This is a genomic window from Herbaspirillum sp. (assembly GCF_035644555.1).
GTDB lineage: Bacteria > Pseudomonadota > Gammaproteobacteria > Burkholderiales > Burkholderiaceae_D > Herbaspirillum.
Genome location: NZ_DASQOH010000007.1, coordinates 56,297 through 168,809, shown reverse-complemented (window position 1 = coordinate 168,809; position 112,513 = coordinate 56,297). Strand labels below are relative to the sequence as shown.

Genomic DNA, 112,513 nt, shown 5'->3' with positions numbered 1-112,513 from the left:
AGCGAATCTCCGCGCTATACCTGAACTTGCTCGCCGCACCCCTGGACTGCCGCCACTCCAGCGGTGTTCCGTCCGAACCGAAGGCGATGCGTTCGATCACCACCACCGGCGTCTTTTCCTTCAAGCCCAGCAGGCGCGCCTGTGCCGCCGTCACCGTTTCCACCGTCAAGGTCTCGCGGGCCGAGGCCACGATCAGGCCGCATTCACGTTCATACAGCGGATAGAGCAGGTCGCCGAAATCTTCCGGCGCCTTGTCGGCCAGGGCCTTGAACCGCTGGGCGCAGAGATAGATGTTCTCCGCCAGCACCGGTTGATCGTCCACCATGCGCAGGCGCAGCAGTTCGATCACCCGGGCATGGGGCTTGAGGTGCAGGGCCTCGGCGACCTGGCGCGGTGCCTCGATGGTCTTGCGTCCGACGATAACGCTGCGCGGCGCCAGCGGCTTGCCCTCGGCCGATTCGAAACGGAAGAAGCGGAACAGCGAATTGTCGAAACGGGCCTTGCGCACGAAGGTGCCGCGCCCGTGGGTGCGTTCCACCAGCCCTTCGCCGATCAGCGTTTCGATGGCACGACGCACCGTGCCCACGGCCACCTGGTAGGTCTGGCTCAGTTCCGCCTCGGAGGGAATGGGTTGGCCCGGCTGCCACTTCTGGGCGCGGATCTGGGCGGCCAGCAGGTCGCGCAACTGGAGATAGAGCGGCAGGCGCGCATCGACGGACTGGTCAAGCATGGGGAAACTGGCCTTGCATGGATGAAAAGGGTTCAGTCTACCCGCGGCACGGTCCGCCCACAACGGCAGGGTGAACAGTACAGCCGAGCGCCGGCAGGTACAGTGCCGCCCCGATTGCCATTGCGCGACATCGCCCCGATCATGTGCCCACGCCATGACAGCGGCCCTGTATCGACCCTGTCACGGAGGGATGCGCATCGAACACGAGGATTGTTGAGTCTCTTGGCCTGTGTTATCTTAGATCAACTCATATATATGTCTATATGAGCATTCAACGAGATAATTCAATCAGCTCCGCGCTTCCGTCCCTCCTGCCGCGCCGGCCTGTCCGGTGCAGCGGGACTGTGCCGGTTGCGCGCCTTCAGCTTAGAGGACGAGACAATGTTTTCATGGTATCGGCAGGTGACTGCCAAGGAACGCAAGACTTTCTGGGCCTGCTTCAGCGGATGGGCGCTGGATGCGCTGGACGTGCAGATGTTCAGCCTGGCCATTCCGGCGCTGATCGCCGCCTTTTCCCTCAGCAAGGCCGACGCCGGCCTGATCAGCGGTGCCACCCTGGTGGCCTCGGCCATCGGCGGCTGGTTCGCCGGCGCTCTGTCGGATCGCTATGGTCGCGTCAAGACACTGCAGATCACCATCATCTGGTTTTCGCTCTTCACCTTCCTGAGTGCCTTCGCCCAGAGCTATCCGCAGCTGCTGGTATTGAAGGCCTTGCAGGGCTTCGGCTTCGGCGGTGAATGGGCCGCCGGCGCCGTGCTGATGGCCGAGACCATCCGCGCCGAACATCGCGGCAAGGCCATGGGCACGGTGCAGAGCGCCTGGGCCGTGGGCTGGGGCGGTGCGGTGTTGCTGTTCTCCGTATTGTTCTCGCTGCTGCCGCAGGAAATGGCCTGGCGCGCGATGTTCGTCATCGGCCTGTTGCCAGCGCTGCTCGTGGTGTACGTGCGCCGTTCAGTGCCGGAGACCGATGCCTTCCTGGCCGGCCGCAAGGCGGCCGCCGGCAAGCCTGCGGCCAGCACCCTGCTGGGCATCTTCCGTCCCGATGTGCTGCGCCTGACCGTCATCGGCAGCCTGCTGGGCGTCGGTGCCCACGGGGGGTACTACGCGCTGATGACCTGGCTGCCGACCTACCTCAAGACCGAGAAGCACCTGTCGGTGCTCTCCACCGGGGGCTATCTGGCGGTCATCATCGTCGCCTTCTGGTGTGGTTGCATCGCCAGTTCGCAATTGCTCGACCGCATCGGTCGTCGTCGTACCGTGGCTTCGTTTGCCATCTGCTGCGTGCTGACCGTGCTGTGCTACATCTTCCTGCCGCTGACCGACACGCAAATGCTGGTCTGTGGCTTCCCGCTGGGCTTCTTTGCCGCCGGCATTCCGGCCAGCCTGGGGGCGCTGTTCAACGAGCTGTACCCGAGCGGCATCCGCGGCACCGGGGTGGGCTTCTGCTACAACTTCGGTCGCGTGGCCTCGGCCGGCTTCCCGGTGCTGGTGGGCCACATGAGTGATTCGATGCCGCTGGGCCAGGCCATCGGCATCGATGCTGCCATCGCCTATTCGCTGGTAGTGGTGGCCGTGCTGATGCTGCCCGAAACCAAGGGCCGCAGCATGGAAACGGCAGCATGAGCAAAGCGGCCAGTACCACCGGTCTGCGTATCGACACCCACGCGCATGTGTTTGCGCGTGGCCTGCCGATGGCCGATGGCCGTCGCTATACCCCGGCCTACGACATCACCGTCGATGAATACCTGGCCCGGCTGGATGCGCAGGGCATAAGTCACGGCGTGCTGGTGCAGCCAAGTTTCCTGGGTAGCGACAACAGCTACATGCTGCAGGCCATCGCCCGGGCGCCGCAGCGCCTGCGTGGCATCGCCATGGTGGAGCCGGATATCGACGAGTCGGCCCTGCTGGCCTTGCAACAGGGTGGCGTGGTCGGTGTGCGCTTCAACCTGGTGGGCGGGGCGCCGCTGCCGGACTTCAGGGGCGTCTGGCGCGACACCCTGGCACGCATCGCGCAACTGGGCTGGCAGGTCGAGATCCATCGCGAGGCGGTGGACCTGCCGCAGGTGCTGGAGCCCTTGCTGGAACTGGGCATGAAGGTCGTGGTGGATCATTTCGGCCGGGTCGATCCGGCCCTGGGCGTGGATGATCCCGGTTTCCGGTACCTGCTCTCCACCGGCGCTTCGCGCCTGGTGTGGGTGAAGCTGTCGGCGCAATACCGCAATGGCGGCAGTGAGGGCGGCGCGCATTTTGCGCGCCAGGCGTGGCCGCTGCTACGGCAGCATCTGGGGACGGAGCGTCTGCTCTGGGGCAGCGACTGGCCGCATACGCAGCATGAGAGCATGACCGATTACGCCGACAGCTGGCGGCGATTCGAGGATCTGGTGAGCGATGAGCAGGACCGTCGCCTCATCACCGGCCAGATAGCGGCGCAGTTGTTCGACTTCGCCTGAGTCTGCCGACATGGAGGGCCGACCCGTCGGGCGGCGTCTCCAGGACCCAGTCCGTTACACGGGCTGGGTCCTTTTGTTTTGCGCAAGAGGAAATATCGAAAAGCCAATCTTCTCAGGCCTTCGGATTTTCTCCGTGACCGATTGGCGGGGTAGGACAGGAAAGGGATATCACAATGAAATGGTTCATGGACAGGAAGATCGCAACCAAGCTGTTGCTCTCCTTCGTTACGGTGCTGGGTCTGATGACGGCACTGGGCATCTTCTCGGTGTACCAGATGGACAAGGTCAATGACGCGGCCACCGAGATCGCCCACAAGTGGGAACCCAGCATACGCATCAGCCTGATGCTGGAACGCACGCTGGTGCGGGTGCGCTCCACCGAGTTCCAGCACATCCTGGGTAACCAGGAAACCATGGCCACGCTGGAAAAGGCGTTGGCCGAGCGCTACAAGGAATTCAGCAGCCTCGAAGAGCAATACCGCAAGCTCGATCTGAGCCCGGAGCAGGCCAGCACATTCGACCAGCTCAGCAAGACCCTGGCCACCTATCTGGTCGAGCACAAGAAGATCATTGCGCTGTCCCATGACAACCACAAGGACGAGGCGCTGGCCCTGACCAAGGGCGATTCGCTGAAGGCCTATCGCGCCATCGAGAAACAGTTCTCGACGCTGCGCCAGGCCAATATCGCGCAAAAGGAAGAGGCCAATACCGAAGCCGACCGCGTCTACAACACGTCCCAGAACTGGATCATCGGGGTACTCGGCGCCGGCATTCTGATCGGCCTGGCCCTGGCCGTGACCATCGCCCGGGTGGTGGCGCGGCCCCTGGGCGAGGCGCTGCAACTGGCACGTCGCGTCGCCGACAATGACCTGACCGGCCAGGTCAAGGTACACGGCCGTGACGAGACCGGCCAGCTGATGCTGGCGCTGAACCACATGACCGAGAGCCTGGGCACGATGGTGGGCGAGGTGCATCGCAGTATCGCCATCATCAATACCGCCTCCGGCGAAATCGCCAGCGGCAATGCCGACCTGTCCTCGCGCACCGAGTCGCAGGCATCGAGCCTGGAAGAGACCGCCTCGGCCATGGAAGAACTCACCTCCACCGTGCGCCAGAACGCCGATCACGCGCATCAGGCCAACGAGCTGGTGGCCACCTCGTCGCGGCTGGCCAGCGAGGGTGGCGCGGTGGTCGACCGGGTGGTGCAGACCATGGGCGAGATCCGCCTGGGTTCCGCGCGCATCGCCGACATCATCGGCGTGATCGATGGCATCGCCTTCCAGACCAATATCCTGGCGCTCAATGCGGCCGTGGAAGCGGCCCGTGCCGGCGAGCAGGGCCGCGGTTTCGCGGTGGTGGCCACCGAGGTGCGCAGCCTGGCGCAGCGCTCGGCCGCCGCAGCGCGCGAGATCAAGGAACTGATCGAAGGCTCGGTGCAGCAGGTAGCCACCGGCGCCGACCTGGTCGACCAGGCCGGCAAGACCATGCACGAGATCGTCGATTCGGTGGCCCGCGTGGCGACCCTGATGAACGAGATCGCGGTGGCCAGCCGGGAACAGAGTCGCGGCATCGACGAGATCAACCATGCCGTCACGCAGATGGATGAAGGCACCCAGCAGAATGCCGCGCTGGTGGAAGAGGCCGCCGCCGCCGCCCATTCGCTGCGTGACCAGACCCACCAGCTGGCCGGTCTGGTGGGGCGCTTCCGTCTGCGCGGCAACGAGCGCGTGCTGCTGTCGGCCTGAGTTGGACGCGTTCCCGGCCGTCATCCCGTCACGGCGCTGCCGGACGGGATTTTTTACGTCGGTCTCAGTCGATCCAGCTCAGTTGCGTGAGCTTCACCCGCTCGCCCAGGCGTGGCGCATTGACCAGGTGCCAGGCCGCGTATTGCTCGGCATAGGGCGTATCGGCCGCCATCAGGTCTACTGGCACCACCACGTCAAAGCCGCGCAGCGCCGCGCCGGAGGCGGTATGCAGCACCGCCCCGTGGGCCGCAGCGCCGATGCAGATGACGGTCTTGATGCCTTTTTCACGCAAGGTCTTTTCCAGGTCCGTATTGAGGAACTTGTCGGGTCCGGACTTGAACAGCGGCTCGCCCGCCTGCATGGCCGCCGCGGGCCAGACATCGGCCGGCGTGCTGGCACCGCCCAGGGTATGGATCACGGTCAGCTTCTTCTCGCGTGCCAGGGCCAGCAGCTTGGCCACCTTTGGCAGCATGGCCACGCAGCGCGGACGGGTATCGGGGTGGCAGGTCTGGCGCGCCAGGTCCAGCACCAGCAGGGCGGTGGTAGCCGGGTCCACGGTGACGTGCGAGAGTGCCGGTGCGGCCGGGGCCTTGACCGTCGACCATTCGTCATAGACGCCCTGGGCGGTGGCCGGCGAGAGCGCCGCGATACCGGCGGACAGCCCGATGAGCGCGGCGCAGAGACGGAGGGAGAGGGTGCGCATGATGTTCCTTTCGAAGGCGGGTGAATCCGGTGAAGTGGCAGTTCGCACCGGCCGCGAATCCCGTGCGGTGCAATGGTATCCTCGCGGCCTGGAAACAAATTATCGCTGAGCTTGTCCTATCGCGCAGCCCGGATCTGCGATGCACCGCTGCCGGCGCCCTTCATTGATTGCCTGATGACATCCATGTTGCCGACGGGACGGCGGAAAGACTGTATTGAACATACTGCTCAAACGACTCCTGCTGGGTCTGGCCGGCCTGGCGGTCTTCTGGGCGCTGGGCCGCATCAGCGCCAACGAGCTGGCCAAGAGCAGCGTACTCATGGCCACCGCCTTGCCGGGCATCGCCGGGCTGTTCCTGCTCATCCCTGCGTTGCGGCGCCGGCCGGCCTGGTTCTCGGCCGCCAGCCTGGGGATCATCGGCTTGTTCTTCCTGGACGCCACCATCAAGGGTTTCCTGCGCGACTACTTCGGGCTGCGACCCAATCCGGTGCTGGTGCTGCAGGCCATCTTCAATACCAATCCGGCCGAGAGCCATGAATTCTTCCGTCACAACGGGCGCGACGTGGCCGAGGCGGCGGTCCTGTTGCTGTCGATGTGGGGCGCATTGTGGCTGGCCGAGCGCCGCCTGTGCCGTACCGAAGCGGGCCGGCCCGCCCCGGCCTGGCGCTGGCGCGGCGTGGCCGGGGTCGGCAGCCTGCTGGCGATCTTCATCGCGTTGCACTTCAATCCCACCATGGCCAAGGAAAATCCGCTGCTGTTCTGGCCCATCCGCTACCTGGACTACCGCCAACAGATGGCCCAGGCCGCCAGCATGGAGCAGGACGTGGCGCGCAACATGGCGCAGAAGTCGGAGTGGCAGGTGCGCTATCGTGGGCCCGAACGCAATACCGTGGTGTGGGTCATCGGTGAGAGTCTGAACCGCGCCAACATGTCGCTGTATGGGTATGAACGCCAGACCTCGCCCCTGCTGGAGGCGATGCGCAAGGATCTGATCGTGTTTCGCGACGTGGTCTCCTCGGAGCCGGCCACCATGGCCTCGCTGATGAAGATGCTGACCCCAGCCGACCTGAACGACCCGCAGGCCTGGAACCGCAAGCCGGACGTGCTGATGCTGGCCCGCGAGGCGGGCTTCCGCATCCACTGGCTGTCCAACCAGCCGCCCAACGATGGATGGCTGGGGCTGGTCTCGCGCCGCGCCGATCATCAGGTCTTCATCAACAAGGGGGCCGGGCGCGGCGAAAACAATTTCGACGGCAACCTTTTGCCGGCGCTGGAAGCGGCCCTGCAGGATCCGGCGCCCAGGAAGCTGATCGTGGTCCACCTGCTGGGCGCCCATCCCACCTACGACATGCGCTATCCCAGCCAGTACGCCCGCTTCGACAGCGTGCGCGACGGCGTGGCCGAACGGCTGGAACACGCCGAGCGCTCGGCCTGGATACGGCAGCTGCGCAATGAATACGATAACGCCATCGTCTACAACGACTACGTGGTCGCCAACATGCTCAGGCTGACCATGAACGATGCGCGCGAAGACAACGCCAGCCTGCTCTTCAGTTCCGACCATGCGCAGGAAGTCGGGCACACCCGCAATCACGCCGGCCAGTCGGTGGCCGATGCCACCGGCTATGAAATCCCGATGCTGGCGTGGACCCGCTCCTTCACCGGCAAGAGCCCGGAGGAAAAGGCGCAGCTCGAATACCGTCCCTACCAGACCGATCAGCTGGAGCACACTGTACTGGGCCTGCTGGGCGTGGAATCGGTCTACTACGATGCGCGCCACGACATCCTCAGCGAGCGCTTCGTCAGCGCCCACTTCCACCAGCTGCGGCGCATCAACGGCCAGCCCTACCAGCCGCGCACACTGCGCTACAACGAAGCCGCAGCGCTAGGGCAATGACGCAGCGACGTCAGGCGCCATTCGGGATTTCCGGGTCGACCAGTTGCGCCAGCAACTGCAACGATTCCTGCCAGCCGGCATAACAGAATTCCAGCGGGATCGAAGGCGGTATGCCCTGCTGCACCACCGTCAGTTCGCTGCCCACCAGGTTGGCGGCGATGCTGATGGTGACCTTCATCTCGCCTGGCAGATTGGGATCATCGAACTTGTCGGTATAGACGATGCGCTCATGCGGTACCAGCTCCACATAGGTACCGCCGAAGGAGTGCGACTGCCCGGTGCTGAAATTGGTGAACGACATCTTGTGCGAGCCACCGACCCGCGCATCCAGGTGATGCACCTTGCCGGTGAAGCCATGCGGCGGCAGCCATTTCACCATTGCATCGGGATCGAGGAACGCGCGATAGACGCGCTCCGGCTTGGCCCGCAGGACGCGGAAGATCTTGACGGTATGTGGCTGGCTCATGCTGGGTCTCCTTGGACGGGCGGCTTGCCGGTGATGGTGCGCCACTGCGGTGGCATGTCAGCCTCCGCCGCGCCGGCCCGGCTGTCAAGCACGGCGGTAGCGTGTGCGCATCAGGCCGGGCAATGGCAGACCACTTCGATGTTGTGTCCGTCCGGATCGAGGACGAAGGCGCCGTAGTAATGTGGATGGTAATGGACGCGGAGGCCCGGACCGCCATTGTCGCGCCCGCCATGTGCCAGGGCCGTGGCGTGGAAGGCATCCACCGGGGCGCGCGTCTCGGCGCGGAAGGCGATATGCAGCGGCGGCTGGTTGGGTGTGCCGCGACTGATCCAGAAGTCGGGTTTGCCATTCTCGCCAAAGCCCGCCATGTCCGTATGGCCGGTCACCGCTGCCGATAATTCCATCACGATGGAGTAACCGATGGGGGCCAGGGCAGCCTGGTAGAAAGCCTTGCTCTTCTCGAAATCGCTGACCACGATACCGGTGTGATCGATCATGTGCGTTCTCCTGTGGAGGGTAGCGAGGGGGATGGAGGGGAATGCCGGATGCCGATCTTAAAGGGGCGCGGTGCGGCCGGTCAATCCGGCACCCCCTCGATGCGGGCAGGTCCGCCGGACCTGAACACTGCTGACCGCGACGCATGCCCGGCACCCGCCGGCAAGTTCTCGTATCATGCTGCTTTGTTCCCCACATCCGCCCATGCCCACCACCCCGGAAATCGTATTTCCCCGCCATGTCGTCATCATCGGCACGGGCGCCGTCGGCCTCATGAGCGCCATCCATGCACTGGACCAGGGTCTGCAGGTCAGCCTGCTGGACTTCAACGAGGCCGGTAGCGAAGAAGCCTCCAGCTATGGCAATGCCGGCTGGCTGTCCTCACATTCGGTGATTCCCCCGGTAGAGCCGGGCATGTGGAAAAAGGTACCGGGCTATCTGATCGACCCGCTGGGCCCGTTGTCGATCCGCTGGCGCTACCTGCCACGCCTGACCCCCTGGCTGTTGCGCAATCTGGCCAGTGCCCGGCGCGAGCGCATCCGCAGCACTGCCCGCGCCCTGCGTACGCTCGTGGCCGATGCCCGCAACCTGCACCTGCAAGTGGCGCAGCGCGCCGGTGTGGCCCATCTGATCGATACCTCGGGCGTGCTGCACGTCTATCGTTCGCGCCGGCACTTCGACAACGACGCCTTCGGCTGGGGCGTGCGGCGCGAACTGGGCATCGCCTGGCAGGAACTGGAAGGCGAGAGCCTGCGCCGTCGCGAGCCTGATCTCGATCCGGCCTTCGCTTTCGCGGTGCATGTGGACGAGGCCGGTCACTGCAAGAATCCTGGCGCCTACATGCAGGCGCTGCAGGCCTACGTGCTGGCCCGTGGCGCCACCCGCATCACGGGCCGCGCCAGCGGTTTCCGGGTGGAGCAGGGGCGCCTGAAGGCGGTGCTGACCGAACAGGGCGAGATCGCCTGCGATGCCGCCGTGATCGCAGCCGGTGCGCGTTCCAAGGCTCTGGCCGCCGCGGCCGGCGATCGCGTGCAACTGGAGAGCGAGCGTGGTTATCACGCCGTCATCCGTGGCCAGCAACTGCAGGCCACCGCGCGCACACCGATGATGGTGTCCGAATTCAAGGTCATCGCCACCCAGATGGAAACCGGCCTGCGCATCGCCGGCCAGGTGGAATTCGCCTCCTTCGAGGCGGCGCCGGACTGGCGCCGTGGCGAGATCATGCGCGACATCGCCCTCAAGCTCTTCCCGGGCTTGCCGCGTACGCTGGCTCCGGAGGACGTGCGGTTCTGGCTGGGCCGACGCCCCAGCACACCTGATGGCATGCCCTGCATCGGCCCTGCCAGCACCAGCCGCGACATCATCCACGCCTATGGGCACGGCCATATCGGACTGGGCTGCTCGGCCCGCACCGGTCGCATCGTGGCGCAGTTGCTGACCGGGCAGACGCCGGAGATCGACCTGGCTCCCTTCAGTGCACAGCGTTTCTGAGACCTCGCCGCGATCAGAAGACGATGTCGGCCACCGGCGTGATGGTGGCGCGCACGCCATAGGCGCCCAGGTTGGACAGCGTGGCGTGGTGATGCGCCACCACATCGGCCACCGACAGTACGCCGTTGGGCGCGGTGGTGTGGCCATCGGCCGCCAGCGTCACCGGGAAGCCCAGCGCCAGCGCGCGCCGCACCGTGGATTCGACGCAGAATTCGGTCTGCATGCCGCACACCACCAGCCGTGTCACGCCGTGCTCGCGCAGCAGGGCTTCCAGGGGCGTCTGGTGGAAGGCATCCGAACCACGCTTGCGCACATTCAGGTCCGAAGCCTGCTGCCGTAATCCCCGCGCCAGTTGCCAGCCCGGGCTGCCCTGTGCCAGCGCCCCCTGGTCCTCGTGCTGCACGAAGATGACCGGCGCCCCGGCAGCATGCGCCTTTTGCGACAGCCGGTTGATGTTGGCGATGATCGCTTCGCCATTGCTGACGGCCTCCGGGCCGGTGCACAGGGCGTGCTGGACATCGATGATGAGCAGGGCGGTAGTCATGACGTGAGGGCATGAGGATGGACAATGAAGTGCTCTAGGGTAACAGAGCCGGGCGGGCCGATGTGTCCCGTTATTGCCAGGTTGACACTGCGTCAATTTGTCCCATTACATCGGCCGCCGGCCTTGGCTAGAATGCTTGCTGGTTCTTCTCTTCCCTATTCATCAGCTTATCCATGACCGCCCTCTTTGACCGCGTCGAAGACGTCTTGCGCAAAGCCTCCGGACTGCACATCGTGCTGGCCCTGCTGCTGGTGTGCGGCCTGCTGTGCTGGGCGGTATGGGTGTGGGCCACCGGCGAAGGCCGTATCCCCTTCGGCATGCTGGACTTCTGCATCACCCCTCCGGCCCGCTGACGGCTTCCCGACCCGGGCGTTTCGCATCGGTTTTCCTTCTGCGAACCCGCCTGCCCTGGCTGCACCTTGTCCGCGAAGCGCCCTACAATGGCCGCTTTGTCGGCATTCTCCGGTCGCATGTCCAGTTCGCATTCCTCCAGCGCATTCCAGCCGCGCCTGACCCTGCAGTCCCTCACCCGCGGTGACGGCTTGCTGGGCATGCGCGCCCATGGCCTGTTCGGGCCACGCGGCGCCCTGGTCACGGTGGCGCAGATCGACTGGGTCTACGGCCAAGGCGCACAGCGCTGGAGTACCCCCGCGCCCACCGGCCATGCCGAGGACGAAGCCGGCTACACGCCGGCCCACATCGTGCGTGATCCCGAGGCTGAAGCACTGGCGCTGGAGACCATCCGCGACATGGGGCTCTTGCCCTTGCGCGAAGATGCCCTGCAATGGCGCGCCAGCAATCCGCTGCATGACGCCGGCCCGCTCTGGACGCTGGTGCAAGAGGAATTCTTTGGCGACTTCTGGGCCGACCAGGCGCCGCGTCTGCAGCAGATGGGCTGGAGCCTGCGCCTGCGCCCCGGCTTCGTCCACGAGAGCGTGCCGGTAACTGCCTGGCGCATCATCGTCAGCCCCGACACCGGTGAAGTCGTCAGCCGCGAAGTGGCCGCCCCCCTGTTGCCGCGCGCCTTTTCCAGCGAAGTCTTCGATGGCCTGGATCCAACCGGTCGCTGGCTGCTGTCCATCGGCATCGACGTCGATGGGCAATCCATGGATGTGGCGCCGATGGTGGCCGACCTCCTGCGGCGCGACCCGCGCTGGGCCGATGCGCAACAGGTCGAGCGCATGGACCCGCATGCGGTGATTTCCCTGCGCGCCCCCGGTGGGCGTCGCATCGATGCCATGGCCGGTCCGCTCAAGGCGGTGGTGCTGGCCTTGCTCGATCTGCTGGTGGACCTCAAGCGCCAGGAGGGACCTCTGCGGCTGACACCCTGGGACGCGCATCGTCTCGACAGCCTGCACAGCGCGTTGCGGGCGCTGGAGGGCGGCCCCGCCTGGCACATGAGCGGCGCGACCGGCGTGCTGCAACTGGCGCAGCGCCTGCGCGCCGCCGGCAGCGTCGTACCGGTGGCCGCACCCGAGGGGCTGGGTCTGCGCCTGCGCGGCTACCAGCTGCAGGGCGTGGCCTGGATGCAATACCTGCGCCAGCACGGCCTGGCCGGCATCCTGGCCGACGACATGGGCCTGGGCAAGACCGCCCAGGTGCTGGCCCACCTGCTGATCGAGCAGCAGGCCGCTCGCCTGGATCTGCCGGCGCTGGTGGTGGTGCCGACTTCGCTGTTGTTCAACTGGCAGCAGGAGGCGCAGCGCATCGCGCCGGCCCTGCGCGTGGTGGTGCTGCACGGGGACGAGCGCGCCCGCCACGTCGCCACGATTGCCGCCGGCCAGGCCGACCTGGTGCTGACCACCTATCCCCTGCTGTGGCGCGACCTGGATGCGCTGCTGTCCTTGCGGTTTCACCTGCTGGTCCTGGACGAGGCCCAGACCGTCAAGAATGCCGGTGCCCGCAGCGCCGCCGCCGCGCGCCGCCTGCATGCCCGGCATCGTCTCTGTATGACCGGCACGCCGCTGGAAAACCATCTGGGCGAGTTGTGGAGCCAGTTCCATTTCCTGATGCCGGGCTTTCTCGGTGATGCGCGCAGCTTTGCGCGGCTGTGGCGCAAGCCCATCGAACAGCAGGGCCAGACCGTGCGCGCGCGCCTGCTGGCGCAGCGGGTGCGCCCCTTCATCCTGCGTCGGCGCAAAGAAGACGTGCTGCAGGAATTGCCGGCCCGCATCGAGATCGTCGAGCGCCTGCAACTGCAGGGGCGCCAGCGTGAACTCTACGAAAGCGTGCGCGTGGCCGCCGACAAGCAGGTGCGGCGCGCCCTGGAACGGCGCGGCCTGGGCAGTGTACAGGTCAGCGTGATGGATGCATTGTTGAAGCTGCGCCAGGTCTGCTGCGACCCCTATCTGCTCAAGCAGGGCCGCATGCCCCAGGGCCTGGAGCGTGCCAAGATCGAGTGGTTGCGCGATACCCTGCCGGCGCTGGTGGCCGAGGGGCGCCGCATCCTGGTGTTTTCGCAGTTCACCAGCATGCTGCGGCTCATCGACAGCGAGCTGCAGGCCTTGCAGCTGCCCTGCCTGATGCTGACCGGCGACACCGAACCGGCCGCCCGTGGGGCCGTGATTGAACGCTTCCAGGCACAACAGGTGCCGCTCATGCTGGTGAGCCTGAAGGTCGGCGGCGTGGGCCTGAACCTGACCGCTGCCGATACCGTGGTACTGGTCGATCCCTGGTGGAATCCGGCCGTGGAAGAGCAGGCCATCGCCCGCGCCCATCGACTGGGTCAGACGCGCCAGGTGTTCGTCTACAAGCTGGTCATCGAGGGCAGTATCGAAGAGCGCCTGCTGGAGCTGCAGGCGCGCAAGTCGGCCCTGGCCGAAGGCATGCTGGGGCGGGATGACACCACCACCATCAAGTTCGGAGAAGAAGAATTGCAGGCCCTGCTGGCGCCCCTGGGAGCGGGCATCGCCGAAAAGGTCCTGGCTTAGCCCGGGCCGGGCGATCAGTCCTTCCACTCCGCCACGTCTTCCAGCGTGCGCCGTTCCGCATCCACCGCCCAGCGCAGCGCGCAGGCACCCGCCAGCAGGGCCAGGCATGCGCCCAGCGCATAACCCGCCGCCACCGCATGACGGTCGCCGCTGGCGATGAGCCAGCCCAGCAGCAGCGGCGCGATGAATCCCCCCACCCCGGTACCGATGGCATAGAAGATCGAAATGGCCATGGCCCGCATGCGCAGCGGGAATACCTCGCTGGCCGTGAGATAGGCCGAACTGGCCGCCGCCGAGGCCACGAAGAACACCGCGCTCCAGCACAGGGCCAGCGTGGTGGCATCCAGCAGGCCGGCATTGAAGGCCCAGGCGGTGGCCGCCAGTCCGGCCCCGGAAAGCAGGTAGGTGGCGGCGATCATGCGACGCCGGCCGATGCTGTCGAACAGATGGCCCAGCACCAGCGGCCCCAGCACATTGCCCAGCGCGAAGGGGAAGATGTAGAGCGCCACCCGGTGGTCCGGCACCTGGAAGAAGCGGGTCAACACCAGCGCATAGGTAAAGAAGATGGCGTTGTAGACGAAGGCCTGGGCCACCATCATCAGCGCCACCATGAGGCTGCGCTGGCGATAGCGATGCAGCAGCACCTGCGCCATCTCGCGCCAGGGCAGCATGCCGGTGGCCCCGGGGTGCCCGGCACTGTTGTCGGCGGCGGGCGGCAGAGGACCATGCTGGCGCGTGACCTCGTCCTCGATCTGGCGCACCACCTGCTCGGCCTGGGCCTGCTGCCCATGCATGAGCAGCCAGCGTGGACTTTCCGGCACGTGCCGGCGTACCAGCAGGATCGCCACCGCCAGCACCGCCCCCAGCAGGAAGCAGGCGCGCCAGCCCAGTGCCGCCCCCAGCACACGCGGGTCCAGGATCACCAGCGACAGCCCGGCACCCAGGGCCGCGCCGATCCAGAAGCTGGCATTGATGATCAGGTTCACGCGCCCCCGCACCCGCGCCGGCACCAGCTCATCAATGGCCGAATTGATGGCCGCATATTCGCCACCGATGCCCAGGCCGGTGACGAAGCGGCACAGTGCCAGGAACAGGAAATCGCCGGCGAAGGCGGTGGCCACCGTCGCCCCCGTGTACAGCGCCAGCGTCAGCATGAACAGCCGCTTGCGGCCCAGGCGGTCGGTCAGGCGCCCGAATACCAGCGCACCCAGCACGGTGCCGGCGATGTACAGCGAACCCGTCCAGCCCACCTGGGCGGCGTCCAGGCCCAGCGTATCGGGCCGTTCCAGCACACCGCCCAGCGAACCCACCAGCGTCACTTCCAGCCCGTCCAGCACCCAGGCCACGCCGAGCGCGATCACCACGCGCCAGTGCCAGCGCGACCAGGGCAGGCGGTCCAGGCGAGCGGGAATGGAGGAAGGCGGCGAGGCGGACATGGGCAACTCCGGAGCGGGCAGGGCGCCAGGGCAGGCGGATGATGGAAACCTGAGGGGCAGACCGCCGCGCCGGCGTCGCGGTTCCCACGGATGAGCCGGGCTGTGGTGCCAGGGCGACTCAGTCATTTCCTGATGGGCGTGCCGGCGGGGCGGCGCTACGATCCCCTGCTTCAATGACCACACCAGGACGGGCCGCCCATGGGCTGTATCGACGCCATCATGCAGTATTCCATCTATGCCGTGCTGGTGCTGTGCATGGGTGGGCTGGTGGCGTCCATCGTGCTGTTCATCGCCCTGGAACGACGCTGGCAAGAGGGCGGCAACGGCGCTGTCGACGACCTCCCCGGCCGCTTTCACGCGCCGCCGCGGCAAGCCCACCTGCCACCCCATCCCTGGGAGGAATTGCGCAATCGTATCGGCGAGATGCAGATCGTAGCCGACGAATCCGAGCGCCCCGGCCCGTACAAGAATGTGACCTGAAGCCCCCCAGCCGCTCCTCGGATCCTGCCTGCATTCCTACAGCAGTCCGGGCGCTTGTCTGCTTTGCGCCGACCTCGGCGGCACCGATACTGCTCTGCATTCCCGGTCCGGTACGCGCGTCGTGCCGGCACCGCACAAGCACCCGCAGGAGACATTCGCCGCCATGAATACCACCAAGGCCACCAAGTCCTCCGGACCGGCCGCCGATGCCGGTCTGGCCGATACCTTCCATCGTTTCAGCGAGGCCTGCGCGCGCGCCGTCGGCAGTTCCTGGACCTTCGTCCTGGCCCTGGCAGTGGTGCTGGTATGGGCCGTCACCGGGCCGATATTCGATTACTCCGACACCTGGCAGCTGCTCATCAATACCGGCACCACCATCGTCACCTTCCTGATGGTCTTCCTGATCCAGAATGCGCAGAACCGTGATGCCCAGGCCACCCAGCTGAAACTGGACGAACTGATCCGCGCCGTCAAGGGCACCCGCAAGCAGATCATGGATGCCGAAGACCTGTCGGACGACGAACTGACGCGCCTCAAGGAAGAATTCGCTCGCATGGGCGAACACCCGGACGATCCGGTACGGCAGCGCCTGCGCCGCTCCCTTGGACGGGGGCGGCAGCAGCATGCATCGGCGCAGCCGCCTGTGGTACCGAAGCACAAGGAGTCCGCCGCCCGACGTAGCGATGCGCGTGCCGAAGACACCCGGCGCAAGCTGCCGACCCAGCTCCAGCATGAGGAATACACCCGCCCGCTGCGTGCCAGCCAGCGCCAGTGGACCTGACCCGCAAGGACCATGAGGAGACCATCATGAGCATGCCCCCCGTCGACCCGCTCAAGGCCGACAACGCCCTGGACGATCATCCCGATCCGCAGCACACGCCCGAACAGGACCGCGTGCCGCCGCCGCTGGACGGCGCGCCCCCGAAGGGCCGCACCGCACTCAAGCCGGGCGGCCTGTCGGAAGCCGAGCAATTGCTGGAGCAGCAGAAGCTGGATCGCGACCAGCGCTAGTCCCGGCTTCCCGCCTCATCCAATCCCTTTCCCCGGATCGACCGGCCCTGTCGCCGGGCGATCCGTCCTGCGCACAGCCGCTCTTTTCCTTCCTTGTTCTCGCCTGTCCCTATCGCTGCGATAGGCGCAGACGATTGTTCCAGATCGCGGAACACTCAATTCTCTCCAGCCTGGTTTTTCTCCGCGCCGCTCTTCCGTAGACTTCAGTCCATCGATGAACGACATCGCAACGCCCCAAACGAGGCGGTGGCGACGGAGTTCTAGAGAGTGGCACATGTGTCCCATTCGCTCCACCGAAACATGTACCCAACATTGCCTGTGCATCACCAAACTGTATTTAACCCGATTGAACTTAACTGTACCCAAGGAGAACATCATGTCCGCAAAGACCATCATCGCAGCAGTCCTGGCCCTGTCCGCTTCGTCCGTCGCTTTCGCCGAAGCCCAGTATCCGGTCGAACAGACCTTCGTGTCCCACACCACCCGCGCCGCCGTCAAGGCCGACCTGGCACGTGCCCAGCAACAAGGCCTGGCCAACCAGCCTGACTCGGTCTTCCCGGTGATCAGCAACGGTCCCGCCAAGAGCGAAGTGCAGACCGCCGAACGCGCCGCCGCATCGACCTACGCCGGTGCCTGATGCAGGGTAGCCGGATGCGTGCGACATCCCGGTGACCCACGCATCCCGCCTGCAGCATCGCCCATCGCCGCCTCGCGGCAGGAATTGATAGCAGGTACAACAACAAAGAGGAAATCATCATGTTGCAGCAAGTGTTCTCGCGTGGCCTGTCCTTCTATCCACGGATCTATCTGCAGTTTGCCGCTCTGGTCGGTTTGCTGATTGCAGCAGAGTTCAGCCTGAGCACGCTCTCCATGATGTTGACCCAGCGCGCCGTGTACCGCGTCTCGCAACGCGTGCGCCACCGTCGTGAAGCCCGGCGCCAGGAGCGCTGTGAACATATCGACGGTAACTGTTGTGCCTGAGGGGCCCACACAACCCCGCAACTGACGAAAACGGCGCGCCTTCAACGGCGCGCCGTTTTCGTTGCTGCTGCCGCCTGGCGCGCAGTGTTCTACACTCTGGGGACAGTGACTGCCTGCCGCCCTCCGGAGCCCCCCATGAAACGCAACTTCCACCTGCTTGTCATCGATCCGCAAAACGATTTCTGCGATCTCCCCGCCAGCTACCTGCCGGTTGACCCGGTCAACGGCGACGTGCTTCGTCCGGCGCTGCCCGTGGCCGGCAGCCATGCCGACCTGCAGCGCGTGGCCGGGCTGATCGACCAGGGCGGGGCCGGGCTCTCTGCCATCAGCATCACCCTCGATGCCCATCACCGCCTCGACATCGCCCATCCCACTTTCTGGCAGAGCGGCGACGGCGCGCCGGTCGCACCCTTCACCCAGATCGAAGCGGCCCAGGTGCGCGCCGGCCTCTACCAGCCGCGCGACCCGCAGGCACTGGCACGCAGCCTGGCCTACCTGGATGCGCTGGAAGCAGCCGGCCGCTACCGCCTCATGATATGGCCGGTCCACTGCGAGATCGGCAGTTGGGGGGCAGCCGTGCATGCCGATGTGCGTGCCGCCTACAACCGCTGGGAGGATGCACACCTGGGCCAGGTCACCAAGCTCGGCAAGGGTAGCAATCCCTGGACCGAGCATTATTCGGCGGTGATGGCCGAAGTCCCCGATGCCGACGATCCCGCCACCCAGCTTAACCACGGTTTCATCGCCCGCCTGGCCGAGGCGGACCGTGTCTATATCACCGGCGAGGCCGGCAGCCATTGCGTGCGCGCCACTACCGAACACATTGTGGCCCAGCTGGATGAGGCCGCTCGCATGCGCCTGGTGCTGGTCACCGACTGCATGAGTCCCGTGACCGGCTTCGAGGCGCACTACCAGCAATTCCTGCAAGCCATGTCGGCCGCCGGTGTACGTCTGGCCCGCGCAGAGGAAGTCTTGTCCGAACTGCAAGCCAACGCCTGAGCGCCAGCGCCCATGCCGGCTGCCGGCTCGTCTTTCGCCATCGGCTGTCACTGATCCAAATCGGCCGCAACCGAGCGCCCGGCGCGACTTATGCCAAAATGGCATGGGACGTCGGCGGTGCCGTTTCGGTATAGTTGCCGCCAAGGGAGAGGGCGACTGCGATGCCGATGGCATGCGGCGCACACCGCGCCACGCGCGCGCAAACACCATGCCGCCCATCCGGCGCGGCATGCCAACGGGGTGGCAAGCATGGAAATCAAATGGGTGGAAGACTTTCTGTCTGTGGTCGACACGCTCAACTTCAGCCGTTCGGCCAAGTTGCGCAATGTCACGCAACCGGCCTTCGGACGCCGCATCCGCTCGCTGGAAACCTGGCTGGGCGCCGAACTGTTCGATCGTTCTTCCTACCCCTGTACCCTGACCCCGGCCGGCGAGTCCTTCGTGCCCATCGCCAAGGAAATGCTGAACCAGTCCATGCAGGCCAGGCTGGTGCTGCGCGGCCAGCTGGCCGGTGCGCAATCGGCGGTGCGCTTCGCCATGCCGCATACGCTGCTGCTGACGGTCTTCCCCAAGCTGCTCTCCGAGATCGAAAAGAAGATCGGCGCCATCTCCACCACCGTAATGGCCGGCAACGTCCACGACGCCGTGATGGCCCTGGTGGAGCGCAACTGCGATCTGCTGATCTGCTACGACCACCGGCAGCAGGGCATCGCCCTCGATACCGAGCGCTACGCAGTGCTCTCGCTGGGCAAGGAGCCGCTGCGCCCCTATGTGAAAACCCTGCCCAGCGGCCTGCCCAAATATGTCTTGCCTGGCACGCCCAATGATCCACAACCCTTCCTCAGCTATTCCCCGTATTCGTCGCTGTCGCGCATCGTTGAGAAGGCCCTGCATTCCAGCCCGCGCCGCGTGCATCTGTTCCGCCGTTTCGAGACCGATCTGGCCGAGGGTTTGAAGAGCATGGCCGTGGAAGGTCACGGCATCGCCTGGCTGCCCGCCAGCGCGGTGGCCCGCGAAATCGCCGAGGGCAAGCTGACCCTGGCCATCGCACCCAACGACAGCGAGGCGCTGGAACAGGGGCTGTGGTGCGAAGAGATGGATATCCGCGCCTACCGCCGCCTGGATGGTGCCAACCCCGACATCGACCGTATCTGGAATTACCTCAAGTCCGAGCACGGCGGGCAGTGAGCCTGCCCTGCCCGGACCTCCCACGCCTGAACATCACAAGGATCTACCGATGAAATTTCTCACCAACCAGCAGATCAGCGAACTGCTGACCACCGAAGACGCCATCGCCTCCATGCGCGAAGCCTTCGCCCATGCCGCCGAGGGCGCCCACCAGGGGCGCGTGCGCACCAGCGCTTCCAATGGTGTGATGCTGTCGATGATGGGTGCGGTCATTCCGGCCGCCGGCATCGCCGGTGCCAAGGTGTACACCACCATCAAGGGCCAGTTCAAGTTCGTTATCCAGCTGTTCTCCACCGAGACCGGGGCGCCGTTGTGCACCATCGAGGGCGACACCATGACCGGCCTGCGTACCGCTGCGGCCACCGCCGTGGCCTGTGATGCGCTGGCGCGACCGGATGCGCAGGTGCTGGCCGTGATCGGCACCGGCGTGCAGGCGCGCTCGCACATCCCGGCGCTGCTGCAGGTCCGTCCATTCAAGGAAGTCCTGATCGCCGGCCAGTCGGGCCAGCAGGAACTGGCCGAGGAAGTTACCCGTACCCTGGGCGTGCCCGCGCGCGCAGTCGGCATCGACGAGGCCGCTGCCCAGGCCGACGTGCTGGTGACAGTGACCCGCGCCACCACCCCCCTGTTCGATGGCCAGCTGTTGCGCCCCGGTACCTTCGTGGCCGCCGTCGGCGCTTCCAAGGCCAATGTGCGTGAGCTGGATGACGTGGCCATCGGCCGCGCCGCTGCCCTCTTCGTCGAATGGAAACCACAGGCCCAGCAGGAAGCCGGCGACCTGGTGCAATGCGCGCCGGGTGTGTTCGATTGGGCCGAGGTGATGGAACTGGCGCAGGCAGTCGACGGCAGCATGGCCTATCAGCGCAAGCCCGAGGACATCGTCATCTACAAGGCCATCGGCATCGGTCTGGAAGACGTGGCCCTGGCCGGCCTGGCCTATCGCAAGGCCTGCGCCCGCTACGGCTGGTAAGCCGGGGCCGGCAGGCGACTGCCGGTCAATACCTCGCAGGAAATACGCACCAGCAAAAAGGCGCTGCAGATTCTGCAGCGCCTTTGTCTTGTCCACAGCCGTCGGCCTGTCCTCAGACGGTGGCCTTGGCCTGCGGCGGCTTGACGCTGGCCGCCGGCTTGGCGCGCAGCGCCGTGGCGGTTGCCACCAGCACGATGGCGATCCCGGCCACGGTGCCTAGGGTCACCGGTTCATCCAGCAGCAGCCAGGCCCACAGCGACGCCGTCATCGGCACCAGGAAGGTGACGGTGATGGCCTTGGTCGCGCCCTCGGCGGCGATCAGCTGGAAGAACAGCGCATAGGCAATCCCGGTACAGACCACGCCCAGCACCAGTACAGCCAGCAGCGCCGACACGGTGCCGGCCTCCAGCGCATGCGGCACCGACGGTGCGGCCAGCGGCAGCAGGCACAGGGCGGCGGCGAACTGGCTGCCGGTCGCCATGGCGATGGGGGAGATGCCACCGGCGCGCATACGCGTGAATGTGGCGGCAAAGCCATAGCTGACCGCCGCCCCCATGGCCGCCAGCACCCCGGCGATGACCAGGAAGTCGGCCGGCGCCGGGCCGATGCCCACCAGCACCGCCACGCCCACCAGGCCCAGCACGAAGGCCGCGCTGCGCACCAGGCTGAGCCGCTCACCCATCAGCAGGAAACCGAACATGGCCGTAAATACCGGCGCCAGCGAATTCATCGTCGCCATGTAGGAAGAGGGAATGTGCAGCGCCGACCACGCAAACAGCGCGAAGGGCAGGGCGGTATTGAACACGCCGATCACCAGGTAGGGCAGCCAGTTCTTGCGCCACTGCAGCGGAACGCCGCGCACGCGGGCAAAGGCCAGCAGCGACAGCGTGGCCAGCGAGGCGCGGCCGAAGGTGGTCAGCATGGGGCCGAAGACGGGGGCGGCAATGCGCATGAGCATGAAGCTGGTGCCCCAGATGGCGGCCAGCAACAACAGTTTGGCGATATTGGAGGAGGACATGGAGATAAGGCGTTGCGTCGCGGGGCAGCGCCATGGAGGGCCGGTCGGATGATGATTGTACGGCCAGCGGCGCCTGGCCGTCCCGGTACAGTTGCGTGCTTTGCACCGTGCCACTTGGCCGCCCGCAACAGTGGCTGCCGATACGGCCGGGCAACTGTACATGTCGCCCCGTGCGCCGTGCTGATAATCTTGGGCAGATTGACAACAGGGAGGGCAGCGATGCTGAAAATCTACGGGCGCGACAATTCCATCAACGTACGCAAGGTGCTATGGGCCTGTGCCGAACTGGGCATTGCCTTCGAGCGGGAAGACTGGGGCGCCGGCTTTCGTCCGACCAGCGAAGCAGGCTTCCTGGCCATGAATCCCAATGCGATGGTGCCGGTGATCGACGATGACGGCTTCGTGCTGTGGGAATCCAATAGCATCCTGCGTTACCTGGCCGCACAACATGGCGGCAGTGCGCTCTATCCGGCCGCGCCGCGCGAGCGTGCCCGCATCGACCAATGGCTGGACTGGCAGGCCAGCGACCTCAACCGCAGCTGGAGCTACGCCTTCATGGCCCTGGCCCGCAAGTCGCCCGAGCATGGCGATGCACAACAGGTAGCGGCCTCCATTACCGGCTGGACCCGTTTCATGCAGGTGCTGGAACAGCAGTTGCAGCACAGCGGCGGCTACGTTGCCGGAGCGGACTTCACGCTGGCCGACATTGCGGTCGGCCTGTCGGTGAACCGCTGGTTCGGTACGCCCTTCGAGCATGCGCCCTTGCCGGCGGTGGCGGCCTATTTCGAACGGCTGACCGAGCGCCCAGGCTTTCGCACCTACGGCCGCAACGGCATGGCCTGAAGGCGGCAGGCGCGGTACACTGCGGCCTTGCGCTTTTTACCGCGCCCCCCATTGCCCTTTGCAGGACCACCATGGCCACCCGAAAGAAAAAACTGCTCTTCCTCGCCGCCTTCCTGGGTTGCCTGCTGCTGGCCAGCGTGCCGCTGCTGAGTCTGTTGTTCTACTGAAAGCATTCCTACTGTGGTGGCCACTTTAGGAAAATCTCATAGGGACTCCACATTCTTTCCATTGTGACCCAATGCTATTTATTGTTCGCGATGTCCTTTCCACAGATCTCTGCAGAGGAAGTTCCCGCAGCTCTAACGGCGTGTTCCAAATCAGTCGGCATTTGTAAGTAGGCCGTATATGCCAGCACAAGGCCCGTGGCGAAAACTACAAATCCATTAGTTTTTGAAGCCATCATTTGCATTTGTGGTTCCGTCTTACCAGATTTCGAAAACAGCCAATGTATAAATTCGGAGCAGGCCCGGTCGCATATTGTTTTCGCAAATACTTCGAAAAAAATTCGCATACTGATCTGTACTCCAAGAACAAATGTCATTAGCGCAATCGTAAATAAGACGCTGGCCAAATCACCACTCGGCTTGGAACCTGAAATAATTAGGAAAAAGTAGCTTATGCATATGCCTAAACTGACGGCGCATGAAAGCTGAAAAAATGTGAGACCCGGTAACACCAGCCATTCCTGCAAAAAATGAGAAAAACGAGCTCCTTCGAATACCAGGGTGATGCCCCATAGAAAGATCGTCGCCGTCAGAAGACTGACGTTAATGCTTACCCCACTACCAACAAATAGATCGAGTGCTTTAATTGCGTTAGCTCCCATAGCTCCTTTGAGCAACGCTGCAATGCTAAAGAAGATTACCGCAGATAGTCCAAGTACTATGTGGATCAGGACATCCTTCCCATATGCGCTTGCGCGTTTCTTGATCTCTTGATCCAATTCGTGATTCTCTTTTTCGGATAATTTACGTGTCGTCGTTGCCATTCCTGTAATTTTCCCTATTCAGGTTTTTAATTAATTAGGGCTTAACGATTTCCCGTTACTAGAGTGCCAGCTCCAAGTCGTCTTTTTCGATCCCACGAGATATGGCAGTCGTCAGAGAGGCGCGGTAGTTAGAAAAAATGGTCAAGGACAAATATCGCTTCTTATAGGCCCACCTGCTCAGACCCAACTCAGGATGTTCCAGTATCGATTGGCAGATCCCTACCGATCGGCGTAGAAGTTGTCCCGCAGCGTCTAGGGTATGCCATGTTATCTTGTCTTTATGCCGATTGCTGGTTATATGATTAGCTTAATAAAAGGAAAGCAAATGCCATATTTGGAGCCTCTTTATCTGAACGAGAGAATGGTCTTGAACGCTGCTGCGTATCTGTTCAAAGGGGTCAGCGCGCAGTCCGAAGAAAAACGTCAAACTTCTGTAAATGGAAAAGCCAACGCAAAAATTGGTATATCGTTTTTGCACGGTTTGCTAGGAAAGGCTGATGCTGGTGTAGAAGGGCAAAGTGCAGACGCAAACGAAGTGAAAACGGTAAGGCGTTATACCCTAGGCGGATTGCATATGACAGTAGTGGATGAGTTAGATGAAAGAGCGGAGATCAAAGACGCGTCTAGTGGCGAATTGGCGAGTGGGCAGTTCATTAGGGCGCGTGCAGTTTTGCAACCCATTGATATCTTTCAGCTGATCGAGACATTGCAAACCTCCGCTCCCCTGGTTGTCCAGATTCTGAAACATTTCGGTTCTAAGTTTGGAATCGAGAAAAAAACCTTAGAAGAATTTCTCAAATACGAGAAGCCAATTATTCAGATTATTGAAGCTATTGCGCAGGACTATCTGAAGTCAAAGCAACTCGAAATGCTTTTGTGTGAATCAAGCACGGGCAAACCTATCGGTGTCGTAGATCTGGATGTTACTGATTATGACCCTAAGGAAATTCAGGCGAAGTTAACGGACGGGGAATTCACAGTTATCGGTAAGGTAACGAAGCGCGTGACGGAAGGTGATACGTTGAGTTTGGTTCAACGTACCTTCTTGTCATACATAATGGGCGCATTCGACAAGCTAATGGGGGTCACTAATGATATTGAGCGATTTGAAAAATATCGATATGGGATTGAGTCGGTGAGGCCTAAGGTTGAAGAGTTCTGTCGGCTTTCGATTACTGGCCCAGCATATCGGATGACGGCTATGTCTGTCTCCGCCTAATCGCGTTTCGTGGATGACTATGTCATACGTTCGATCGGACTGAGGGAGCAATAAGGTCGATCAACATAAAAAACGCCCCTTGGTCAAAGACCAAGGGGCAACACCAGATCCACTTCCACCTGCCTGCAAACCGAGTTCAGACCGGCAGACGCTGTCCCGGCAGGCGGATATTGCGCGCCAGCGGGTGATGCTGCCATTTCGCCTCGGCAAACAGATAGATGCCCAGGGACGAAAAGGCGACGGTCGCCAATGCGGAAAGAACGACGGTCAGCAGGTAGGTGGTGAACATGGTGATCTCCCTCAAGACGATGTCATCTTAGGAAATCCTCCGTCCGTTGGCTTTAGTGATTTTCCCTAGAAAACCACCAGACCGCTCAGGGAAATCCCGAGCGGCAGGCATCTCAATAACGTTCCAGCCAGTGCGCATAGGGCGCCGGCAGTGTCCACGAGGGACGATCCACGCCCAGTTCCCGCGCCGCCTGGTAGGGCCAGTGCGGATTGACCAGGTGCGAACGGCCGACCATCACCAGGTCCAGCTGCTCTTCCTTGACCGCACGTTCGGCCAGCTCTGGCGTGCCGAAGCCCCAGGCCGACGAGACCGGCACGCCGGCTTCTTCACGCACGCGCCTGGCGATCGGGCCGAGGAAGGCCGGACCCCAGGGGATCTGGACCTCGGGGATGGTAAAGCCCATGGTCACACTGATCATGTCCATGCCGCTGGCCTTGAATTGACGTACCAGGGCGATCGATTCCAGCAGCGTCTGTTCATCCCGGCCGTCGTATTCCAGCACGCCGAAACGCACGGTCAGGGGCAGCCTTTCCGGCCATACCTCGCGCACCGCACGCAGGGTTTCCAGCAGGAAACGGGCACGATTCTCGACGCTGCCGCCATAGATGTCATCACGCTGGTTGGAATGTGCCGAGAAGAAACTCTGCGCCAGGTAACCGTGGGCGAAGTGCAGCTCCAGCCATTCGAAGCCGGCATCGCGGGCGCGGATGGCTGCGTCCACGAAGTTCTGGCGCACCCGTGCGATGTCGTCCAGGCTCATGGCCTTGGGGACCTTGGGCAAGCCCTTGCCATAGGCGATGGCCGAGGGGGCGATGGTGTCCCAGCCACGGGCGTCGCCGGCGGCGATGTGGTCGTCACCTTCCCAGGGACGGTTGGCGCTGGCCTTGCGACCGGCATGGCCGATCTGGATGCCGGGGACCGCACCGCCGGCCTTGATGGCTTGCACCACCGGCACGAAGGCCTGCGCCAGTTCGTCCGACCAGATGCCGGTGCAGCCCGGTGTGATGCGGCCCTCGGGGGCCACGGCGGTGGCTTCCACGATCACCAGACCGGCACCACCGCGGGCGATGCCTGCATAGTGCGACAGATGCCATTCGTTGGCCTTGCCGTCCATCGCCATGTACTGGCACATGGGGGGCACGGCGATGCGGTTGCGCAGGTTCAGCTCCTTGAGCTTGAAGGGGGTAAAGAGGGCGGACATGGGGCGTTTTCTTGTCAGGGTTCAATGAGGGAGCGCCAGGCGTCGGGACTGCGGACGCCTGTTTCGTTGGTTCGAATATATTCGAACTATGGAAGGAGTATAACCCAGGGTGTATCATCCTGCAGATGCGTCCCTACAAACATCCCGAGATTGCCGAGTTCGTGCTGGAGCGCGTGCTCTACGCGCTGAGCGATTCGATCCGCCTGGAGATCGTGCGCCATCTCGACCGCGTGGAATGTGCGACCTGCGGCGAACTCGATGGCGGGCGCCCCAAGTCCACCGTCTCGCACCACTTCAAGGTCTTGCGCGAGGCCGGACTGGTGCGCACCGAGAGCAACGGCACCACCCACATCAACACCCTGCGCAGCGCCGATATCGAACAGCGTTTCCCCGGCCTGCTCAGTGCCATCCTGGCGCAATCGGACAAGCTGCCGGCGCGCCGCCGCAAGGCCGCCTAGACCGCTACAGCCGACCCGCCGCGATATCGGCATCCACCGCCCGAAAGGCGCTGGCCATGGCGTGCTGCTCCGCCTCCACCATGGTATTGCCGCGAAAGTCGTCGCACGTCACGCGACGGAAAGCCACCGGATTGTCATTGCGATGCAGCTGGTAGTTGCCGACCCAGCTACCGTCGATCTGCTCGGTGCTGCTCACGCGGATGAAGTAGCCATGATGTTCGGCCACATCGTTGTCGAGCTGGGTATCGATCAGCGCCCGGGCATAGGCGACCCCGGCCACCTGCGCCGCCGCCAGCGAAGCGAAGGGATTGCCGCGCAGGCCGGGTGCCGGTTCGCCGTCGATGCGGACCGAACAGATCACGTCACCATTTCTTTGCTGCGTGCTCTCCACGCTGATGTGCTTGCCGCGATAGGTGGCGCCGTAGGGTGGATTCATGTTGAAGATGTCGAGAAGGCGCTGAGGGTGACCAAGACAGGACTATAAGCCCTTTGCCCACTCGCTGTCGCCCCACCCGCCAGGCGGCCGCCGAAGCACTGCCCGTCTTGGGCTACACTGTGGGCTCATCCATTCACTCATCAATCGCAAGACAGCCCCACATCATGCAGATCCGTGACGCCACCCCCGCCGATATCCCCGCCATCACCCTGATCTTCAATGACGCCGTGGTCAATACCACCGCCATCTGGAGCGATACCCAGGTCGATGAAAAGAACCGCCAAGACTGGCTGGCTGCACGCCGTCAGCTCGGCTATCCGGTGCTGGTGGCGGTGAACGGCGACCAGGTGCTGGGCTATGCCAGCTTCGGTGACTGGCGCCCGTTCGACGGCTTCCGCCATTCGGTGGAACACTCGGTCTACGTCCACAAGGAGCATCGTGGTGAAGGCCTGGGCGTGGCGCTGATGCAAGCGCTCATCCCGCGTGCACGCGCCGTGGGCAAGCATGTGATGGTGGCGGCCATCGACGCCAGCAATGTCGGTTCCATCGCCCTGCACAAGAAGCTGGGCTTCGACCAGGTCGGCCATATGCCCCAGGTCGGTACCAAGTTCGGCAAGTGGCTGGACCTGGTTTTCCTGCAACTGACGCTGGACCAGCGCAGCGATCCCGACCGTCTTCCGGGCTGATCGCCGTCATTGATCGATCCAACGGCAGGGCCGCCCGCGGGCGGCCCTGTTGCCTGTTGCCTGCTACATCGCTGGAAGGGTCAGCGTTCAGCCGTTGTGCTTCTCGGCTTCGTGCCGCTCGTTGCCATGCTTGTCTTCCTCGTGCCGGGCCGGCTCATGCTTCGGGGCGGCATGCTGCTCTGAGGCATGTTCATGCGCGGCGGCCTCGTGTCTTTCCGCCGGGGGCTGCTGGGCATGACCCGGCCGGTTTTCCGGCCTGGCCGCTGCGCCCTGATGGGCCGGCGCGACTTCCCTGCGCTCCTCCGGGCGGGCCGGCTGCGCATGGGTGGCTTCCTGCCGGGCGGCCATCGCCTGCCGCTGTTCGGCCTGCTGCCTTGCCTGCTGGCGCTCCTGTTGCGCCGCGTTCTGCTGTGCCTGTTGATGTTCGCGGGCGGTCTGCTGTTCCATTTCCTGGTGCTGGCGCGCCGCCTCGGCCCGGGCCGCCTCCTTCGCAGCAGCGTCCTGGCGTTGCGGATCGGCGGCCTGCATCGGCGGCTGACGGTGTTGCTGTTGCTCTGCGGCCGATGCGTGGGCCGCTGGCATGGCACCGGCACGGGCATCGCCGGCGGTGAAATGCGGCATGCTCATGCTACCCGGACGGGGGCCGGCTTCCTGGCGATTGTCGATGCGGGTCTGCTCGCGGTTGATGTTGCGTTCGTCGACATTGCTTACATTGCGGACGTTGTTCACGTTGTTCACGTTGTTGACGTTGTTGTTCACCACCCGGTTGTTGTTGATGGTCACATTGTTGGTGGTCACGCGATTGATCACTGTGGTCGAGTGCGACACATAGGTGGTGTTGCGGTACACCACCGCCGGATGCTGCCATCCCGGGCCGGACTGTCCGCCCCCGGATGGACCGCCCCAGTGCATGCCCCAGTCATGCCAGCCCCAGTCCGCGTGATGGCTCACGGCCTCGCCCACGAAGACGCCCACGCCGAAGGACAGCGCCCCCACCACCACTTCATCGGCCACATGGCTGGGCGGGCGATAGGCATAGCCCGGATAGACCGGCACCGGCGGGCCATACACCACCGCCGGATCGTAGGCGGGGACATAGACGGTATCGGGCCGGCTGGATTCGATGACGATGGTCTGCGGCGGCGGCGGGATCACCGGCGCGCCGGCGTAGACCGGCATCGGTTCCGGGTTTGATGCTGGCGGCTGGCTGCTGCGCACCGTGGTGGAGACCCGCAGTTGCGCCGAGTTCTTCAGGTTGCCGGCCTGCTGCGCGCGCAGTCGCAGTGCCTGGATGGCATTCATGACGTCGTTCGGATCATTGACGAAGGCATCGCCCAGCGCCCGCGTCCAGTCCGGGTTGGCGGCCATCTGCGACAGCACCGCCGGGAACTGGGTCAGCGACTTCACGCTGACATCCCAGGGCTGACGCTCTTCGGCCGCCTGCAGGATATCGCCCTTGAGTGCGCCGTTCTGTCCCAGCCACTGGTTGGCCGCGACGATCTGGTCAGGATAGGTGGACCCGGCCAGTACCTGCGCCACCAGCTTGTCCGGGAACAGTGCAATGGGCGCCACCATCTGCGACAGTTGCGCTGCGGTTGGCGGCACGTAGGCCGGCGCGCTGGCGGCCGGTGTGACGGAGGCGGCGGCGTTGGGGGGCGGGGCGTCACTGTCCTTTTTCTCGCATGCCGAGAGGGCCAGCACGGCACCCAGCAGCGAGGCGGAAACGATGATGGCGCGATGTCTGTTTCTTGTTGTCATGATCTGGTCCTCGATCCGTTAGGGAGGATGGAAACGGCAGGTGGATGGCCGGGATAACGGCGCGCGGCGCAGCGCAGTTGACCAGGGAATTGTGATGGAATGTAACCGTACCGGCGGCCGCAAATTGTTAGGTTTGAGAACATCGACCAGGAAAGGTTCGACGCGGATGCAGACCGTGTCGTACGATTGCGCAGCATCCATCCTGACAAAGTGCTGACTCGCAAGGCGCGCCGGGACTGGAGTTCATTGGACCGGTATTGTCAGTGCTTTGTCAGGTGGATAAAAAAAGGCAGACCGGATCGGTCTGCCTGAAAGGCCCACATGGAGAACAGAAACTTAGTTTTTGGTACCGTCAGCGGCGCCGGAATAGGTCACCGGCATTCTGTCATGTAGCGCGATTCCAGCCGGGCGCGTTCGCCATATTCGATGGAGCCCGGACCGGTCATGGTAAAGCGGCCATCGCGCATGGTCCCGGGGGTGGGGTCGCGTTGCACACTGCTCGGTTCGTTGGTGCGGGCACGCTCGGCCTGCATGCGCAGGCTGCGGCAGGACGAGGATTCGCTGCTGGCGGCGACTTGCATCATGGCGCCACCACCGTTGCCATTGGCCGCGCTCATCCCGTTGCCGCTGGTTGATTGCAGTGCCGTACGCACCATCGCGCGGTGCGGCGACAGGGCCTGCTCCAGCGCGCTGTCGGAGGCCGCGTAGGCGGTGTTGCTGAAGGCCGAGGCGAACACGGCCAGGGTGCCGATGGTGGCGATGCTGCACAGGGCGGACAGGGTGCGGAAGGATGGGCGCATGATGATTTCCTCGGTCAGGGTTGGGGACTTGGTCTGCTTGCCCCTTGCCTGTCTGGCGTCGGGCTGGCATGGACGTAGTCTGCGTGTGCCCGGTTGACCCAAGATGTCAGTAGCGGCCGCCAATATTTCAATTGACATGTCAGTGCCTGGAGTCGTGTTGCCCAGCTGTCGGTCCGTGCAATGATGGTGTGCCGGATGCATGAAGTAAAATCCGTCTATTCCAACGATCCATGAGTTCCATTCATCATCATGCTGGACCGCATCCACCTCTCCATCGTCCAGGAAGTCGAGCGCCAGGGCTCGCTCACCGCTGCTGCCGGTGTCCTGCACGTGACCCAGTCGGCCCTGAGCCACAGCATGAAGAAGCTGGAGCAGCAGCTCGGTACCGACATCTGGCTAAGGGAAGGGCGTCATCTGCGTCTGACCCAGGCTGGCCAATACCTGCTGGCGGTCGCCAACCGCGTGCTGCCGCAACTGAGCCTGGCCGAGGAGAGACTGCGCCAGTTCGCCCAGGGCGAGCGCGGCGCCTTGCGCATCGGCATGGAATGCCATCCCTGTTACCAATGGCTGTTGAAGGTGGTGTCGCCCTATCTGGCGGCCTGGCCGGACGTGGATGTGGACGTCAAGCAGAAATTCCAGTTCGGCGGCATCGGCGCCCTGTTCGGCTACGAGATCGACCTGCTGGTCACGCCCGATCCGCTGGACAAGCCGGGTCTGGTGTTCGAGCCGGTGTTCGACTACGAGCAGGTGCTGGTGGTGGCAGCCGACCATCCGCTGGCCGCGGCCGACTATGTCAAGCCGCGTCAGTTGAACAATGAAGTGCTGGTGACCTACCCGGTGCCGGTGGACCGGCTCGATATCTATACCCACTTCCTGGCCCCGGCCGGAGTCGTGCCGCGCCGGCACAAGACCATCGAGACCACCGACATCATGCTGCAGATGGTCGCCAGCGGGCGCGGTGTGGCGGCCCTGCCGCGCTGGCTGGTGCTGGAGTATGCGGAGCAGATGGCGGTGGTGCCGGTGCGCCTGGGCAAGCAGGGCATCGCCAAGCACATCTACCTGGGTGCGCGCGAAAGCGATGTCGACATCGACTACCTGCGCGCCTTCATCGAGGAAGCGCGCCAGGCGCAGGCCTGAGAGGATCGTCAGCTGGTCCGGGTCACCTTGTTGAGGTGGCGCGGCCGGTCCGCATCCATGCCCCGTGCCGCCGACAATTGCGCCGCCATCACGTAGAAGGCCTGGATGGCGACGATCGGGTCCAGGTCCGGCGTGGCCGCCACCGGCAGGGTGAGGTCACGCTCCACCACATCCTGCGGCGCGGCCAGCAGCACCCTGGCACCGCGCACACGCATCTCGGCGGCCAGCGCCAGCATGCCGGCCTGGGCCGGACCGCGAGGGGCGAACATCAGCAGCGGATACCCCTCCTCGATGAGCGCCATCGGCCCGTGCTTGATCTCGGCGCCGCTGAAGGCTTCGGCCTGGATGGCGCAGGTCTCCTTACACTTGAGCGCGGCCTCCAGCGCCAGCGGGAAGCCGGTGCCACGGCCCACCACCATGATGCGACTGGCTGGCGCCAGCACCTCGATCGCCTCTGACCAGTCGCATCGGGTGGCCGTCTCCAGGGCTTGCGGCAACTGCCCCAGGGCGTCCAGCAGCGCGGTGTCGTCCTGCCAGTGCGCCGTCAACAGGGCGCCGGCCACCAGGCTGCCGATGAAGCTCTTGGTGGCGGCCACGCTCGACTCCACCCCCGCATGCAGCGGCAAGCTCCACTCGGCCGCCGTCGCCAGCGGTGAATCGGCATGGTTGACCAGCGCCACTGTGGTGGCGCCATGGGCGCGGAAATAGCGCAGCGGTTCCACCACATCCGGGCTCTGTCCCGACTGCGAGATGGCGATGGCCAGTGCGTTGCGCACCAGTAGCGGCGCCTGGTTCAGGGTCACCAGCGACATCGGCAGCGAGGCCACGATGTGGCCCAGGCGCGCCATGACGAGGTAGGCGCAATAGGCGGCCGCATGATCCGAGCTGCCACGCGCCACCGTGACCACGTTGGTGGGCGGTGTGGCCCGCAGGCGGGCGCCCAGTTCGGCATAGCGCTGCTGGTCGCGGGTCAGCTGCACCGCGACGTAGCGGGCAGCCGAACGGGCTTCTTCAAGCATCAGCGAGGTCAATCTCTTCTCCTTCCACATAGACAGCCTTGATGGCGAAATGCCGGTCCAGCACCACCACGTCGGCATGGCAACCGGTGGCCAGGCGGCCACGGTCGGACAGGCCCAGATAATCGGCGGCATAGGTCGAGGTGCGTAGCGAGGCTTCGGCCACGTCCATGCCCAGTGCGATCAGGTTGCGCAGCGCCTGGTCCATGGTCAGCACGCTGCCGGCCAGGGTGCCGTCATCCAGTCGCACGCCGCCCGCGCACTTGTGCACCACCTGCCGGCCCAGCGCATAGTCGCCATCGGGCATGCCAGCGGCGGCCGTGGAATCGGTCACGCAGAACAGGCGCGGGATGGCACGCAGGGCGGCACGGATGGCACCCGGGTGGACGTGCAGCAGATCGGGGATCAGCTCGGCATAGGTGGCATGTGCCAGCGCCGCGCCCACCATGCCGGGGGCGCGGTGATGGAAGCCGCTCATGGCATTGAACAGGTGGGTGAAGCCCGAGGCACCGTGTGCCAGCGCGGCCACGCCATCGTCATAGCTGCCGGCGGTATGGCCGATCTGTACCTTCATGCCGCGATGGGCCAGCTTGCAGACCAGCTTCAGGTGACCATCCACCTCGGGGGCGATGGTGATGAGCTTGAGCGGCGCCAGGCTGTTGAGGTAATCGACCTGTTCCAGCGAGGCTTCGATGGCAAAGTCGGGTTGCGCACCCAGTTTGCCGGGATTGATGTAAGGCCCCTCCAGATGCACCCCCAGCACCCGCGCCTGCCCCGGCTGGCGGCTGCCGCAGGCGTCGGCGATGGCGCGCAGGGCCACTTCCAGCTCCTCCAGCGGCGCCGTCATGGTGGTGGCCAGCAGGCTGGTGGTGCCATGCCGCGCATGCAGGCGCGACAGCACCTGCACGGCATCGCCGCCTTCCATGACGTCACGCCCGCCCCCACCGTGCACGTGCAGGTCGATGAAGCCGGGCAGGATGTAGTCGCCCTCGTCGATGACGCGTGGTTCGCGGCGCAGCGGCCGGCCATCGATGGCGCGGATGCGCTGGTCGAAGACCATGTTGCCCTGGATCCAGCCTTGCGAGGTCAGCACGTTGCCGTGCAGTTGGGTCGGTGCGTTCATGCCGGGGTTTCCTTTGGGTTTTCCGCTGGATTCTGCTGCTGCCGGGCGCGTTGCGCCAGCAATAGCGCGCCGCCGGCGGCATCGGCCTGCGCCGGGACGATGCGCGCCTGCAGGCGCTGATCGAGGTAGGGTTGCAAGGCCGCCGCCAGTCCGCCGCACAGGGCCAGCGGCAGGCGCTGCGCCGGATCGAGGGTGGCGATCATCAGGCTGATCTCGGCTGCTGCCGCCTGCAGGATGTCGCGGGCTGCCGCATCCTGCGCCGCATGCATGACCACCGGCCGGGCAGCGCGGGCAAAGGCCGCCTGGTCGGCCTGGGCCAGCCAGTCCAGCAAGGTGGCGCGTTCTTCGTTGGCCGTGGCGGCGGGGAGCTCGGCGCGACACAGTGCCAGCACCGCCTCGGCCAGGGGGCCACGGGCAGCGCGGCCATCCAGTGCGAGCTGGGCGTGATGCAGGGCGCGCAAGCCCATCCAGGCGCCACTGCCGTCGTCACCGCTGGGAAATCCCCAGCCATCGACGATGCGGCGACTGCCGTCGGTGTCCAGGGCCAGCCCGATGGTACCGGTGCCGACCGCGACGATGACGCCAGGCGCTCCGCCATGCGCGCCCAGCAGTGTGGCCACGCCATCGTTGACGATCTCCAGCGCGCCGAAGGCCGGCGCCATGGCGCGGAAGTCGGCCGACCACTGTGCCACGTTCTCGCCAGCGATGCCGATGCCGACCGCCAGCGCGGCATTGTCCGGCCGCGCCAGGGCGGCTAGCACAAAGACGCGCTCGATGGTCTGGCCGATCACCTGCCAGGCCTTGGCCGCGCCGTTGCGCAGTGCCGAGCCGGCGCCGCTGGCTTCCTGCAGCACGCGGCCCTCGGGCGTGGCCAGCCGCACTAGGGTCTTGCTGCCGCCGCCGTCCACCCCGATCAGGTAGGCAATGCCGTCCATGGTTCAGGCCTCGTCCAGGCGACGCGCCGATTGCAGGTTGCCCGGTTGACGCCGGCGCAGGGCCTGGCCCTGGGCATCGAAGAGATGGAAGGCCTGGCTCTGGACCGACAGCGCCACCTGCTCGCCGATGCGCACACTGCGGTTGCCGTCGCCGCGCACCACGATGTCATGGCCGCCCTCCAGGCTGACGTAGAGGAAGTTGGCTTCGCCCAGGTGTTCCACCAGGTTGACCACGCCGTGCAAGGGCTGCCCGTCGCCCAGGCCCTCGCGGATCTGTTCGGCGCGCAGGCCCAGCGTGACGGCCTCGCCGACCTGCACGCCGGTGGGGTCGACATCGGCCAGCAGTCGCAGCCCGCCAGCGATTTCCACCTGTACGCCGCTCTCGTCACAGCGGGTGACCATGCCCTGGAAGAAGTTCATCTTCGGTGAACCGATGAAGCCGGCCACGAACAGGTTCTGCGGTTGCTGGTACAGCTCCAGCGGCGTGCCGGCCTGCTGGATGCGGCCTTCGTGCATGACCACGATCTTGTCGCCCAGGGTCATGGCTTCCACCTGGTCGTGGGTCACGTAGACGATGGTGGCCGCCAGTTGGCGATGCAGCTTGGCGATTTCCAGCCGGGTCTGTACCCGCAGGGCCGCGTCCAGGTTCGACAGCGGCTCGTCGAACAGGAACAGGCGCGGCTGGCGCACGATGGCGCGGCCGATGGCCACGCGCTGGCGTTGCCCGCCCGAGAGCTCGCGCGGCAGGCGCTGCAGCAGGTGATCGATCTTCAGTATGGAAGCCGCATGGCGGATGCGGCGGTCGATCTCGCTCTTGCTGCTGCCGGCCACCTTCAGACCGAAGGCCATGTTCTTGTACACGTTCATGTGCGGATACAGCGCATAGCTCTGGAAGACCATGGCGATGCCGCGCTCGGCCGGCGGCAGGTGATTGACCACCTGGCCGCCGATGGCCAGTTCGCCGCCGCTGATCTCTTCCAGCCCGCACAGCATGCGCAGCAGGGTCGATTTGCCGCAGCCGGACGGGCCGACCAGCACGCAGAATTCGCCATCGCGGATATCGAGGTTCAGCCCGGCCAGCACATCGGCGCGGCCGTCGTAGGTCTTGCGCAGTTGCTTGATGTTGACGTGTGCCATGAGGTCTCCTTTGGATTATTTGACGGCGCCCGAGGTCAGGCCGCGGATCAGCTGGCGCGAGAAGGCCATGTACAGCAACAGCACCGGGATGACCGCCATCGACAGCGCGGCCAGCACCGAATTCCAGTCGGTGGCGTATTGCCCGATGAACTGCTGCACCCCCAGCGTGACGGTGCGGGTGTCTTCCCCGGGGGCGAGGATGAGCGGGAACCAGAGGTCGTTCCAGGCCGGGATCATGGTGAACACCGCCACGGTGGCAATGGCCGGGCGCAGCAGCGGCAGGATCACGCCGAAGAAGATACCCAGCTCGCCCACCCCATCGCAGCGCGCCGCATCCTTGAGCTCGCCCGGAATCTGGCGCATGAACTCGGACAGGATCATCACCGCCAGCGGCAATCCCTGCGCGGTATAGACCAGCACCAGGGCGGTCCGGGTGTTGATCAGGTCCAGTGCCACCACCAGTTGCAGGATGGAGACCGTGCCCAGCCGGATCGGGATCATGATGCCGATGGCGATGAAGAAGTTCAGCGCGCGGTTGCCGAAGAAACGGTATTCGGTCAACGCCCAGGCCGCCATCGCGCCGAACAGCACGATCAGCACCAGCGCCGCGACGGTGACCACCAGGCTGTTGCCGAAGTAGAGCAGGAAGTGGGTACCGGCCAGCACCTTCTGGAAGCCGGCGAAGGTCAGCGTCTCGGCCGTGGGCAGGGCCATCGGGCCTTCGAAGATGGCGTTGCGGGTCTTGACCGAGTTGATCAGGATCAGCGCAATCGGAAACAGCGCAATCACCGCATACAGGCACAGCACCACATGTACCCAGAGATGACCGGCGGTGCCGAAGCTGCGTTGGATCAGCGTGGGTTTGCGCATGGTGTGGGGAGAGGTGGAAAGTGGGGAAGAAGCCAGCATGTCGTCATCCTCCCGTCACATCGCATAGCGCGTCAGGCGCCGCTGCACCATCACGAAATACGCCCCCACGCCGGCCAGGATCACCAGGAACATCAGCGTGGCCACCGCCGCACCCATGGTGGGACTGCCGATCTGCGCCTGGTAGCCGAAGAAGGTGCGATAGAAGTAGGTCCCCAGCAGGTCGGAGGCGTAGTTGGGGCCGGCCAGCGCACCCTTGACCGAGTAGATCAGGTCGAAGGCGTTGAAGTTGGCCACGAAGGTGAGGATGGTCACCAGCCCCAGGGTCGGATAGATCAGCGGCAGCTTGATCTGCCAGAAGATGCGCATGGCGCTGGCGCCCTCGGCGTGGGCGGCTTCCAGCACTTCTTCCGGCACCGCCAGCAGGGCAGCGTAGATCAGCATCATGGGTATGCCCACGTACTGCCATACCGAGATCAGCGAGAGGGTCACCAGGGCGGTGGATTCCTGCCCCAGCCAGGGCGCAAACCAGTCGGCCAGGCCGACGAAGCCCAGCAGCTTTTCCCCCACGCCCCACAGCGGCGAGAGGATCAGCTGCCAGATGAAGCCGATGATGACCACCGACAGCAGCGTGGGCAGGAAGATCAGCGTGCGGTAGGTGCGCGCCCCGCGCAGGCCCTTGAGGCTGAACAGTGTCGCCAGCAGCAGGCCGATGGGGTTCTGCAGCAGCATGTGCAGGCAGAAGAACTTGACGTTGTTCCACATGGCGTTCCAGAAGGCGGCCGACCAGTCGGGGTCGAACAGGATGGTGCGGTAGTTGTCCAGCCCCACGAAGCTGCGCACCCCGGCATCATTGGCGGTATAGAAGCCCAGGCGCAGGGTGTCCAGCAGGGGCAGGGCGCTGAAGAGCGCATAGATCAGCACGGCCGGCGCGAGCAGCACCGCCAGTTGCCAGGCGCGGATGGTTTTCATGGGTCTCCTGTTCCTGAAGGGGGAGCGCGGACATCTACTCCCGTTCGGACTGAGTAGGCCCGCGAGGGCCGTATCGAAGGTGCGCGGACGGTGCGCCCTTCGACGGGCTCAGATCAGGCCTCTATACGCTGCGTTGCCGCTACTCAGCCCGAACGGGCGGGTACTGCTTACCTCATTGAAGCAGCCTTACTGCTGCGGCTTGTACCACTTGGCAAAGCCGGCCTGGATCTTGGCGGCTGCATCCTGCGGCGTGAGCTTGCCGTTGAGCACCTGGGCGTTGACGTTCCACATCTCGTTTTCCATGCTCGGCGTGCCACGGTTGAGGATCTGCGAATTGACGCGGATGGTGGAAGCGCAGTTCTTGCGCCAGCCCATCATCTGCTTGGCAATCGGGTCCTTCACCGAGATCAGGTGGTTCGACAGCGAAAAGAAGCCGGTGACCTTGTTGGTATAGAGATCGGCGAATTCCTGCGAGCCCAGCCAGGCCAGGAACTTGTAGGCGTCTTCCTTGTTCCTGGACTTCCTGTTGATGCCCATGCCGATGTCGTTGTGATCGGAGATGTAGCAGGCGTCGCCGTTCTTGGGCACCGGTGGCGGGAAGGCGGCGAAGTCCATCTTGCCGTTGAAGTAGGCGATATCCCAGGAGCCGGCCGGATACACCGCGCCCTTGCCGAGCGCGAACATGTTCTGGCTGTCGCTGTAGGTCTGGGCCGAGGCGCCCTTGGGCAGGTATTTGCCGAGCTTGGCTTCATACTCCCAGGCGGCCACGAATTGCGGATCGGTGAACTTGGCGCGGCCGGCGATGAGCGCCTTGCGCCCTTCCTCGCCCTTCCAGTAGTTGGGACCGATGCTGGTGAACAGCACCTGGTGCGATTCCCACTGTTCGGCCGTGCCCATCACCAGCGGCGCGTACTTGCCGTTGGCCTTGACGGTATCGAGCAGCTTGAAGAACTCGGCCTCGGTCTTGGGCGGTTCCAGGTTCAGTTCCTTGAAGATTCTGGTGTTGTAGAAGAAGCCGTGGATCACCGAGGCCATCGGCATGCAGAAGGTGTCCTTCCCATCATCGGTCTGCCAGGCGGCCTTGGCGGCCGGTGCGAAGTATTCCATGCCGGGTTTGCCGTCCAGCTTTTCCAGGTGGCCCTTGTTGTAGAGCGAGAGCGAGACATCGAAGGGGCGGCAGGCCACCAGGTCACCGGCGGTGCCGCCGGCCATGCGCGCGGCCAGGCTGGAGTCGTATTCGGTCGGCGCGGTGGGCGAGAACTTCACGGTGATGCCGGGATTGCTGCGCTGGAAGGCGGGGATCAGCACTTCCTGCCACAGCGGCAGGTCGTCCACGCGCCAGCTTTCGATGGTCAGCGTACCGGCCTGGGTATGCGCGGCACCGAGGCCGCCGATCAGGCCCAGGGCGAGGGCGCAGGCGGCCAGCAGTGGACGGCGCGGGATGAGGGAAAAACGACCAGGCTTTTTTTCGGTCTGCATCTTGGGTCTCCTTGGTGTTGTGGGGATCGCCGCACACCAGCCGCGACGAAACGCCGTGACAGTAGCAGCGCCGATCATGTGATGCCAGCAACGGTGCCAGGGCCCTTGGAGTATTTTTAAGTTGTTGATTTAAAAGAATAATTTCAGTAATGATGGGCTTTTTCCCATTACATATCCTTACACGGCCTGCAGCATCTGCGGGCGGTCTGGACGTCGGTGCGAGGGACAGTGATGTGCAGCATTGGCGCCGCCCTGTGGATAAGATAAGCAGAGCAAGGCTTACGTTTCTTAACAAGAGATAAACCGGCTTCATGCTTCGCAAGGCAGGATCGCGCTCCCGCCGGGGCGCATGCAAATTGCGCATTGGCATGCACCCGGCTATAGTCTCTCCCGGTTTGGAGACACTCACCCCCATGATAAAAACGAAACGGCCCGCGAATGCACGCACCGGCCCGGCCACCTGCTGGCCGGCCCTGTTGTGTCTGCTCGCGCTATGGCTGGGCTGGGGGTGGAATGGGGCGCAGGCGCAGTCGCTGCCACTGTCGAGCTCGGGCCCGGCTTCCGGCGCATCGCCATCCTCCTCGTCATCCTCATCTTCACCGGTCCCGCCGTCCTCCGGCGCAGGTTCCCTGCAGGTGCTGCACTGGTGGACCTCGGCCAGCGAGCGCCAGGCCATCAACGTGGTGGTCAACCAGCTGGCGAAACAGGATATCCAGTGGCGCGACGTCGCCATTCCCGGTGGCGCCGGCATGGGGGCGGCCAAGGTCCTGAAGAGCATGGTGCTGGCCAACCGTGCGCCCGAAGTGACGCAGTTGAATGGTGTGGTCTTCGGCGAATGGGCTGACCTGGGCCTGCTGCTGGAGCTGGACAATGTGGCCGTGCAGGGCGGTTGGGAAAAGCAGATGTTCCCTACCGTCTGGTCGCTGCTCAACAACCACGGGCATGTCGTGGCCGCCCCGCTGGGCATCCACCGCATCAACTCCCTGTTCTACAACACCGCCATCTTCAAGCGCTACAACCTGAGCCCGCCCAAGACCTGGGACGACTTCGACCAGATCGTCAAGAAGCTGCAGGGCAGCGGCATCACGCCGCTGGCGCAGAGCGCCGAAGCCTGGCAGCTGGCCACCCTGTTCGAGAACCTGGCGCTGGCCGAGAGCGGCCCGGCCTATTACCGCCGGCTGTTCGTGGAGATGAACCCGGCGGCGTACATGGATGCGCGCATGCTGCATATCCTCAAGCGCCTGCGCGGCCTGTCGGCGGCGATGGCGCAGCCGGTGCGCGAGCGCCCCTGGACCGAGGTGGCGCGCAGCATGGTCAGCGGCGAGGCGGCCATGCTCATCATGGGTGACTGGGCCAAGGGCGAGCTCAATGCCTGGGGCATGGAAGTGGACCAGCAATTCGGTTGCGCACCGGTGCCGGGTACCGGCGAGTACCATCTCTACAGTACCGATACCCTGGCCATGTTCGCCGGCAACTACGTGCATCAGTCCATGCAGGAAACCCTGGCGCGGCTGACCATGTCACCGGCCGTGCAGTCCGAATACAATAGGATCAAGGGATCGATTCCCGTGCTGCGCGCGGCCGATCCGCACATGGACCGCTGCGCCCGCGATTCCTGGCGCACCTTCAGCAAGGGTCCGGCCTGGCAGGCACCCAGCCTGGTCCACCGCATGGCCACCGACGACACCACCAAGGATGCCATCGTGGCAGAAGTGCAGCGCTTCTTCCTCGACCGCAGCATCAGCGAAGAGCAGACACAGAAACGACTTGCAGCGATTGCGCGCACCCTGGCGCGCAATCGCAATGATTAAGAAATACCGGAGATGGAGCAGCAACATGACGCGCAAGATATTGATCGTCGACGATGACCAGAAGACCCGCACGCTCTTGAAGGCCTATCTGGAAAAGAACCAGTACGAGGTGCGCCTGGCCCATGATGGCGCGGCCTTCCTGACCGAATTCCAGCGCTTCGCTGATGAGCTTTCGCTGGTGATCCTGGATGTGATGCTGCCCGACACCGACGGCTTCGCCCTGTGCAAGGCGGTGCGCCGCAAGTCCAATGTGCCGGTCATCATGCTCACCGCCAGTTCGGACGAGACCGACCGCGTGGTCGGGCTGGAACTGGGCGCCGACGACTACATCGCCAAGCCCTACAGCCCGCGCGAACTACTGGCGCGCATCAAGGCCATTCACCGCCGCATCGGCATCGACAGCAGCGCTGCGCCGCGCTACTACCGCTTCGCCGGGTTTACCCTGGATACCGTGGAGCGCACCCTCACCGACAGCACCGGCGCGATCGTGGCGCTGACCGGTATGGACTACCAGTTGCTGAAGTATTTCGTCGAGCATCCCGGCGATGTGCTGGACCGCAACGTGCTGTGCGAAGAGACCCGGGGGCGCGATGCCGGGCCGCTGGACCGCTCGCTGGACGTGCAGATCAGCAAGCTGCGCCTGCGCCTCAACGACGGCGGCCGCCAGCCGCACCTGATCAAGACCGTGCGCGGTGCCGGCTATGTCTTCTCGGCCGACGTCAGTGCTGCCGCCGCCTGAGGCCGCTGCCCCGCCCGCAGCGCCCAGCCTGCGCCGCCGCCTGGCGGCGTTGCTCGACTGGCTGCTGCCGGATTCCCTGCTGGGGCGGCTGTCGGTGGTGATGATCTTCGGTGTGCTGGTCACCCAGCTGGCTGGTGGCCTGATCTGGGCCGTGCAGCTGCGCAGCAAGTCCGAGGCCGAGACCCGCGTGGCCGCGCAGCACCTGGCCCACAGCGCGGCCTCGGCGATCCGCTACTTCATGACGCTGCCACCCAACTACCGGCCGCTGATGATCCAGCAGCTGCGCGAGATGGGCGGCACGCGCTTCTTCATCAATGCCAACAGCAGCGCGGTGCCGGTCAAGTCCATCGGCCACAGTCGCCTGGCCAGCCTGGCCATCGACGTCACCGCGCAGACCCTGCGCGAAGACCTGCCGTTCCTGCCGGAAGCGCAGCTGGCCTTTGCCTGGCCGGACGGTCTGCCGGTGGCCAGCGACGGTCTCACCGTCAACGACCTGCCCGACAACTGGGTGCAGCACATCCTGCTGACCAAGCCCAACTCGGCGCCGGTGCTGGTGATCCAGATGCAGGTCGAGAGCGGCCGCTGGATCTACCTGGCCGCGCTCATGCCCAATCCCTATTTCCTCGACAGCGACAATCCGCTGTGGCTGGACCGGCTGGTGCTGCAGGGTCTGTCGCTGGCGGCCATCCTCTTGCTGACCATCCTGGTGGTGCGCTGGACCACCCGCCCGCTGGCCGCGCTGGCCGATGCCGCTGAAGCCTTTGGCAAGGGCGAGACCGTTCCCAGCCTGCCCGAGAGCGGCAGCCGCGAATACGTCAAGACCGCGCGCGCCTTCTCCGGCATGCGCGAGCGCATCAAGCGCTATCTGGAAGACCGCGAGCGCCTGTTCGTCTCCATCTCGCACGACCTGCGCACGCCCATCACGCGCTTGAAGCTGCGTACCGAACTCATGGATGACGACGCCATGCGCACCGACTTCCATGACGACCTCGACGAACTGGACATGATGGTCAAGGGCGCCCTGCAGTCGGTGAAAGACAGCGACATCCACGAGAACCGCACCGAGGTCCGCCTCGATGCGCTGGTGCTGCGCATGATCCGCGATGCCCGCCTGGCCGGTCACGAGATCGCCTTCACGCCCTCCGGCATCAACGTCATGGCCAAGCCGCTGGCCCTGAAACGCGCCATCGGCAACCTGTTCGACAATGCCTTGTACTACGGCCAGAAGGTCGAGATCAGCATCCGACCCTCGCCCGGCGCCGAGGGTGACCTGGTGGAAATCGAAATCCGCGACCATGGTCCGGGCGTACCGGAAGATGCCATGCGCACCCTGTTCCAGCCCTATGTGCGACTGGAGCATGGCCGTGCCCAGAACAGCGGTGGCATGGGGCTGGGCCTGGGCATCTCGCGCAACATCGTGCAGGCCCATGGTGGTGAACTGCTGCTGCGCAACCATCCCGAGGGCGGGCTGATCGCCACCATCATCCTGCCGGCCCGCTGATCGGTCGGCGCGAAGGCGGGAACGGGCCGGTAGATTGATCAGTCAGACAGATCAATCGCATCGAAATATTGCATTTAATGAATAAGCGACGGAAGCGTAGACTTCTGCGCACCACCACCCAGGAAGTGGTCAGCCCCTCAATCCCTACAGTGGAACTTCCCCAAGGAGACTCATGAGCTATATCGCCGAACCCTCCCGCTACGATGGCCGCATGCCCTATCGCCGCACCGGCCGCAGCGGCCTGCTGCTGCCCGCCGTGTCGCTGGGCCTGTGGCAGAACTTCGGTGGCGTCGACAACTTCGAGACCGGCCGCGCCGTATTGCGCCGCGCCTTCGACCGTGGCGTCACCCACTTCGACCTGGCCAACAACTACGGCCCGCCGGCCGGATCCGCCGAAGAGAATTTCGGCCGCTACATGGCCAAGGACTTCGCCCCCTATCGCGACGAACTGGTCATCTCCAGCAAGGCAGGCTGGCAGATGTGGCCCGGCCCGTACGGTGGTCCCAGCGGTGCGCGCAAGCACCTGATCGCCAGTTGCGAACAGAGCCTCAAGCGCATGGGCCTGGAGTACGTGGACATCTTCTATTCGCACCGGGTCGATGCCGATACCCCGCTGGAAGAGACCATGGGCGCGCTGGCCCACCTGCATCGCCAGGGCAAGGCACTGTATGTGGGCATCTCGTCCTATTCGCCCGAACTGACCCGCAAGGCCGCCGCCATCCTCAAGAGCGAGGGCGTGCCCTTGCTGATTCACCAGCCCAACTATTCCATGCTCAACCGCAGCATCGAAGGCGGACTGCTGCCTGCGCTGGAAGAACTGGGCGTGGGCTGCATCGGTTTCTCACCGCTGGCGCAGGGTCTGTTGACCTCCAAGTATCTCAATGGCGTGCCGGACGGCGCGCGGGTCACGCGTGCGCCGTCGCTGCCGCAGCGCATGCTGTCGGAAGACAATCTGGCGCGCATCCGTGCCTTGAACGAGATCGCCAGCCAGCGCGGCCAGACGCTGGCGCAGATGGCCATCGCCTGGGTGCTGCGCGATGCCCGCGTCACCTCGGCACTGATCGGTGCACGCACCGTGGAGCAACTGGATGATTCGCTGGATGCCGTGAAGAAGCTGGACTTCAGCGCCGATGAACTGGCCCGTATCGACAGTCATGCCACCGATGGCGATGTCGATCTGTGGAAGGTCTCCTCATCCATTACCTGAGCCCGGCCTGCAAGGGTGTGGTCCGGGAAGCCTGTGCCGTCATCGCGGCACAGGCTTTTTTCATGAGCGCTCGCCGGGTTCGGCGTCTTCCGTGCGTTCCGGGCGCGACCACATCCAGGCCGCGCCCAGCGCCATGCCCAGCGTGGCCAGCACGATCACCCAGTGCCGCTTGACGGTAAAGAGCATGATCACCAGGCACAGGCTCATCATCAGCGAGGCACTGATCTTGGCGCGCCGCGCCACCACCCGGCCATGGCGCCAGTTGTGGATCATCGGGCCGAACAGACGGTGCCGTTCCAGCCAGCGCTGCAGGCGCGGCGATCCCTTGCCGGCGGCCCAGGCCGAGAGCAGCACGAATTCGGTGGTGGGAATGCCGGGAATGAAGATGGCCACGATGCCCAGGCCCAGGCTGGCATAGGCCAGCAGCAGCCAGAGCCAGCGTGTGCGCCGGGGTGCCAGGCTGGCGGGAACGGGCGCGGCGCCGGGGTCGGGATGCTCCATGAGGACTCAGGCCAGCGCGAAGTGGCGGCGCAGCAGCGCTCCGAAGCGCGCGAAGGCCGCGGTCGCGCCGGCCAGCACGGCCTGCTGGGCCTGCGGCGAGAGGCCGGGACGGTCCAGGAAATCGACGAAGCGACGCCACACCACGGCGCGGCCTTCGGGGTAGGCGGCCAGGTTGCGCGCGCCGAACTGCTCGTCCAGGCCCAAGTGCCTGACTTCCTTGAGCAGGAAGGCGGCGCCCAGCGTCGAGCCTTCCGACACATACAGCCAGCCCAGTGCCTCGGGCATGCGCACGTCCGCCGTGGCAATGGCCACTACGCCGGCCGACGTACCCAGGTCGGCCAGGTCGGCCAGCGCCGCCGCCTCGCGGCCGCGCACCTGCAGGTCGGGCACGGCGGCCTGTAGTCCGGGATCATCGAACAGATGCTCGACATCGCGCTGGAAGTGATATTGGGCCGCCACGAAGCGGCTATAACGCTGACGATCGGCAAAGGGCTGCGCGCTTTCCATCAGCACATGCATCTGCTGGTGCAGGTCGGCGGTCTCGTGCTTGAGGCGGGCCGACAGGGGCAGCGGGGAGGGCGTGACTGGATTCATTGGTGCTCGGAACTGGGTCGTCAGGTTTTCCGTCCCGGACATCGGCTGCCGAGGGCAGGCACGGGGACGGAGCGGCTGGCAGGACCGGCCTGCGGGGAGGACGGAAGGGGCTGACGGCAGAGGGCATTCTAACCCAAAGTACCGGCCGGGCCCGGCCCGGCCAGGCCCAGCCGCTCAAGTTGTGGTGCAAAGTGCCGATGACAAGCAACGTGCCGCACGATTCTGATTGCACCGCACATGATCGGTCCCCGTTCTCGTCAATGGCGGGCGACTGGTTGTCCTCAGGAAACAAGATTCCCTTGCAACCCCATCCGGTTGCGCAAAGGCGACACCGACAGGACCGCGATGCAGGCCAGCGGCGCCGGTCCGGCAGCGAATGCTGCGGGCCTTTCTTCAACGCGACGAATGGGGGTCGACCAATGAAGTTCAAGGATATCAAGATCAGCGTGCGCCTGGCCGCATGCTTTGCCATACTGATCGGCGTCATGTGCCTGATCACCGGAGTGGGCATGCAGAGCCTCAGCAGCATCAGCAAGGCTTCCAAGCTGGTGGTCGAAGACCGCTACGTCAAGATCGCGCTGGTCATGGAGATCCGCGAAAACGTCAACTCGGCCGCCCGCAACCTGCGTAATGCCTTGCTGGCGCGCAACCTGGAGGAGGCCACGCGCTACCTCGACCGCGGCGCGGCCAACAGCGCCAAGACCACCGAGGCGCTGGGTCAGGTCGAAAAGATGATCAGCACCGCGCGCGGCAAGGAATTGATGAAGGCCATCCAGGATGCGCGTGCGGCCTACAACGGTCCGCGCGACAAGCTGCGTGAACTGATCCGCCAGCAGAAGAAGGAAGAGGCCACCGAGCTTCTGTTCAAGGAAGTGATCCCGGCGCAGGACCATTACTTCGAGGTACTCAACCAGTTCGTCGGCTTCCAGAAGACACTCATGGATGAAAGTGTCGTCGAGGGCCAGAACACCACCGGCGCGGCCATCGCGCTCATGCTCGAACTGTCCGGGGCGGCCATCATCCTGTGCGTGATCGCTGCCTGGCTGGTGACGCGCTCGATCACCCGGCCCCTCAACGAGGCGGTCAGCGTCGCCAGCGCCGTGGCCCAGGGCGACCTGACGGTGCAGATCGCCACCACCAGCAAGGATGAAACCGGCATGCTGCTGGCTTCGCTCAAGGAGATGAACCAGAACCTGCACCGCATCGTCAGCGAAGTCCGCACCGGCAGCGACACCATCAATACCGCTTCTTCCGAGATCGCCACCGGCAACCTGGACCTGTCCTCGCGCACCGAGGAACAGGCCGGCGCGCTGGAAGAGACCGCCTCCGCCATGGAAGAGCTGACCTCCACCGTCAAGCAGAACGCCGACAACGCACGTCAGGCCAACCAGCTGGCAGCCACCGCCTCCGATGTCGCGGTACAGGGCGGCAGCGTGGTCGGTCAGGTGGTGCAGACCATGGGCGAGATCAACGAGGCTTCGCGCAAGATCGTCGATATCATCAGCGTGATCGATGGCATCGCCTTCCAGACCAATATCCTGGCGCTCAATGCCGCCGTGGAAGCCGCCCGTGCCGGCGAGCAGGGCCGCGGCTTTGCGGTGGTGGCCTCGGAGGTGCGCACGCTGGCCCAGCGCAGCGCCTCTGCCGCCAAGGAGATCAAGGCCCTGATCGACGATTCGGTGTCCCGCGTGGACAATGGCAGCCGCCTGGTGGAACAGGCTGGCAGCACCATGAGCGAAGTAGTGGCCAGCGTCAGGCGGGTGACCGATGTGGTGGCCGAGATTTCGGCGGCCAGCCATGAGCAGAGCGATGGCATCGAGCAGATCAATCAGGCCATCGTGCAGATGGATGAAGTGACCCAGCAGAACGCGGCACTGGTGGAGCAGGCAGCGGCCGCCGCGCAGTCCCTGCAGGAGCAGTCGGCACGGCTGTGCGACACGGTCAGCATCTTCAAGCTCGGCGGCAACGAGACCTCCCGTGCGCCGGCTGCACGCAAGCCTGTCGCGCCCAAGCCAGCCACGGCAAAGCCGGCTGCATCCAGGCCGCTTGCGCCTCAACAGACCGGTGCTACGTCGGGCGTCGCTACGTCGGGCGTCGCCGCGTCGGCCACCAGGGTACCTGCGGCGGCTACGCGCGCGCTGCCGGCCGCGCCGGCATCGGCCGGCGCCAAGGCCGGCAGCAAGGCCATGAGTGCCGATGACGGCGACTGGGAACAGTTCTGAGTCCGGGTTCCGGCCCTAGGTCCGCAGTTCCACCACGCCAGGAAAGGCGATCCGCACCACCAGTCCGCTGCCCTGGCGCGGACTGTCCAGCGTCACGCTGGCGCGGTGCATGGCCGCGATCTCGCGCACGATGGACAGGCCCAGGCCGGTGCCGCCCGGGTTGACGTGCTGGGTAGCGCCGGCGCGATAGAAAGGCTCGAACACCCGTTCCCGCTCGGCCTCGGCAATGCCGGGGCCGTCATCCTCCACTTCCAGCAATGCGCCGGTGGGCTGGCCGGGCGCGCTGGCGGCGCGCACCCGCAGGATCACATGGCCGCCCGACGGGGTATAGCGGATCGCATTGTCCAGCAGGTTCACCATCAGTTCATGCAGCAGCAGGGCATTGGCCGGGATGCCGATGTCTCCTTCTTCCTCGAAGGCCAGGACGATGCCGCGCAGCACCGCCTGCTGCGACAGTTCCAGCGCCACCTGGCGCGCCGCATCGGTGAGCGAGACGCGCATGGTGCCGCCTTCGGCCGCACCGTGTTCGGCGCGTGCCAGGGTCAGCAGGCGATTGGCCAGGTGCACGGCCGAGTCGGTGGTGCGCGCCATGCCCTCGACCAGGTCGCGCAGTTCGCCGGCATCGAGGCGCTCACGGCGCAGTTCGCGCAAGGTCAGTTCGGATTGCGTCTTCAAGACCGTCAGGGGCGTGCGCAACTGGTGCGAGGCATCGGCGATGAAGCGCCGTTGTGCGCTGATGAGCGCCTGCAGCCGGCCCATGTAGCCATTCATGGCCAGCACCAGCGGGCGCATTTCCTTGTGCACCAGCGCCGGGTCGAAGCCGGACAGGTCGGTCGGCGCGCGCGACTCCACCTCCCCCTTCAACTGCATCACCGGGCGCAGCACGAAACGCACCGCGAACCACACCAGCAACGCCGCCACCGATACCAGCGTGCCTTGCCGCCAGAGCGTGTCGAACAGGATCTTGCGCGTCATGCCGTTGCGTCCCTCCATGGTCTCGCCGACCTGGATCAGGGCGATGCCGCGCATGCTGTCGTCGTACACCGGCTGCAGCAGGGCGGCGATGCGGATCGGCTGCTGGTGGTAGTCGGCCTGATAGAAGCGTACCAGCGCCGGATAGATCTCCGAGCGCTTGACGTTGGCCGGCACCGGCGGCAGGTCGTCGTAGCCCGACACCAGCTCACCCTTCAAGCCGGTGACCTTGTAGTAGATGCGGCCCAGGTTGTCGGTCTCGAAACTGTCCAGCGCCACGTAGGGCACGTCGGCCGTAACGTGACCGTCCACTACCGAGACCCGCTCGGCCAGCGCCCGGGTCGAGGCCAGCAGCGAGCGGTCGTAGGCCAGATCGGCCACTTCCAGCGCGTTGTAGTAGACCGAGACCGCATCCACCGCCACCAGCAGCGTCAACGGGATCAGCAGCCAGCGCACCAGCTGGCTGCGCAGGTTGCCCAGGCGCCGGATCGCGGTTGCCATCACACTGCCTGCAACAGATAGCCCAGGCCACGCAGGGTGGTGATGCCGACCTTGCCGGCGCCATCGCGTTCGAGCTTCTTGCGCAGGCGGTGGATATAGATCTCGATGGCATCCACGCTGGCATTGTCGTCCAGCGAAAACACCTGCTGGAACAGTTTTTCCTTGGGGACGGTATGCCCATGGCGCACGATCAGCGCTTCCAGCACGGCATGCTCGCGCGGCGTGAGCGCCAGCAGTTCACCGCCATAGGTAAAGGTGCGCGAGACCGTGTCGAAGCTGAGCGCACCACAGGTGACGGTAACCGCTTCGTGGCTCTGCGAGCGGCGCAGCAGGGCCTTCACGCGGGCTTCCAGTTCTTCCAGTTCGAAGGGTTTGGCCAGGTAGTCGTCGGCGCCCAGGTTGAGGCCGCTGACGCGATCGGCCAGGCCACCGCGCGCGGTCAGGATCAGCACCGGCGTGCGGCTGCCACGGGCGCGCATGCGCTTCAGGACTTCCAGTCCATCCATGCGCGGCAGGGTCAGGTCCAGGATCACCAGCGCGTAGTCCTGCGTCAACAGCAGGCTGTCGGCATCGGCGCCGTTATGGGCGCATTCCACGGTCAGGTGGGCGTCGCGCATGGCCTTGGCCAGCCAGCGGGAAAGTTCGATATGGTCTTCGACCAGCAGGATGCGCATGATGCTGCCTTTTTATTGATGTCGGTCCGGTGCGGCTTGTCTCCAGCGCGGATGCTAACAGAAGGGCGCCGCCCTTTGAAACGGCCGGCGCAGCAATTGCGGAAAACGCGTAGCCGCCATTGTGGAGAGAAAGCCGCATTGCAAGCTTTACTGAAAGCCGGCTGAAAGGCTTTTCTTGTACGATGCGCCCATATCAAAAAAGATCATGCAGGAGACACATCATGACCGCCCTGTCCGTCGGCCTTGCCGGCATCGTCCGTCCCGTACCGCATCCCGCGTGCTGCTGAACGCCATGAAGGCGATCCGCTGGCGCTGCTTCCTGGCCGCATGTCTGCTGGCATGCGTGGCGCCGTGCGCGCTGGCGGTGGAATGCATCGTGCCGGCCAAGCCTGGCGGTGGCATGGATGCCTCGTGCAAGCTGTTGCGGCGGGTGATGCAGGAGCAGCAGCGCGGCGAGGACGTCAAGCTCAGCTACCTGCCGGGCGGCATCGGCGCCGTGGCCTGGGGCTCGGTGGTATCGCAGCGGCGCGGCGGCGCGGATTCGCTGGTGGCCTTTTCGGGTGGTTCGCTGCTGGGACTGGCGCAAGGCAAATATGGTCGCGCCGATGTCGGTGATGTGCGCTGGGTGGCCGGGGTTGGTATCGACCACGGCATGATTGCGGTACGCAGCGATGCGCCCTGGCGCAGCCTGAAGCAGCTGCTGGAAGCCATCCGCAAGGATCCGGCGGCGGTCACCATCGGCCTGTCGGGCACGGTAGGCAGCCAGGACTGGCTGAAGATGGCGATGCTGGCCCAGCACGCCGGCATCGCGCCGCGCCAGTTCCGTTTCGTGGCGCTGGAAGGTGGCGGCGATTCGTTTGCGGCCCTGCAGGCCGGGCACGTGCAGGTGATCTCCGGCGATGCCTCGGAAGCCGCCCACTTCATCGCCGAAGGCAAGGTGCGCATCCTGGCGGTACTGTCCGAACAGCGCCTGCCGGGACCGCTGCAGACGGTGCCCACCGCGCGCGAGCAGGGTTACGCCGTGGTGTGGCCCATCATCCGCGGCTTCTATATGAGTCCGCACACGAGCGAGGAAGATTACCGGCGCTGGGTGCGCTATTTCGATCAGGCGATGGCCGATCCGGCCTTCGATCGCCAGCGCAGCACCGGCGGCTTGCAGCCCTTTGCCATGACCGGCAAGCCGCTTTCGGATTACATCGCGCAGACCGTGGCGCGATATCGCAAGCAGTCGCAGGAGTTGGGCCTGGTGCGTTGACAGTGCGGGTGTGCAGGCGTCGTCAGGCGCTCTCTGCGGACTTGCCGGTGCCGGCCATTTTCATCATCAAGGAGAATCCATGTTGCACAAACGTCGCCTGAGCATTGCGCTCGGCCTGGCCCTCGCTTTGCCCGTCGCGTTGACCAATCTCGCCCACGCCGATACACCGGCCGGTTATCCGGCCGATTACGCCAAGATCATCGAAGGCGCCAAGAAGGAAGGCAAGGTCGTGATCTACAGCACCACCGACTCCAAGGCGGCCGAGTCGCTGATCAAGGATTTCAGCGCGCTCTATCCGGCCGTCAAGGTCGAGTACAACGACATGAATTCCACCGAAGCCTACAATCGCTTCATCTCCGAAGCGGCCGCCGGTGGCGCCACCGCCGACGTGATGTGGTCGGCCTCGATGGACCTGCAGGTCAAGCTGGCCGCCGAAGGCTATGCGCTGCCCTACAAGTCGCCGGAAGCGGCTGCCGTCCCGGCCTGGGCCAACTGGAAGGACACCGCCTACGGCACCACCTTCGAGCCGGCGGCGATCGTCTACAACAAGCGCCTGGTCACCGAGGCCGAAGTGCCGACGTCGCATGCCGACTTCACCAAGCTGCTGACCAGCAAGCAGGACAAGTTCAAGAACAAGGTCACCACCTACGACATCGAGAAATCCGGCGTCGGCTTCAGCCTGATGACCTACGACCTCAAGTACAACCCGCAGTTCTGGGACTTCGCCCGTGCCATGGGCGGTGTGGCGGCGCGCGTGCAATCCTCCACCGGCACCATGCTGGAGCGCATCTCTTCCGGTGAAAACCTGATCGGCTACAACATCCTCGGCCCCTATGCCCTGGTGCGCGCCAAGAAGGACCCGTCCATCGGCGTGGCCTTCACCAAGGATTACAACCTGGTGCTCTCGCGCGTGATCTTCATCAACAAGGCTGGCAAGAACACCAACGCCGCCAAGCTGTGGGTGGACTACATCCTCTCCAAGCGCGGCCAGACCATCATCGCCAACGAGGCGCAGCTGTTCGCCATCCGTGGCGACGTGACCGGTACCACTACCTCGGCCGAACTGACCAAGCAGCTCGGTGCGGCCCTCAAGCCCATGCCGGTCTCCACCGAACTGCTGGAATACCTGGACCAGAAGAAGCGCCTGGACTTCCTGAAGCAGTGGAAGGAAGCCACCAAGAAGTAAGCCCCTGCCCCGTCCGGTCCGGGGAGGTCCGGGCGGGGTCATCGACGTAGCCAGGTTCCATCCGTCTGAATCATTGCTCTCCCGGAGCGCCTCTGAGCCGCTCCGTGGGGCCGGTATTGCCGTCGCTTTGCCAGTTCTGACCCTTTTGTCCCGATTTGCCTATTCATGAGGCGCACCATGCAAACCTCCACAACGCTAGCGCGCAGCGAGCAAGCCCTGCCAGTCCGCCGTTTCCGGCTGAACTGGCCACGCGGCCTGGTCGTGCTGCTGGCAGCCCTGGCCATCTTCGTGCCGCTGCTGCTGATCTTCTACCAGAGCTTCCTGTCGGCGCCGTTCTTCGCGCCGGTGAAGACGCTGACCCTGGATTCCTACCGCTTCATCTTCGATGATCCGGACTTCCGCCAGGCCTTCATCAATGGCTTCACCCTGGCCGCCGGCCTGACGCTGATCGCCGTGCCGCTGGGCGGCATGCTGGCCTTCCTGATGGTGCGGACCGACCTGCCCGGTCGCAGCCTGATCGCCCCGGCGCTGATGGTGCCGATCTTCGTTTCGCCCATGGTGATCGGCTTCGGCTACGTGGTCTCGATGGGACCGGTGGGCTTCTATACCGTGTGGATGAAAAACCTGCTGTCGGTATTCGGCTTCGAGGGCGACCCCTGGAACATCTATTCCTTCACCAGCATCGTCATCATCGCCGGCCTGACCCACGTACCGCACGTCTACCTGTACGCCTCGTCGGCGCTCAAGAGCCTGGGCTCGGACGTGGAAGAGGCGGCCCGCGTGGCCGGCGCCTCGCCGCTGCAGGTGGCCTTGAACGTGTCGCTGCCGATGATCACGCCGGCCCTGGCCTATTCGGGCGTGCTGGTGTTCTTCCTCGGTTTCGAAGTGTTCGGCCTGGTGTTGGTGCTGGGCGATCCGGAAGGTCACCTGGTCCTGCCGACCTATCTCTACAAGCTCACCAACAAGCTGGGCACGCCTTCCTATCACCTGATGGCCGCAGTGGCCGTGTGCCTGGTGGCGGTGACCATGCCGCTGGTGATGATGCAGCGCTGGCTGCTGCGTTCGGCTAACAAGTACGTCGCCATCAAGGGCAAGGGCGCGCGCCAGAAGGCGCTGCCGCTGGGCAAGTGGCGCTGGGTGGCGTTCGCGCTGATCGCCGGCTGGCTGCTCTTCACCGTGGTCATCCCGCTGTCGGGTATCGCCCTGCGTACCTTCGTCTCGCACTGGGGCGACGGCGTGAACCTGCTGGAAGTGCTGACCCTGGACAACCTCCTCAACGTCTGGGACCAGCCCTCGCTGGTGCGCGGCATCATCAATACGGTGCTCATCGGTGTCATCGGTGGCGCCCTGGCGGTGGCCTGCTATACCGCCATCGCCCTGGCCATGCACCGCAAGCAGGATGGCATCACCCGCTTCCTCGACTACAGCGTGCTGGTGCCGCGTGCGGTGCCGGGCCTGCTGGCCGGCCTGTCCTTCCTGTGGGTGTTCCTGTTCGTGCCGTCGCTGCTGGATTCGGCCTTGAAGGGCATCGACAACCCCATCGCCCTGTGGCTGGTGGACAGCTTCATCCCGGCGCTGCGTGGTCTGCGTTCGACCATCTTCTCGGTCTGGCTGGCGTACTCGGTGGTGTGGATGGCCTATGGCCTGCGCCTGATCAATACCGCCCTGCTGCAGGTCGGGCCGGAACTGGAAGAGGCGGCCCGCGCGGTCGGTGCCTCGCGCTCCCGGGTCACGCGTGACGTCACCATCCCGCTGGTGCGCTATGGCCTGATCGGTGCCTGGCTGATGGTGTTCCTGATCTTCGAGCGCGAATACTCGACCGGCGTCTACCTGCTCTCGCCGGGCACCGAGGTGATCGGCTCCATGATCGTCTCCATGTGGGCGGCCGGCGCGGTGGAACTGGTGGCGGCACTGTCCTTCATCAACATCACGCTGGTGGCCGTGGGCCTGGGCATTGCGCTGCGCTTCGGCGTCAAGCTGCACGACTGATCCCGGCCACCGAATCCATCCATTGCATGCGTCGGGCGCCTGGCTGCCCGACGCCCCTTAAGCAAGCGTCTCCAAAGGAATCATCATGAGCGAACTTTCCGTCAACGAGCTGCACCTGGACTACGGTAGCGGCGCCCACGCCAACCCCATTCTCAAGGGCGTCTCCATGGAACTGCAGCGCGGTGAAGTGGTGGCCCTGCTGGGCCCTTCCGGCAGCGGCAAGACCACCCTGCTGCGCGCCGTGGCAGGGCTGGAATCGCCCAAGGCCGGCAGCATCGACATCGGCACCCGCCGCGTCTTCGATGGCAGCCGCAACTTCGAGATGCCGGCCGAAGAGCGCAATCTGGGACTGGTGTTCCAGTCCTATGCGCTGTGGCCGCACAAGACCGTGGCCGACAACGTGGCCTATGGCCTGAAGCTGCGCAAGACGCCTTCGTCCGAGATCGCCACCCGCGTCAAGGCGGTGCTCTCGCAACTGGGCCTGGGCCATCTGGGCGAACGCTATCCGCACCAGCTCTCCGGTGGCCAGCAGCAGCGCGTGGCCATTGCCCGTGCCCTGGTCTACAACCCGCAGGTGATCCTGCTGGACGAACCGCTCTCCAACCTCGACGCCAAGCTGCGCGAGGAGGCCCGCGCCTTCCTGCGCGAACTGATCGTGCGCCTGGGCCTGTCGGCCCTGATGGTGACCCACGACCAGGGCGAGGCGATGGCGATCTCCGACCGCATCCTGCTGCTCAACAATGGCCGCATCGAACAGCAGGGTACGCCGCAGAGCATGTACCAGACCCCCGACACCCTGTTCACCGCCGAGTTCATGGGCAGCAACAACAAGCTGGCCGCCGAGGTAGTCAGCCGGGATGGCGAGCGCGTGACCCTCAAGCTCGATGGCGGTACCGCCGTCGCGACCCTGCGCGGTCGCAACGATGCCCAGCCGGGACAGCAGCTGACCAGCATCATCCGCGTCGAACAGGTGCGCATCGCCGGCGAGCAGACCGGCAATGCCATCCGCCTGCCACTGTCGACCTGCATGTACCTGGGCGACCGCTGGGAATGCCTGTTCAAGGTCGAGGGCGGCCCGGCCGGCGCGGTCGGCCTGCGCGCCTACGCGCCGCAGCGTCTGGAGCAGGGCGAGTACTGGCTGTCGCTGCCGGAACAGGCGCTGTGGGCGTTCTGACGTGCTGATGTCGCTGCAGCTCACCCAGACTGTCAACGGTTCATCCCATCGATGAAGCAAGGGAGCGGACGGCTACCCGCCGTTGCTCCCGCTCGTCCGGCCGGCTCGTCGGCGCGGCCGGGCGCAATACCAGAAGACGTCGCACGGCCCGCCCGTGCCGACGCAAACCATCCAAGCTTTCAACCAAGGAGACCTCAGTGCAAAGGAATCACCTCGCCGCCAGCATGCTGGCAGCATTCGCTACCCTCGCCACCGCCACCACTGGCGCCCAGGCACAATCGTCGGTCACCGTCTACGGGCTGATCGATTCGGGCGTGGAATTCGTCAACCACGCCAACGCCGCCGGCAACAACGTCGTGCGCCTGAGCTCGGGCATGATGAACACCTCCCGCATCGGCTTCCGTGGCACGGAAGACCTGGGCGGCGGCCTCAAGGCCGTGTTCCAGCTGGAAAACGGCTTCAAGCTCGACACCGGCAGCTTCGATGGCGACACCAACCAGCTCTTCAACCGCCAGTCCACCGTCGGTCTGGAAGGCGGCTTCGGTCGTGTGGTCATGGGTCGCTCCTTCTCGACCACCTATGACTTCATCCTGCCCTTCGATCCCATGGGCTATTCGGCCAACTATTCGTGGGTGACCTCGGCCGGCGCCACCGGCGGCCGCAAGGATGGCATGCCCACCGGCGTGTCCAACCTGGTCAAGTACCAGGGTGAATTCTCCGGCGTGAAGGTCGGTGCCATGTATGGCTTCGGCGAAGTGGCCGGCGATACCAGCAATGGCGCCAAGTACGGCGTCGGTCTGGGCTGGGGTTCGGGGCCCTTCAGCGTGGCCGCGACCTATGACCGCGTCAACAGCACCACCGCCAGCAGCGTGGCCTATGACCGTGCCACCAGCGCTCACCTGGCAGCGGGCTACCAGCTGTCCGACGCCTGGAAGTTCAGCCTCGGTTATCGCTACTACAAGAAGAGCCTGGCTTCAGGTGCCACCGATTTGCGCAGCGACTTCATCTGGGGTGGTGTGACCTACAAGTTCACGCCGGCCATGAGCGTGATCGGTGCCATCTACTACCAGAACATCAAGAACGTGGCCAACGATGCCGATCCGATCATGTACTCGCTGCGCCTGAAGTATGCGATGTCCAAGCGCACCGACCTGTATCTGAGCACGGCCTATGCCAAGGCCAAGAACAACCAGCTGGTCGGTCTCTCGCGTGACGACGCCGGGTTCGCCAACAGCCAGTTTGGCATGTCGCTGGGCATGCAGCATCGCTTCTGATGCGCTGAATCCTGCAGCAGGGGTCGGGCCATCCATGGTCCGGCCCGATAGTCTTGAGTCGTTTTTTACCGGCGCCCCCGATGATCGGCGGCGCCGCTTTTTTATGGTGACGTCATGGCGGCGCCGAGCCGCCGTTGCAACTGGTCGAACAGGTCGTCATCGCAGGCGTGGCGATGGCAGTCGCTCAGGCTGGACGCCAGGTGCGCCGTCACCAGCACGGCGAAGCCCGCGCAGGTCACGATGCGGCCCCAAGGCACGCGCCGCAGGTAGTCGGGCTTTTCCGCGGCCTGTAACAGCAGCAGGGTGGCCGGGTATTCGGCGCTCTTGAAGGCCAGCGCGGCCGCAATGATCACCAGTGCAGTCACCGAAAACAGGGCCGACCAGGTGTAGAAATGCAGGCCCAGCAGCGTCGCGCCCTGCACTTCCTGGCCCGGCAGGCCTTCCACCACCAGTTGCCGCAACGCGCTCACGCCGGTCAACAGGGCGCCCACCATTGCCATCCCGTAGTGCAGACTCTTGACCCCGAAGCGCAGATTGCACATGAAGCCGATGCCGGTCAGGATGATGCCCGTGCGCTGCAGCAGGCACAAGTCGCAGGGCGGCTCCCCCAGAGCCCACCTGAAGTACAGCAGCAGGCCCAGACAGCCGCTCACGGCCAGCAGACACAGACAGTTGAGGAAGACCCCGCCCGGCAGTACCGGATCACGGGGGGTGAAGACGATGGAGCGGTCCATCTCGACGCTGACCCTCATAGCACCAGCCCCAGATTGCCCTGCGTGTAATGGTTGAGCCACCACAGGGCCACGCCTACGCTTGCCAACCATAGCTTATTGCTTAGAGATCGCCAGCCCAGTCCGATCACCAGGACGGTCAGGAATACCAGCAGGAATGGGAGGTACAAGAACATGGGAAGCGCCTGGAGTTGGTACGGATTCTTGTCCGATGTGTTGTTCTGTATGATTTATACAGAATCGTAGCCGAACGCTTAAGGGAATCTCGCTAAAATTCCTCGAATAAAATCGAGAATTTCCGACTTTATTCGGTTAAATCCATTGCCCATCAGGACGAGAAGAGGAGAGACAGATGCAAGAAGCAACATCCGGGGCCATTCGCGGCAAGCACGGTGTGCACCGCGTGGCGGTGGTCGGGACCGGTGTCATCGGCGCCAGCTGGGTCGCCTATTTCCTGGCACAGGGCCTGGAGGTGTCGGCCACCGATCCCATGCCCGGCGCCGAAGAGAAACTGCGCGCTGCGGTGGCGCGGCACTGGCCCAGCCTTGAAGTGCTGGGGCTGGCGCCTGGCGCATCAATGCAGCGCCTGCGTTTTTCGGCGCAGCTGGAGGAGGCGCTGGCCGATGCCGACTTCGTCCAGGAAAACGGCCCCGAGCGCGAAGACCTCAAGATCGAATTGTTCCGCCGCATGGACGCGGTACTGCCGGCCGACGTGGTACTGGCTTCCAGTTCCTCCGGTCTGTTGATGAGCAAGGTGCAGGCCGCCTGCCGCCATCCCGGCCGGGTGGTGCTGGGCCATCCTTTCAATCCGCCGCACCTGATCCCGCTGGTGGAAGTCATTGGTGGTGAACAGAGTTCGCCCGAGGCGGTGCAGGCGGCGCTGGACTTCTATACCGCCATCGGCAAGAAGGCCATCCACGTGCGCAAGGAGGTCAAGGGTCATATCGCCAACCGCCTGCAGGCGGCGCTGTGGCGCGAGGCCTTCCATCTGGTCGAGCAGGGCGTGGCCAGTACCGAGGATGTCGACACCGCCATCGCCTACGGTCCGGGCCTGCGCTGGGCCCTGATGGGGCCGTTCCTGAACCTGCACATGTCGGGCGGTGAAGGCGGCATCCAGCACATGCTGGATCACCTGGGGCCACCCATCGAGAGCTGGTGGGCCGACCTCGGTACGCCGGCCATCACCGATTCCCTCAAGGCCACCCTGCGCAGCGGCGTGGACCAGCAGATGGCCGGCAAGACCTCGGCGGCCATTGCCGCCGAACGCGATCAGTTGCTGGTGCAACTGCTGGCGGCCAAGGGGCAAGCCAAGCTCATCGGCTGATCCGCACCGGCCCGGCCGGCCCGCGAGCCGGCCGCCCTACTTGCGCTTGCGACGGCTGGGGGCCATCTCGCGCATCAGCGCCACGAAGCGCTGTGCGCCCAGTCCGAGCGGGCGATCCTTGCTCCACACCACATCCACCCACATGCGCTGCTGATTGCTGATGTTGTCGAAGTCGATCACCACCAGCGTACCGGCCTCGATCTGCGCCTGCACCAGGCTGTGCGGCAGGTAGGCCCAGCCCAGGCCTTCGCGGACCAGCGACAGCGTGGCCAGGTGGTTGTCGGTACGCCAGATGTGGCGCGCCAGGAAGAAGCGCGGGTCGGAGATGCGGGCATCGCGACTGGCCACGGCGATCTGACGGATGTCGTACAGGTCCTCGTAGCGCAGCTTGCGTTTCTTGCGCAGCCGGGCCGGGTGCTCCGGCGCGATCACCGCCACCATCATTTCGCTGCTGAATTCCTGGAAGGCTTCGCGATCGTTGCCCGCATGGCGCTCGAACACCAGCGCCAGCTGCGCGGTATCGTCGTAGAGCATGCGCATGGCATCGGCCTGCGGCGAGGACAGCACTTCCACCTCCAGCGAAGGAAATTCCTCGGCCAGCACCGCCAGCGGCCGCGCCCAGGGCACCGAGAGCAGTTCCGGTGCCACCGCCAGGGTCAGCTTGCGCTCCAGCCCGCGATGCATGGCCAGGGCGTGCGCATCGAGCTGGCGCAGGGTGCTGGCCAGCAGCCGCGCATCCGGCTCCAGCGCACGCGCCTGCTCGGTGGGGCGGGCGTCGCGCGCGGTGCGGTCGAACAGCAGCAGGTCCAGTTCCGCTTCCAGCTGGCTGATGGTCATGCTTACCGAGGAAGGTACCCGCCCGAGCATGCGCGCGGCGGCCGAGAATGAGCCGCTGTCGAGCACGGCCAGGAAGACCTTGACGTTGTCACTGGAGAAAGCCATGGTGGGGTCCGGTTGCGGGAAGCCGGTCTACCTATCAAAAAAACTGAAAGAAGCCGATTTCTTCTATCAAAAACATCATCATAGAATGCTTTCCATTCCGAGGCCAGCCGGGTCTCGCAACAGGAGCATCCATGCAAGGTTTCAAACGCAAGCTGGTCTATGCCAGCCTCTTCGAAGGCATGGCCATCGTCTTCACCACGGTAGGCCTGACGGTCTTTGCCGGCCACGACAGCGCCCATTCCTCGGCGGTGGCGGTGGCGTCCTCGACTATCGCCTTCTTGTGGAATTTCATCTTCAATGGTCTGTTCGAGCGCTGGGAGGCGCGTCAGCCCCGGCGTGGCCGCAACTTCGCCCGCCGTGCCGCGCACGCCATCGGTTTCGAGGGCGGGCTGGTGGTGATGCTGGTGCCGCTGTTCGCCTGGTGGCTGGAGATCGGCCTGTGGGATGCGCTGGTGCTGGACTTCGGGCTGATCGTGTTCTTCATGACCTACACCTATCTGTTCAATCTGCTGTTTGATCGTATCTTCGGCCTGCCCAGTTCGGCCCTGCCGCTGGACGTGCCGCCCGGCCCGGCCGCCCGGGTCCGCTGAGGGCGTGGGGAGTTGTCATACAATAGTGTGCTATCGATCGCCAGGAACGCCATGTACATCCCCGCCCACTTCGCCCAGACCGACCCCGCCGAACTGCATCGGCTGATCATCGCCCATCCCTTCGGTGTGCTGGTCTCGCATACCGCCGGCGGGCTCGATGCCAATCACCTGCCGTGTCACCTGGATACGGCCCAGGGTGCGCTGGGTCACTTGCACCTGCACGTGGCACGCGCCAACCCGCTGTGGCGTGAACTGGCCGATGGCGACACCGTGCTGGTGGTGTTCTCGGCCGGTGACGCCTATGTCTCGCCCAGCTGGTACCCCAGCAAGCATGAAGCGCATCGCCAGGTGCCGACCTGGAACTATATGGTGGCGCACGCCCATGGCCGGGTCACCATCCGCGACGACGAGCGCTACCTGCGTGGCGTGGTGGCGCGCCTGACGCGCACGCATGAAGCTGCGGAAGAAAAACCCTGGAAGATGTCGGATGCGCCCGTCGAATTCACCGACACCCTGCTGCAGGCCATCGTCGGCATCGAGATCGAGATCACGCGCCTGGAAGGCAAGCGCAAGCTGAGCCAGAACAAGGAGGTGCGCGACATCAGTGGTGCCGCTCAGGCGCTGCTGACGCGGGGACACGTGGCGGTGGGCCAGGCCATGCTGGACGAGGCGGCGCGCAAGTCATAGTCACGTGCGGCCGGCAACGCACAGATGTACACACCTGGCGGCCGGCCCTGTGTAGAATCCGCAAAGGCGGCGCCAGTGCGTCGTTCCGATTTTCCCGACTGCAACGAGGTCGTCCATGACTTCAGTGAGCGCTATGACTTCCATCGCCGTGCGCAGTGATTCCCTCGGCTGCTCCGCCGGGAGTCTGCGGCATAGCCAGGAGCTGCAGGGCAGCGACTTCAGTTTCTATCGCAAGCGGGTGGAGGGCAGGGAATGGTCCCAGGTGCATACGCCACCCTCGGACCGGGGCTTCCTGGTCGGCATCTCGATGGCGCCGCAGCACCGGCGCAGCATCTTCCGCGGGCGTCAGGCGGCGCAATTCGACTTCGGCGCCGGCGCGGTCTATACCCGCGATTTTTCCGAGGACTACCGGGCCGACCTGCAGGGCCCCTTCGATTTCCTGCTGGTGGAGCTGCCGCTGTCGTGGTTCCATGCCGCCAGCGACGACCTGCGCGGCGGGCGCGTCAACGGCCTGTGCACCGTGACCGGTCGCTCCGATCCGGTGCTGGCGCACCTGGCTTGCGCGTTGGCGCCGGCGCTGGCCCATCCCGGGCCGGACAGCCTGCTGTTCATCGACCAGCTCGGCGTGGCCATGGGTACCCATCTGCTGCATCACTACGGCGGAGGCTGTGCGCCCTGCACGCGTACCGTGCGGCTGTCGCGGGTGCATGAAGAGCGGGCCAAGCAGATGCTGTTGCAAAAGGACAAGGACAAGGTCTCCATTCCCGAGATCGCGCGCGAGTGCAACATGTCGGCCAGCTATTTCCTGCGCGCCTTCAAGGCCAGCACCGGGCATACGCCGCACCAGTGGCTGCTGGTGCAGCGTGTGGAGATGGCGCGCCAGTACCTGCGCCATACCGAGCTGTCACTGGCGGAGATTGCCCTGGCCTGCGATTTCTGCGACCAGAGCCATTTCAGCCGCGTCTTCACGCAGGTGGCTGGGACCACGCCGGGTGCCTGGCGGCGCAGCCAGCGCTGACCGCACGCCTGTTCAGGGGACGCGCGGCAGGTCGAAGCTGAAACTGCTGCCCCTGGCGGGGGCGGCGCTCACGAGCAGGCGGCCGCGATGGCTTTCGATGATGGAGCGGCAGATCGCCAGGCCCATGCCCATGCCGTTTTCCTTGGTGGTGTAGAAGGCATCGAAGATGCGTGACATCGCCTCGGCCGCGATTCCCACTCCGCTGTCCTGGACCCTGACCTCGACCCGCTGCTCGTTGCAGCAGCTGGCACTGATGCTCAGGGTACGTCCCCTTTCCGGTACGCCGTCCATGGCATCGAGGGCATTGACCACCAGGTTCAGCATCACCTGCTGCAACTGCACCAGGTCGCCCAGCACATACACATCCACCGGATTCAGCGCCAGGTTCAGCGCCACCTCGCGCCGCTCCAGCTCGCTGCGCGAGAGCATCAGGACATGGCGGATCAGCGCATGCAGGTTGACCCGCGTGAACGCCGGCTCGCCATTGCGCGTGAGATCCTGCAAGCCACGGATGATGCCGGCGGCTCGCTGGCCCTCGGAGATGATATCGCGCAGCCCGGCGCGCGCATGCTCCAGTTCGGGCGCGGGACGGTCCAGCCAGCGCAGGCTGGCGCCGGCGTTGGAGACGATGGACATCAGTGGCTGGTTGATTTCGTGGGCGATGGAGGCGGTCAGCTGCCCCACGGTAGTGGCACGCGAGACCCGCTCCATGTCGATCTGGGCGGCACGGATCGCATACTCGGCCTGGCGCCGTACCGTGATGTCGGTGGCGGTGCCCATGTATTCGAAGAAGGTGCCGTCCACCCAGACCGGTTTGCCGATGCCCGACAGATAGCGCACCTCGCCGGTATCCTGGCGGCAGATGCGGTGTTCCACGCGGATGGTGCCGCCCATGGCGACGGCGGCGTTGACGGTGTCGATCACTTCATGGCGGTCGTCCGGATGCATGAGCGCGGCGAATTCGTCGTAGGTGATGCAGTTGCGGCCCGGTGCCAGGCCATAGATACGACACAATTCATCGGAGCAGAACATCAGGTCTTCGCGCACCAGGTAGCGCATGCTGCCGGTGTGGTTGAAGCGCTCCCCCTGCTTGAGCAGTTCCTGGCTGGTACGCAGTTCGCGTTCGATGCACAGCAGTTGCAGGTTGTCCCGCTGCAACTGCGCATGGGCGTCCGCATTGGACAGCGCCACTGCCGCGTGGGCGGCAATCTGGCCGGCCAGATGCGCCAGGGGCGGTGCCGGGGGGGTGTCGTAGTAGAGGTAGAGCCAGCCCTGCTGCGCACCCTGGTGCAGCAGCGACAGCGACAGGGCGGCGTCGGCCAGTTCGGTGGTGCTGGCGACACGGTCGCTGATGCCGTCATGGCCACCGGCGTCGGCGCTGCGCGCTTCGGCCTCGATCAGCGGTACCCCGGCCCGGTGACGCACCAGCAGGCAGCGTCGCGCACCGGCCAGCCGGCACAGCGTATGGGTGATGGCCGCCTTGAGGCGATCCGGATCGAGGATCGCACCGAGGTGACGCAAGGCTTGCAGCAAGGCATCCTGATCGTCGGGAGAGGAGGGGAGGGACGGCAAGGGGACTCCGGGCGAAGGGTGGCGAGGGCAGGCTGGACTGGACCGCTTGGGAGGCGCCAGTCCCGTATTGTGCCGTATCCCCGCCGCAGCTGCTCAACTGCGCCCGTACAGCAGGGTGGCGTTGAGCAGCACCAGCAAGGTCTCGGCGTCGACCGGCTTGGCCAACAGCGGAAAGCCCAGGGAGTTGGCGCGCATGCGCTGGGGCGGCGTGACCTGGGCCGAGATGAACAGCACCGGCAGATCCGGCCGCTGGCGCAGCAGCTGCTCGACCAGTTCGAAGCCCCCCATCTGCCTGAGGTCGAGATCGACGATGGCACAGCATGCCTCGGCCAGGCAGGCGCTGGCCAGGAAATCCTCGCCGGCATCGAAACTGCAGCTGCGGTGCCCGGCCGAATCCAGCAGGTTGCACAAGGCAGCGCGTACTCCCGGGTCGTCATCGATCACCGCGACGGGGCGGTGCGGTGACGGCGTGTTCTCCCCTTCGCTCATCATCGTCAGCCAAGATCGGCTCCGCGCACGGTCGGCGGCGCGATGCCGGGGTTGCCCGCGTCGGCCATTGGCGCGGGCCGGCGCAGCTGCGCGCTGCTCATCCGGCGGCGCGCGGGAAAAGTCGCTGCTCAGACAGCGTCGCAGGAGATGCGTCAGTGTTATGCGTCCTGGCGGACGTTGGCTCTGTGGCCGGATGAAACCGGGGGCGCTGCCCGGCGGTCGAGCCGGCCGGGCGTGCCGGTGTTCATTTCTGTTCTGGCGGCGGCGTACCCGTGATCTTGGGAATGCACTCGCGGTGGAACCACGAGGCCGTCAGCGGTTCGCCGGCGAGCTTGCGGCGGACGATCGGTACCAGCTGTTCGCCGATCAGCATGCCCAGCAGACCCAGCAGGGCGATGATGGGCGGGGCCGGCGACTGCACGTGCAGGGCGGCATAGATCAGGCCGGCCAGGATGCCCATCAACAGGGAAATCAGATAGGGTTTCATGGAGACTCCCGGATCAGCCGCCGAACAGGTGGCCGATCCCAGTGATCAGTTGTTCACCCAGCACCATGCCGAGCAGGCCGATCAGGGCGATGCCCGGTGGCGCCGGTGAGCGCACCTTGAACAGTGCATAGAAGACGCCGATCAGGATGCCGGCGCCCAGTGAAATCAGATAAGCGGACATGGCCCGGCTCCTCGTGAAGATGTCGCGCCGCCGCGCCCCGGCCCGTGGAGGGGCCGGCACGACGGCGGCGAGGACGGATCGTCTTACTTGGCCGGAACCGGTGCCAGGATCTTCTGGTTGCCGTGCGGGCGCTGCTCGGCCTTGTGCACCATGGTGTAGGCATAGTCCACGCCCATGCCGTAGGCACCGGAGTGCTCGCGCACGATGTCCATGACGGCGGTGTAGGTTTCCTTGCGGGCCCAGTCACGCTGCCATTCCAGCATCACCTGCTGCCAGGTGACGGGGATCACGCCAGCCTGGATCATGCGCTGCATGGCGTAGTCGTGGGCTTCCTTGGAGGTGCCGCCGGAGGCGTCGGCCACCATGTAGATTTCATAGTCGCCTTCGGCCATGGCGCACAGGGCGAAGCTGTTGTTGCAGACTTCGGTCCACAGGCCGGCCACGACCACCTTCTTCTTGCCGTTGGCCTTGAGGGCGTCGCGCACCTTCTGGTCATCCCAGGAGTTCATCGAGGTGCGTTCCAGCACGTTGTGCTCGGGGAACACCGACAGCAGTTCCGGATAGGTGTAGCCGGAGAAACCTTCGGTTTCGACGGTGGTGATGATGGTGGGGATGTTGAACACCTTGGCCGACTTGGCCAGGGCGACGACATTGTTCTTGAGGACCTGACGGTCCATCGATTGCACGCCGAAAGCCATTTGCGGCTGTTGGTCGATGATGATGAGCTGGCTGTTTTGCGGGGTCAGCACTTCGAGTTTGGAATTGATGGTCATGATGATTCCGTAGGTGGGTAATGTGTGGAGGAGTGTGGTGGCCCGGCGGCGGGGAGACGCGGCGCGGGCCACGCGGGCAGCCGGGAGTGAGGCTGCCGGAGGCGATCATAGGCAAGAGGGCGTGGCGCTGCCATTATCTTTTCGTATAGCTAGACGCTGGCACGGCGTTTTTGCACACTGCCAGCACCAATAAAAGCGCATGGGACGACCGGCACGCGAGCCTCTTCACCACATCCGCGTCGGCGTCGATATGCGCGATTCGCCACCTTCACTCTCCATCGTCCCTGTCTATGTCCGGAGCCTCCATGACGACCGCAGCCAGCGTTACCCCCGATCTGATCCTGTTGAACGGCAAGATCCATACCGTCGACAAGCAAAACCCCATCGCCGAGGCCGTCGCCATCGGTGGTGGCAAATTCCTCGAAGTCGGCAGCGCCGCCGACGTGATGCGTCTAAAGCAGGCCCAGACCAAGGTCATCGACCTGGGCGGACGTACCGTCATCCCCGGCCTGAACGACTCCCACCTGCATTTGATCCGCGGTGGCCTGAACTACAACCTGGAACTGCGCTGGGAAGGCGTGCCCTCGCTGGCCGATGCGCTGCGCATGCTGAAGGACCAGGCGGCGCGCACCCCGCATCCGCAATGGGTACGCGTGGTGGGTGGCTGGACCGAGTTCCAGTTCGCCGAGAAGCGCATGCCTACCCTGGAGGAATTGAACGCCGCTGCACCCGATACCCCGGTCTTCGTGCTGCACCTGTACGACCGTGCGCTGCTCAACCGCGCTGCGCTGCAGGCAGTCGGCTATACCAAGGACACCCCCAATCCGCCGGGTGGCGAGATCGTGCGCGATGCCTCGGGCAATCCGACCGGCATGCTGATCGCTCGTCCCAATGCCATGATCCTGTACGCCACCCTGGCCAAGGGCCCGACCCTGCCGCAGGAATACCAGGTCAACTCCACCCGTCAGTTCATGCGCGAACTGAACCGTCTGGGCGTGACCAGCGCCATCGACGCCGGCGGCGGCTTCCAGAACTACCCCGATGATTACCAGATCATCAACAAGCTGGCCGCCGATGGTCAGTTGACCATCCGCATCGCCTACAACCTCTTTACCCAGAGCAAGGGCGCCGAGCTGGCGGACTTCCAGAAATGGACCGGCATGGTCAAGCCGGGTGACGGCGACGATTTCCTGCGCCATAACGGCGCCGGCGAAATGCTGGTGTTCTCGGCGGCCGACTTCGAGGACTTCCTGGAGCCGCGCCCTGACCTGGCCGATGGCATGGAAGAAGAACTGGAGCGGGTGGTGCGCCATCTGGTCTCCAACCGCTGGCCGTTCCGCCTGCACGCCACCTACGACGAGTCGATCTCGCGAATGCTGGACGTGTTCGAGAAGGTCAACCGCGACATCCCCTTCGATGGCCTGCACTGGATGTTCGACCATGCCGAGACCATCACCGAGCGCAACATCGAGCGCGTCAAGGCGCTGGGCGGCGGCATTGCCATCCAGCACCGCATGGCCTTCCAGGGCGAATACTTCATCGACCGCTATGGCGTGGAGGCGGCCGAGCATACTCCGCCGATCGCCAAGATGCTGGAAATGGGCGTGCCGGTCGGCGCCGGCACCGATGCCACCCGCGTGGCCAGCTACAACCCCTGGACCGCGCTGTACTGGCTGGTGTCCGGCCGTACCGTCGGTGGCGCCAAGCTGTACGGCGCAGCGGGCCGCCTGCCGCGCGAGACCGCGCTGGAACTGTGGACCGCCGGCAGCGCCTGGTTCTCCAGCGAACAGGCCAAGAAGGGTCGCATCCAGGCCGGCCAGCTGGCTGACCTGGCGGTGCTGTCGGCCGACTTCTTCAGCGTGCATGAAGACGAGATCAAGAGCATCGAATCGGTGATGACCGTGGTCGATGGCAAGGTGGTCTATGGGACCGGGGCATTTTCCTCGCATGGCCCGGGCGAGATCCCGGTGTTGCCGGAATGGTCGCCGGTGGCCAAGGTGCCGGGTCACTACCGCGCCGTCGCCAAGACCGATGCCGCCCGCCAGAAGAAGGCGACCCTGCCGCACGCCTGCGTCGGCTCCTGCGGTGTGCATGGTCACTCCCACGATGTGGCGCGCAAGTCCAGCGTCCCGGTCTCCAACTTCGCCGGCTTCTGGGGCGCGTTGGGTTGCAGCTGCTTCGCGTTCTGATCATGCAGGCGCGCCAAACTCCCCACCGGCAGGGTTTGCCGGTTCCGCCCCTGGACCTGGGCCTGCTGTTCCTGCGTCTGGCGGGCAGTTTCATGCTGTTCTACGTGCATGGCCTGCCCAAGCTGCTGCATTACGCCCATGAGCTGAGCGTGATCGAAGATCCCTTCGGCATGGGACCGACCGTCTCGCTGTGGGCGGCCATCTTCGCCGAAGCGCTCTGTCCCATCCTGATCGTACTGGGCATCTTCACCCGCCTGGCCTGCCTGCCCATCATCGGCGTGCTGCTTGTGGCGATGCTGGCAGTCCACCCCGGCTGGAGCATCGCCGAAGGCCAGTTCGGCTGGCTGCTGCTGGTGATCTTCACTTCCATCGCGCTGTGCGGCCCCGGCCAGTGGCGCCTGGGACGCGGCATCGCCCAATCGTAGGCAGCCTTTTTTCTCCACCTCACACCTCACCAAGGAGCATACCCATGAGCACCATCACCACCCGCGACGGCACCGAAATCTATTACAAGGACTGGGGCAGTGGTCAACCCGTCGTGTTCGGCCATGGCTGGCCGCTGGACGGCGACATGTGGGAGTACCAGATGAACTTCCTGGCCGAACGCGGTTTCCGCGTGATCGCCTATGACCGCCGTGGCTTCGGTCGTTCCAGCCAGCCCTGGAGCGGCTACAACTACGACACCTTCGCCGACGACCTGGCCCAGCTGATGGATCATCTGGACCTGCAGGGCGCGACCCTGGTGGGCTTCTCCATGGGCGGCGGCGATGTCGCCCGCTATATCGGCCGCCATGGCACCAAGCGCGTGGCCAAGGCCGCCCTGCTGGGCGCGGTCACCCCGATCTTCGGCCAGGCGCCGGATTTCCCCCAGGGCGTGCCGGCCGAAGTGTTCGCCGGCATCCAGGCCGGTCTGTTGAAGGACCGCGCACAATTCATCAGCGACTTCGCCGCCGTCTTCTTCGGCACCAATCGTCCGGGCAAGGCTGACGCCGTCAGCCCGGGCGTGCTGGCACAGACCTTCAATATCGCCATGCTGGCTTCGCTCAAGGGCACGCTGGACTGCGTGACGGCCTTCTCGGGCACCGACTTCCGCGAAGACATCAAGAAGTTCAACTTCCCGACCCTGGTGATCCACGGTGACGACGACCAGATCGTGCCCTTCGCCACTACCGGCAAGCTGGTGGCCGAGATGGTGCCGGGCGCGCAACTGAAGATCTACAGCGGCGCCCCGCACGCCCTGTGCGCCACCCACAAGGACCAGATCAACGAAGACCTGCTGGCCTTCCTGAAGGGATAAGCACCATGAGCCTGGACGCCAAGCAACGCCAGCAACTGGAACAGCGCCGCCTGGCGCCGCTGGCCACTCCGGCGCTGCTCTCCGAGCAGGCCAGCCGGGAAATCGGCGGCGCGCTGACCATGCTGCTGGCCGATATCTTCGCCCTGTATCTGAAGACGAAGAATTTCCACTGGCACATGTCGGGGCCGCACTTCCGCGACTACCACCTGCTGCTGGACGACCAGTCCCAGCAGATCATCGCCATCACCGATGCGGTGGCCGAGCGGGTACGCAAGATCGGCGGCACCACCTTGCGTTCCACCGGGCATATCGGCAAGCTGCAACGGCTGGCCGATAACGATGCCGATTTCGTCACGCCGTCCGACATGCTGGCCGAACTGCGCGAGGACAATCTGCGCCTGGTCGGTTTCATGATGGCCACCCACGAACTGTGCGACGAGCATGGCGATGTGGCCAGTGCCAGCCTGCTGGAGAACTGGATCGACGAGGCCGAGCAGCGGGCCTGGTTCCTGTTCGAATCGGGACGTACTTCGCTCTGAATCCGGCAGGATCAGAGCAGCGATGGGCAGGACCTGCGGGTCCTGCCCATTTGCGTTTTTTGTTAAAGTAGGCCTTCGTTGCTTCGCGCAGCCCACCGTCCGCTCGAACCCGCCTGGAAGAATGACGATGTCACACGCCCCATCCCGTCTCATGAAGCGCATCCGGATGCAAGACGACATCGCCCTGGTTCGTGCCGCCCAGGCGCCCTCGGCACTGTCCTCCCCGGCGCCGCCGCCGGTCATCGATATCCCCACCGAAGATGCCTTTTCGGTCATCGTGCAGCTGCAGGATTTCCGTCATCACAAGCTCTGGCGCGGCCAGCGCCTGGTGCATAGCGGCGGTCACCGGCATGGCGACATGGCCATCACCGACCTGCGCGAGCAGTGGCGCTGCCAGCATCTCTCGGATTACGACAATGTACGCCTGCAACTGCCACGCGCCACCATCGAACAGTTGAGCGACGAGGGCGGGCGGCGTATCGGCGGACTGCGGCAGGTGCAGACCATCCGCGATCCGGTGGTCTGGCATCTGCTGCACGCCATGCTGCCGGCGCTGAACGGAGCGGCCAACGATAGCGATACGGTCTTCCTCGATACCGTCACCATGGCCCTGCATACCCACCTGGCGCAACGCTATGGCGGCCAGCCGGTGGCGCGCGGCGGCGGTGGCGGGCGCCTGGCCAGCTGGCAACAGTTGCGCGCGCGCGAGTACATGCTGTCGCACCTGTCGCAGCGCCTGACCCTGGCCGAGATCGCCAGCCAGTGCGGCCTGTCTCGGGCGCACTTTGCGCGCGCCTTCAAGCACAGCTTCGGCCTGCCACCGCATGCCTGGCTGCAGCAGCAGCGCGTGGAACTGGCCTGTCGTCTGCTGCGCGAGGGTGAAAAAGGCATGACCGCCATCGCCCTGGAATGCGGCTTTTCCGACCAGAGCCATTTCAGCCGGGTCTTCAAGCAGATCAAGGGCATGGGGCCGGCGGCCTGGATGCGGATGTCACCCTAGCCGCCAGCGCCGGTCCGCATGAACCAGCCCTTGCCACTCCGCTTCCACCCGCTGCCGACCTCCTTCTTCGACCAGGACAGCCCGGTGCTTGCGCGCGCCCTGGTCGGCAAGGTCCTGCGTCGTCGCTGGCGCGGGCAGTGGCTCTCGGCGCGCATCATCGAGACCGAGGCCTATCGCCTCGATGACCGCGGCAGCCACGCATCGCTGGGCTATACCCACAAGCGCCGTGCCTTGTTCATGGAGGGAGGCACCATCTACATGTACTACGCCCGTGGTGGCGATTCGTTCAACATCAGCGCGCGCGGCCCGGGCAATGCCGTGCTGATCAAATCCGGTTTCCCCTGGATCGATGCGCTGGCGGGCCCGCAGGCCCTGGCGATCATGCAGCAGGAAACCCGGACGCCGCCGGTATGCCGCGGCCGCCCGAGCGGCTGTGTGCCGGCCAGACCCTGCTGTGCCGGTCGCTGGCGCTGAAGGTGCCGGACTGGGATGCGCGGGAATTCGATCCGGACGAGCTGTTCGTCGACGATGTCGGCGCGGCGCCGGCCCTGCTGATCCAGACCACCCGGCTGGGGATTCCCATCGGACGCGATGAGCACCTTCCCTACCGTTACGTCGATCCGGCCTATGCGCGCCACTGCACCCGCAATCCCCTGCGCCGCGGACAGAGCGCGCCGGAGCATTATCGGTGGGTCGATCAGGAAGGAAACCCGGTCTCCGGTCAGGCGCCCTGAGGGAAGGGGGCGGTGTGGCACCGTAGGGCTGTACGCCGCATGACTGGAGCATGCTGTTGCCCAGGAGGCTGCCCCTTCGTTCTGTTCAGCGCTGCCGGGCCGAATGGATCTGCAGACGTTCTGCGGCCCGGACCAGGTCGGCCAGGGTCTTGGTCTGCATCTTGTCCATCACGCGGCGCTTGTGGACCTTGACGGTGATCTCGCTGATGCCCAGCTCGGTGGCGATCTGCTTGTTGAGCAGGCCGCCGATGGCCAGCTCCAGCACTTCGCGCTCGCGCGGGGTGAGGGTTTCCAGGCGCGAGGCGCTGGCCGCGTGCTCGGCCCGCAGGTGGCGCTGGCGCTCGGCAATGGTCAGCGCATCCCTGACCGCGTTGAGCAGGCGTTCGTCTTCGATGGGCTTGGTCAGGAATTCATGCGCGCCCGCCTTCATGGCCATGACCGTGGCGGGGATGGTGCCGTAGCCGGAGATGAAGATGACGGGAATGGCGTCGCCGCGCTGTTCCAGCCGGCGCACCACCTCGAAGCCGTCGGAACCAGGCATCTTCATGTCCAGCAGCAGGCAGCAGGGCGTGTCCGGCAACGGCGTGCACAGAAACTCGTCGGCCGCGGCAAAGCCGCGTGCGCTCAGGCCGGCCGAGGCCAGCAGCCGCAGCAGGGCATTCCTGACCATGCCATCATCGTCGAGGACAAATACGGTACTTTCCATGGTGACATCCGTCCTGCCTGGTTGCGAGAATCTGTGCGACAGAGCAGGGTGGACCACGCGGATCGCGGGCGCCCCGGGCCATGCTGTGCAGTAACGTCTATCATCTGCATTCAGCCCGGATTTGGATTGTACAAATGTGCTGTTTTTTGTAGAAAATGCCTTTGTCACATCGTTGAGGCCCGGCTTCTGATGTTTTTGACAAGTATTCCGGAGCGCCCAGCTATCCCCAGAGATAATGGGCGCGCGCCGGCGGCGATGCTATGGTGTGCGGCCATCCTCAGACTTCCATCTTCAGCGAGACGCTCCATGAATGTCGCACAACGCAACCGCCTGCAGTCCTCCGGGCTGGCCTTTCTCGCCGCCTACGTCGATACCCTGGGCTTCATCGCCCTGTTCGGCCTGTTCACCGCCCATGTCACCGGCAACTTCATCCTCATCGGTGCGGCGCTGGCCGATACCTCGCAGATGTCCATCCTGCTCAAGTTCCTGGCCTTTCCGGCCTTCATCGTCGGAGTGGCGGTGGCGCGCCTGTTGATTGCCGCCATCCAGCGTCGCAACGGCCGTGCACTGGGCTGGTCGCTGGTGCTGCAACTGCTGCTGCTGATCGGCTTCATGGTGTGCGGTCTGGCCGCCGTTCCGGTGCATTCGCCCACGGCGGGCTACGTGATGGCAGCGGGGCTGCTGGGCACCGCCTCGATGGGTGTGCACAGCGCCATCAGCCGCCTGCTGCTGTCGCACCTGGCGCCGACTTCCCTGATGACCGGCAATGTGACCCAGGTGGTGATCGATGTGGTGGACATGCTGCGGGGCGCGGCCGATGCCGGCACCACCGAGCGCTGTGTCAAGTTCGTCTGGCCGGTGCTGTCCTTCGGCGTGGGTGCCATTGCCGCCGCCTTTGCCTATCACGCCATCGGTTTTGCCGGACTGATGGTGCCGGTGCTGATCCTGGTGGCGCTGATCGTGCGCGAATTCGGCCAGCCGCAAGCCAGCTGAGCCGGCGCCGGCCTCAGTGCCGCGCTGTGGTACCGGGCCGGGTCGGCAACAGCCACAGCACGGCCAGGGCCGCGTAGATCACCGACGCGGCCAGCGGCGCCCACTGCGCCAGCAGGATCGCCACCGCATAGAGCAGGATGGAACTGCTGTTCTTGCGGCCCTGACCGAGGATGCGCGCCGCTTCCGGGTGGGCGCTTTCGGAGGCGCGCAGGCAGAGCTTGAGCACCAGGAAGGAAATCGAGCACATCAGCAGGATCAGCCCATACAGTGCCACCGGCGCCATGTCGCGATGATGGCCGGCGATCCAGGCAGTGGCGAAGGGCAGCAACGACAGCCAGAACAACAGGTGCAGGTTGGCCCACAGCACCCGCAGGTCGACCCGGTCGGCCAGCTGAAAGAGGTGGTGGTGGTTGGTCCAGTAGATCCCCACGTAGAGGAAGCTGAGGGCATAGCTCAGCATGGCCGGCGCCAGCGCCAGCAGGGCTTCGGGCGTGGCGGCGGCAGGCGCATGCAGCTCCAGCACCATGATGGTCAGGACAATGGCGAATACGCCGTCGCTAAAGGCTTCGAGGCGGGATTTGTTCACGGGGTCAAGGGGCTGGGGAATGATCCCGCGCACCTTAGCACCCCGTCGTGGGCGCCGACATTATCCCTTGGGATAGGCCGGTGCCGCGTTCACTGCCGGGGCGCGATCTTGTCCCACAATGCAGGGGCATCGAAATCGCGGATCACGGCATCGGCACCGGCGGCGCGCAGGCGCGCCTCGTCCAGCCCGCCCAGCATGCCGAAGGTCCAGATGCCGGCGCTGCTGGCCGCTTTCACCCCCGAGCTGGAATCCTCGAAGGCCACCGCTTGTTGTGCCGTGCCGCCCAGCAATTGCAGGCCGGTCAGGTAGGGCAGGGGATCGGGTTTGGCGCGCTCCAGCTCGTCGCCGATGACCAGGGCGTCGAAGCGCCCGTCCAGGCCGGTGGCCCGCAGCATCAGCTCGGCATTGGCCCGCGGGGCATTGGTGACGACCGCGCTGCGTCCGCCGATGCGGGCGATGTGCTCCAGCAGGCGCTCGATGCCCGCAGTGGGAGCGACCCGCTGGTCCAGCTGCGAGCGGAACAGGCTTTCCTTTTCCTCGGCCAGGGGCGTGTATTGCTCGGGCGGCATGCCGGGGAAGAGATGGCCGAAGATCATGGCATTGGACGCGCCCATGATGTGGGTCTTGTAATACTCGACATCGATGTGCCGGTCCCAGCGCGCCAGGATGGTATTGAAGGCGGCATGGTGCAGGGCATCGCTGTCCATGAGCGTGCCGTCGAGATCGAACAGGAAGGTGGTGATGGCCATAACAGTCTGCGCAGGAAGGAGCGGCCATTCTACCCAAGAGTGCGCGGCACCGCGTGGCATCCTGCCCCGCCGCTGGACTTTCGCGCATGCCTGCATGCGGTGCTCCAACTCTCCTACGACAGCTGCCGAACTCCGCCGATGGCGCTACCGCTAGCGCGCCCCTACAGTCTCTCCGTGGCAATGCCCCCGGCCCTGCGCCTCCGCAGGGATCAATCCATCAAGAAACGCGAGGAGACCCATGACCACCTCAACCATCCACTCCCTTCCCGCGGCCAGCGTCGAGGCCGTCAACAGCAACGGTTCCGGCGTCTCTTGGGGCGCCATCCTGGCCGGTGCCTTTGCCGCTGCCGCGCTGTCCTTCATCCTGGTGATGCTGGGCTTCGGCCTGGGCTTTTCCTCGATCTCGCCGTGGTCCGGTGAAGGTGTCTCGGCCAAGACCATCGGCTACTCCACGGCCGGCTGGCTGCTTTTCACGCAGATCGCGGCATCCGCCATCGGCGGTTTCCTGGCCGGTCGCCTGCGCGTGAAATGGGCCGGGCTGCACACCCGCGAGGTCTATTTCCGTGACACCGCCCATGGCCTGCTGGCCTGGGCGGTGGCCTCGCTGGCGACCGCCGCCCTGCTGGGTTCGGCCGTCGGTAGCGTCATTTCCGGCGGCGCCAAGACCCTGGGTGCGGCGGGCGGCGCCCTGGGCACCGGCGCTGCTGCCGCCACCGCCGCCATGGGCCAGGACGCCGGCCCCGATGGCCGCGGCCAGACCGCCAACCTGGCGGACCGTTTTTCGGGCTACTTCATCGATTCGATGTTCCGCACGGGGAACGCCGCTGCCGCCGGCAGCACTGCCAATGGCACTGCAGCGCCGGCCAGCCCGGCCGTGGCCGGCGATGGCAGTAATGTCACCCCCATGGCCCCGCTGGCCGCTCCCACCGCGGCCGATGGTCGTGAACTGACGCCGGCCCAGCGCATGGAGGTGGTGCGCGTGTTCGGCTATTCGCTGGCCAACGGCAAGCTGGCCGATAACGACCGCCGCTATCTGGGCCAACTGGTGGCCCGACACACGGGCATGTCGCAGGCCGATGCCGAGAAACGCGTTACCGATAGCTTCGGCGCCTACCAGCGCGCCATCGACGATGCCGGCACCAAGGCCAAGCAAGCCGCCGACGCCGCCCGCAAGGCTGCCGCCTATGCCTCGATGTGGATGTTCCTGGCCCTGCTGTGCGGTGCCTTCGTGGCCAGCCTGCTGGCGACCTACGGTGGCCGTCTGCGTGATCGCAACGAGCTGTACGGTGATGCCGTGGTGCGTCGCGAGGCCCGGCTGAGCGAACCCGAACTGCATTGAAACCGCATCGACCTTGAACCCCAATCTTGAGAGGAGACTGACATGGGCGCGATTCTGCTCTGGCTGCTGGGTATCCCCATTCCCATCATCCTGCTGCTGATCCTGTTGTTCTGACGGGCCGGCCGCAGAGGAAAGCAAGAGGGCGACCGGGTGGTCGCCCTCTTGCCTTGTGAAGGACAGACAGGGGCGTGGCGGCGCTGCCTGTCAGCTCACAGTTCGGTGTAGTCGAAGGACTTCACGCCGTCGAGCTTCAGAAATCCCTGCACGATGCGCTGGAATTCCTTTTCCGAGGTGTGCGAGAGGACGATGAACACTTCATCGCAGTCGCTGCCATCGGCTTCGCGCTTGACCACGAACTTGCTCACCCGCGCCGCCGAGCTCCCCATCAGCTGGTGCAGATGGCCGATGTTGAAGCTGTCGGCCTGGACCAGAAAGGTGATGCCACGCTTGTGCTTGTCGGCGAAATAGCGGCGTTCCAGCGGCTTGATGCCGGCCAGGATCAGCAGCACGATGGAGGTGCCGGCCACTGCCGCCACATACATCCCGCCACCGACGGCCAGGCCGATGGCGGCCACCGTCCACAGACTGGCGGCGGTGGTCAGGCCGCGGATGATCTCTCCGCGCAGCAGGATCGATCCCGCGCCCAGGAAACCGATGCCCGAGACCACCTGCGCCGCCATGCGCGAGGGATCCAGGACCACCTTGTCGGATTGCAGGATGCCGGAAAAGCCATAGGCCGAGACCAGCATGATCAGTGATGAACCCACGCACACCAGCATGTGGGTGCGCAGCCCGGCGGCCCACGACAGGCGCTCGCGCTCGATGCCGATCAGGCTGCCCAGCACTGCGGCGGCGGCCAGACGAAGGATGACGTCCGTTGCAGCGATCATGGGATCTCCTTCCGATGAGAGGGGGTAACGGGTCGGGAGGCAGATCGTCAACCGTCCCGGCAGCTTGTCGGGAACAGTCTATATTGTTTATATCATTTCTGCATTTCGGGGCGTCCGCTTTCTCTGTCCCGCCTCAGTCCTCTTCCACCCAGTCCACCACCGCGCCCAGCGAGCGCAGGTTTTCCACGAACTTGGGATGGGCGCGCCGGATCGGCAGGGCATTGCGGATTTCCGAACGCCCTTCGATGCTGGCCGCGACCATGAACAGCGCGATGGCCACGCGGATGATGTAGGGGCTTTCCACCGAGGCCGGCGACAGCGGCAGGCCGCCGAAGGTGATCAGGCGGTGCGGGTCACCCAGGAAGACGTGGGCGCCGAACTTGGACAGCTCGCTGCTCCAGCCCATGGCGCCGTCATAGATCTTGTTCCAGAACATGGTGTTGCCCTCGGCCTTGACCCCCAGCGCGATGAAGATGGGCAGCAGGTCCACCGGCAGGTAGGGCCAGGGAGCGGCCTCCACCTTGGTGAGGATATTGCTGGTGAAGGGCTTGACCACCTTGAGCGGGCCGCTCTGGCGTGTGTGCGACCAGCCGTTCTCGTGTACCACCTCCACCCCGAACTTGGCGAAGGTACGGTCGATCAGCGGGAACTGCTCCGGCGCGCTGTTGCGCACCCGCACCTGGCCACCGGTGATGGCGCCCATGGCCAGGAAGGTGGCGATCTCGTGGAAGTCTTCGTCGAACCGGAATTCGCCGCCCCCCAGTGGCTGGCCGCCGCGCACCGTCACCCGCGAGGTGCCGATGCCGTCGATCTGCACGCCCATCATCGCCATGAAGCGGCAGAATTCCTGCACATGCGGTTCCGAGGCGGCATTGGTGAGCACCGATTCGCCCTCGGCCGAGGCCGCGCACAGCACGAAATTTTCGGTAGTGGTCACCGAGGCGTAGTCCAGCCAGTGATGGTTGGACTGCATGCGCCCGGCGGTGCGGATGATGAGCGAATCGGGGCTGCTCTCCACGCGCGCGCCGAAGCGCTGGAACACTTCCACGTGCGGATCGATCTCTCGCACGCCCAGGGTGCAGCCCTTGACGTCGTTTTCCAGCCGCGCCACGCCGAAGCGCGCCAGCAGCGGCGGCACCAGCATGATGGAGGAGCGCATCTCTTCCGGCAGATGGTGGATCCTGGGGTCGAAGCAGGTATCGCGGTGGTGCAGCTCCAGGATGCCGCTGGCATAGTCCACTGCGACATCGCTGCCGAGCACGCGGAAGATCTCCAGGATCTTCTTGACGTCGGTGATTTCCGGAATGCCGATCAGGCGCAGCGGCTGGTCGGTCAGCAGGGTGGCGCAGAGGATGGGGAGGACGGCGTTCTTGTTGGCGGAAGGAATGATGTCGCCGCGCAGCGGACGGCCGCCGTGTACGATGAGATTGGACATGAAGTTTCGATGGATCTGGCTGACGAAGGCGACCGGAGCGGAGCACGCCGGCCCCGGCCTGGAATGGACAGATTATGCGCCGCCCGGTTGCAGGCAGGGAAGCAAATTCACGCGGGTGCGGTGGCTTGTCTTCTTGCTATCAGCTCCGCCACGACGGCTTCAAAGGTGAACATTGCTGCATCAACGGCCAAGTTTCCGTATCATGGCCGGTCTTGGATCAATGCTCCGACTGAGGTTTTCGACGATGTTTTGTACGCAGCAGCCCCGTTCCGCCCATGGATTTCCCCTGTTCCTGCTGATCCTGCGCCGCGCCGGCGTGCTGGCCCGGCTGCTGATGTGCAGCATACTGCTGCTGATGATGACGGTGATTTCGGGCAAGGTGAGCGAGGCCCAGGCTGCCGGTTCCAGCGCCGGCAAGCATCGCCCGGCCGCCAGTGGTGCCAAGGGCCGCAAGCGGGTGGTGCGCAAGAAGGCTGCCGCGACCACCGCGCGGGCACCGGCCCGTGCCCGCCGGCGCGGGCGGGGCGCTGCCACCGCCACGGCTGCAGCGGCCGCCGGTGCCACCGGCGCGGCCACAGCCACGGCCAACTCGCCCCAGGCCAACGCCAAGCCGGAACTGCTGGCGCGTTGCGGCTTTACCGCGGCCTCGCAGCGGCACATCTTCTCGCGCGGGGTCTACGTGCTGGACGAACAGACCAACACCCCGCTCTACGAACGCAATGCCGACACCGTGGCGCCGATCGCCTCGGTGACCAAGCTGATGACGGCCATCGTCTGGCTGGACCAGAAGACGCTGCCCATGGGCAATCGCCTGGAAGTGACCGAGGATGATCTGGATACCCTCAAGTTCACCCATTCGCGGCTCAACGTCGGCGCCAGCCTGTCGCGCGCCGACATGCTGCATATCGCACTGATGTCCTCGGAGAACCGCGCCGCCGCCGCCATGAGCCGCGATTATCCGGGCGGCCGGCCGGCCTTCATCGCCGCCATGAATGCACGCGCCCAGGCCATGGGCATGCCGCATACCCATTTCGAGAATGCCACCGGCCTGTCGCCGGACAATGTCTCGACCCCGCGCGAACTGGCCGAACTGGTCAAGGCCGCCAACCGTTACCAGCTCATCCGCAATGATTCGCTGGACAAGCAGAAGATCATCAACATCGGACGCGGCCAGCTGCAATACATCAATTCCAACCGCCTGATCCGCTATGGCCAGGTCAACGCCACGGTACAGAAAACCGGCTTCATCAACGAGTCCGGCCACAACATGGTGCTGCGCCTGCTGGTGCATGATCGCCGTCCGGTGATCGTCACCATGCTGGGCAGCGGTAGCGCCGATGGCTCGCGCCTGGATGGCGTCCGCATCGCCAAGTGGCTCAACTGCTCGCTGAACTGAGCGGGGTAGGGCCGACGACCATCGTGGCGATGCAGGTGGCCTCTGCCTTGTCGCCCAGCACCACATCCAGCTGTCCTGGTTCCTCCATGGTCTGCCTGCGGCTATGGCGATAACGCCACTGCAGGCCGTCCGGTGTCAGCGACAGCAATTCCAGGTGGCGTGAAATCGAGCGTTGCGCGATGCGTGCGCCGTCGGTGGCATGATTGATCGACGAGCGTTCGATCTGGACATAGCTCTGGTATAGCACCAGGCTGGTGATGACCAGGGAGATCGGTGCCAGCGAACTGATGGTCAGGGTCATGTTGCGCTTGAGCCGGTTGATGATGCTCTCCCGTGTTTCCTGGACCTTTCCTGCCTGTTAGCGCCTTCTTCCGGCGCAATATGGCAGCGGGTCCGGCCGTTGGCAAGGAAAAGGAAACCGGGCAAAACCTTATGACATCAGAGCATAAATTTTTGCCGAGGATTCGCCCCACAAGGCGTCCTGGTCGGTGGGAGAGAGGCGTCGGGCGGCCCATTCGCGTACCACTGCGACCACTCGTGCATAAGAGGCGGCCAGCAGACAGACCGGCCAGTCGGAACCGAACATGAGGCGCTGCGGACCGAACAGTTCCAGCGCCGTATCCAGACATTGCAGGATGTGTTCGAAGTCGCGCGTACACAGCCCGCGCAACCAGTCGGCCTCGGTCAGCAGCCCCGAGATCTTGCAGGCCACATGCGGCATGGCGGCCAGCTCGCGCAGCTCCTGGCGCCAGCGATCGAAGGCGGCACGGCCCTTGCGGAATTCCTTGAGGGCGGGCTTGCCGAGATGGTTCAGCACGATCCAGTGCTGGTCGTGATGGGCGCACAGCTGGCGCAACTGCGGCAGGTGGCGTTCATGGGCCAGCAGGTCCAGCACATAGTCGCGCTCCTGCAGCCAGCGTACCCCCTGGTTGAACTGCGGCAGGGCCAGCAGCAGTTCGGCATCATCGTCTTCCTGCATGGGATGGCGCAGCCCCAGCATCTTGCTGCGGCCCCAGTGCTCCATGCGCTCAGCCAGCATGGGCGAGCCGATATCTTCCCAGCCGATGATGCCGGCGATGCGCTGGTCGCGCCGCGCCATCTCCAGCAGGAAAGCGGTCTCGTCGCGACCGGGACGGGCCTGCACCGTGATCGACGCATGCAGCCCCTGCGCCTCCAGCAGTGGCTGGAACTGATAGGGCAGGCGGTCTTGCGCCAGCAGGTCCATGCCGGTACCGATCCACGGATAATCCTCGCAGCGGTAGCGCCAGAAATGCTGGTGCGCGTCGATACGCAGCGGCCCCTTGAGTTTTCTCACCGGGGCCGGTGGCATGCGCAGTTCACGATGCAGGGTCAGCATGTCAGTGGTTGTGCCGGGGCATGGTCTGCGCCACACCCTGGTACTTCAAGGCCAGTTCCATGCAGGCGCCGGTCTCCAGTTGACCCACCGTGCTACGGTAGATTTCCTGCCACGGCGTCTGGCTGGGCGGCACCGGCGGGATGCCTTCGCTCTTGCGACGGGCCAGTTCTTCTTCGCTGATGAGCATGTTGCATTCTCCCGTGTTGAGGTCGATGCGCACGCGATCGCCGTCGCGCAGCCAGGCCAGGCCGCCGCCGACTGCGCTCTCGGGCGAGGCGTTGAGGATGGACGGGCTGTCGGAGGTGCCCGACTGGCGCCCATCGCCCAGCGTGGGCAGGGTAGAGACGCCGCGCTTGATCAGTGCATCCGGCGGTTGCATGTTGACCACCTCGGCCGAACCCGGCCAGCCCACCGGACCGGCACCACGGATGGCCAGCAGGGTGTTGTCGTCGATGTTGAGCGCCGGGTCGTTGATGCGGGCGTGGTAGTCGTCCGAACCATCGAAGACCACGGCGCGGCATTCGAAGATGTTTTCCTGACCCGGCGTGCTGAGATAGCGCTGGCGGAAGGTCTCCGAAATGACACTGGTCTTCATGATGGCGAAGTCGAACAGGTTGCCCTTCAAGACCAGGAAGCCGGCCCGTTCACGCAGCGGCGCTTTGAAGGGGTAGATCACTTCCCGGTCGTTGGACTGGCGACCCTGCAGGTTCTCGGCCATGCTCTTGCCGGTGGCGGTGATGCGATCGGCGCGCAGCTTGCCGGCCTGCTGCAGTTCCCACATGATGGCCGGCACGCCGCCGGCGCGGTGGAATCGCTCGCCCAGGTACTTGCCGGCCGGCTGCATGTTCAGCAGCAGCGGTACGTCATAGCCGAACTTCATCCAGTCTTCCGACTGCAGATCCACGCCGGCATGGCGCGCCATGGCCATGATGTGCGGCTGGGCGTTGGTGGAGCCGCCGATGGCAGCATTGACCACGATGGCGTCGAGGAAGGCCTCGCGGGTCAGGATGGCCGAGGGGCGCAGGTCTTCGTAGGCCATGCCGACGATGCGGCGTCCCGTCTCGTAGGCCATCTGGCCGCGCTCGCGATAGGGCGCGGGAATGGCCGAGCAGCCGGTCAGCGACATGCCCAGTGCCTCGGCCATGGCGTTCATGGTGGAGGCCGTGCCCATGGTGTTGCAGTGGCCGGAGGAGGGCGCCGACGCGGCAGCGATCTCCAGGAATTTCTCGTTGTCGATGGCGCCGGCCGAGAGTTGCTTGCGGCCCTTCCAGATGGCCGCACCCGAGCCGACCAGCTCACCATCGAGCCAGCCATCCAGCATCGGGCCGCCGGACAGCACGATGGCCGGGATGTCCACCGTGGCCGCAGCCATGATCTGCGAAGGCGTGGTCTTGTCGCAGCCGGTGGTCAGCACCACCGCGTCGATCGGGTAGCCGTGCAGGATTTCGACCAGGCCCAGGTAGGCCAGGTTGCGGTCGATGGCAGCGGTGGGGCGGCGGCAGTTCTCGAAGATGGGGTGCAGCGGGAATTCCATGGGAATGCCGCCGGCATCGCGGATGCCATCGCGCACCCGTTTGGCCAGTTCCAGGTGGATGCGGTTGCAGGGACTGATGTCGCTGCCGCTCTGGGCGATGCCGATGATGGGGCGCCCCGAGCGCAATTCCTCGGCGGTAATGCCGTAGTTCATGAAGCGCTCCAGATAGAGCGCGGTCATGTCGATGTGGTCGGGATTGTCGAACCAGTCCTGGGAGCGGAAGCGACGGGGTGTGGCAGATGGCTTGTTCATGGATTCCTCTTGGCCCGTGGGCGATTGGGGGGTTACGCGCCCAGCCAGCCCGCATCGACGTAGTATTCGCGGCCGGTGCACTTGGCTGCGCTGTCGGAAGACAGGAACAGCGCCAGGGCAGCGACATCGTGCGGATCGACGCGGGTGGGCAGGCATTGCGCAGCCAGGATTTTCGCCTCTTCTTCGGGTGTGTGCCAGAGCAGGGTCTGGCGCGGGGTACGGATGGCACCGGGAATGATGGCGTTGACCCGTACGCCGTCGCGGCCGAAATCGCGCGCCATGCCGTGCGTCATGCCCTCGATACCGGCCTTGGCGGTCATGTACAGGGTCAGGTCGGGCAGGCCCAGATGCCAGGAAATGGAGCCGAAATTGAGGATCACGCCGGCATGCTGCGCCCGCATGCCCGGCAACACCGCCTGGGCGCAGAAGAACTGGTGGCGCAGGTTGACGGCGATGCGCTCGTCCCAGTAGGCCGGGGTGACCTCGGCGGTCTTGTGGCGATCATCGTTGGCGGCGTTGTTGATGAGGATGTCCACGGTACCAGCCGCGGCGATGACCTCGGCGAAGGTGGCGCGCAGGGCATCCAGGTCCATCAGGTTGCAGCGGAAGAAGCGCGGCGGCACGGGTTGCTGCTGCAAGGAGGCCACCAGCGCCTCGGAAGGTGCGCTGGCGATATCCAGGAAGAACACCTGCGCACCCTGGGCGACGAAGGCTTCCACCAGCGCCGCGCCGATGCCGCTGCCGCCGCCGGTGATGACGACCCGCTTGCCGGCGAGGCTGCGGTAGAGCGCGTGTTCGAAAGTGGGGGCGGTGGCTGCGGTCATGCTTGATAACTCCAGTAGGTAGGACGGGCCGCTGATGCGGCGCGTAAAAAATTTAGTCTGATTTAGTCTGAATATCCGAAGAGCTGCATCGCTCCATCTCTTCCCGTTCCGACTGAGTAGGCCCGCGAGGGCCGTATCGAAGGCGCTGGGAACGCTGCGCTCCTTCCTCAAAGCAGGGAACGCCTTCGATACGCGGCTGCGCCGCTACTCAGTCCGAACGGTAGTCGTAGTGTGCTGCCGTCCTTTGTTGCCTTCGTTGATCAGCGGCCCGAACGGGTGCTCACGTCCACCCACACGGCCAGCACCAGGATGCTGCCCTTGACGATCATCTGCCAGTAGGTGCCCACGTCCAGCATGGACATGCCATTGTCGAGGCTGGCCATCACCAGTGCGCCGATCAGGGCGCCATAGATGGTGCCGGAGCCGCCGCGCATGGAGGTGCCGCCGATGAAGCAGGCGGCGATGGCGTCCAGCTCACCCATGTTGCCGGCCGAGGGCGAGCCGGCAGCCAGGCGGGCGGTATTGACCAGGCCAGCCAGCGCGCACATCACACCCATGATGCCGAACACCCACAGCTTGACGGCCTGCACGTTCACGCCCGACAGACGGGTGGCTTCCATGTTGCTGCCCACCGAATAGATGCGGCGGCCGAACACGGTCTGCGTGCTCACATAGCTGAACAGGCCCAGCAGCGCCAGCAACAGCAGCACCGGCACCGGGATGCCGTCATAGCTGTTGAGCGTACGCACGAAGGCCAGCAGCACCGCGCCGATGACCACCACCTTCAGGCCGTCGCGCCACAGTGCCGTCAGCGGCAGGCCATGACGGCTGCGGTTGACCCGGCTCATCCAGGTCAGCGCCAGCGCCAGCACGAACAGCGCCACACCCAGCGCCACGCCCATCTGCGGCGGCAGGTAGCCCTGGCCGAGGTAGACCATGTTGTCCGACACCGGGGCGATGGTCAGCCCACCGGTGATCCCCAGCAGGATGCCGCGAAAGGCCAGCATGCCGCCCAGGCCGACGATGAAGGAGGGGATGCCCAGGTAGGCTGTCAGGTAGCCGTTCAACAGCCCCAGCGCCAGGCCGAAGCCCAGTGCCAGCACCAGGTTCAGCGCCAGCGGCAGATGGTGGCTCACATCCAGCAGCGCGGCGATGCCGCCCAGCAGGCCCAGCAGTGAACCGACCGAGAGATCGATCTCGCCGGCGATGATCACCAGCACCATGCCGCAGGCCAGGATGCCGGTCACCGACATCTGGCGCAGCAGGTTGGAGAGATTGCGCGGGGTCAGGAAGCCGCCGTCGGTCATGAAGCTGAAGAAGCCCCAGATGATGGCGATGGCGATCAAGAGCGCAATGATCTTGTAACGCCGGAATACCTGCTTGAGGTCGGCCATGCTGGCCAGATTGCTTGAAGTCATACCGGATTCACCTTGTGTTCTTTATCGTCCTGCAGCCGCTTGCGTCATCGCTTGCGGGACAGGTTGGTTGATCGCTGCGGCCAGCACCGTTTCCTGGCTCAGGTTGTCGTTGACGAAGTCGCCGCGCAGGCGGCCCTCGCCGATCACCAGGACGCGGTCCGACACGCCCAGTACCTCGGCCAGTTCGGAAGAGACCATGATGATGGCCAACCCGGCCTTGGCCAGTTCCGAGATCAGGCGGTAGATCTCGGCCTTGGCGCCGACGTCCACGCCACGCGTGGGCTCATCCAGGATCAGTACCTTGGGCCGCGCCAGCAGCATCTTGGCCAGCACCGCTTTCTGCTGGTTGCCGCCGGACAGGCTGGTGATGGGCAGGAAGGGCGTAGCGGTCTTGACCCGCATGCGGCCGATCTCGTCCTGGATGGTCTTCAGTTCGGCGCTGCCATCGATGCGGCTGCCGCGCGAAAAGCGCTTGAGCACGGTCAGGGTGATGTTCTGGCCGACATCCAGATCGGGCACGATGCCATGGTGCTTGCGGTCTTCCGGCACCATGCACAGGCCCTGGCGGATGGACTTGAGGGGCGAGCCGGTATCGGCGGGCTTGTCTTCCAGCAGGACCTGGCCTTCGTGGCGTCCGCGATAGGCGCCGAAGATGGCCGACACCAGTTCGGTGCGGCCGGCGCCGACCAGGCCGGCGATGCCCAGGATCTCGCCACGGCGTACCGAGAACGAGACGTCGTCCACGCGCTTGCGGCGCGGGTTGTCGATGTCGTAGCAGGTGATGTGGCGCGCCTCCAGCACCACCTCGCCGATGGCATGGTTGCGCTCCGGGTACATGGCGGTGATTTCACGGCCGACCATCTGGGTGATGATCTTGTCCACATCCATGTCCTGCATGGGGGTGGTGGCGATGTGCCTGCCGTCGCGGATGACCGAGATCGTGTCGCACACTTCGGCCACCTCGTCCAGCTTGTGGGAGATGTAGACGCAGGCCACGCCACGGGCCTTGAGGTCCTTGATGATCTTGAGCAGCACCGCGATCTCGGAGGCGGTCAGCGAGGACGAGGGTTCGTCCAGGATCAGCAAGCGCGCATCCTTGTTGAGCGCCTTGGCGATCTCCACCAGCTGCTGATGGCCGCCGCCGTATTGCGAGACCGGTAGGGCCACGTTGATGTCGGGCATGTTCAGCTCACGCATCAGTTCCTCGGCGCGGCGATACATGGCAGGGTAGTTCATGCGGCCACCGGGCAGGGTGATCTCGTGGCCCATGAAGATGTTTTCGGCTACCGACAGTTCCGGCACCAGCATCAGTTCCTGGTGGATGATGACGATGCCCGCCGCTTCGGTATCGCGCACCGAGTGCGCCTGCAGCGGCTTGCCATCCCACAGGATTTCACCATCCCAGGTGCCATGGGGGTAGACGCCGGAGAGAATCTTCATCAGCGTCGACTTGCCCGCGCCGTTCTCGCCGCACAGGCCCACGCATTCGCCGGGCCGGATCTGGATGTCGATGCCGTCGAGGGCGCGCACACCGCCAAAGCTCTTGACGATGCCTTTCATTTCTAACAGATACTCGGACATGCCTGTTCTTTCCAAGAAGCCTCTGGAATCCGCACCCACCGGCCGTGCGGCAGGCGCGGAGGGCGATGCCGGCCGCCACCAGGGCCGCCGGCATGCGTCATGCAGGGATCAGCGGCCGTCGATCTGGGCCTGGGTGTAGAAGCCGTCGTCCACCAGCACCTTGACGTTTTCCTTGGTCAGCAGGATGGGTTTCAGCAACAGGCTGTCGACCTTCTTGAAGCCGTTGTCGTATTGGGCGTTGTAGGTCGGCTTCTCGTTGCGGGCCAGTTCCACGGACAGCTTGGCGGCTTCGGTGGCGATCTGCTTCAGGGGCTTGTAGACGGTCATGGTCTGGGTACCGGCCACGACACGCTTGACGGCGGCCAGGTCGGCATCCTGGCCCGAGACCGGCACCTTGCCGGCCAGCTTCTGCGCCGCCAGCGCCTGGATCGCACCACCGGCGGTACCGTCATTGGATGCGACGATGGCGTCGATCTTGTTGTTGTTGGCGGTCAGCGCGTTCTCGACGATGGACAGGGCTTCGGTCGGGTTCCATTCCTTGACCCATTGCTGGCCGACGATCTTGATGTCGCCCTTGTCGATGTAGGGCTTGAGGGCCTTCATCTGGCCTTCGCGGAACATCTTGGCGTTGTTGTCGGTGGGCGAGCCGCCCAGCAGGAAGAAGTTGCCCTTGTTCTTGACCTTCAGGATGCCCTCGGCCTGCATTTCACCGACCTTCTCGTTGTCGAAGGAGATGTAGGCATCGACGTCGGCGTTCAAGATCAGGCGGTCATAGGACAGCACCTTGATGCCGGCCTTCTTGGCCTCCTTGATGGTGTTGGTCAGCACGGTGGCATTGAAGGGCACGATCACGATCACGTCCACGCCACGCGAGATCAGGTTCTCGATCTGGGAGATCTGGCGCTGTTCGCTGGCGTCGGCCGATTGCACATAGACCTTGGCGCCCAGCTTCTCGGCGGCGGCGGTGAAGAAGTCGCGGTCACGCGCCCAGCGCTCCACGCGCAGGTCATCGATGGAAAAGCCGATCTTGGGGTTCTTGGCATCCGCCATGGCGCTGCCGGCCACCATGGACAGGGTGGTCACGGTCATCAGCGCCAATACGGTCTTCTTCAGGATTGCCTTCATAGTCCAGTCTCCGATTTGAATTGAATTTGATTATGATTTTTGAAGCGGCACAGCCAGGTGGAAGAGGAGGCCTGTTCGGGTCCTGTTGCCTGCGAGGCCGCGTGGGGAGGGGTATCGCAGGGAACGACCGTGCCGCGTGATGATGCGAGGGGGATACTAGCCCCGGGCCAATCCCCTCTACAATTACGAAATTGACCAAACGGCTTAGCGATTCTCTTTGTTGCGGGAGCACATATCGGTCATGCGGGCGATGGCTCGCTACAATCCGGGCAGAGCCCATCCCGACAAAAATGGCGCGCGCCAGCGACGCCACCCACAGGAGACACAGCGTGGCAAAAGTGCCTACGGTGCACAGGATTGCGTTGCTCTTCAATGGCAACAAGATCTTCGACCGGGAAATCATTTCCGGCATCGGCGAATACATCAGCAGCACCCGCGCTTCCTGGGACCTGTACCTGGAGGAAGACTTCCGCTGTCGCCCGCAGGGCATCGAGCGTTGGGGCGGGCATGGCATCATCGCCGACTTCGACGACCCGGTCACCACGGCCGCGCTGGAAGGCGTGCAGCTGCCGGTGGTGGCCATCGGCGGTTCCTATGCCGACCCGTCGCAATATCCGGCCAACCGGCCCTATGTGGCGACCGACAATTTCAAGATGGTCAAGCTGGCCTATGACCACCTGATCGAAGCCGGCCTGCAGCATTTCGCCCTGTTCAGCTTGCCCGAATCGGCCAGCAACCGCTGGGCCCAGGAACGCGAGCGCATCTTCACCGGCCTGACCGCCGCCGATGGTATCGCAGGCCATATCTACCGCGGCGTGGGCACCAGCGCGCAATCCTGGGATACGGCGGTGGAACAGCAGATCGCCTGGGTACGCAGCCTGCCCAAGCCGGTCGGCATCATCGCCGTCACCGATGCCCGCGCCCGGCAGTTGCTGCAGGCCTGCCTGGTCGCCGGCATCGCCGTCCCCGAGCAGGTGGCACTGATCGGCATCGACAATGATCCGCTGGCGCGGGTGTTGACCCGCATCCCGCTCAGCTCGGTGATCCAGGGCAGTGTGGAAATGGGGCGTACCGCCGCCCACCTGCTGCACCAGATGCTGCACGGAGCGCGCTTCCCGGACACCCGCATCATGGTGCCGCCGGTAGGCATCAATGTGCTGGCCTCCAGCCGCCACGAGGTGCGTAATCACCCGCACGTGATGCAGGCGCTGCACTTCATCCGGCAGTACGCCTGCCAGGGCATCAAGACCGACCAGGTGGCCGATTACGTGGGCATCTCGCGCTCTTCGCTGGAATGGTATTTCCGCCGCGAGCTGGGGCGCAGCGTGCATGACGAGATCCTGCGCTTCAAGCTGGATGCCGCCAAGCGCATGCTGGAACAGGCCGGCAGCCACGCCGCCGAGATCGCCGTAAGCTGCGGCTTTACCACCGTGCAATACCTGCACGCCGTCTTCAAGCGCGAACTGGGCTGCACGCCCAGGGAATATCAGGAACAATTCGCCGCCGGGCTGGAGCGCTCCGCCGCGCCGGCACCCCGGCAGAAAAAGAAAACCGCAGGGACTTCCCTCCTCACTTCGACAAAATGACGCACTTCACCCTCTCCCATACCACCGCCGCCGACGGCATCCGGCTCTATACCCTGCGCAACCACACCGGCATGCGCGTGACCATCAGTGATCTGGGCGCCACCATGGTCAACTGGTGGGCACCCGACCGCTATGGCCGCGAAGCCGACATCCTGCTGGGCTTCGATCGGGTCGAGCAGTATCAGCACAATCCGGCCTATTTCGGCGCCATCGTCGGTCGCTGGGGCAATCGTATCGCCGGCGGCCGCTTCACCCTGGACGGTGTGTCGCAGCAGGTCGATTGCAACGAAGGTGAGAACCACCTGCACGGCGGGCGCGAGGGGTTCCATGCACAACGCTGGCAGGTCCAGCCCGACCCGGAAGGCCTGCGCCTGATGCTGGTCTCGCCGGACGGCCAGGCGGGCTTCCCCGGCACCGTGATGGCCTCGGTACTGTACCGGCTGGATGACGAGGGCCAGTTGCGCATCGACTACACCGCCACCAGCAATGCCGCCACCCCCATCAACCTGACCTCGCACGCCTACTTCAATCTCAACGGAGGCACCGGCGATATTCGCGACCACATCATCGCCATCGACGCCGATGCCTACCTGCAGATCGATGCCAGCCTGATTCCGGAAGGCCGCGCCGAGGTCGCCGGCAGTCCCTTCGACTTCCGCCAGCCGGCCCCCATCGGCCCGCGCCTGGACTGGCCGGACCCGCAGCTGAAGCTGGCCGGCGGCTTCGACCACTGCTATTGCCTGCGCAGCGAACACGAACCGGCGCCCGGCCAGAGCCGCGTGGCGCAGACCCTGCGCGAGGTGGCGAGCGTCTACGAACCCGGCTCGGGGCGTGAGCTGCGCGTTTCCACCACCGAGATCGGCCTGCAGTTCTACAGCGGCAATTTCCTCTCCGGCGTACCGGGCCGGGGCGAACAGCCATATGCCATCCACGATGGCTTCTGCCTGGAAGCGCAATCCTATCCCGACCAGGTCAACAGCCCCGTGAGCGAAGCGGTCATCCTGCGACCAGGGCAGGTCTACCGCCAGACCACGGTGTATCGCCTGGGCGTGCGCGACTGACAACATTCGAAAAGGCGGCGATAGATCCCTGTCGCCGCTGACATCTTCCTTCTTCCTCCCTGGCCTGCCCTGATTGCGCGCCGTCCACGACGGTGGCGCAATGCCCGCCCGCTCTGCTGCTGACGGTTGTATGTGCGCGCCACAGCCCCGAAGCCGCACCGGCATACGACCGTCGACATCCTCCAGGCGGACAACCGCCTCTGGTGCGATCTTGCCGCATTGCAACTGCCGGGCGGCATCAGCCCCTGAGCCTGCGCATCCGGAACTATTTGGCGCAACGGGCGGCCCAACAGGCCCAGGCGGCCATCGCAGTCATGAGCAGCCGACCCGGTCACCGTCGCCCTGGAGTTTCAGGCAGAAATCGCGGCGGAATGGAGCTGTCGTCCCGCTTGCCGTCGCGTCACAATATCCCGTTTCATGGCGGGCCTTTCCGCGGTTGGCCTGCCTGTCGTCAACGCCAGTTCACCCTAGGAGATCCCATGCAAGTACATGCTTATGGCGCCCATGCAGCCGACAAGCCGCTCGAGCACCTGCAGATCACCCGCCGCGCTACCGGCGCGCATGATGTGCAGATCGACATCGCCTATTGCGGCATCTGCCACTCTGACCTGCACCAGGTCCGTTCCGAATGGGCGGGCACCCAGTATCCCTGCGTTCCCGGCCACGAGATCGTGGGTCGCGTCGCCGCGGTGGGCGCGCACGTGAGCAAGTTCAAGGTGGGCGACCTGGTCGGCGTAGGCTGTATCGTCGACAGCTGCCAGAGCTGCCCGGACTGCGAAGAAGGCCTGGAAAACTATTGCGACAACATGGTCGGCACCTACAACGGCAAGACCGACGATGCGCCCGGCTGGACCATGGGCGGCTATTCGCAGGAAATCGTGGTGCATGAACGCTACGTGTTGAGCATCCGCCATCCCGAAGCCGACCTGGCTGCCGTGGCACCCCTGCTCTGCGCCGGTATCACCACCTATTCGCCGCTGCGTCACTGGGGCGCCGGCCCGGGCAAGAAGGTCGGCGTGGTCGGCATCGGCGGCCTCGGCCACATGGGCATCAAGATCGCCCACGCCATGGGGGCGCATGTGGTGGCCTTCACCACCTCCGAATCCAAGCGCGCCGATGCCAAGGCACTGGGGGCCGATGAAGTGGTGGTCTCGCGCAATGCAGAGGAAATGGCCGCGCATGCCAAGAGCTTCGATTTCATCCTCAACACCGTGGCCGCTCCGCACGACCTGGATGCCTTCCTGGCCCTGCTCAAGCGCGAAGGCACCATGACCCTGGTGGGGGCACCGGCCACGCCGCATCCCTCGCCCAACGTTTTCAACCTCATCATGAAGCGGCGCTCGCTGGCCGGCTCGCTGATCGGCGGCATCCCGGAAACCCAGGAGATGCTGGACTTCTGCGCCGAGCACGGCATCGTGGCCGACATCGAGCTGATCCGCGCGGAAGAGATCAATACCGCCTATGAACGCATGCTCAAGGGCGAGATCAAGTACCGCTTCGTGATCGACAACGCCAGCATGGCGGCCTGAGCCGGCAGGGCAGGCGTGCGTGAGGGCGCCGCCCCGGCAGCATGACCAGGGAAACCGGACCGGGGCCGCAGGGAGCCGGTCCGGTTTTTTTCGTCGGCTAGTGCGATCCTGAACCCTCCCTACCGAGCTGCCCGCCCGCTGCCTGCCGGGTCAGGAAGGGACCGAGGAAATCCACGAAGGCCGCCGCTGCCGGCGTCAGCGAGCGGGTGGTCGGCAGATACAGCGACATCTCGCGGATCACTTCCGGTTCTTCGATGCGCCGCATCACCAGTCCGAAGGCATGCGCCAGCACCCCCACATACGCCGGACACAGCGTCACCGCCAGGTCGGCGGCCGCCAGGCCCAGCGCGGTGGAGAGGTGGGTCACCGTGTGGCTGGGCATGAAGTGCTGCTGCGGCGGCAGTTCGTGCAGGGCCTTGGCGACATGGGTGGCGTAGTCGTGACTGGCGACCACGCTCGGATGGCGGGCCAGGACGGCCCAGGTGATCTTCTTGCGACGCGCCAGCGGATTGCCGGCGGCGCACCAGAGCACCCAGGGCGTCTGGTACAGGCTGATGCGGCGCACGCTCTCACCGGTGGCGCGGTCGGGGCCGACGGCAATATCCACATGGTCGCCATCGACCGCATCGACCAGTTCTTCCACCGCGCAATCGACCAGCCTCACCTGCACCCGCGGCTTGCTCTTGCGATAGGCGGCGATGGCGTGCGGCAGCAGCGCGCTGGCCACGAACAGCGGCGCGGCCACCCGCACCACGCCGGTGGTCTTGTTCTTGACGTCCTGCGCGGTCTGCATTGCCGCGCCCAGTTCGCGCAGTACCCGTTCGGCGGCCGGCCGGAAATCCCGCCCGGCCTTGGACAGGGCCACCCGCCGTGTGGTGCGGTCGAACAGCGGAAAGCCGACTTCCTCTTCCATTTCCTTGATCACCAGGCTGACCGCTCCGGCGGTCAGGTGCAGGCGCTTGGCCGCCAGGTTGAAGCTCTCGGTCTCGGCCACCGTCAGGAAGGTGCGCAATTGCTTGATGGTCAGATTCATCGCGATATACGCCAAAACATATCAATGGATCACATTGTTTAACTAAGCTCAATAATAGGCCAGAAGAACTCGCTTGTTGCGTCCTACCTGCCTCACTACCATCCCAGCACTTAGCCGACAGAGCGAGGCAGGAGATCAGGTGAGGAATCAGGACAACAATCACGCAGGCATGCTGGCCCACCAGGAAGAGGACGCCGAGCACTGGCTCGCCGACACCCGGCGGCGCATTCGCGCGGCCGCCGACGAGGGTCGCCGGCTGATGATCGAAGGCAGCGGCAGCCGCCAGGATTTTGCCGGCGTGCCGCAGGGAGAACGCCTGTCCTTGCGCCCCTATCGCGGCATCGTCCATTACGAACCGGATGACCTCGTCATCACCGTGCGCGCCGGCACCCCGCTGGCCGACGTCCAGCAAGGTCTGGCGCAGCACGGACAGATGCTGGGATTCGAGCCACCCCTGCGCCCCGGTGCCACCGTGGGCGGGGCGGTGGCGCTGGGCTGGTCCGGACCGCGCCGGCCGTTCGCCGGTGCCCTGCGCGATCACCTGTTGGGTGTTCGGATGCTCGACGGCGAAGGCCGCCTGCTGCGCTTCGGCGGGCAGGTGGTGAAGAACGTGGCGGGCTTCGACGTGGCCCGGCTGATGGCCGGCAGCCTGGGCGTCCTGGGCCCCCTGCTGGAGGTTTCGCTGCGCGTGCTGCCGCGTCCCTCGGTGGAACGGAGCGCGGTGCTGGCGGCCACGCCGGCGCAGGCGCTGCAGCTGATGCAGGCGCTGCCGACCGGCCCCGGCCTGCTCACGGCCGCCGCCCATGTGCAAGATCGTCTCTACCTGCGCAGCGCCGGCTCGCTGGCCTGCGTCCAGGCTTTTCTCGCCCGCCAGGGCGGCCAGTGCATGGAGCCGGACGCAGCGCAGGCCTTCTGGTCCGCGTTCACCGACCAGACCCATGCCTGTTTTACGCCGCCAACCGATGGCCTGCGGCTGTGGCGGATCTCGCTGCGCCCGGGTGCAGCGGTCCTGCCTTCCGAGCTCGCCGTCCCCTGTGCCATCGACTGGGCCGGCGCCTTGCGCTGGGTGTGGGCTCCTGCCAGCGCCGCCGGCGGCCTGGTCGCCTGGGCCCGCGCCCATGGCGGCCACGCCACCCTGTGGGCGCACGCCAGCAGCGGGGAGCGCCACGGTGGCGTGTTCCAGGCGCTGCCGGCGCCGGTCATGCGCCTGCACCAGCGGCTCAAGCAGGTGTTCGATCCACGCGGCGTATTCAACGTCGGTCGCATGTATCCCCAATTCTGAGCAAGGAGTCCGTCATGCGTGTCGAGTTCGATCAGCCGATGCAGGCCAGCGCTTCCGCGCCCGATGCCCGCCGCATCATCGAGTCCTGCGTCCATTGCGGGATCTGCACCTCGGTTTGTCCCACCTACGACCTGCTGGATCACGAACTGGACAGCCCGCGCGGCCGCATCTACCTGATCCGCGACATGCTGCAGGGGGCGTCGGTCAGCCCCCGCACCCGCGCGCACCTGGATCGCTGCCTGACCTGCCGCGCCTGCGAGACCGCCTGTCCGTCGGGCGTGGAGTACGGCCAGCTGATCGATATCGGACGCCAGGAACTCGAACGACGCATCCCGCGCAGCCTGCCCGAACGCGGCCAGCGCCGCTTCCTGCGGCGCGCGCTGCAAAGCCCGCGTCTGCTGCAGCTGGCTCTGCGCGCTGCCTGGATGGTGCGCGTCCTGCTGCCCACGGGTCTGCGCAAGCGCATCCCGCCACTGCCCCAGGCTGCTGCCACTGCGGCCTGGCCGGCCAGCCCGCATGCACGTCGGGTGCTGAGTCTGCGCGGCTGCGTGCAGGGTGTGGTGGCGCCCGGTTACGACCTGGCGCTGGCGCGCATCCTCGACCGCTTCGGCGTGACGCTGGTGGACGTCGCCGGCAGCGCCTGCTGTGGCGCCATCGACCAGCACCTGGGCGCACCGCAGGCCGCGGCCCGGACCATGCGCCGCAATATCGATGCCTGGTGGCCGCACATCGAAGCCGGCGCCGAGGCCATCGTCCTCAGCTCCAGCGCCTGCGGCAGCATGGTCGCGGACTATGCGCACCTGCTCAAGGACGATGCGCAGTACGCGGCCAAGGCACAGCGTGTCAGCGCGCTGCTGCGCGATCCGGCGGAACTGGTCGGCCAGTTGTGGGACCAGGCCAGTCTGTCGTTGCGCGCGCTGGCGCCGGGGCGGGACCGGCTGGTCTTCCATCCGCCCTGCACCCAGCAACATGGCCTGCGCATCAAGGGGCAGGTCGAACTGCTGCTGCAGCGGGCCGGCTATCAGCTCGCCTCGCTGGCGGAGAGCCATCTGTGCTGTGGTTCGGCGGGCACCCATTCGCTGCTGCAGCCGGCGCTGGCAGACCGCCTGCGGCAACGCAAGCTGTCGCACCTGCTGGCGGGCCAGCCGCAGGTCATCGCGTCGGCCAACGTCGGCTGCATCCTGCATCTGCAGCAGGACAGCCCGGTGCCGGTGCGGCACTGGCTGGAGATACTGGCAGAGCGCCTGCCAGCAGGAGCACAAGCATGAATGTACATGCCTTGCTCCAGGCACTGCGCGAGATTGTCGGCGAGCCGTGGCTAATGGCCGATGCCGAATCGGTGGCGCCCTACGAGTGCGATGCCCTGTTCCATCTGCAGCAGCGCCCGCTGGCCGTGGTACTGCCGGCCGATGAACAGCAGGTGGCCGCGCTGGTGGCCCTGTGCGCGCACGAACGCGTGCCGCTGGTGCCACGCGGCGCCGGCACCAGCCTGTCAGGCGGCGCCACGCCGGTGGCCGGCGGCATCGTGATGGCCCTCAATCGCCTCAAGCGCCTGAGCATCGATGTCTCCGCCCGACAGGCGCTGGCGCAGCCGGGGGTACGCAATATCGTGGTGTCGCAGCAGGCGGCCGGCGCCGGGCTGTTCTTTGCGCCGGATCCCTCCAGTCAGGTGGCCTCCACCATCGGCGGCAATATCGCCGAAAACGCCGGCGGCGTGCACTGCGTGAAATACGGCCTGACCGTGCACAACCTGCTCGGCCTGCGCGTGGTCAGCGGCGAGGGCGAAGTGCTGGCGCTGGGCGAGGGCAGCCTGGACCAGCCCGGACTGGACCTGCTGGCCCTGGCCTGCGGTTCCGAAGGCCTGCTGGGGCTGGTCACCGAAGCGCGCCTGCGCCTGCTGCCCAGCCCCCGGGCGGTGCGCGTGCTGCTGGGATTCTTCCCGCGCATCGAAGCCAGCTGCGATGCGGTCTCGCGCATCATCGCGGAGGGCATCGTCCCGGCCGGGCTGGAAATCATGGACCAGGCCTCGCTGCAGGCCGCGCACCGCTTTTCCCCGGCGCTGGGCCTGCGCGAGGACGCCGCCGCGGCTCTGCTGTGCGAACTGGATGGCGAACCCGACGATATCGACGATGCCACCCGTCGCATCTGCTCCATCTTCCAGTCGCTGGCGGTGATGGAACTGCGCCAGGCCGATGACCCGGCCCAGCGCGCCCAGCTGTGGGCGGCCCGCAAGAACGTCCTGCCGGCCCTGTTGCGCAGCGCCAGCGACCTGTATGTCGCCGATTGCACCGTCCCGCGCCGCGCCCTGAGCCGGGTGCTGACCCGGGTGCTGCAACTGTCGGCGCAGCATGGCATCGCGGTGGCGCAGAGCTTTCACGCCGGCGACGGCAATCTGCATCCGGTGCTGTTCTACGACAGCGCCGTGGACGGCGAGGAAGAACGCGCCCTGCGGCTGGCCGACGCCATCCTGCAGGCGGTGCTGGCCGAGGGCGGCACCGTCAGCGGCGAGCACGGCATCGGCAGCGAAAAGCTGCATGGCATGTGCTGGCAGTTCTCGGCCGACGAACTGGATCTGTTCGCGCGCTTGCGCGCTGCCTTCGATCCGCAGGGCCTCTTCAATCCGGGCAAGGCCATCCCGACCTTGCACCGTTGCGCCGAGTTCGGCGGCATGCATGTTGCGCGCGATGCCATGCCGTTCCCCGAGTTACCGCGCTTTTAATCACCGACCTTAGATGGGAGCAAGCATGTCAGATCTGTTCGATAACCCCATGGGCCTGTGCGGCTTCGAATTCGTCGAATTCGCCTCTGCCCGCCCCGGCGTCCTGGAGCCCCTGTTCGTGCAGCTGGGCTTCACGGAGGTGGCCCGTCACCGTTCCAAGGATGTTTCGCTGTACCGCCAGGGCAGCATCAATTTCATCATCAATCGCGAGGCCGGCAGCCAGGCCGCCTACTTCGCCGCAGAGCACGGGCCGTCGGCCTGCGGCCTGGCCTTCCGTGTGCGCGATGCGCATCATGCCTACCGCCGCGCGCTGGAACTGGGCGCGCAGCCGGTGGAGATCCCCACCGGCCCGATGGAACTGCGCCTGCCGGCCATCCGCGGCATCGGCGCAGCGCCGCTGTACCTGATCGACCGCTTCGAGGATGGCAAGTCCATCTACGACGTCGATTTCGAATTCCTGCCCGGCGTGGATCGCCATCCGCGCGGCCATGGTTTTTCGCTGGTGGACCACCTGACCCACAACGTCTATCGCGGCCGCATGGCCTATTGGGCGGACTTCTACGGCAAGCTCTTCAATTTCCGGGAGATCCGCTACTTCGACATCCAGGGCGAATACACCGGTCTGACCTCCAAGGCCATGACCGCGCCCGATGGTCTGATCCGCATCCCTCTCAACGAAGAAGCACGCCAGGGCGGCGGCCAGATCGAGGAATTCCTGATGCAGTTCAACGGCGAGGGCATCCAGCACATCGCCTTGCTGACCGACAACCTGCCCGATGCCATCGACCGCCTGCAACTGGCCGGCATCCCCCTGCTGAGCGCACCCAACGCGCTGTACTACGCACAGCTGGAGAAGCGTCTGCCCGGCCATGGCCAGCCGGTCGATGCGCTGCAGGCGCGCGGCATCCTGCTCGACGGGACCACCGAGGGCGGCACTGCGCGCCTGCTGTTGCAGATCTTCTCGGAGCCGCTGCTGGGGCCGGTGTTCTTCGAGTTCATCGAACGCAAGGGGGATTACCGCGAAGGCTTCGGCGAGGGCAATTTCAAGGCCCTGTTCGAATCGCTGGAGCGCGACCAGATCCAGCGCGGCGTCCTGGGCGGCGAGCAGCAATAAAGAACGATATCAATCATTGACACAGAGAGGACGCGCCATGGAAGACCATCGGCGCAGTACCTCCGCCATGACAGGAGACCCATGTGACCACCCTTGCATCCGGACTGGGCGGCGACGCCACAGCAGACTTCGAGAACCGCACCTATGCCAGAGTGACCTGGCGCCTGATTCCCTTCCTGTTCCTGTGCTACGTGGTGGCCTACCTGGACCGCGTCAACGTCGGTTTCGCCAAGCTGCAGATGCTCAGCAGCCTGCAATGGAGCGACAGCATCTATGGCCTGGGAGCAGGTCTGTTCTTCGTGGGCTATTTCCTCTTCGAGGTCCCCAGCAACCTGCTGCTGTACCGCTACGGCGCCCGCCGCTGGATCGCCCGCATCATGATCAGCTGGGCCATCCTGTCGGGCCTGACCGCCTTCGTCACCACGCCGGCCGCGTTCTATGTCCTGCGCTTCCTGCTGGGGGTGGCCGAGGCCGGTTTCTTCCCCGGCATCATCCTGTACCTGACCTACTGGTATCCGGCCCATCGGCGCGGCCGCATCACGGCACTCTTCATGACCGCCATCCCGATCTCGGGCGTGGTCGGCGGTCCGCTGTCGGGCTGGATCCTGGGCAGCTTCGGCAGTACCGGGGGCTGGGCCGGCTGGCAATGGCTGTTCGTGTTGGAAGCCCTGCCTTCGTTGCTGGTGGGCGTGATGGTCCTGTATTACCTGGATGACGGCATCGCTTCCGCACGCTGGCTTGATGACCGGCAGAAGACGCTGCTGCAGGACAATATCCGCAGTGACGCCGTCGGCAAACTGGATCACTCCATCGCTGCGGCCTTCTCCAACGGCAAGATATGGGTCATGTGCGGGATCTACTTCACCTGCGCCATGGGCAACTATGGCATCAGCTTCTGGCTGCCCTCGCTGATCCAGGCGGCCGGCATCAGGAGCCTGCTGTCGGTAGGTCTGCTGTCGGCCATTCCCTTTGCCGTGGGCGCAGTATCGATGGTCTTGTTCGCCCGCAGCGCCGACCGCCGGCTGGAGCGCCGCTGGCACCTGGCCGTGGCATTGCTGGTGGGCGCCGTCGGCCTGAGCCTGAGTGCCCTGTTCGGCCAGCAGGCCTTGCTGGCGATTGCTGCGCTGTCGTTCGCCTCGGCCGGCATCATGTCGCTGGCGCCGCTGTTCTGGAGCCTGCCGACCGCCTTCCTGGGTGGCGCGGCGGCGGCCACCGGTATCGCGCTGATCAATTCGGTGGCCAACCTGGCCGGCTTTGTCAGCCCCTTCCTGATCGGCTGGATCAAGGACCAGACCCACAGCACCGCCATCGGCCTGTACCTGCTGTCAGGCGTACTGGTGGCCGGGGCGGTGCTGGTCATCGGCGCCGTGCCGGCCAGGCTGGTGAACCGCTAGCAGGGTTCATCCGCTGCAGGGCGTCCCTGTTTCAGGGCGCCCGATCCTCTACCGGCTTTGCCGTCTTCCTGATCTTTGCTACATCGGCCGCCGACACCGTGCCACCGCGATTGCCCCAGGCGGTCTGGATATACGAGGTCACCTCCGCCACCTGCTGGTCGTTGAGCAGCTGTGCGTAGGGTGCCATCACCAGTCCGCCCTTGATCGAATCGGTAGCCGGCTGGCGACCGCCCTGCAGGATGATGCGGATGGCCGAGGTAGCATCGCTCGTTTGCAGCACCGGATTGCCCGCCAATGCCGGGAAGGCCTTGCCGTAACCCGTGCCGTTGCTGCGGTGGCAGGCGGCACAGCGATCCAGGTAGAGCGCCGCACCCGGCGTCTGCGGCCGACCCTCGTAGGCGGCCGTGGCGCTCACCTCGTCATAGCGATAGGGCGCCGCATCGTTGCGTGGCGACAGACTCAGCAGGTAGCGCGAGATGGCATTGAGATCGGCCTCGCTCAGGTATTGCATCGAATGCTCGACCACGTCATTCATGGCCCCGAAGGAGGCCGCGAACTGATTGCGGCCGGTGCGCAGGAACTCCACCAGATCAGCCTGGCTCCAGCCGGCGATACCGCCACCGTGCTCGTTGCGCAGTGACGGTACGCTCCAGCCATCCACCACCTGGCCACCGGAAAGATACAGGCGGCTGCTGTCGTCGCGCAGCGATTTTTCCTGCAGCGTGGTCGAGCGCGGCGTATGGCAGCTGCCGCAATGTCCCAGTCCCTCCACCAGGTAGGCGCCCCGTGCCAGTTCCTGGTCGCCGCCGGCCGGCGCGACATAAGGCGTGGGCGTCGGCGCGAACAGCTTGCGCCAGATCGCCAGCGGCCAGCGCATCGACAGCGGCCACGGGATGTCATTGGCGCGATTGGCCTGGGCAGAGGGCGGCACCGCCTTGGTGAAGTAGGCATAGAGCGCCTGCATGTCCTCCTCGCTCAGGCGCGAATAGGACGGGTAGGGCATGGCCGGATAGACCGTATAGCCGGCCCGGGTGACGCCGGTGCGCATCAGACGCGCGAAGTCTTCGTAGCTCCAGTCGCCGATGCCGTGTTCCTTGTCCGGCGTGATGTTGGTCGAATAGATCGCGCCCAGCGGAGATGCCAGCGCCAGACCGCCGGCAAAGGGTGCGCCACCCTTGCTGGTATGGCAGGCCACGCAATCGCCGGCCCGCGCCAGGTAGGCACCCCGCAGCAGCAACTGGTCGTCGGCACTGGGGCTGCCCTTGGCGGCGATGCGCTGCGACAGCGCAGCATCGGCCGGCGGTACCGCGAAGGGCTGCAAGGGCGCAGTTTCGCGATTCAACAGCCGCCCACCCATCGGCGGCTTGGGCGGCGCCGCAACGGTCAGCGAATCATCGGCATACGCCAGGTTGTAAGCGGCTGCCGCGGCCAGCACGGCCGCGCCCAGTGCCAGGGAGGAGGTCAGGATCAGTCGTTTCATCATCACTCCCGTGCTCACGCGCTGACCAGCGGACGCGGGTCCTTCAGGTATTGCTCGCGGATGGCGCGGGCCGACCAGTAGGTCAGCGCCACCGCCGCCCCGGTCGGGTTGTAGCCGATGCCCTGGGCGAATACGCCCGAGCCCACCGCAAACACGTTGTGTACGTCCCAGCTCTGCAGGTAGCGGTTCACCACGCTGGTGGACGGGTCATTGCCCATGGCCACGCCACCGGCCCAGTGCGTGGTCTGGTAGGTGCGCAGGTCCGGCGCCGCGCCGAAATCCTTGACCGTGACCTTGATTTCGCGCGCCTTCAGTTCATGCGCGATCTTGACCGCCTGATCAGTGACGTAGCGGCTCATGCGGATGTCGTTGTCCTTCCAGTCGAAGGTGAAACGCAGCAGCGGCTGGCCGAAGGCGTCCTTGTAGTTCGGATCGAGATCGACATAGACGTCCCGATACACCATGTTGGCGCCATGCACGTCGAAGGACATGGTGTTCAGATAGCTGTCCTTGACCGCCTGCTTCCAGGCGCGTCCCCACTTGGGTGTACCGGGTGGCACGGCGATGCCCGAGATCGGCTTGGCCCCGGCCGGGTTGCACCAGATCGGCGAACCGCCCACGAAGCCCAGCGGGCCGTGGTCCATGTGGTCGCCGTTGAAGTCGTCCACCGCTACCCCGTTGCCGCCGGCGCCGATGAAGCCATTGATGTTCTTGCCCGGCGCGAAGAAGGCATTGATGGTGGACATCATCTGGAAGGCGATATTGCGGCCCACCACACCGGTATTGGAAACCGGGTCATACGGCTTGCCGATGCCCGAGAGCAGGAACAGCCGCGCATTGTTGTAGGCAAAGGTACTGGCGATGACGATGTTGGCCGGCTGGAACACAGTGTCGCCGCTGGCGTCGATGTAGGTCACGCCGGTGGCCTTCCTGCGGGTGCTGTCGAGTTCGATGCGCAGCACATTGCACTGGCTGCGCAGCTCGAACAGCTTGCTCTGGCGCAGTGCCGGCATGATGTTGACGTTGGGCGAGGCCTTGGAATAGTTGTAGCAGGCGTAGCCGGAGCAATAGCCGCAGAAGGTGCAAGGCCCCATCTGGCAACCATACTGGTTCACATAGGGTGCCGAGGCATTGGCCGAGGGCAGGGTAAAGGGATGGAAGCCCGCCTGCTGCGCCGCCTTGCGAAACAGCGCCGCCTGGTACTGCTCCTTCTGCGCCGGCAGCGGGAAGGCATCCGAGCGGTCAGCCTCGAAGGGGTTGCCGCCATTGTCCACCACGCGACCCTTGACCCGATAGGCGGTGCCGGAAGTCCCCATCATCTTTTCGGCAAAGTCGAAATACGGTTCCAGTTCTTCGTAGCTCACGCCCCAGTCCTGCAGGCTCATGTCCTTGGGGATGAAATTCTTGCCGTAGCGTTCCTCGTAGTGGCTGCGCATGCGCAGTTCTTCCGGCAGGATGCGCCAGTGGCAGCCCGACCAGTGCAGGCCCGCGCCGCCCACGCCTTCGCCCGGTTTGAACATGGCGATCTGGCGATAGGGAATGGCGCTGTCGGCCATCTTGCGGCGGAAGGTGAAGGAAGACTTGTTGAGGTTCTGGAACAGCTTGAAACGCTGCTGGTATTCCAGTTCATCGATGGTCTTGGGATAGGCGCCATCGGGATAGGTATCGCGATACACACCGCGTTCCAGCGCCACCACGCTCTGGCCGGCCTCGGTCATTTCCTTGGCCATGATGGCGCCGGTCCAGCCGAAGCCGACGATGACGACGTCGACTGCTTTCATGTTTTTGTTGGCCATGTGCTTGGACTTCCGGGATGAGAGAAGACGGGGCTCAGCCCCGCGAGATCGGGAGCAGGGGATAGGTGCGGCCGTACTGGTCGACCCAGTCGTAATAGTCGGCGCGGGCACCCGGGAAGCCGATCATCTTCCACGCACCCATGCCCTTGTTGCCGCCATCGCTGGGGTCGCAGAAATAGCCCTCGTGCACGTTCTGCAGCAACAGGTTGAACAGGGCTGCGGGGGGAATGCTGGCCATGGTCAGCTTGCCCTGTTCGAATTCACCCATCATCTTTTCGCGCTGCTGCTGGTTCAGCCCGACATAGCCCTGGCCATACTGCTGACGGATCGCCGCGTCGAATTCGGCCAGCCCTTTCTTGTACAGCTCGCGCGGCGGATAAGGCAGCTGGTAGCCGAACTCCGGCGGCGCATCGGGCGTGAACGGTCCCTGCATGTACCACAGCTGACCCCGGCCATAGGGCGTGTTCATCTGGGCATCGATGAACTCGGGTACCCCCGCTTCCAGCGCCCCGGGACCGTTTTCATCCGCGGGAATGAGCACCTCGGCCAAGGCGCTGAGCAGGGCGAATTCATCCTGGTTGAAGAAGCTGGGCTGGTAGGGAGCGGGGTCGCCAGTCTTGGCCGACTGGCCCTGGGCGGCCCCGGTGAGGCCACCGGTGGTAACCGCCAGTGCGGCGGCCGGCGCGGCGGTCAAGGCGCCGCGCAGGAAACGGCGGCGGTTGGCGGAGATGCTTATTTTTTTCATGGCGCGTTTCCGTGTGGGAAATCCGGAGCGCATGCAAGCAGATGCCTTGCATACGGCTGAGCCATGATGCGCGCATGGGCGCGGGCGGGGGATCAGCGAGACTGTACTTTTGATGTCGGAAAAGTCTGACGCTCCCGCCTCACCCGGCGCCGACCCGATGGCGCGCGCCTACCGGGTCGTCCTGCTGTCGGCGGACCCCGCCGATCCAGGGGCGTACCTGAATCAGAAGCCCCAGCTCAGCATGCCCACCAGTTGGTTGCCCTGTTTGACGTCGAAGCGGTTATAGCCTCCCAGTATGGCCTGCAGCGACCAGCTCAGCGACGAATCCGGGAACGGGGCCGACAAGCCCAGGCTCAGGTGGCGCAGCCCGCCGCTGCTGGGGCCGTTGCCGGCAAAGCAGCCGTTGACGACGAAGGCCTCACCCGAGGCGCAGGCGGTGCCGGTGGCGGTGTCGCGGGTACCCAGATACTTGCCCTCGCGCTTGTAGGTGTAGGCGCCCAGCGTGCCGGTGAACGTGATGTCATGCGGCAGCGGCTTGGTGTAGACCAGGGTCCAGTAGGTATCGCCCTTGTTGCCCCAGACCACGTCGTTGAGCAAGGTCTGCGCATTGAAGGACAGCGCGCCCCAGGTCAGGCCTGCCTTGGTTTCCAGTGCGTTGGCGTGGGTCCCGTTGGCATAGTAGTAGCCGGTCATGCCGAGGGTGTAGCCGAGGTCGCCCGTGATGTTGCCGGCATAGGCGAAGTAGAGGTCGTTTTCCACCGAACGCGGTTTCTGGAATGCGGTGATGCTGCGGTCACCGTAGGAATTGCCCAGCTGCTTGTAAGAATAGTTGATGGTGGAGGCCCAGTAGCCGAAGCTCCAGCCACTGGTATGGACGAAATCGATACCCCATTGCAGCGCTGCCTGGTCGGACTCCGGGGCGTCGGCCCCCGCGTTGCCCAGCGGCTGGCCATTGCCATAGGTCGTGGTGACGCCGCGCAGCACGTAGCGCGAGGCCAGGTCGATGTGCTTGGTGATGGTCCAGGGGCCGGTGGGTGCGGTGGGGGTGGCTTCGTCGGCCAGGACCGGGGGGGCCGACAGCAAGGCGGCGAGCGTGGCGAAGCTGGCGCCAAGGCAGGACAGGCGAGACAGGGAAGGGATGCAGTTGGTCAAGATTCTCTCCGTTGGTGTGGGCAGGGCAGATCTGAAAACACTGAAATGATCGAAAGCGAGGCACGAGCAGAGCCCGGCGGGGCCGTTGCCGGCTCCGCACAGACTGGATTGCGGGTTGAGGGTGGTACGGGCGCGCGAAGGGCTTAGAGCTTTCCGTCCGCTGCCATCTTCATGTAGGTCGGGTCGAAGCGCAGCTTGACGTTCTTCTTGTCGCCGATCACTACGTTGCCGTCAAAGGCGATGCCGATGCCATCGGCGCTCTTGACGTTCGGGCCGAGGATGCCGTGGTCGAAGCTGAACTTGGCAATGCGGCCCATGATGGTCGGCAGTTCTTTCTTGGTGGCGAATTCCAGCGCGGCCTTGGGCTGGTAGAACATGGCGGTGGCCGCCAGCTGTGCCTGGAAGCCTGCCAGGTCGGTGCCCGAAGCCTTGCCCATGGCGCTCAGGGCGCGGGTGGCGCGTTCATCCTTGGCGCTCATGATGGCCATCATCTCGTACCAGGCGCCGGTCAAGGCCTTGCCGAAGGCCGGGTTCTCCTGCAGGGTCTTGGTGTTGACCACCATCAGGTCCATGATCTCGCCGGGCAACTGCTTGGACGTATAGACCAGGGATACATCGGGCGCGGCAGCGATGGCCGAGAGCATGGGGTTCCAGGTCACCGTGCTGGTGACCGCCGGGGTCGCAAAGGCGGCGCTGATATCGGCATCGCTGGTGTTGACCACCTTGACATCACGCTCGCGCAGCCCGGCGGTCTCCAGCGCCCGCGCCAGCAGGTAGTGCGATACGGAGAATTCCACCAGTTGCACCGACTGGCCCTTGATGTCGGCCAGCTTCTTGTTTTTCCCCTTGAGCACGATGCCATCGTTGCCGTTGGAATAGTCGCCCACGATCAATGCGGTGCTGTCCACGCCGCCAGCGGCGGGAATGGTCAGCGCGTCCATGTTGGTCATGGTGCAGCCGTCGAACTTGCCGGCCGTGTACTGGTTGATCGATTCGACATAATCGTTCAATTGCACGGCACTGATGGTAATGCCGTATTTCTTGCCCCACTTGGCCAGGATGCCCTGCGCCTGGGCCTCGCCCCACGGCATCCATCCGGCGTAGATGGAGGTGCAGACCTTGAAGTCGGTGCGGGGGGCGGCGTGGGCCGATGAGAGCGCGCCAGCGAAGGCGGCCAGAGCGATGGCGGCGCCACCAAGAAGTCGGGAGATGTTGTACACGGCGTAGGGTCCTCGAAGGGTTTGTTGGAAAAAAGCCCGGGAGCCGCGCGGTCCTGCGAACGCGTCATCTCCCGGGCTTTTCTCCCGCCGTGTAACCCCTTGCGAGGTCGACTGCTCTCGGACCAGACATCCGCCAGTGCGAACCGGAACCCTAGCTGTCCATTGCAAATTGTGCTTACCCAAGACCGGACTTGCCGGCTCCCGCTCGCTTTTCAGCAAGGTTCGTGCCAATCATCGGCGCTGCCATTGCTGCGTTTTTCGCTATTAATAGCGGGTGCGGGAAAACGGAGATGCCCGCCCCGTCGTGAGCCGGGACGGCGCTTCGCACACGCGCCAAATCGGTGCCGTCGCGCACCATACTTGTACCTGCCCCGGCCGCGAGTCAGCGGTCGCCAGGGTTTGCGTTCAGCTGTGGCGCGGGTTTGCGGCGCATGCGATGGGCGGGCGGCAGCTGGTCCGAAATTTGCATACAAGATCGTCGTTCTCGCATAGGGCGAGCCAAGACGACTTGGGTCGGTGCATGGCCAGGCCATGGACTTCGACAACCATTCTGGACGGCCAGGCCATGCTCGCAGGAGAACACCATGTCCATGACCGCATCATCAGCCGCATCCTGTCCTTCCTTCTCCGTTTCCGTCGACACCCTGCACGCCTCGCGGCTGTGTGGACGCATGCGTACCTCGCTGCTGTTGATCGAGATTCTCCTGCTGGGTGTTCGGCTGCTGCGGCAGCCGCGCCAGGACGTCCTGCGCGGGCGATGATGGTATGGAATTTGCTGAAATCCATTCGACGCAGGGCAGCGCATCGATGATATGGGATTGGTAATCTGATATCGCAGCGTCGAGCGGCTGCACCAGGAAGTTCAAATAGCTGGCTAGGGTTCCGGTCTGCCACAGGCAGATGACTGGTCCGAGAGCCGGCGACCTCGGTCGAGGTTACACGGCGGGACAAAAGCCCGGGAGAGAGTTGCACCTCAGGTGCGGCGCTGCTCCTGCTTTTGTTCAACCCGACCGGAGTTTCCCGTGATCGCTGTTCGCATTCCCAGGCTTCACTATCCAGCGTCCGCGCTGCGTTCCGCCTCGCTTTCCTTTCTGTATCAGGGAGGCGCGCCATGCGCTTCCTGAACCGTCAGCCCGGCCGCGCCGGGCAATGGCTGCTTGCGCTGCTGCCGTTGCTCATCCTGGTGCTGCTGTATGCCTTTGGCTCGGCCGCACGCCTGGCCGACAATCCCAGCGACAAGCTCTTGCCCGGCGCCACGCAGATGGTCGATGCCATCGGCCACATGGCATTCATGGAAGACCCGCGCACCGGTGACTACCTGTTCTGGGTCGATACCCTGGCCAGCCTGCAGCGGGTTTTCATTGGTCTGGGCATCGCCGCGCTGGTCGGCCTGGTGCTGGGCATTGCCAATGGCATCTTCCCGGTCTTGCGGGCAGGCCTGTCGCCGCTATTGACGGTGATCTCGATGGTGCCGCCACTGGCCATCCTGCCCATCCTGTTCATCGTACTGGGACTGGATGAACTGTCCAAGGTCATGCTCATCGTGATCGGCATTACGCCCTTGCTGGCAAGGGACCTGGAGCATGCCGGGCGAGCTATCCCGCCCGAACTGCTGATCAAGGCCCAGACGCTGGGTGCCAATAGCTGGACCCTGGTGCTGCGCGTGGCGCTGCCGCAGATGCTGGCACGCCTGCTGGTGTCGCTGCGCTTGTCGCTGGGCGCGGCCTGGCTGTTCCTGATCTCGGCCGAAGCGATCTCCGCCACTGCCGGTCTGGGTTACCGGATCTTTCTGGTGCGTCGCTACCTCGCCATGGACATCATCCTGCCCTATGTGGTCTGGATCACCTTGCTTGCCTGGTCGATGGACTGGCTGCTGCGCGCCCTGCATCGCCGCTTCTTCCCCTGGGCCGAAGGAGGCCGCGCATGAGCTACATCGAGATTCGCAACGTCTGGCAGCAATATGGAGCCAACGTGGTGCTGGAGCGGCTGAACCTGCGCGTGGAAGAGGGCCAGTTCTGTACCCTGGTGGGAGCCTCCGGTTGCGGTAAATCGACCTTCCTGCGATTGCTGCTCGGTCAGGAGCGGCCCAGCAAGGGACAGTTACTGCTGCAGGGGCAGCCCTTTCCGGCTGAACCCGATGCCACGCGCGGCGTGGTGTTCCAGCGCTATTCGGTGTTTCCGCACCTCAGCGTGCTGGACAACGTAGTCATCGGCCTGGAGCTGCCACGCGCACCGCTGATGGGGCGCCTGTTTGGCGGTGCCCGGCGTCAGGCGCGCGATGCCGCGGCGCAACTGCTGCATCGGGTCGGCCTGGGCCATGCACTGCAGCTCTATCCCGCCAGTCTTTCGGGGGGCATGCAGCAGCGTCTGGCTATCGCGCAAGCGCTCATTACGCGCCCGCGCGTGCTGCTGCTGGACGAACCCTTCGGCGCCCTCGATCCCGGTATCCGCAAGGAGATGCATACGCTGTTGCTGGACTTATGGCGCGACAGCGGCGTGACTGTCTTCATGGTCACGCACGACCTCTCCGAAGGATTCAGCCTGGGTACGCGCTTGCTGGTGTTCGACAAGGTCCGCGTCGATCCGCAATACCCCCAGGCCTATGGCGCCCACATCACCTATGACATCGCCCTCAACGAGGCGCGGGCCCGCGAACAGGCCGGCAAGCTGGCCGGTCTTCTCTCTGCAAAGGAAATCTGACATGAGCACCAATCCCCTGGCCATCCAGGCCAGTCTCTACGAAGAACGGCTACCTGGGGGAGGCCATACTTCCTTCATCCTCAAGCGCGGGCAGTCCTTGCGCATCACCGATATCGAGGGCGGGGCCAACGTCAGCATGATGATGCTCAACGCCCAGCAGCCCAGCGAGCGCCTGAATCTGCCCGATACCCTGAAAGGTCAGCATACGGCGCGCCTGCAGGCCGGCCATTGCCTGTATTCGGACATGGGGCGCGTACTGGCCGCCATCACCGAGGACACCTGCGGCTGGCATGACAGTTTCGGTGGCGTGCTCAATGCCGAGGAGGTGCAAGAAAAATATGGCCAGGGCCGCTATCAGGAGTTGCGCAACGGCTTCTATCGCAATGGCGTCGACAACCTGCTGGTCGAAATGGGGAAATGGAACCTCGACCTGCAGGACCTGCTGATGGTGGTGAACCTGTTCTCGCGCGTGGATGTGGATGCCAACGGTGGCCTGGCCTTCGTGCCGGGCAACTCCCGCGCCGGTGATGCCATCGAGCTGGCCGCGCCGATGGATACCCTGATCATCCTGACCGCCCTGCAACATCCGATGGATCCAGATCCCCATTACGCGCCGCGTCCCGTCCACCTGCAATGGAAGCAGGCACACGGTGACGACGGCACCAGCGGCTGCCGTCATTCTCGTCCGGAGAACGAGCGCGCCTTCCACAATACCGAACGCTTCTATCTCTGAGACCTGGAGGATTGCATGCACATCATCGAAAGCCAGCGCGCGCCTGAGCACGCCGTGTTCCGCCACGTGATCCCGGCGGGCGAACCCTACCTGTTCAATCTCAAGGCCGGCCAGACCCTGCGCCTGCTCGACCTGGAAGGCAATCAGGCCATTGACACGCTGTTCTACAGTGCCGCCAATCCACGCGAACGCTATGATCCGCAGCGTACCCTGCGCCGCCAGCAGCGTGCCTACCTCGGGGCCGGCAGTGTGCTGTATTCCAACCTGGGGCGTGCGCTGGCCACCATCGTGGCCGATACCTGCGGTTGTCACGACACCCTCGGCGGTGCCTGCGCCCAGGAGAGCAATACCGTGCGCTATGCGCTGGAGAAACGCTACATGCACAGCTGCCGGGACAATTTCCTGTGCGCCTGTCTGCATGACGGCCGTCTGAACAAGCGCGACATCGGCGCCAACATCAATTTCTTCATGAACGTTCCGGTCACCCCCGAGGGCGGGCTGACCTTCGAGGACGGCATCTCGGCCCCGGGCAAGTACGTGGAGTTGCTGGCCGCGCAGGATCTGATCGTGCTCATTTCCAACTGCCCGCAGTTGAACAATCCCTGCAATGGCTGGAACCCCACCGCAGCCGAAGTGCTGGTCTGGGACTGATCCTCGCACCCCGTCCTTTGCAGGCCGACCTGCACCCCTCGCGGACGACCGCGAGCTGGTTTTTCGATTCACGGGACGACCCGGATTTCAAGGCCACCTGAATGTTCGACCATCTGCTCATCGCCAACCGCGGCGCCATTGCCTGCCGCATTCTGCGTACCCTGCGCGCGCTGGACGTCACCGGAGTGTGCGTCTATTCGGAATCCGACATCGGCAGTCTGCATGTATTGCAGGCCGACCGTGCCATTTCCCTGGGTGAAGGCGCGGCATCGCAGACCTATCTGGCCGTCGACAAGATCCTGGCCGCCGCCCGCGAGAGTGGCGCCCAGGCCATCCATCCCGGCTACGGCTTCCTGTCCGAAAACGCCGCCTTTGCCGAGGCCTGCGAAGCCGCCGGTATCGCCTTCGTCGGCCCCACTGCGCAGCAACTGCGCATCTTCGGCCTGAAACATACCGCCCGCGCACTGGCACGCGAGCAGGGCATACCGATGCTGGAAGGCAGTGACTTGCTCGACAATCTGGATGCCGCCCTGCAGGCGGCTGCCCGCGTGGGCTATCCGGTCATGCTCAAGAGCACCGCCGGTGGTGGTGGCATCGGCATGCGTGTGTGCCGTAGCGACGATGAACTGAGCGATGCCTTTGAATCGGTGCGCCGTCTCGGACAGAATAATTTCAGCGACGCCGGCGTCTTCATCGAAAAATACATCGAACGGGCCCGCCACCTGGAGGTACAGGTCTTCGGTGACGGTCGTGGTGAAGTGATCGCTCTGGGTGTGCGTGACTGCTCGGTGCAACGACGCAACCAGAAGGTGCTGGAAGAGACCCCGGCCCCCAACCTGCCGCAGGGCATGGCCGCAGCGCTGTGCGCGGCTGCTGTCAAGCTGGCCAGAGCGGTGGCCTATCGCAGTGCCGGGACTGTCGAATTCGTCTATGACAGCCAGGCCGGCCAGTTCTACTTCCTCGAAGTGAATACCCGGCTACAGGTCGAGCATGGTGTCACCGAGCAGGTGTGGGGCGTGGATCTGGTACGCTGGATGATCGAGCTGGCCGCCGGCGATCTGCCCCCTCTGGCACAACTGGCCGCCACCCTGTCGCCCAGCGGCCATGCCATCCAGGCCCGCCTCTACGCCGAAGATCCGGGCCGCCAGTTCCAGCCCTGTCCGGGCCTGTTGACGGCGGTGGCGTTTCCGCCCGCCGACGGCCGCGAGCTGCGCATCGATACCTGGGTCGAGGCCGGCTGTGAGATCGCGCCTTATTTCGATCCCATGATCGCCAAGCTGATCAGCTGGCAACCCACCCGTGAAGCAGCGCGCCTGGCGCTGAATGCGGCGCTGGGACAGACGCAGCTCTACGGGGTAGAGACCAACCAGCATTACCTGCGCCAGATCCTCGATGACGCCCCCTTCGCCAGCGGCCAGCCGTGGACACGTTGCCTGGAGCAACTGCAGTACCGGGCCGACACGGTGGAAGTGCTGGCGCCCGGAACCCAGACCACGGTGCAGGACTACCCGGGGCGCATCGGTTACTGGGCAGTCGGCGTACCGCCGTCGGGGCCGATGGATGATCGGGCGCTGCGGCTGGCCAATCGTCTTCTGGGCAACGCCACCGATGCGGCAGCGCTGGAGATGACGATGAGCGGGCCTACGCTACGCTTCAACACCGCCGCCGTGATCGCCGTGACCGGTGCCCGTATTGCGCTGCAGATCGACGGCGTGGCGCAGCCGATGGACACGGCCCTGTCCATCGCCGCCGGCAGCACGCTTAAGCTGGGCCTCATCGGCGGTGCCGGTGCGCGCAGCTATCTGGCCTTCCGCGGCGGGGTACAACTGCCCGCCTATCTGGGCAGTCGCAGTACCTTCACGCTGGGCCAGTTCGGTGGCCACGGCGGGCGGGCCCTGGCCACCGGTGACGTCCTGCACCTGGCGCCAGCCACGGATGCGCAGGCCGGGCAGACCCTCCCGCAGGGCTTGTATCCCGCGCCGGATGAAGTGCGTCAGCTGCGGGTGATCTATGGCCCGCATGGCGCGCCGGAATATTTCACGCCAGCCTACATCGATACCTTCTTTGCGACCGAGTGGGAAGTGCATTTCAATTCCAGTCGCACCGGCGTGCGCCTGATCGGTCCCAAGCCGGAATGGGTCCGTGACAGCGGCGGCGAGGCCGGGCTGCATCCTTCCAACATCCACGATAATCCCTATGCCGTAGGTGCGGTGGATTTCACCGGTGACATGCCGGTCATCCTCGGCCCGGATGGCCCCAGCCTGGGTGGTTTCGTTTGCCCGGTCACCGTCATCGAGGCCGACCTGTGGCAGATTGGCCAGCTCAAGGCCGGCGACAGGTTGCGCTTCGTCCCGGTGGATGTGGTCACCGCACGTCGCATCGCATTGGCCGGTCACCAGGCCATCGAGCGCCTGCAGCCTGTCCCCGTCGACTGGGTTCCGGCGGCGCTGTCGTCACCCATCGTGCTGGACCTCGGTCGGGATGACCGGCGCCTGTTGGCGCGGCTGTCGGGCGATGCCAACCTGCTGCTGGAGGTAGGCAGCCCGCAGCTGGACCTGGTGCTGCGCTTCCGCGTCCATGCCCTGATCGCTGCGCTGGAGGAGCAGGCGCTGCCCGGGGTGGTCGATCTCACCCCGGGTATCCGCTCCCTGCAAGTGCATTACCAGCCCGAGGCGCTGCCGCTGCAGCATCTGCTCGATACCATTGCCGGCTTATGGGATGCCGTATGCGCCAGGGAAAACCTGGCGGTGGCCTCGCGTATCGTGCATCTGCCCTTGTCGTGGGACGATCCGGCCTGCCAGTTGGCCATCGAAAAATACATGACCACCGTGCGCAAGGATGCGCCCTGGTGTCCCAGTAACCTGGAATTCATCCGTCGCATCAATGATCTCAGGGACATCGGCGCGGTGCGCGAGACCGTCTTCGATGCCAGCTATCTGGTCATGGGCCTGGGCGATGTCTACCTCGGCGCACCGGTGGCCACGCCTCTGGACCCGCGCCATCGTCTGGTGACGACCAAGTACAACCCCGCCCGTACCTGGACCGCAGAGAACTCGGTGGGCATCGGTGGCGCCTATCTGTGCATCTACGGCATGGAGGGGC

Annotated in this window: 106 protein-coding genes, 1 pseudogene and 2 riboswitches (1 of these 109 only partly in view); of the genes and pseudogenes, 57 read left to right on the top strand and 50 right to left on the bottom strand. The window is 65.0% G+C overall.

What is annotated here, in order from left to right; genetic code table 11:
• Positions 1-730: GntR family transcriptional regulator (locus VE092_RS03280; protein ID WP_324873802.1), on the bottom strand; the 730-nt coding region annotated here is incomplete at its 3' end.
• Between the two features lie 381 nt (positions 731-1,111).
• Here VE092_RS03280 and VE092_RS03275 point away from each other — a divergent pair.
• The 3 genes from VE092_RS03275 (at position 1,112) to VE092_RS03265 (ending at position 4,925) form a co-directional block, all read left to right on the top strand.
• A complete protein-coding gene (locus VE092_RS03275; protein ID WP_324873801.1) occupies positions 1,112-2,353 on the top strand; it encodes an MFS transporter in 1,242 nt (413 codons plus the stop codon).
• The gene (locus tag VE092_RS03270; protein WP_324873799.1) at positions 2,350-3,180 is read left to right on the top strand and encodes an amidohydrolase family protein; all 831 of its coding nucleotides are present in this window, start codon (positions 2,350-2,352) and stop codon (positions 3,178-3,180) included. Before VE092_RS03275 ends, VE092_RS03270 begins: the two co-directional genes overlap by 4 nt.
• 173 nt (positions 3,181-3,353) lie before the next feature.
• Entirely contained in the window at positions 3,354-4,925 is a 1,572-nt protein-coding gene (locus tag VE092_RS03265; RefSeq protein ID WP_324873797.1) for a methyl-accepting chemotaxis protein, read from the top strand.
• Positions 4,926-4,989: 64 nt separating this feature from the next.
• On the opposite strand, the gene VE092_RS03260 is transcribed toward VE092_RS03265, so the two are convergent.
• Positions 4,990-5,628: a cysteine hydrolase gene (locus VE092_RS03260; protein ID WP_324873795.1), complete on the bottom strand. Its 639-nt coding sequence runs from the start codon at positions 5,626-5,628 to the stop codon at positions 4,990-4,992.
• 214 nt (positions 5,629-5,842) lie between these two features.
• Here VE092_RS03260 and VE092_RS03255 point away from each other — a divergent pair, with 214 nt between their 5' ends.
• Entirely contained in the window at positions 5,843-7,525 is a 1,683-nt protein-coding gene (locus VE092_RS03255) for a phosphoethanolamine transferase (protein WP_324873793.1), read from the top strand.
• Positions 7,526-7,535: 10 nt separating this feature from the next.
• On the opposite strand, the gene VE092_RS03250 is transcribed toward VE092_RS03255, so the two are convergent.
• Together VE092_RS03250 and VE092_RS03245 are read right to left on the bottom strand one after the other, a co-directional pair.
• Positions 7,536-7,991, bottom strand: coding sequence for an SRPBCC family protein (locus VE092_RS03250; protein WP_324873791.1), 456 nt, complete (start codon positions 7,989-7,991; stop codon positions 7,536-7,538).
• Positions 7,992-8,101: 110 nt separating this feature from the next.
• Positions 8,102-8,488, bottom strand: a complete 387-nt coding sequence (locus VE092_RS03245; RefSeq protein WP_324873789.1) for a VOC family protein — start codon at positions 8,486-8,488, stop codon at positions 8,102-8,104.
• A 202-nt stretch (positions 8,489-8,690) separates the two neighbouring features.
• Here VE092_RS03245 and VE092_RS03240 point away from each other — a divergent pair, with 202 nt between their 5' ends.
• Positions 8,691-9,977 (top strand): FAD-binding oxidoreductase, encoded by a 1,287-nt coding sequence (locus VE092_RS03240; RefSeq protein ID WP_324873787.1) that lies wholly within the window; start codon positions 8,691-8,693, stop codon positions 9,975-9,977.
• 13 nt (positions 9,978-9,990) lie between these two features.
• On the opposite strand, the gene VE092_RS03235 is transcribed toward VE092_RS03240, so the two are convergent.
• Entirely contained in the window at positions 9,991-10,521 is a 531-nt protein-coding gene (locus VE092_RS03235; protein ID WP_324873785.1) for a cysteine hydrolase family protein, read from the bottom strand.
• A 173-nt stretch (positions 10,522-10,694) separates the two neighbouring features.
• Here VE092_RS03235 and VE092_RS03230 point away from each other — a divergent pair, with 173 nt between their 5' ends.
• Both VE092_RS03230 and VE092_RS03225 read left to right on the top strand, forming a co-directional pair.
• The gene (locus VE092_RS03230) at positions 10,695-10,874 is read left to right on the top strand and encodes a metallothio multi-domain protein (RefSeq protein WP_324873783.1); all 180 of its coding nucleotides are present in this window, start codon (positions 10,695-10,697) and stop codon (positions 10,872-10,874) included.
• A gap of 87 nt (positions 10,875-10,961) precedes the next feature.
• Positions 10,962-13,451, top strand: a complete 2,490-nt coding sequence (locus tag VE092_RS03225) for a DEAD/DEAH box helicase (RefSeq protein WP_414653398.1) — start codon at positions 10,962-10,964, stop codon at positions 13,449-13,451.
• Between the two features lie 14 nt (positions 13,452-13,465).
• Here the strand turns inward: VE092_RS03225 and VE092_RS03220 are convergent, their stop codons facing one another.
• Positions 13,466-14,887: an MFS transporter gene (locus tag VE092_RS03220; RefSeq protein WP_324873779.1), complete on the bottom strand. Its 1,422-nt coding sequence runs from the start codon at positions 14,885-14,887 to the stop codon at positions 13,466-13,468.
• A 198-nt stretch (positions 14,888-15,085) separates the two neighbouring features.
• Here VE092_RS03220 and VE092_RS03215 point away from each other — a divergent pair, with 198 nt between their 5' ends.
• From VE092_RS03215 to VE092_RS03180, 8 genes are all read left to right on the top strand, one after another.
• Positions 15,086-15,367: a hypothetical protein gene (locus VE092_RS03215; RefSeq protein WP_324873777.1), complete on the top strand. Its 282-nt coding sequence runs from the start codon at positions 15,086-15,088 to the stop codon at positions 15,365-15,367.
• Positions 15,368-15,530: 163 nt separating this feature from the next.
• Positions 15,531-16,148 carry a low affinity iron permease family protein gene (locus VE092_RS03210; protein ID WP_324873775.1) on the top strand — a complete coding sequence of 206 codons (618 nt, stop codon included), beginning with the start codon at positions 15,531-15,533 and terminating at the stop codon, positions 16,146-16,148.
• A gap of 26 nt (positions 16,149-16,174) precedes the next feature.
• On the top strand, positions 16,175-16,378 hold the full coding sequence (locus VE092_RS03205; RefSeq protein ID WP_324873773.1) for a hypothetical protein: 204 nt from the start codon (positions 16,175-16,177) through the stop codon (positions 16,376-16,378).
• Between the two features lie 376 nt (positions 16,379-16,754).
• On the top strand, positions 16,755-17,015 hold the full coding sequence (locus VE092_RS03200; RefSeq protein WP_324873771.1) for a DUF4148 domain-containing protein: 261 nt from the start codon (positions 16,755-16,757) through the stop codon (positions 17,013-17,015).
• A gap of 119 nt (positions 17,016-17,134) precedes the next feature.
• On the top strand, positions 17,135-17,359 hold the full coding sequence (locus VE092_RS03195; protein ID WP_006461205.1) for a hypothetical protein: 225 nt from the start codon (positions 17,135-17,137) through the stop codon (positions 17,357-17,359).
• A 135-nt stretch (positions 17,360-17,494) separates the two neighbouring features.
• Positions 17,495-18,358 carry a cysteine hydrolase gene (locus VE092_RS03190; RefSeq protein ID WP_324873768.1) on the top strand — a complete coding sequence of 288 codons (864 nt, stop codon included), beginning with the start codon at positions 17,495-17,497 and terminating at the stop codon, positions 18,356-18,358.
• 249 nt (positions 18,359-18,607) lie between these two features.
• The gene (locus VE092_RS03185; protein WP_102662657.1) at positions 18,608-19,546 is read left to right on the top strand and encodes a LysR family transcriptional regulator; all 939 of its coding nucleotides are present in this window, start codon (positions 18,608-18,610) and stop codon (positions 19,544-19,546) included.
• A gap of 49 nt (positions 19,547-19,595) precedes the next feature.
• Positions 19,596-20,516, top strand: a complete 921-nt coding sequence (locus VE092_RS03180; RefSeq protein ID WP_324873765.1) for an ornithine cyclodeaminase family protein — start codon at positions 19,596-19,598, stop codon at positions 20,514-20,516.
• A gap of 112 nt (positions 20,517-20,628) precedes the next feature.
• On the opposite strand, the gene VE092_RS03175 is transcribed toward VE092_RS03180, so the two are convergent.
• Positions 20,629-21,534, bottom strand: coding sequence for a DMT family transporter (locus VE092_RS03175; RefSeq protein WP_324873763.1), 906 nt, complete (start codon positions 21,532-21,534; stop codon positions 20,629-20,631).
• A 219-nt stretch (positions 21,535-21,753) separates the two neighbouring features.
• Here VE092_RS03175 and VE092_RS03170 point away from each other — a divergent pair, with 219 nt between their 5' ends.
• Positions 21,754-22,377: a glutathione S-transferase family protein gene (locus VE092_RS03170; RefSeq protein WP_324873761.1), complete on the top strand. Its 624-nt coding sequence runs from the start codon at positions 21,754-21,756 to the stop codon at positions 22,375-22,377.
• 241 nt (positions 22,378-22,618) lie between these two features.
• Here the strand turns inward: VE092_RS03170 and VE092_RS03165 are convergent, their stop codons facing one another.
• Positions 22,619-23,365, bottom strand: a complete 747-nt coding sequence (locus VE092_RS03165) for a hypothetical protein (protein ID WP_324873759.1) — start codon at positions 23,363-23,365, stop codon at positions 22,619-22,621.
• A 325-nt stretch (positions 23,366-23,690) separates the two neighbouring features.
• On the opposite strand from VE092_RS03165, the gene VE092_RS03160 reads away from it, so the two are divergent.
• Positions 23,691-24,584, top strand: a complete 894-nt coding sequence (locus VE092_RS03160) for a DUF6414 family protein (RefSeq protein WP_324873757.1) — start codon at positions 23,691-23,693, stop codon at positions 24,582-24,584.
• A gap of 136 nt (positions 24,585-24,720) precedes the next feature.
• Here VE092_RS03160 and VE092_RS03155 read toward each other — a convergent pair whose 3' ends face one another.
• Positions 24,721-24,873: a hypothetical protein gene (locus VE092_RS03155; protein ID WP_166758000.1), complete on the bottom strand. Its 153-nt coding sequence runs from the start codon at positions 24,871-24,873 to the stop codon at positions 24,721-24,723.
• A gap of 112 nt (positions 24,874-24,985) precedes the next feature.
• Entirely contained in the window at positions 24,986-26,074 is a 1,089-nt protein-coding gene (locus VE092_RS03150) for an NADH:flavin oxidoreductase/NADH oxidase (protein ID WP_324873754.1), read from the bottom strand.
• 125 nt (positions 26,075-26,199) lie between these two features.
• Here VE092_RS03150 and VE092_RS03145 point away from each other — a divergent pair, with 125 nt between their 5' ends.
• Entirely contained in the window at positions 26,200-26,532 is a 333-nt protein-coding gene (locus VE092_RS03145; RefSeq protein WP_006461216.1) for an ArsR/SmtB family transcription factor, read from the top strand.
• 4 nt (positions 26,533-26,536) lie between these two features.
• Here the strand turns inward: VE092_RS03145 and VE092_RS03140 are convergent, their stop codons facing one another.
• Complete coding sequence (locus VE092_RS03140) at positions 26,537-26,968, bottom strand: hypothetical protein (protein ID WP_324873752.1); 432 nt, start codon at positions 26,966-26,968, stop codon at positions 26,537-26,539.
• Between the two features lie 164 nt (positions 26,969-27,132).
• Between VE092_RS03140 and VE092_RS03135 the strand changes: the two genes are divergently transcribed.
• The gene (locus VE092_RS03135; protein WP_324873750.1) at positions 27,133-27,654 is read left to right on the top strand and encodes a GNAT family N-acetyltransferase; all 522 of its coding nucleotides are present in this window, start codon (positions 27,133-27,135) and stop codon (positions 27,652-27,654) included.
• 87 nt (positions 27,655-27,741) lie between these two features.
• Here VE092_RS03135 and VE092_RS03130 read toward each other — a convergent pair whose 3' ends face one another.
• On the bottom strand, positions 27,742-29,412 hold the full coding sequence (locus VE092_RS03130) for a DUF3300 domain-containing protein (protein ID WP_324873748.1): 1,671 nt from the start codon (positions 29,410-29,412) through the stop codon (positions 27,742-27,744).
• A gap of 371 nt (positions 29,413-29,783) precedes the next feature.
• A complete protein-coding gene (locus VE092_RS03125; RefSeq protein WP_324873747.1) occupies positions 29,784-30,212 on the bottom strand; it encodes a hypothetical protein in 429 nt (142 codons plus the stop codon).
• Positions 30,213-30,461: 249 nt separating this feature from the next.
• Here VE092_RS03125 and VE092_RS03120 point away from each other — a divergent pair, with 249 nt between their 5' ends.
• Positions 30,462-31,349, top strand: a complete 888-nt coding sequence (locus VE092_RS03120; protein WP_006461221.1) for a LysR family transcriptional regulator — start codon at positions 30,462-30,464, stop codon at positions 31,347-31,349.
• An 8-nt stretch (positions 31,350-31,357) separates the two neighbouring features.
• Here the strand turns inward: VE092_RS03120 and VE092_RS03115 are convergent, their stop codons facing one another.
• The 7 genes from VE092_RS03115 to VE092_RS03085 all read right to left on the bottom strand — a co-directional run bounded on the left by VE092_RS03115 (position 31,358) and on the right by VE092_RS03085 (position 38,878).
• Positions 31,358-32,368, bottom strand: a complete 1,011-nt coding sequence (locus VE092_RS03115; protein ID WP_324873815.1) for an SIS domain-containing protein — start codon at positions 32,366-32,368, stop codon at positions 31,358-31,360.
• Positions 32,361-33,488, bottom strand: a complete 1,128-nt coding sequence (gene nagA / locus VE092_RS03110; protein WP_234294989.1) for an N-acetylglucosamine-6-phosphate deacetylase — start codon at positions 33,486-33,488, stop codon at positions 32,361-32,363. The genes VE092_RS03115 and nagA overlap by 8 nt, the downstream gene beginning before the upstream one ends.
• Positions 33,485-34,423 carry a BadF/BadG/BcrA/BcrD ATPase family protein gene (locus VE092_RS03105; RefSeq protein ID WP_324873743.1) on the bottom strand — a complete coding sequence of 313 codons (939 nt, stop codon included), beginning with the start codon at positions 34,421-34,423 and terminating at the stop codon, positions 33,485-33,487. Before VE092_RS03105 ends, nagA begins: the two co-directional genes overlap by 4 nt.
• Positions 34,424-34,426: 3 nt before the next feature.
• Complete coding sequence (locus VE092_RS03100) at positions 34,427-35,560, bottom strand: sn-glycerol-3-phosphate ABC transporter ATP-binding protein UgpC (RefSeq protein WP_324873741.1); 1,134 nt, start codon at positions 35,558-35,560, stop codon at positions 34,427-34,429.
• A gap of 15 nt (positions 35,561-35,575) precedes the next feature.
• Entirely contained in the window at positions 35,576-36,430 is an 855-nt protein-coding gene (locus VE092_RS03095; RefSeq protein WP_414653402.1) for a carbohydrate ABC transporter permease, read from the bottom strand.
• Positions 36,431-36,484: 54 nt separating this feature from the next.
• Entirely contained in the window at positions 36,485-37,399 is a 915-nt protein-coding gene (locus VE092_RS03090; protein ID WP_324873737.1) for a sugar ABC transporter permease, read from the bottom strand.
• Positions 37,400-37,585: 186 nt separating this feature from the next.
• Positions 37,586-38,878, bottom strand: coding sequence for an ABC transporter substrate-binding protein (locus VE092_RS03085; protein WP_324873735.1), 1,293 nt, complete (start codon positions 38,876-38,878; stop codon positions 37,586-37,588).
• A gap of 413 nt (positions 38,879-39,291) precedes the next feature.
• Here VE092_RS03085 and VE092_RS03080 point away from each other — a divergent pair, with 413 nt between their 5' ends.
• The 4 genes from VE092_RS03080 to mgrA all read left to right on the top strand — a co-directional run bounded on the left by VE092_RS03080 (position 39,292) and on the right by mgrA (position 44,136).
• Positions 39,292-40,689: an ABC transporter substrate-binding protein gene (locus VE092_RS03080; RefSeq protein ID WP_324873733.1), complete on the top strand. Its 1,398-nt coding sequence runs from the start codon at positions 39,292-39,294 to the stop codon at positions 40,687-40,689.
• A gap of 25 nt (positions 40,690-40,714) precedes the next feature.
• Positions 40,715-41,428 carry a response regulator transcription factor gene (locus VE092_RS03075; RefSeq protein ID WP_324873731.1) on the top strand — a complete coding sequence of 238 codons (714 nt, stop codon included), beginning with the start codon at positions 40,715-40,717 and terminating at the stop codon, positions 41,426-41,428.
• The gene (locus VE092_RS03070) at positions 41,391-42,929 is read left to right on the top strand and encodes an ATP-binding protein (RefSeq protein ID WP_414653396.1); all 1,539 of its coding nucleotides are present in this window, start codon (positions 41,391-41,393) and stop codon (positions 42,927-42,929) included. Before VE092_RS03075 ends, VE092_RS03070 begins: the two co-directional genes overlap by 38 nt.
• A gap of 172 nt (positions 42,930-43,101) precedes the next feature.
• Entirely contained in the window at positions 43,102-44,136 is a 1,035-nt protein-coding gene (mgrA, locus tag VE092_RS03065; protein WP_324873727.1) for an L-glyceraldehyde 3-phosphate reductase, read from the top strand.
• 60 nt (positions 44,137-44,196) lie between these two features.
• Here the strand turns inward: mgrA and VE092_RS03060 are convergent, their stop codons facing one another.
• Positions 44,197-44,637: a YbaN family protein gene (locus VE092_RS03060; protein WP_324873725.1), complete on the bottom strand. Its 441-nt coding sequence runs from the start codon at positions 44,635-44,637 to the stop codon at positions 44,197-44,199.
• Between the two features lie 6 nt (positions 44,638-44,643).
• On the bottom strand, positions 44,644-45,231 hold the full coding sequence (locus tag VE092_RS03055) for a biliverdin-producing heme oxygenase (RefSeq protein WP_324873723.1): 588 nt from the start codon (positions 45,229-45,231) through the stop codon (positions 44,644-44,646).
• 419 nt (positions 45,232-45,650) lie between these two features.
• On the opposite strand from VE092_RS03055, the gene VE092_RS03050 reads away from it, so the two are divergent.
• Positions 45,651-47,453 carry a methyl-accepting chemotaxis protein gene (locus VE092_RS03050; protein ID WP_324873721.1) on the top strand — a complete coding sequence of 601 codons (1,803 nt, stop codon included), beginning with the start codon at positions 45,651-45,653 and terminating at the stop codon, positions 47,451-47,453.
• Positions 47,454-47,468: 15 nt separating this feature from the next.
• Here VE092_RS03050 and VE092_RS03045 read toward each other — a convergent pair whose 3' ends face one another.
• The gene (locus VE092_RS03045) at positions 47,469-48,926 is read right to left on the bottom strand and encodes a sensor histidine kinase (protein ID WP_324873719.1); all 1,458 of its coding nucleotides are present in this window, start codon (positions 48,924-48,926) and stop codon (positions 47,469-47,471) included.
• Positions 48,926-49,600 carry a response regulator gene (locus VE092_RS03040; protein ID WP_324873717.1) on the bottom strand — a complete coding sequence of 225 codons (675 nt, stop codon included), beginning with the start codon at positions 49,598-49,600 and terminating at the stop codon, positions 48,926-48,928. The genes VE092_RS03045 and VE092_RS03040 overlap by 1 nt, the downstream gene beginning before the upstream one ends.
• Positions 49,601-49,892: 292 nt before the next feature.
• Between VE092_RS03040 and VE092_RS03035 the strand changes: the two genes are divergently transcribed.
• From VE092_RS03035 to VE092_RS03015, 5 genes are all read left to right on the top strand, one after another.
• The gene (locus VE092_RS03035) at positions 49,893-50,855 is read left to right on the top strand and encodes a Bug family tripartite tricarboxylate transporter substrate binding protein (RefSeq protein ID WP_324873813.1); all 963 of its coding nucleotides are present in this window, start codon (positions 49,893-49,895) and stop codon (positions 50,853-50,855) included.
• Between the two features lie 79 nt (positions 50,856-50,934).
• The gene (locus VE092_RS03030; RefSeq protein ID WP_324873714.1) at positions 50,935-52,041 is read left to right on the top strand and encodes an ABC transporter substrate-binding protein; all 1,107 of its coding nucleotides are present in this window, start codon (positions 50,935-50,937) and stop codon (positions 52,039-52,041) included.
• 177 nt (positions 52,042-52,218) lie between these two features.
• Positions 52,219-54,030, top strand: a complete 1,812-nt coding sequence (locus tag VE092_RS03025; protein WP_241813492.1) for an ABC transporter permease — start codon at positions 52,219-52,221, stop codon at positions 54,028-54,030.
• A gap of 85 nt (positions 54,031-54,115) precedes the next feature.
• Positions 54,116-55,204, top strand: a complete 1,089-nt coding sequence (locus tag VE092_RS03020) for an ABC transporter ATP-binding protein (protein WP_324873710.1) — start codon at positions 54,116-54,118, stop codon at positions 55,202-55,204.
• 197 nt (positions 55,205-55,401) lie between these two features.
• Positions 55,402-56,478 carry a porin gene (locus tag VE092_RS03015; RefSeq protein WP_324873708.1) on the top strand — a complete coding sequence of 359 codons (1,077 nt, stop codon included), beginning with the start codon at positions 55,402-55,404 and terminating at the stop codon, positions 56,476-56,478.
• Positions 56,479-56,579: 101 nt separating this feature from the next.
• Here VE092_RS03015 and VE092_RS03010 read toward each other — a convergent pair whose 3' ends face one another.
• The gene (locus tag VE092_RS03010; RefSeq protein ID WP_324873706.1) at positions 56,580-57,230 is read right to left on the bottom strand and encodes a disulfide bond formation protein B; all 651 of its coding nucleotides are present in this window, start codon (positions 57,228-57,230) and stop codon (positions 56,580-56,582) included.
• Entirely contained in the window at positions 57,227-57,385 is a 159-nt protein-coding gene (locus VE092_RS03005; RefSeq protein ID WP_324873704.1) for a hypothetical protein, read from the bottom strand. The genes VE092_RS03010 and VE092_RS03005 overlap by 4 nt, the downstream gene beginning before the upstream one ends.
• Positions 57,386-57,561: 176 nt before the next feature.
• Here VE092_RS03005 and VE092_RS03000 point away from each other — a divergent pair, with 176 nt between their 5' ends.
• Positions 57,562-58,533 carry a 3-hydroxyacyl-CoA dehydrogenase NAD-binding domain-containing protein gene (locus VE092_RS03000; RefSeq protein WP_324873702.1) on the top strand — a complete coding sequence of 324 codons (972 nt, stop codon included), beginning with the start codon at positions 57,562-57,564 and terminating at the stop codon, positions 58,531-58,533.
• 36 nt (positions 58,534-58,569) lie between these two features.
• Here the strand turns inward: VE092_RS03000 and VE092_RS02995 are convergent, their stop codons facing one another.
• Entirely contained in the window at positions 58,570-59,475 is a 906-nt protein-coding gene (locus tag VE092_RS02995; RefSeq protein ID WP_324873700.1) for a LysR family transcriptional regulator, read from the bottom strand.
• A gap of 131 nt (positions 59,476-59,606) precedes the next feature.
• On the opposite strand from VE092_RS02995, the gene VE092_RS02990 reads away from it, so the two are divergent.
• The 3 genes from VE092_RS02990 (at position 59,607) to VE092_RS02980 (ending at position 61,770) form a co-directional block, all read left to right on the top strand.
• Positions 59,607-60,065, top strand: a complete 459-nt coding sequence (locus VE092_RS02990; protein ID WP_324873698.1) for a PACE efflux transporter — start codon at positions 59,607-59,609, stop codon at positions 60,063-60,065.
• Between the two features lie 51 nt (positions 60,066-60,116).
• Positions 60,117-60,752: an FMN-binding negative transcriptional regulator gene (locus tag VE092_RS02985; protein ID WP_324873696.1), complete on the top strand. Its 636-nt coding sequence runs from the start codon at positions 60,117-60,119 to the stop codon at positions 60,750-60,752.
• A 115-nt stretch (positions 60,753-60,867) separates the two neighbouring features.
• Positions 60,868-61,770, top strand: a complete 903-nt coding sequence (locus VE092_RS02980) for an AraC family transcriptional regulator (protein WP_324873694.1) — start codon at positions 60,868-60,870, stop codon at positions 61,768-61,770.
• A gap of 12 nt (positions 61,771-61,782) precedes the next feature.
• Here the strand turns inward: VE092_RS02980 and VE092_RS02975 are convergent, their stop codons facing one another.
• From VE092_RS02975 to VE092_RS02955, 5 genes are all read right to left on the bottom strand, one after another.
• Positions 61,783-63,342 carry a sensor histidine kinase gene (locus tag VE092_RS02975; RefSeq protein WP_324873692.1) on the bottom strand — a complete coding sequence of 520 codons (1,560 nt, stop codon included), beginning with the start codon at positions 63,340-63,342 and terminating at the stop codon, positions 61,783-61,785.
• 93 nt (positions 63,343-63,435) lie between these two features.
• A complete protein-coding gene (locus VE092_RS02970; RefSeq protein ID WP_324873690.1) occupies positions 63,436-63,834 on the bottom strand; it encodes a response regulator transcription factor in 399 nt (132 codons plus the stop codon).
• A gap of 241 nt (positions 63,835-64,075) precedes the next feature.
• Complete coding sequence (locus tag VE092_RS02965) at positions 64,076-64,318, bottom strand: DUF1427 family protein (protein ID WP_324873688.1); 243 nt, start codon at positions 64,316-64,318, stop codon at positions 64,076-64,078.
• Between the two features lie 13 nt (positions 64,319-64,331).
• Positions 64,332-64,499, bottom strand: a complete 168-nt coding sequence (locus VE092_RS02960; protein WP_324873686.1) for a DUF1427 family protein — start codon at positions 64,497-64,499, stop codon at positions 64,332-64,334.
• 83 nt (positions 64,500-64,582) lie between these two features.
• Complete coding sequence (locus VE092_RS02955; protein ID WP_324873684.1) at positions 64,583-65,272, bottom strand: hydrolase; 690 nt, start codon at positions 65,270-65,272, stop codon at positions 64,583-64,585.
• 305 nt (positions 65,273-65,577) lie between these two features.
• Between VE092_RS02955 and VE092_RS02950 the strand changes: the two genes are divergently transcribed.
• The 6 genes and pseudogenes from VE092_RS02950 to VE092_RS02925 all read left to right on the top strand — a co-directional run bounded on the left by VE092_RS02950 (position 65,578) and on the right by VE092_RS02925 (position 71,031).
• Positions 65,578-67,461 (top strand): amidohydrolase, encoded by a 1,884-nt coding sequence (locus VE092_RS02950; RefSeq protein WP_324873682.1) that lies wholly within the window; start codon positions 65,578-65,580, stop codon positions 67,459-67,461.
• 2 nt (positions 67,462-67,463) lie between these two features.
• Positions 67,464-67,886: a DoxX family protein gene (locus VE092_RS02945; protein ID WP_324873680.1), complete on the top strand. Its 423-nt coding sequence runs from the start codon at positions 67,464-67,466 to the stop codon at positions 67,884-67,886.
• A gap of 44 nt (positions 67,887-67,930) precedes the next feature.
• Positions 67,931-68,758: an alpha/beta hydrolase gene (locus VE092_RS02940; protein WP_324873678.1), complete on the top strand. Its 828-nt coding sequence runs from the start codon at positions 67,931-67,933 to the stop codon at positions 68,756-68,758.
• Positions 68,759-68,763: 5 nt separating this feature from the next.
• Entirely contained in the window at positions 68,764-69,297 is a 534-nt protein-coding gene (locus VE092_RS02935; protein WP_324873676.1) for a DNA starvation/stationary phase protection protein, read from the top strand.
• Positions 69,298-69,463: 166 nt separating this feature from the next.
• Positions 69,464-70,297 carry an AraC family transcriptional regulator gene (locus tag VE092_RS02930; RefSeq protein WP_324873674.1) on the top strand — a complete coding sequence of 278 codons (834 nt, stop codon included), beginning with the start codon at positions 69,464-69,466 and terminating at the stop codon, positions 70,295-70,297.
• 18 nt (positions 70,298-70,315) lie between these two features.
• Positions 70,316-71,031: pseudogene (locus tag VE092_RS02925) on the top strand (DNA-3-methyladenine glycosylase).
• An 85-nt stretch (positions 71,032-71,116) separates the two neighbouring features.
• On the opposite strand, the gene VE092_RS02920 reads toward VE092_RS02925, so the two are convergent.
• Positions 71,117-71,737 (bottom strand): response regulator transcription factor, encoded by a 621-nt coding sequence (locus VE092_RS02920; RefSeq protein WP_324873672.1) that lies wholly within the window; start codon positions 71,735-71,737, stop codon positions 71,117-71,119.
• Between the two features lie 306 nt (positions 71,738-72,043).
• Here VE092_RS02920 and VE092_RS02915 point away from each other — a divergent pair, with 306 nt between their 5' ends.
• Positions 72,044-72,730, top strand: a complete 687-nt coding sequence (locus VE092_RS02915; protein WP_324873670.1) for a YoaK family protein — start codon at positions 72,044-72,046, stop codon at positions 72,728-72,730.
• Between the two features lie 13 nt (positions 72,731-72,743).
• Here the strand turns inward: VE092_RS02915 and VE092_RS02910 are convergent, their stop codons facing one another.
• Together VE092_RS02910 and VE092_RS02905 are read right to left on the bottom strand one after the other, a co-directional pair.
• Entirely contained in the window at positions 72,744-73,316 is a 573-nt protein-coding gene (locus tag VE092_RS02910) for a TMEM175 family protein (RefSeq protein WP_324873668.1), read from the bottom strand.
• Between the two features lie 89 nt (positions 73,317-73,405).
• A complete protein-coding gene (locus VE092_RS02905) occupies positions 73,406-74,065 on the bottom strand; it encodes an HAD-IA family hydrolase (protein WP_324873666.1) in 660 nt (219 codons plus the stop codon).
• 238 nt (positions 74,066-74,303) lie between these two features.
• Between VE092_RS02905 and VE092_RS02900 the strand changes: the two genes are divergently transcribed.
• Complete coding sequence (locus tag VE092_RS02900; protein WP_324873664.1) at positions 74,304-75,404, top strand: hypothetical protein; 1,101 nt, start codon at positions 74,304-74,306, stop codon at positions 75,402-75,404.
• A 209-nt stretch (positions 75,405-75,613) separates the two neighbouring features.
• Here the strand turns inward: VE092_RS02900 and VE092_RS02895 are convergent, their stop codons facing one another.
• Together VE092_RS02895 and VE092_RS02890 are read right to left on the bottom strand one after the other, a co-directional pair.
• Positions 75,614-76,294, bottom strand: a complete 681-nt coding sequence (locus VE092_RS02895; protein ID WP_324873662.1) for an MgtC/SapB family protein — start codon at positions 76,292-76,294, stop codon at positions 75,614-75,616.
• A gap of 133 nt (positions 76,295-76,427) precedes the next feature.
• Positions 76,428-77,729 (bottom strand): UDP-N-acetylglucosamine 1-carboxyvinyltransferase, encoded by a 1,302-nt coding sequence (locus VE092_RS02890; RefSeq protein ID WP_324873660.1) that lies wholly within the window; start codon positions 77,727-77,729, stop codon positions 76,428-76,430.
• A 244-nt stretch (positions 77,730-77,973) separates the two neighbouring features.
• Between VE092_RS02890 and VE092_RS02885 the strand changes: the two genes are divergently transcribed.
• Positions 77,974-79,125, top strand: a complete 1,152-nt coding sequence (locus tag VE092_RS02885) for a serine hydrolase (protein WP_324873658.1) — start codon at positions 77,974-77,976, stop codon at positions 79,123-79,125.
• Here the strand turns inward: VE092_RS02885 and VE092_RS02880 are convergent.
• The 7 genes from VE092_RS02880 to xylF all read right to left on the bottom strand — a co-directional run bounded on the left by VE092_RS02880 (position 79,106) and on the right by xylF (position 87,216).
• Entirely contained in the window at positions 79,106-79,426 is a 321-nt protein-coding gene (locus tag VE092_RS02880) for a hypothetical protein (protein ID WP_324873656.1), read from the bottom strand. The genes VE092_RS02885 and VE092_RS02880 overlap by 20 nt on opposite strands.
• 129 nt (positions 79,427-79,555) lie before the next feature.
• Entirely contained in the window at positions 79,556-80,482 is a 927-nt protein-coding gene (locus tag VE092_RS02875; protein WP_324873654.1) for an amidohydrolase family protein, read from the bottom strand.
• Between the two features lies 1 nt (position 80,483).
• The gene (locus tag VE092_RS02870) at positions 80,484-82,268 is read right to left on the bottom strand and encodes an IlvD/Edd family dehydratase (RefSeq protein WP_324873652.1); all 1,785 of its coding nucleotides are present in this window, start codon (positions 82,266-82,268) and stop codon (positions 80,484-80,486) included.
• Between the two features lie 32 nt (positions 82,269-82,300).
• A complete protein-coding gene (locus VE092_RS02865) occupies positions 82,301-83,092 on the bottom strand; it encodes an SDR family oxidoreductase (RefSeq protein ID WP_324873650.1) in 792 nt (263 codons plus the stop codon).
• A gap of 260 nt (positions 83,093-83,352) precedes the next feature.
• The gene (locus VE092_RS02860; protein WP_324873649.1) at positions 83,353-84,510 is read right to left on the bottom strand and encodes a sugar ABC transporter permease; all 1,158 of its coding nucleotides are present in this window, start codon (positions 84,508-84,510) and stop codon (positions 83,353-83,355) included.
• Between the two features lie 21 nt (positions 84,511-84,531).
• Complete coding sequence (xylG, locus tag VE092_RS02855) at positions 84,532-86,091, bottom strand: D-xylose ABC transporter ATP-binding protein (protein WP_324873647.1); 1,560 nt, start codon at positions 86,089-86,091, stop codon at positions 84,532-84,534.
• Positions 86,092-86,199: 108 nt separating this feature from the next.
• Complete coding sequence (gene xylF, locus VE092_RS02850) at positions 86,200-87,216, bottom strand: D-xylose ABC transporter substrate-binding protein (protein ID WP_075256505.1); 1,017 nt, start codon at positions 87,214-87,216, stop codon at positions 86,200-86,202.
• Positions 87,217-87,545: 329 nt separating this feature from the next.
• Here xylF and VE092_RS02845 point away from each other — a divergent pair, with 329 nt between their 5' ends.
• From VE092_RS02845 to VE092_RS02835, 3 genes are all read left to right on the top strand, one after another.
• Positions 87,546-88,802 carry a DNA-binding transcriptional regulator gene (locus VE092_RS02845; protein WP_324873644.1) on the top strand — a complete coding sequence of 419 codons (1,257 nt, stop codon included), beginning with the start codon at positions 87,546-87,548 and terminating at the stop codon, positions 88,800-88,802.
• The gene (locus VE092_RS02840; protein WP_324873642.1) at positions 88,799-89,863 is read left to right on the top strand and encodes an aldose epimerase family protein; all 1,065 of its coding nucleotides are present in this window, start codon (positions 88,799-88,801) and stop codon (positions 89,861-89,863) included. The genes VE092_RS02845 and VE092_RS02840 overlap by 4 nt, the downstream gene beginning before the upstream one ends.
• Positions 89,864-90,342: 479 nt before the next feature.
• On the top strand, positions 90,343-91,392 hold the full coding sequence (locus tag VE092_RS02835) for an NAD(P)-dependent alcohol dehydrogenase (protein ID WP_324873640.1): 1,050 nt from the start codon (positions 90,343-90,345) through the stop codon (positions 91,390-91,392).
• A 97-nt stretch (positions 91,393-91,489) separates the two neighbouring features.
• Here the strand turns inward: VE092_RS02835 and VE092_RS02830 are convergent, their stop codons facing one another.
• The gene (locus VE092_RS02830; RefSeq protein WP_324873638.1) at positions 91,490-92,425 is read right to left on the bottom strand and encodes a LysR family transcriptional regulator; all 936 of its coding nucleotides are present in this window, start codon (positions 92,423-92,425) and stop codon (positions 91,490-91,492) included.
• A gap of 139 nt (positions 92,426-92,564) precedes the next feature.
• Here VE092_RS02830 and glcE point away from each other — a divergent pair, with 139 nt between their 5' ends.
• The 5 genes from glcE (at position 92,565) to VE092_RS02805 (ending at position 98,934) form a co-directional block, all read left to right on the top strand.
• Positions 92,565-93,707 (top strand): glycolate oxidase subunit GlcE, encoded by a 1,143-nt coding sequence (gene glcE / locus VE092_RS02825; RefSeq protein ID WP_324873636.1) that lies wholly within the window; start codon positions 92,565-92,567, stop codon positions 93,705-93,707.
• 14 nt (positions 93,708-93,721) lie between these two features.
• Positions 93,722-94,975 (top strand): glycolate oxidase subunit GlcF, encoded by a 1,254-nt coding sequence (gene glcF, locus VE092_RS02820; RefSeq protein ID WP_324873633.1) that lies wholly within the window; start codon positions 93,722-93,724, stop codon positions 94,973-94,975.
• Positions 94,972-96,426 carry an FAD-linked oxidase C-terminal domain-containing protein gene (locus tag VE092_RS02815; RefSeq protein WP_324873631.1) on the top strand — a complete coding sequence of 485 codons (1,455 nt, stop codon included), beginning with the start codon at positions 94,972-94,974 and terminating at the stop codon, positions 96,424-96,426. Before glcF ends, VE092_RS02815 begins: the two co-directional genes overlap by 4 nt.
• Positions 96,427-96,451: 25 nt before the next feature.
• A complete protein-coding gene (hppD, locus tag VE092_RS02810; RefSeq protein ID WP_324873629.1) occupies positions 96,452-97,540 on the top strand; it encodes a 4-hydroxyphenylpyruvate dioxygenase in 1,089 nt (362 codons plus the stop codon).
• Between the two features lie 83 nt (positions 97,541-97,623).
• Positions 97,624-98,934 (top strand): MFS transporter, encoded by a 1,311-nt coding sequence (locus VE092_RS02805; protein WP_324873627.1) that lies wholly within the window; start codon positions 97,624-97,626, stop codon positions 98,932-98,934.
• Between the two features lie 31 nt (positions 98,935-98,965).
• On the opposite strand, the gene VE092_RS02800 is transcribed toward VE092_RS02805, so the two are convergent.
• The 5 genes from VE092_RS02800 to VE092_RS02780 all read right to left on the bottom strand — a co-directional run bounded on the left by VE092_RS02800 (position 98,966) and on the right by VE092_RS02780 (position 105,327).
• Positions 98,966-100,417 (bottom strand): cytochrome c, encoded by a 1,452-nt coding sequence (locus VE092_RS02800; RefSeq protein WP_414653395.1) that lies wholly within the window; start codon positions 100,415-100,417, stop codon positions 98,966-98,968.
• An 11-nt stretch (positions 100,418-100,428) separates the two neighbouring features.
• Complete coding sequence (locus VE092_RS02795; protein WP_324873623.1) at positions 100,429-102,210, bottom strand: GMC family oxidoreductase; 1,782 nt, start codon at positions 102,208-102,210, stop codon at positions 100,429-100,431.
• Positions 102,211-102,244: 34 nt separating this feature from the next.
• Positions 102,245-102,955 carry a gluconate 2-dehydrogenase subunit 3 family protein gene (locus VE092_RS02790; RefSeq protein ID WP_324873621.1) on the bottom strand — a complete coding sequence of 237 codons (711 nt, stop codon included), beginning with the start codon at positions 102,953-102,955 and terminating at the stop codon, positions 102,245-102,247.
• 222 nt (positions 102,956-103,177) lie between these two features.
• Positions 103,178-104,107 carry a TorF family putative porin gene (locus tag VE092_RS02785; RefSeq protein ID WP_324873618.1) on the bottom strand — a complete coding sequence of 310 codons (930 nt, stop codon included), beginning with the start codon at positions 104,105-104,107 and terminating at the stop codon, positions 103,178-103,180.
• Positions 104,108-104,250: 143 nt separating this feature from the next.
• Positions 104,251-105,327 (bottom strand): putative urea ABC transporter substrate-binding protein, encoded by a 1,077-nt coding sequence (locus VE092_RS02780; RefSeq protein ID WP_324873616.1) that lies wholly within the window; start codon positions 105,325-105,327, stop codon positions 104,251-104,253.
• Positions 105,328-105,393: 66 nt separating this feature from the next.
• Positions 105,394-105,493: riboswitch (guanidine-I (ykkC/yxkD leader) on the bottom strand.
• Positions 105,494-105,911: 418 nt separating this feature from the next.
• Between VE092_RS02780 and VE092_RS02775 the strand changes: the two genes are divergently transcribed.
• The 6 genes from VE092_RS02775 to uca form a co-directional block, all read left to right on the top strand.
• Entirely contained in the window at positions 105,912-106,088 is a 177-nt protein-coding gene (locus VE092_RS02775) for a hypothetical protein (RefSeq protein WP_324873615.1), read from the top strand.
• A gap of 102 nt (positions 106,089-106,190) precedes the next feature.
• Positions 106,191-106,291, top strand: a riboswitch (guanidine-I (ykkC/yxkD leader).
• A gap of 147 nt (positions 106,292-106,438) precedes the next feature.
• Positions 106,439-107,254: an ABC transporter permease gene (locus VE092_RS02770; protein ID WP_324873613.1), complete on the top strand. Its 816-nt coding sequence runs from the start codon at positions 106,439-106,441 to the stop codon at positions 107,252-107,254.
• The gene (locus VE092_RS02765; protein ID WP_324873603.1) at positions 107,251-108,027 is read left to right on the top strand and encodes an ATP-binding cassette domain-containing protein; all 777 of its coding nucleotides are present in this window, start codon (positions 107,251-107,253) and stop codon (positions 108,025-108,027) included. Before VE092_RS02770 ends, VE092_RS02765 begins: the two co-directional genes overlap by 4 nt.
• A 1-nt stretch (position 108,028) precedes the next feature.
• Positions 108,029-108,760: an urea amidolyase associated protein UAAP1 gene (locus tag VE092_RS02760; RefSeq protein ID WP_324873602.1), complete on the top strand. Its 732-nt coding sequence runs from the start codon at positions 108,029-108,031 to the stop codon at positions 108,758-108,760.
• A gap of 15 nt (positions 108,761-108,775) precedes the next feature.
• The gene (locus VE092_RS02755) at positions 108,776-109,411 is read left to right on the top strand and encodes an urea amidolyase associated protein UAAP2 (RefSeq protein WP_324873601.1); all 636 of its coding nucleotides are present in this window, start codon (positions 108,776-108,778) and stop codon (positions 109,409-109,411) included.
• Between the two features lie 101 nt (positions 109,412-109,512).
• Positions 109,513-112,513, top strand: partial view of an urea carboxylase gene (uca, locus tag VE092_RS02750; protein WP_324873600.1) — the 5' portion only. The gene runs 593 nt beyond the window's last position; only the first 3,001 of its 3,594 coding nucleotides appear in the window; it begins with the start codon at positions 109,513-109,515; the stop codon falls past the right edge of the window.

What these genes read in the sequence shown, in the direction of transcription:
- VE092_RS03095 (WP_414653402.1), bottom strand. Translation starts at nt 36,430, where the DNA reads ATGCGCAAACCCACGCTGATCCAACGCAGCTTCGGCACCGCCGGTCAT.
- VE092_RS03160 (WP_324873757.1), top strand. Translation starts at nt 23,691, where the DNA reads ATGCCATATTTGGAGCCTCTTTATCTGAACGAGAGAATGGTCTTGAAC.
- VE092_RS02905 (WP_324873666.1), bottom strand. Translation starts at nt 74,065, where the DNA reads ATGGCCATCACCACCTTCCTGTTCGATCTCGACGGCACGCTCATGGAC.
- VE092_RS02760 (WP_324873602.1), top strand. Translation starts at nt 108,029, where the DNA reads ATGAGCACCAATCCCCTGGCCATCCAGGCCAGTCTCTACGAAGAACGG.
- VE092_RS02995 (WP_324873700.1), bottom strand. Translation starts at nt 59,475, where the DNA reads ATGGCTTTCTCCAGTGACAACGTCAAGGTCTTCCTGGCCGTGCTCGAC.
- hppD (WP_324873629.1), top strand. Translation starts at nt 96,452, where the DNA reads ATGTCAGATCTGTTCGATAACCCCATGGGCCTGTGCGGCTTCGAATTC.
- VE092_RS03240 (WP_324873787.1), top strand. Translation starts at nt 8,691, where the DNA reads ATGCCCACCACCCCGGAAATCGTATTTCCCCGCCATGTCGTCATCATC.
- VE092_RS03080 (WP_324873733.1), top strand. Translation starts at nt 39,292, where the DNA reads ATGATAAAAACGAAACGGCCCGCGAATGCACGCACCGGCCCGGCCACC.
- VE092_RS03245 (WP_324873789.1), bottom strand. Translation starts at nt 8,488, where the DNA reads ATGATCGATCACACCGGTATCGTGGTCAGCGATTTCGAGAAGAGCAAG.
- VE092_RS02755 (WP_324873601.1), top strand. Translation starts at nt 108,776, where the DNA reads ATGCACATCATCGAAAGCCAGCGCGCGCCTGAGCACGCCGTGTTCCGC.
- mgrA (WP_324873727.1), top strand. Translation starts at nt 43,102, where the DNA reads ATGAGCTATATCGCCGAACCCTCCCGCTACGATGGCCGCATGCCCTAT.
- VE092_RS02770 (WP_324873613.1), top strand. Translation starts at nt 106,439, where the DNA reads ATGCGCTTCCTGAACCGTCAGCCCGGCCGCGCCGGGCAATGGCTGCTT.
- VE092_RS02870 (WP_324873652.1), bottom strand. Translation starts at nt 82,268, where the DNA reads ATGAACAAGCCATCTGCCACACCCCGTCGCTTCCGCTCCCAGGACTGG.
- VE092_RS03140 (WP_324873752.1), bottom strand. Translation starts at nt 26,968, where the DNA reads ATGAATCCACCCTACGGCGCCACCTATCGCGGCAAGCACATCAGCGTG.
- VE092_RS03205 (WP_324873773.1), top strand. Translation starts at nt 16,175, where the DNA reads ATGAGCATGCCCCCCGTCGACCCGCTCAAGGCCGACAACGCCCTGGAC.
- VE092_RS03075 (WP_324873731.1), top strand. Translation starts at nt 40,715, where the DNA reads ATGACGCGCAAGATATTGATCGTCGACGATGACCAGAAGACCCGCACG.
- VE092_RS03200 (WP_324873771.1), top strand. Translation starts at nt 16,755, where the DNA reads ATGTCCGCAAAGACCATCATCGCAGCAGTCCTGGCCCTGTCCGCTTCG.
- VE092_RS03135 (WP_324873750.1), top strand. Translation starts at nt 27,133, where the DNA reads ATGCAGATCCGTGACGCCACCCCCGCCGATATCCCCGCCATCACCCTG.
- VE092_RS02835 (WP_324873640.1), top strand. Translation starts at nt 90,343, where the DNA reads ATGCAAGTACATGCTTATGGCGCCCATGCAGCCGACAAGCCGCTCGAG.
- VE092_RS03130 (WP_324873748.1), bottom strand. Translation starts at nt 29,412, where the DNA reads ATGACAACAAGAAACAGACATCGCGCCATCATCGTTTCCGCCTCGCTG.
- VE092_RS03025 (WP_241813492.1), top strand. Translation starts at nt 52,219, where the DNA reads ATGCAAACCTCCACAACGCTAGCGCGCAGCGAGCAAGCCCTGCCAGTC.
- VE092_RS03260 (WP_324873795.1), bottom strand. Translation starts at nt 5,628, where the DNA reads ATGCGCACCCTCTCCCTCCGTCTCTGCGCCGCGCTCATCGGGCTGTCC.
- VE092_RS02875 (WP_324873654.1), bottom strand. Translation starts at nt 80,482, where the DNA reads ATGCTGACCCTGCATCGTGAACTGCGCATGCCACCGGCCCCGGTGAGA.
- VE092_RS03035 (WP_324873813.1), top strand. Translation starts at nt 49,893, where the DNA reads ATGAAGGCGATCCGCTGGCGCTGCTTCCTGGCCGCATGTCTGCTGGCA.
- VE092_RS03220 (WP_324873779.1), bottom strand. Translation starts at nt 14,887, where the DNA reads ATGTCCGCCTCGCCGCCTTCCTCCATTCCCGCTCGCCTGGACCGCCTG.
- VE092_RS03115 (WP_324873815.1), bottom strand. Translation starts at nt 32,368, where the DNA reads ATGCTTGAAGAAGCCCGTTCGGCTGCCCGCTACGTCGCGGTGCAGCTG.
- VE092_RS03070 (WP_414653396.1), top strand. Translation starts at nt 41,391, where the DNA reads ATGTCTTCTCGGCCGACGTCAGTGCTGCCGCCGCCTGAGGCCGCTGCC.
- VE092_RS02765 (WP_324873603.1), top strand. Translation starts at nt 107,251, where the DNA reads ATGAGCTACATCGAGATTCGCAACGTCTGGCAGCAATATGGAGCCAAC.
- VE092_RS03055 (WP_324873723.1), bottom strand. Translation starts at nt 45,231, where the DNA reads ATGAATCCAGTCACGCCCTCCCCGCTGCCCCTGTCGGCCCGCCTCAAG.
- VE092_RS02935 (WP_324873676.1), top strand. Translation starts at nt 68,764, where the DNA reads ATGAGCCTGGACGCCAAGCAACGCCAGCAACTGGAACAGCGCCGCCTG.
- VE092_RS02775 (WP_324873615.1), top strand. Translation starts at nt 105,912, where the DNA reads ATGTCCATGACCGCATCATCAGCCGCATCCTGTCCTTCCTTCTCCGTT.
- VE092_RS03175 (WP_324873763.1), bottom strand. Translation starts at nt 21,534, where the DNA reads ATGTCCTCCTCCAATATCGCCAAACTGTTGTTGCTGGCCGCCATCTGG.
- VE092_RS02930 (WP_324873674.1), top strand. Translation starts at nt 69,464, where the DNA reads ATGCAAGACGACATCGCCCTGGTTCGTGCCGCCCAGGCGCCCTCGGCA.
- VE092_RS02795 (WP_324873623.1), bottom strand. Translation starts at nt 102,210, where the DNA reads ATGGCCAACAAAAACATGAAAGCAGTCGACGTCGTCATCGTCGGCTTC.
- VE092_RS02960 (WP_324873686.1), bottom strand. Translation starts at nt 64,499, where the DNA reads ATGTCCGCTTATCTGATTTCACTGGGCGCCGGCATCCTGATCGGCGTC.
- VE092_RS03000 (WP_324873702.1), top strand. Translation starts at nt 57,562, where the DNA reads ATGCAAGAAGCAACATCCGGGGCCATTCGCGGCAAGCACGGTGTGCAC.
- VE092_RS03125 (WP_324873747.1), bottom strand. Translation starts at nt 30,212, where the DNA reads ATGCGCCCATCCTTCCGCACCCTGTCCGCCCTGTGCAGCATCGCCACC.
- VE092_RS02865 (WP_324873650.1), bottom strand. Translation starts at nt 83,092, where the DNA reads ATGACCGCAGCCACCGCCCCCACTTTCGAACACGCGCTCTACCGCAGC.
- VE092_RS02790 (WP_324873621.1), bottom strand. Translation starts at nt 102,955, where the DNA reads ATGAAAAAAATAAGCATCTCCGCCAACCGCCGCCGTTTCCTGCGCGGC.
- VE092_RS02800 (WP_414653395.1), bottom strand. Translation starts at nt 100,417, where the DNA reads ATGATGAAACGACTGATCCTGACCTCCTCCCTGGCACTGGGCGCGGCC.
- VE092_RS03235 (WP_324873785.1), bottom strand. Translation starts at nt 10,521, where the DNA reads ATGACTACCGCCCTGCTCATCATCGATGTCCAGCACGCCCTGTGCACC.
- VE092_RS03145 (WP_006461216.1), top strand. Translation starts at nt 26,200, where the DNA reads ATGCGTCCCTACAAACATCCCGAGATTGCCGAGTTCGTGCTGGAGCGC.
- VE092_RS02950 (WP_324873682.1), top strand. Translation starts at nt 65,578, where the DNA reads ATGACGACCGCAGCCAGCGTTACCCCCGATCTGATCCTGTTGAACGGC.
- VE092_RS03225 (WP_414653398.1), top strand. Translation starts at nt 10,962, where the DNA reads ATGGCCGCTTTGTCGGCATTCTCCGGTCGCATGTCCAGTTCGCATTCC.
- VE092_RS03050 (WP_324873721.1), top strand. Translation starts at nt 45,651, where the DNA reads ATGAAGTTCAAGGATATCAAGATCAGCGTGCGCCTGGCCGCATGCTTT.
- VE092_RS02985 (WP_324873696.1), top strand. Translation starts at nt 60,117, where the DNA reads ATGTACATCCCCGCCCACTTCGCCCAGACCGACCCCGCCGAACTGCAT.
- VE092_RS02940 (WP_324873678.1), top strand. Translation starts at nt 67,931, where the DNA reads ATGAGCACCATCACCACCCGCGACGGCACCGAAATCTATTACAAGGAC.
- VE092_RS02885 (WP_324873658.1), top strand. Translation starts at nt 77,974, where the DNA reads ATGTTTTGTACGCAGCAGCCCCGTTCCGCCCATGGATTTCCCCTGTTC.
- VE092_RS03005 (WP_324873704.1), bottom strand. Translation starts at nt 57,385, where the DNA reads ATGTTCTTGTACCTCCCATTCCTGCTGGTATTCCTGACCGTCCTGGTG.
- VE092_RS03275 (WP_324873801.1), top strand. Translation starts at nt 1,112, where the DNA reads ATGTTTTCATGGTATCGGCAGGTGACTGCCAAGGAACGCAAGACTTTC.
- VE092_RS02890 (WP_324873660.1), bottom strand. Translation starts at nt 77,729, where the DNA reads ATGTCCAATCTCATCGTACACGGCGGCCGTCCGCTGCGCGGCGACATC.
- VE092_RS02880 (WP_324873656.1), bottom strand. Translation starts at nt 79,426, where the DNA reads ATGACCCTGACCATCAGTTCGCTGGCACCGATCTCCCTGGTCATCACC.
- VE092_RS03170 (WP_324873761.1), top strand. Translation starts at nt 21,754, where the DNA reads ATGCTGAAAATCTACGGGCGCGACAATTCCATCAACGTACGCAAGGTG.
- VE092_RS03180 (WP_324873765.1), top strand. Translation starts at nt 19,596, where the DNA reads ATGAAATTTCTCACCAACCAGCAGATCAGCGAACTGCTGACCACCGAA.
- VE092_RS03155 (WP_166758000.1), bottom strand. Translation starts at nt 24,873, where the DNA reads ATGTTCACCACCTACCTGCTGACCGTCGTTCTTTCCGCATTGGCGACC.
- VE092_RS03040 (WP_324873717.1), bottom strand. Translation starts at nt 49,600, where the DNA reads ATGCGCATCCTGCTGGTCGAAGACCATATCGAACTTTCCCGCTGGCTG.
- VE092_RS03250 (WP_324873791.1), bottom strand. Translation starts at nt 7,991, where the DNA reads ATGAGCCAGCCACATACCGTCAAGATCTTCCGCGTCCTGCGGGCCAAG.
- VE092_RS02830 (WP_324873638.1), bottom strand. Translation starts at nt 92,425, where the DNA reads ATGAATCTGACCATCAAGCAATTGCGCACCTTCCTGACGGTGGCCGAG.
- VE092_RS03020 (WP_324873710.1), top strand. Translation starts at nt 54,116, where the DNA reads ATGAGCGAACTTTCCGTCAACGAGCTGCACCTGGACTACGGTAGCGGC.
- VE092_RS02900 (WP_324873664.1), top strand. Translation starts at nt 74,304, where the DNA reads ATGACCACCTCAACCATCCACTCCCTTCCCGCGGCCAGCGTCGAGGCC.
- VE092_RS03045 (WP_324873719.1), bottom strand. Translation starts at nt 48,926, where the DNA reads ATGGCAACCGCGATCCGGCGCCTGGGCAACCTGCGCAGCCAGCTGGTG.
- VE092_RS03185 (WP_102662657.1), top strand. Translation starts at nt 18,608, where the DNA reads ATGGAAATCAAATGGGTGGAAGACTTTCTGTCTGTGGTCGACACGCTC.
- VE092_RS02965 (WP_324873688.1), bottom strand. Translation starts at nt 64,318, where the DNA reads ATGAAACCCTATCTGATTTCCCTGTTGATGGGCATCCTGGCCGGCCTG.
- VE092_RS02895 (WP_324873662.1), bottom strand. Translation starts at nt 76,294, where the DNA reads ATGATCGCTGCAACGGACGTCATCCTTCGTCTGGCCGCCGCCGCAGTG.
- VE092_RS02955 (WP_324873684.1), bottom strand. Translation starts at nt 65,272, where the DNA reads ATGACCATCAATTCCAAACTCGAAGTGCTGACCCCGCAAAACAGCCAG.
- VE092_RS03100 (WP_324873741.1), bottom strand. Translation starts at nt 35,560, where the DNA reads ATGGCACACGTCAACATCAAGCAACTGCGCAAGACCTACGACGGCCGC.
- VE092_RS03210 (WP_324873775.1), top strand. Translation starts at nt 15,531, where the DNA reads ATGAATACCACCAAGGCCACCAAGTCCTCCGGACCGGCCGCCGATGCC.
- glcF (WP_324873633.1), top strand. Translation starts at nt 93,722, where the DNA reads ATGCGTGTCGAGTTCGATCAGCCGATGCAGGCCAGCGCTTCCGCGCCC.
- VE092_RS03215 (WP_324873777.1), top strand. Translation starts at nt 15,086, where the DNA reads ATGGGCTGTATCGACGCCATCATGCAGTATTCCATCTATGCCGTGCTG.
- VE092_RS03165 (WP_324873759.1), bottom strand. Translation starts at nt 23,365, where the DNA reads ATGGCAACGACGACACGTAAATTATCCGAAAAAGAGAATCACGAATTG.
- VE092_RS02915 (WP_324873670.1), top strand. Translation starts at nt 72,044, where the DNA reads ATGAATGTCGCACAACGCAACCGCCTGCAGTCCTCCGGGCTGGCCTTT.
- VE092_RS03195 (WP_006461205.1), top strand. Translation starts at nt 17,135, where the DNA reads ATGTTGCAGCAAGTGTTCTCGCGTGGCCTGTCCTTCTATCCACGGATC.
- xylF (WP_075256505.1), bottom strand. Translation starts at nt 87,216, where the DNA reads ATGAAGGCAATCCTGAAGAAGACCGTATTGGCGCTGATGACCGTGACC.
- VE092_RS02920 (WP_324873672.1), bottom strand. Translation starts at nt 71,737, where the DNA reads ATGGAAAGTACCGTATTTGTCCTCGACGATGATGGCATGGTCAGGAAT.
- VE092_RS02945 (WP_324873680.1), top strand. Translation starts at nt 67,464, where the DNA reads ATGCAGGCGCGCCAAACTCCCCACCGGCAGGGTTTGCCGGTTCCGCCC.
- VE092_RS03090 (WP_324873737.1), bottom strand. Translation starts at nt 37,399, where the DNA reads ATGAAAACCATCCGCGCCTGGCAACTGGCGGTGCTGCTCGCGCCGGCC.
- VE092_RS03270 (WP_324873799.1), top strand. Translation starts at nt 2,350, where the DNA reads ATGAGCAAAGCGGCCAGTACCACCGGTCTGCGTATCGACACCCACGCG.
- VE092_RS03265 (WP_324873797.1), top strand. Translation starts at nt 3,354, where the DNA reads ATGAAATGGTTCATGGACAGGAAGATCGCAACCAAGCTGTTGCTCTCC.
- VE092_RS03230 (WP_324873783.1), top strand. Translation starts at nt 10,695, where the DNA reads ATGACCGCCCTCTTTGACCGCGTCGAAGACGTCTTGCGCAAAGCCTCC.
- nagA (WP_234294989.1), bottom strand. Translation starts at nt 33,488, where the DNA reads ATGAACGCACCGACCCAACTGCACGGCAACGTGCTGACCTCGCAAGGC.
- VE092_RS03120 (WP_006461221.1), top strand. Translation starts at nt 30,462, where the DNA reads ATGCTGGACCGCATCCACCTCTCCATCGTCCAGGAAGTCGAGCGCCAG.
- VE092_RS03030 (WP_324873714.1), top strand. Translation starts at nt 50,935, where the DNA reads ATGTTGCACAAACGTCGCCTGAGCATTGCGCTCGGCCTGGCCCTCGCT.
- xylG (WP_324873647.1), bottom strand. Translation starts at nt 86,091, where the DNA reads ATGTCCGAGTATCTGTTAGAAATGAAAGGCATCGTCAAGAGCTTTGGC.
- VE092_RS02990 (WP_324873698.1), top strand. Translation starts at nt 59,607, where the DNA reads ATGCAAGGTTTCAAACGCAAGCTGGTCTATGCCAGCCTCTTCGAAGGC.
- VE092_RS02840 (WP_324873642.1), top strand. Translation starts at nt 88,799, where the DNA reads ATGACGCACTTCACCCTCTCCCATACCACCGCCGCCGACGGCATCCGG.
- VE092_RS03190 (WP_324873768.1), top strand. Translation starts at nt 17,495, where the DNA reads ATGAAACGCAACTTCCACCTGCTTGTCATCGATCCGCAAAACGATTTC.
- VE092_RS03105 (WP_324873743.1), bottom strand. Translation starts at nt 34,423, where the DNA reads ATGGACGGCATTGCCTACCTGATCGGGGTGGACGGCGGCGGCAGCAAG.
- VE092_RS02980 (WP_324873694.1), top strand. Translation starts at nt 60,868, where the DNA reads ATGACTTCAGTGAGCGCTATGACTTCCATCGCCGTGCGCAGTGATTCC.
- VE092_RS02815 (WP_324873631.1), top strand. Translation starts at nt 94,972, where the DNA reads ATGAATGTACATGCCTTGCTCCAGGCACTGCGCGAGATTGTCGGCGAG.
- VE092_RS02970 (WP_324873690.1), bottom strand. Translation starts at nt 63,834, where the DNA reads ATGATGAGCGAAGGGGAGAACACGCCGTCACCGCACCGCCCCGTCGCG.
- VE092_RS03060 (WP_324873725.1), bottom strand. Translation starts at nt 44,637, where the DNA reads ATGGAGCATCCCGACCCCGGCGCCGCGCCCGTTCCCGCCAGCCTGGCA.
- VE092_RS03150 (WP_324873754.1), bottom strand. Translation starts at nt 26,074, where the DNA reads ATGTCCGCCCTCTTTACCCCCTTCAAGCTCAAGGAGCTGAACCTGCGC.
- VE092_RS02860 (WP_324873649.1), bottom strand. Translation starts at nt 84,510, where the DNA reads ATGACTTCAAGCAATCTGGCCAGCATGGCCGACCTCAAGCAGGTATTC.
- VE092_RS03085 (WP_324873735.1), bottom strand. Translation starts at nt 38,878, where the DNA reads ATGCAGACCGAAAAAAAGCCTGGTCGTTTTTCCCTCATCCCGCGCCGT.
- VE092_RS03010 (WP_324873706.1), bottom strand. Translation starts at nt 57,230, where the DNA reads ATGAGGGTCAGCGTCGAGATGGACCGCTCCATCGTCTTCACCCCCCGT.